General features: G+C 73.9%; 113 protein-coding genes, 2 tRNA genes, 1 other RNA gene, 3 pseudogenes and 1 riboswitch (2 of these 120 cut by a window edge). Of the genes and pseudogenes, 50 read left to right on the top strand and 69 right to left on the bottom strand.

Annotated elements, in window-relative coordinates:
• The 3 genes in view from ACU610_RS03270 to ACU610_RS03260 are tightly spaced (at most 43 nt apart) and all read right to left on the bottom strand, a layout consistent with a single transcriptional unit that may run on beyond the window.
• A protein-coding gene (locus tag ACU610_RS03270) for an asparagine synthase-related protein (RefSeq protein ID WP_446766282.1) crosses the window boundary here: on the bottom strand, positions 1 to 758 show its beginning. 997 nt of this gene lie to the left of the window's left edge; only the first 758 of its 1,755 coding nucleotides appear in the window; it begins with the start codon at positions 756 to 758; its stop codon lies beyond the left edge, outside the window.
• Positions 755 to 1,414 (bottom strand): lasso peptide biosynthesis protein, encoded by a 660-nt coding sequence (locus ACU610_RS03265; protein ID WP_446766281.1) that lies wholly within the window; start codon positions 1,412 to 1,414, stop codon positions 755 to 757. Before ACU610_RS03265 ends, ACU610_RS03270 begins: the two co-directional genes overlap by 4 nt.
• Positions 1,415 to 1,457: 43 nt before the next feature.
• Positions 1,458 to 1,580, bottom strand: a complete 123-nt coding sequence (locus ACU610_RS03260; protein ID WP_446766280.1) for a hypothetical protein — start codon at positions 1,578 to 1,580, stop codon at positions 1,458 to 1,460.
• Positions 1,581 to 2,066: 486 nt separating this feature from the next.
• On the opposite strand from ACU610_RS03260, the gene ACU610_RS03255 reads away from it, so the two are divergent.
• Positions 2,067 to 2,489, top strand: a complete 423-nt coding sequence (locus ACU610_RS03255) for a hypothetical protein (RefSeq protein WP_446766279.1) — start codon at positions 2,067 to 2,069, stop codon at positions 2,487 to 2,489.
• A gap of 388 nt (positions 2,490 to 2,877) precedes the next feature.
• Positions 2,878 to 3,114 (top strand): hypothetical protein, encoded by a 237-nt coding sequence (locus ACU610_RS03250; RefSeq protein ID WP_446766278.1) that lies wholly within the window; start codon positions 2,878 to 2,880, stop codon positions 3,112 to 3,114.
• A gap of 76 nt (positions 3,115 to 3,190) precedes the next feature.
• Here ACU610_RS03250 and ACU610_RS03245 read toward each other — a convergent pair whose 3' ends face one another.
• The 7 genes from ACU610_RS03245 to ACU610_RS03215 form a co-directional block, all read right to left on the bottom strand.
• A complete protein-coding gene (locus tag ACU610_RS03245) occupies positions 3,191 to 3,616 on the bottom strand; it encodes a ChaB family protein (protein ID WP_446766277.1) in 426 nt (141 codons plus the stop codon).
• A 29-nt stretch (positions 3,617 to 3,645) separates the two neighbouring features.
• Positions 3,646 to 3,891: a hypothetical protein gene (locus tag ACU610_RS03240; RefSeq protein ID WP_446766276.1), complete on the bottom strand. Its 246-nt coding sequence runs from the start codon at positions 3,889 to 3,891 to the stop codon at positions 3,646 to 3,648.
• Between the two features lie 199 nt (positions 3,892 to 4,090).
• Positions 4,091 to 4,990, bottom strand: coding sequence for an alpha/beta fold hydrolase (locus ACU610_RS03235; RefSeq protein WP_446766275.1), 900 nt, complete (start codon positions 4,988 to 4,990; stop codon positions 4,091 to 4,093).
• Between the two features lies 1 nt (position 4,991).
• Positions 4,992 to 5,354: an acyl-CoA thioesterase gene (locus tag ACU610_RS03230; protein ID WP_446770689.1), complete on the bottom strand. Its 363-nt coding sequence runs from the start codon at positions 5,352 to 5,354 to the stop codon at positions 4,992 to 4,994.
• A gap of 26 nt (positions 5,355 to 5,380) precedes the next feature.
• Positions 5,381 to 5,611, bottom strand: coding sequence for a hypothetical protein (locus tag ACU610_RS03225; protein ID WP_446766274.1), 231 nt, complete (start codon positions 5,609 to 5,611; stop codon positions 5,381 to 5,383).
• A 1-nt stretch (position 5,612) separates the two neighbouring features.
• Positions 5,613 to 5,870 (bottom strand): DUF2795 domain-containing protein, encoded by a 258-nt coding sequence (locus ACU610_RS03220; RefSeq protein ID WP_446766273.1) that lies wholly within the window; start codon positions 5,868 to 5,870, stop codon positions 5,613 to 5,615.
• A gap of 11 nt (positions 5,871 to 5,881) precedes the next feature.
• Positions 5,882 to 7,015 (bottom strand): baeRF2 domain-containing protein, encoded by a 1,134-nt coding sequence (locus tag ACU610_RS03215; RefSeq protein WP_446766272.1) that lies wholly within the window; start codon positions 7,013 to 7,015, stop codon positions 5,882 to 5,884.
• Between the two features lie 140 nt (positions 7,016 to 7,155).
• On the opposite strand from ACU610_RS03215, the gene ACU610_RS03210 reads away from it, so the two are divergent.
• On the top strand, positions 7,156 to 7,518 hold the full coding sequence (locus ACU610_RS03210) for a hypothetical protein (RefSeq protein WP_446766271.1): 363 nt from the start codon (positions 7,156 to 7,158) through the stop codon (positions 7,516 to 7,518).
• Between the two features lie 81 nt (positions 7,519 to 7,599).
• Here the strand turns inward: ACU610_RS03210 and ACU610_RS03205 are convergent, their stop codons facing one another.
• The 9 genes from ACU610_RS03205 to ACU610_RS03165 form a co-directional block, all read right to left on the bottom strand.
• Positions 7,600 to 8,496 (bottom strand): type II secretion system F family protein, encoded by an 897-nt coding sequence (locus ACU610_RS03205; protein ID WP_446766270.1) that lies wholly within the window; start codon positions 8,494 to 8,496, stop codon positions 7,600 to 7,602.
• Positions 8,496 to 9,428 (bottom strand): type II secretion system F family protein, encoded by a 933-nt coding sequence (locus tag ACU610_RS03200; RefSeq protein ID WP_446766269.1) that lies wholly within the window; start codon positions 9,426 to 9,428, stop codon positions 8,496 to 8,498. The genes ACU610_RS03205 and ACU610_RS03200 overlap by 1 nt, the downstream gene beginning before the upstream one ends.
• Positions 9,428 to 10,843 carry a CpaF family protein gene (locus ACU610_RS03195; protein ID WP_446766268.1) on the bottom strand — a complete coding sequence of 472 codons (1,416 nt, stop codon included), beginning with the start codon at positions 10,841 to 10,843 and terminating at the stop codon, positions 9,428 to 9,430. Before ACU610_RS03195 ends, ACU610_RS03200 begins: the two co-directional genes overlap by 1 nt.
• Positions 10,840 to 12,030 (bottom strand): AAA family ATPase, encoded by a 1,191-nt coding sequence (locus ACU610_RS03190; protein WP_446766267.1) that lies wholly within the window; start codon positions 12,028 to 12,030, stop codon positions 10,840 to 10,842. Before ACU610_RS03190 ends, ACU610_RS03195 begins: the two co-directional genes overlap by 4 nt.
• A complete protein-coding gene (gene cpaB, locus ACU610_RS03185; protein ID WP_446766266.1) occupies positions 12,027 to 12,776 on the bottom strand; it encodes a Flp pilus assembly protein CpaB in 750 nt (249 codons plus the stop codon). Before cpaB ends, ACU610_RS03190 begins: the two co-directional genes overlap by 4 nt.
• An 8-nt stretch (positions 12,777 to 12,784) precedes the next feature.
• A complete protein-coding gene (locus ACU610_RS03180) occupies positions 12,785 to 13,798 on the bottom strand; it encodes a pilus assembly protein TadG-related protein (protein WP_446766265.1) in 1,014 nt (337 codons plus the stop codon).
• Positions 13,799 to 13,839: 41 nt separating this feature from the next.
• Positions 13,840 to 14,235 (bottom strand): TadE/TadG family type IV pilus assembly protein, encoded by a 396-nt coding sequence (locus ACU610_RS03175; protein ID WP_446766264.1) that lies wholly within the window; start codon positions 14,233 to 14,235, stop codon positions 13,840 to 13,842.
• A 93-nt stretch (positions 14,236 to 14,328) separates the two neighbouring features.
• Positions 14,329 to 14,571, bottom strand: coding sequence for a Flp family type IVb pilin (locus ACU610_RS03170; protein ID WP_446766263.1), 243 nt, complete (start codon positions 14,569 to 14,571; stop codon positions 14,329 to 14,331).
• 212 nt (positions 14,572 to 14,783) lie between these two features.
• A complete protein-coding gene (locus ACU610_RS03165; protein ID WP_446766262.1) occupies positions 14,784 to 15,455 on the bottom strand; it encodes a prepilin peptidase in 672 nt (223 codons plus the stop codon).
• 149 nt (positions 15,456 to 15,604) lie between these two features.
• On the opposite strand from ACU610_RS03165, the gene ACU610_RS03160 reads away from it, so the two are divergent.
• Positions 15,605 to 15,898 (top strand): hypothetical protein, encoded by a 294-nt coding sequence (locus tag ACU610_RS03160; RefSeq protein WP_446766261.1) that lies wholly within the window; start codon positions 15,605 to 15,607, stop codon positions 15,896 to 15,898.
• A 704-nt stretch (positions 15,899 to 16,602) separates the two neighbouring features.
• On the opposite strand, the gene ACU610_RS03155 is transcribed toward ACU610_RS03160, so the two are convergent.
• From ACU610_RS03155 to ACU610_RS03130, 6 genes are all read right to left on the bottom strand, one after another.
• Positions 16,603 to 18,153, bottom strand: coding sequence for a DUF222 domain-containing protein (locus tag ACU610_RS03155; protein ID WP_446766260.1), 1,551 nt, complete (start codon positions 18,151 to 18,153; stop codon positions 16,603 to 16,605).
• Positions 18,154 to 18,355: 202 nt separating this feature from the next.
• The gene (locus ACU610_RS03150; protein ID WP_446766259.1) at positions 18,356 to 20,689 is read right to left on the bottom strand and encodes a lysylphosphatidylglycerol synthase domain-containing protein; all 2,334 of its coding nucleotides are present in this window, start codon (positions 20,687 to 20,689) and stop codon (positions 18,356 to 18,358) included.
• Between the two features lie 107 nt (positions 20,690 to 20,796).
• Complete coding sequence (locus ACU610_RS03145; protein ID WP_446766258.1) at positions 20,797 to 22,047, bottom strand: MFS transporter; 1,251 nt, start codon at positions 22,045 to 22,047, stop codon at positions 20,797 to 20,799.
• A 45-nt stretch (positions 22,048 to 22,092) separates the two neighbouring features.
• Positions 22,093 to 23,373: a multidrug effflux MFS transporter gene (locus tag ACU610_RS03140; protein WP_446766257.1), complete on the bottom strand. Its 1,281-nt coding sequence runs from the start codon at positions 23,371 to 23,373 to the stop codon at positions 22,093 to 22,095.
• 100 nt (positions 23,374 to 23,473) lie between these two features.
• A complete protein-coding gene (locus ACU610_RS03135) occupies positions 23,474 to 24,439 on the bottom strand; it encodes an NAD(P)/FAD-dependent oxidoreductase (protein ID WP_446766256.1) in 966 nt (321 codons plus the stop codon).
• A 155-nt stretch (positions 24,440 to 24,594) separates the two neighbouring features.
• The gene (locus ACU610_RS03130) at positions 24,595 to 26,058 is read right to left on the bottom strand and encodes a protein adenylyltransferase SelO (RefSeq protein ID WP_446766255.1); all 1,464 of its coding nucleotides are present in this window, start codon (positions 26,056 to 26,058) and stop codon (positions 24,595 to 24,597) included.
• A gap of 429 nt (positions 26,059 to 26,487) precedes the next feature.
• On the opposite strand from ACU610_RS03130, the gene ACU610_RS03125 reads away from it, so the two are divergent.
• On the top strand, positions 26,488 to 27,126 hold the full coding sequence (locus ACU610_RS03125) for an ERCC4 domain-containing protein (protein WP_446766254.1): 639 nt from the start codon (positions 26,488 to 26,490) through the stop codon (positions 27,124 to 27,126).
• Between the two features lie 24 nt (positions 27,127 to 27,150).
• Here ACU610_RS03125 and ACU610_RS03120 read toward each other — a convergent pair whose 3' ends face one another.
• Positions 27,151 to 27,300, bottom strand: coding sequence for a hypothetical protein (locus ACU610_RS03120; protein WP_446766253.1), 150 nt, complete (start codon positions 27,298 to 27,300; stop codon positions 27,151 to 27,153).
• A gap of 202 nt (positions 27,301 to 27,502) precedes the next feature.
• Between ACU610_RS03120 and ACU610_RS03115 the strand changes: the two genes are divergently transcribed.
• The 4 genes from ACU610_RS03115 (at position 27,503) to ACU610_RS03100 (ending at position 31,172) form a co-directional block, all read left to right on the top strand.
• On the top strand, positions 27,503 to 28,618 hold the full coding sequence (locus ACU610_RS03115; RefSeq protein WP_446766252.1) for a hypothetical protein: 1,116 nt from the start codon (positions 27,503 to 27,505) through the stop codon (positions 28,616 to 28,618).
• Between the two features lie 332 nt (positions 28,619 to 28,950).
• The gene (locus ACU610_RS03110; RefSeq protein ID WP_446766251.1) at positions 28,951 to 29,427 is read left to right on the top strand and encodes a DoxX family protein; all 477 of its coding nucleotides are present in this window, start codon (positions 28,951 to 28,953) and stop codon (positions 29,425 to 29,427) included.
• Between the two features lie 134 nt (positions 29,428 to 29,561).
• Positions 29,562 to 30,437: an SAM-dependent methyltransferase gene (locus ACU610_RS03105; RefSeq protein WP_446766250.1), complete on the top strand. Its 876-nt coding sequence runs from the start codon at positions 29,562 to 29,564 to the stop codon at positions 30,435 to 30,437.
• 39 nt (positions 30,438 to 30,476) lie between these two features.
• On the top strand, positions 30,477 to 31,172 hold the full coding sequence (locus ACU610_RS03100; protein ID WP_446766249.1) for a M15 family metallopeptidase: 696 nt from the start codon (positions 30,477 to 30,479) through the stop codon (positions 31,170 to 31,172).
• Between the two features lie 120 nt (positions 31,173 to 31,292).
• Here the strand turns inward: ACU610_RS03100 and rnpB are convergent.
• The 5 genes from rnpB to ACU610_RS03075 form a co-directional block, all read right to left on the bottom strand.
• Positions 31,293 to 31,697: RNase P RNA component class A (rnpB, locus tag ACU610_RS03095), an RNA gene on the bottom strand.
• Between the two features lie 191 nt (positions 31,698 to 31,888).
• Positions 31,889 to 35,959 (bottom strand): nSTAND1 domain-containing NTPase, encoded by a 4,071-nt coding sequence (locus tag ACU610_RS03090; protein WP_446766248.1) that lies wholly within the window; start codon positions 35,957 to 35,959, stop codon positions 31,889 to 31,891.
• Between the two features lie 173 nt (positions 35,960 to 36,132).
• Positions 36,133 to 36,855: a PIG-L deacetylase family protein gene (locus ACU610_RS03085; protein ID WP_446766247.1), complete on the bottom strand. Its 723-nt coding sequence runs from the start codon at positions 36,853 to 36,855 to the stop codon at positions 36,133 to 36,135.
• Positions 36,856 to 36,903: 48 nt separating this feature from the next.
• Positions 36,904 to 37,824: a hypothetical protein gene (locus ACU610_RS03080; protein WP_446766246.1), complete on the bottom strand. Its 921-nt coding sequence runs from the start codon at positions 37,822 to 37,824 to the stop codon at positions 36,904 to 36,906.
• 57 nt (positions 37,825 to 37,881) lie between these two features.
• Entirely contained in the window at positions 37,882 to 38,772 is an 891-nt protein-coding gene (locus tag ACU610_RS03075; RefSeq protein ID WP_446766245.1) for a LysR family transcriptional regulator, read from the bottom strand.
• A 70-nt stretch (positions 38,773 to 38,842) separates the two neighbouring features.
• Between ACU610_RS03075 and ACU610_RS03070 the strand changes: the two genes are divergently transcribed.
• On the top strand, positions 38,843 to 39,202 hold the full coding sequence (locus tag ACU610_RS03070; protein WP_446766244.1) for a nuclear transport factor 2 family protein: 360 nt from the start codon (positions 38,843 to 38,845) through the stop codon (positions 39,200 to 39,202).
• A 19-nt stretch (positions 39,203 to 39,221) separates the two neighbouring features.
• Positions 39,222 to 39,695: a nucleoside deaminase gene (locus tag ACU610_RS03065; RefSeq protein ID WP_446766243.1), complete on the top strand. Its 474-nt coding sequence runs from the start codon at positions 39,222 to 39,224 to the stop codon at positions 39,693 to 39,695.
• On the opposite strand, the gene ACU610_RS03060 is transcribed toward ACU610_RS03065, so the two are convergent.
• On the bottom strand, positions 39,692 to 40,396 hold the full coding sequence (locus tag ACU610_RS03060) for an alpha/beta fold hydrolase (RefSeq protein WP_446766242.1): 705 nt from the start codon (positions 40,394 to 40,396) through the stop codon (positions 39,692 to 39,694). The genes ACU610_RS03065 and ACU610_RS03060 overlap by 4 nt on opposite strands.
• Complete coding sequence (locus ACU610_RS03055) at positions 40,393 to 40,752, bottom strand: DoxX family protein (RefSeq protein WP_446766241.1); 360 nt, start codon at positions 40,750 to 40,752, stop codon at positions 40,393 to 40,395. Before ACU610_RS03055 ends, ACU610_RS03060 begins: the two co-directional genes overlap by 4 nt.
• Positions 40,753 to 40,776: 24 nt before the next feature.
• On the opposite strand from ACU610_RS03055, the gene ACU610_RS03050 reads away from it, so the two are divergent.
• The 4 genes from ACU610_RS03050 to ACU610_RS03035 all read left to right on the top strand — a co-directional run bounded on the left by ACU610_RS03050 (position 40,777) and on the right by ACU610_RS03035 (position 42,828).
• Positions 40,777 to 41,532, top strand: coding sequence for a sulfite exporter TauE/SafE family protein (locus ACU610_RS03050; RefSeq protein WP_446766240.1), 756 nt, complete (start codon positions 40,777 to 40,779; stop codon positions 41,530 to 41,532).
• A gap of 7 nt (positions 41,533 to 41,539) precedes the next feature.
• A complete protein-coding gene (locus ACU610_RS03045) occupies positions 41,540 to 42,133 on the top strand; it encodes an SLC13 family permease (protein ID WP_446766239.1) in 594 nt (197 codons plus the stop codon).
• 222 nt (positions 42,134 to 42,355) lie between these two features.
• Positions 42,356 to 42,541, top strand: coding sequence for a hypothetical protein (locus ACU610_RS03040; protein ID WP_446766238.1), 186 nt, complete (start codon positions 42,356 to 42,358; stop codon positions 42,539 to 42,541).
• A 74-nt stretch (positions 42,542 to 42,615) separates the two neighbouring features.
• A complete protein-coding gene (locus ACU610_RS03035) occupies positions 42,616 to 42,828 on the top strand; it encodes a hypothetical protein (RefSeq protein WP_446766237.1) in 213 nt (70 codons plus the stop codon).
• Positions 42,829 to 42,858: 30 nt separating this feature from the next.
• Here the strand turns inward: ACU610_RS03035 and nadA are convergent, their stop codons facing one another.
• From nadA to ACU610_RS02995, 8 genes are all read right to left on the bottom strand, one after another.
• On the bottom strand, positions 42,859 to 43,890 hold the full coding sequence (gene nadA / locus ACU610_RS03030) for a quinolinate synthase NadA (protein WP_446766236.1): 1,032 nt from the start codon (positions 43,888 to 43,890) through the stop codon (positions 42,859 to 42,861).
• Between the two features lie 106 nt (positions 43,891 to 43,996).
• Positions 43,997 to 44,152 carry a hypothetical protein gene (locus ACU610_RS03025; RefSeq protein ID WP_446766235.1) on the bottom strand — a complete coding sequence of 52 codons (156 nt, stop codon included), beginning with the start codon at positions 44,150 to 44,152 and terminating at the stop codon, positions 43,997 to 43,999.
• Positions 44,149 to 44,274, bottom strand: a complete 126-nt coding sequence (locus ACU610_RS03020) for a hypothetical protein (protein ID WP_446766234.1) — start codon at positions 44,272 to 44,274, stop codon at positions 44,149 to 44,151. The genes ACU610_RS03025 and ACU610_RS03020 overlap by 4 nt, the downstream gene beginning before the upstream one ends.
• Positions 44,271 to 45,362 (bottom strand): bifunctional RNase H/acid phosphatase, encoded by a 1,092-nt coding sequence (locus ACU610_RS03015; RefSeq protein ID WP_446766233.1) that lies wholly within the window; start codon positions 45,360 to 45,362, stop codon positions 44,271 to 44,273. Before ACU610_RS03015 ends, ACU610_RS03020 begins: the two co-directional genes overlap by 4 nt.
• Complete coding sequence (locus tag ACU610_RS03010) at positions 45,362 to 46,102, bottom strand: zinc ribbon domain-containing protein (RefSeq protein WP_446766232.1); 741 nt, start codon at positions 46,100 to 46,102, stop codon at positions 45,362 to 45,364. The genes ACU610_RS03015 and ACU610_RS03010 overlap by 1 nt, the downstream gene beginning before the upstream one ends.
• Positions 46,103 to 46,450: 348 nt before the next feature.
• Positions 46,451 to 47,272 (bottom strand): Nif3-like dinuclear metal center hexameric protein, encoded by an 822-nt coding sequence (locus tag ACU610_RS03005; RefSeq protein ID WP_446766231.1) that lies wholly within the window; start codon positions 47,270 to 47,272, stop codon positions 46,451 to 46,453.
• A 15-nt stretch (positions 47,273 to 47,287) separates the two neighbouring features.
• Positions 47,288 to 48,697, bottom strand: coding sequence for an NAD(P)/FAD-dependent oxidoreductase (locus tag ACU610_RS03000; RefSeq protein WP_446766230.1), 1,410 nt, complete (start codon positions 48,695 to 48,697; stop codon positions 47,288 to 47,290).
• 23 nt (positions 48,698 to 48,720) lie between these two features.
• On the bottom strand, positions 48,721 to 49,281 hold the full coding sequence (locus tag ACU610_RS02995) for a GNAT family N-acetyltransferase (RefSeq protein ID WP_446766229.1): 561 nt from the start codon (positions 49,279 to 49,281) through the stop codon (positions 48,721 to 48,723).
• 57 nt (positions 49,282 to 49,338) lie between these two features.
• On the opposite strand from ACU610_RS02995, the gene ACU610_RS02990 reads away from it, so the two are divergent.
• The 4 genes from ACU610_RS02990 (at position 49,339) to ACU610_RS02975 (ending at position 54,852) form a co-directional block, all read left to right on the top strand.
• A complete protein-coding gene (locus ACU610_RS02990; RefSeq protein ID WP_446766228.1) occupies positions 49,339 to 51,288 on the top strand; it encodes an FUSC family protein in 1,950 nt (649 codons plus the stop codon).
• 29 nt (positions 51,289 to 51,317) lie between these two features.
• The gene (locus tag ACU610_RS02985; protein WP_446766227.1) at positions 51,318 to 52,232 is read left to right on the top strand and encodes an alpha/beta fold hydrolase; all 915 of its coding nucleotides are present in this window, start codon (positions 51,318 to 51,320) and stop codon (positions 52,230 to 52,232) included.
• Positions 52,233 to 52,370: 138 nt separating this feature from the next.
• Positions 52,371 to 53,774 carry a WS/DGAT/MGAT family O-acyltransferase gene (locus tag ACU610_RS02980; protein WP_446766226.1) on the top strand — a complete coding sequence of 468 codons (1,404 nt, stop codon included), beginning with the start codon at positions 52,371 to 52,373 and terminating at the stop codon, positions 53,772 to 53,774.
• A gap of 79 nt (positions 53,775 to 53,853) precedes the next feature.
• On the top strand, positions 53,854 to 54,852 hold the full coding sequence (locus ACU610_RS02975; RefSeq protein WP_446766225.1) for an NAD-dependent epimerase/dehydratase family protein: 999 nt from the start codon (positions 53,854 to 53,856) through the stop codon (positions 54,850 to 54,852).
• A 106-nt stretch (positions 54,853 to 54,958) separates the two neighbouring features.
• On the opposite strand, the gene ACU610_RS02970 is transcribed toward ACU610_RS02975, so the two are convergent.
• Positions 54,959 to 55,873 (bottom strand): alpha/beta fold hydrolase, encoded by a 915-nt coding sequence (locus ACU610_RS02970; RefSeq protein WP_446766224.1) that lies wholly within the window; start codon positions 55,871 to 55,873, stop codon positions 54,959 to 54,961.
• Positions 55,874 to 56,057: 184 nt separating this feature from the next.
• Between ACU610_RS02970 and ACU610_RS02965 the strand changes: the two genes are divergently transcribed.
• On the top strand, positions 56,058 to 56,852 hold the full coding sequence (locus ACU610_RS02965) for an esterase/lipase family protein (RefSeq protein WP_446766223.1): 795 nt from the start codon (positions 56,058 to 56,060) through the stop codon (positions 56,850 to 56,852).
• An 84-nt stretch (positions 56,853 to 56,936) separates the two neighbouring features.
• Here the strand turns inward: ACU610_RS02965 and ACU610_RS02960 are convergent, their stop codons facing one another.
• The 3 genes from ACU610_RS02960 to ACU610_RS02950 form a co-directional block, all read right to left on the bottom strand.
• Positions 56,937 to 57,719 carry a bestrophin-like domain gene (locus tag ACU610_RS02960; protein ID WP_446766222.1) on the bottom strand — a complete coding sequence of 261 codons (783 nt, stop codon included), beginning with the start codon at positions 57,717 to 57,719 and terminating at the stop codon, positions 56,937 to 56,939.
• 405 nt (positions 57,720 to 58,124) lie between these two features.
• A complete protein-coding gene (locus tag ACU610_RS02955; protein ID WP_446766221.1) occupies positions 58,125 to 59,105 on the bottom strand; it encodes an N-acetylmuramoyl-L-alanine amidase in 981 nt (326 codons plus the stop codon).
• A 709-nt stretch (positions 59,106 to 59,814) separates the two neighbouring features.
• On the bottom strand, positions 59,815 to 60,576 hold the full coding sequence (locus tag ACU610_RS02950; RefSeq protein WP_446766220.1) for a hypothetical protein: 762 nt from the start codon (positions 60,574 to 60,576) through the stop codon (positions 59,815 to 59,817).
• Between the two features lie 199 nt (positions 60,577 to 60,775).
• Here ACU610_RS02950 and ACU610_RS02945 point away from each other — a divergent pair, with 199 nt between their 5' ends.
• A complete protein-coding gene (locus ACU610_RS02945) occupies positions 60,776 to 60,928 on the top strand; it encodes a hypothetical protein (RefSeq protein WP_446766219.1) in 153 nt (50 codons plus the stop codon).
• Positions 60,929 to 60,974: 46 nt separating this feature from the next.
• Here the strand turns inward: ACU610_RS02945 and ACU610_RS02940 are convergent.
• The 3 genes from ACU610_RS02940 to ACU610_RS02930 form a co-directional block, all read right to left on the bottom strand.
• Positions 60,975 to 61,046: transfer RNA gene (locus tag ACU610_RS02940), tRNA-Val, on the bottom strand.
• 76 nt (positions 61,047 to 61,122) lie between these two features.
• Entirely contained in the window at positions 61,123 to 61,584 is a 462-nt protein-coding gene (locus tag ACU610_RS02935; protein WP_446766218.1) for a peroxiredoxin, read from the bottom strand.
• Positions 61,585 to 61,774: 190 nt separating this feature from the next.
• Positions 61,775 to 62,200, bottom strand: a complete 426-nt coding sequence (locus ACU610_RS02930) for a DUF3052 domain-containing protein (RefSeq protein WP_012949524.1) — start codon at positions 62,198 to 62,200, stop codon at positions 61,775 to 61,777.
• A gap of 348 nt (positions 62,201 to 62,548) precedes the next feature.
• Between ACU610_RS02930 and aceE the strand changes: the two genes are divergently transcribed.
• From aceE to ACU610_RS02915, 3 genes and pseudogenes are all read left to right on the top strand, one after another.
• Positions 62,549 to 65,362 (top strand): pyruvate dehydrogenase (acetyl-transferring), homodimeric type, encoded by a 2,814-nt coding sequence (aceE, locus tag ACU610_RS02925; protein ID WP_446766217.1) that lies wholly within the window; start codon positions 62,549 to 62,551, stop codon positions 65,360 to 65,362.
• A gap of 96 nt (positions 65,363 to 65,458) precedes the next feature.
• A pseudogene (locus ACU610_RS02920) lies at positions 65,459 to 66,103 on the top strand (FAD-dependent oxidoreductase); the annotation flags it as partial.
• A 116-nt stretch (positions 66,104 to 66,219) separates the two neighbouring features.
• A complete protein-coding gene (locus tag ACU610_RS02915) occupies positions 66,220 to 66,381 on the top strand; it encodes a hypothetical protein (protein WP_446770766.1) in 162 nt (53 codons plus the stop codon).
• A 111-nt stretch (positions 66,382 to 66,492) separates the two neighbouring features.
• Here the strand turns inward: ACU610_RS02915 and ACU610_RS02910 are convergent, their stop codons facing one another.
• From ACU610_RS02910 to ACU610_RS02900, 3 genes are read right to left on the bottom strand one after another with little or no spacing between them, the layout of a single operon-like run.
• A complete protein-coding gene (locus ACU610_RS02910) occupies positions 66,493 to 67,698 on the bottom strand; it encodes a M20 metallopeptidase family protein (protein WP_446766216.1) in 1,206 nt (401 codons plus the stop codon).
• A 21-nt stretch (positions 67,699 to 67,719) separates the two neighbouring features.
• Positions 67,720 to 68,265 carry a pirin family protein gene (locus ACU610_RS02905; RefSeq protein WP_446766215.1) on the bottom strand — a complete coding sequence of 182 codons (546 nt, stop codon included), beginning with the start codon at positions 68,263 to 68,265 and terminating at the stop codon, positions 67,720 to 67,722.
• Positions 68,262 to 68,960, bottom strand: coding sequence for a phosphatase PAP2 family protein (locus ACU610_RS02900; RefSeq protein ID WP_446766214.1), 699 nt, complete (start codon positions 68,958 to 68,960; stop codon positions 68,262 to 68,264). The genes ACU610_RS02905 and ACU610_RS02900 overlap by 4 nt, the downstream gene beginning before the upstream one ends.
• 70 nt (positions 68,961 to 69,030) lie before the next feature.
• Here ACU610_RS02900 and ACU610_RS02895 point away from each other — a divergent pair, with 70 nt between their 5' ends.
• From ACU610_RS02895 to ACU610_RS02870, 6 genes are all read left to right on the top strand, one after another.
• The gene (locus ACU610_RS02895) at positions 69,031 to 70,209 is read left to right on the top strand and encodes a PucR family transcriptional regulator (protein WP_446766213.1); all 1,179 of its coding nucleotides are present in this window, start codon (positions 69,031 to 69,033) and stop codon (positions 70,207 to 70,209) included.
• A 174-nt stretch (positions 70,210 to 70,383) separates the two neighbouring features.
• Complete coding sequence (locus ACU610_RS02890; RefSeq protein ID WP_446766212.1) at positions 70,384 to 71,607, top strand: acyltransferase domain-containing protein; 1,224 nt, start codon at positions 70,384 to 70,386, stop codon at positions 71,605 to 71,607.
• Positions 71,604 to 72,572, top strand: a complete 969-nt coding sequence (locus ACU610_RS02885; protein WP_446766211.1) for a beta-ketoacyl-ACP synthase III — start codon at positions 71,604 to 71,606, stop codon at positions 72,570 to 72,572. Before ACU610_RS02890 ends, ACU610_RS02885 begins: the two co-directional genes overlap by 4 nt.
• A 76-nt stretch (positions 72,573 to 72,648) precedes the next feature.
• Positions 72,649 to 72,888, top strand: a complete 240-nt coding sequence (locus ACU610_RS02880; protein ID WP_012949533.1) for an acyl carrier protein — start codon at positions 72,649 to 72,651, stop codon at positions 72,886 to 72,888.
• 146 nt (positions 72,889 to 73,034) lie between these two features.
• Entirely contained in the window at positions 73,035 to 74,276 is a 1,242-nt protein-coding gene (locus tag ACU610_RS02875; protein ID WP_446766210.1) for a beta-ketoacyl-[acyl-carrier-protein] synthase family protein, read from the top strand.
• Between the two features lie 144 nt (positions 74,277 to 74,420).
• On the top strand, positions 74,421 to 75,833 hold the full coding sequence (locus ACU610_RS02870; RefSeq protein WP_446766209.1) for an acyl-CoA carboxylase subunit beta: 1,413 nt from the start codon (positions 74,421 to 74,423) through the stop codon (positions 75,831 to 75,833).
• A 222-nt stretch (positions 75,834 to 76,055) separates the two neighbouring features.
• Here the strand turns inward: ACU610_RS02870 and ACU610_RS02865 are convergent, their stop codons facing one another.
• Both ACU610_RS02865 and ACU610_RS02860 read right to left on the bottom strand, forming a co-directional pair.
• Entirely contained in the window at positions 76,056 to 76,556 is a 501-nt protein-coding gene (locus ACU610_RS02865; RefSeq protein ID WP_012949536.1) for a DUF3145 domain-containing protein, read from the bottom strand.
• A gap of 321 nt (positions 76,557 to 76,877) precedes the next feature.
• Positions 76,878 to 77,165, bottom strand: a complete 288-nt coding sequence (locus ACU610_RS02860; RefSeq protein ID WP_446766208.1) for a hypothetical protein — start codon at positions 77,163 to 77,165, stop codon at positions 76,878 to 76,880.
• 119 nt (positions 77,166 to 77,284) lie between these two features.
• Between ACU610_RS02860 and ACU610_RS02855 the strand changes: the two genes are divergently transcribed.
• Entirely contained in the window at positions 77,285 to 78,193 is a 909-nt protein-coding gene (locus tag ACU610_RS02855; protein ID WP_446766207.1) for a maleylpyruvate isomerase N-terminal domain-containing protein, read from the top strand.
• 130 nt (positions 78,194 to 78,323) lie between these two features.
• Here ACU610_RS02855 and ACU610_RS02850 read toward each other — a convergent pair whose 3' ends face one another.
• Positions 78,324 to 79,529: a peptidoglycan DD-metalloendopeptidase family protein gene (locus tag ACU610_RS02850; RefSeq protein WP_446766206.1), complete on the bottom strand. Its 1,206-nt coding sequence runs from the start codon at positions 79,527 to 79,529 to the stop codon at positions 78,324 to 78,326.
• Between the two features lie 11 nt (positions 79,530 to 79,540).
• Positions 79,541 to 79,707: riboswitch (cyclic di-AMP (ydaO/yuaA leader) on the bottom strand.
• 451 nt (positions 79,708 to 80,158) lie between these two features.
• Here ACU610_RS02850 and pstS point away from each other — a divergent pair.
• Positions 80,159 to 81,259, top strand: a complete 1,101-nt coding sequence (pstS, locus tag ACU610_RS02845) for a phosphate ABC transporter substrate-binding protein PstS (protein ID WP_446766205.1) — start codon at positions 80,159 to 80,161, stop codon at positions 81,257 to 81,259.
• Positions 81,260 to 81,293: 34 nt separating this feature from the next.
• Positions 81,294 to 81,367 (top strand) — tRNA-Ile (locus tag ACU610_RS02840).
• A 164-nt stretch (positions 81,368 to 81,531) separates the two neighbouring features.
• Here ACU610_RS02840 and ACU610_RS02835 read toward each other — a convergent pair.
• Positions 81,532 to 82,104 (bottom strand): hypothetical protein, encoded by a 573-nt coding sequence (locus tag ACU610_RS02835; RefSeq protein ID WP_446766204.1) that lies wholly within the window; start codon positions 82,102 to 82,104, stop codon positions 81,532 to 81,534.
• Entirely contained in the window at positions 82,104 to 82,895 is a 792-nt protein-coding gene (locus tag ACU610_RS02830) for a papain-like cysteine protease family protein (protein ID WP_446766203.1), read from the bottom strand. The genes ACU610_RS02835 and ACU610_RS02830 overlap by 1 nt, the downstream gene beginning before the upstream one ends.
• A 1,185-nt stretch (positions 82,896 to 84,080) precedes the next feature.
• Here ACU610_RS02830 and ACU610_RS02825 point away from each other — a divergent pair.
• Positions 84,081 to 84,365 (top strand): transposase, encoded by a 285-nt coding sequence (locus ACU610_RS02825; RefSeq protein ID WP_446766202.1) that lies wholly within the window; start codon positions 84,081 to 84,083, stop codon positions 84,363 to 84,365.
• Positions 84,366 to 84,391: 26 nt separating this feature from the next.
• Positions 84,392 to 84,547 carry a hypothetical protein gene (locus ACU610_RS02820; protein WP_446766201.1) on the top strand — a complete coding sequence of 52 codons (156 nt, stop codon included), beginning with the start codon at positions 84,392 to 84,394 and terminating at the stop codon, positions 84,545 to 84,547.
• Between the two features lie 48 nt (positions 84,548 to 84,595).
• On the opposite strand, the gene ACU610_RS02815 is transcribed toward ACU610_RS02820, so the two are convergent.
• The 7 genes and pseudogenes from ACU610_RS02815 to ACU610_RS02785 form a co-directional block, all read right to left on the bottom strand.
• A complete protein-coding gene (locus ACU610_RS02815) occupies positions 84,596 to 84,907 on the bottom strand; it encodes a hypothetical protein (RefSeq protein WP_446766200.1) in 312 nt (103 codons plus the stop codon).
• A gap of 14 nt (positions 84,908 to 84,921) precedes the next feature.
• Positions 84,922 to 85,263, bottom strand: a complete 342-nt coding sequence (locus ACU610_RS02810; RefSeq protein ID WP_446766199.1) for a hypothetical protein — start codon at positions 85,261 to 85,263, stop codon at positions 84,922 to 84,924.
• Between the two features lie 550 nt (positions 85,264 to 85,813).
• The gene (locus ACU610_RS02805) at positions 85,814 to 86,347 is read right to left on the bottom strand and encodes an acyl-CoA thioesterase (protein WP_446766198.1); all 534 of its coding nucleotides are present in this window, start codon (positions 86,345 to 86,347) and stop codon (positions 85,814 to 85,816) included.
• A 127-nt stretch (positions 86,348 to 86,474) separates the two neighbouring features.
• Positions 86,475 to 86,846, bottom strand: coding sequence for a universal stress protein (locus tag ACU610_RS02800; protein WP_446766197.1), 372 nt, complete (start codon positions 86,844 to 86,846; stop codon positions 86,475 to 86,477).
• Positions 86,843 to 88,770: pseudogene (locus tag ACU610_RS02795) on the bottom strand (tripartite tricarboxylate transporter permease). The gene ACU610_RS02800 and the pseudogene ACU610_RS02795 overlap by 4 nt, the downstream one beginning before the upstream one ends.
• Positions 88,771 to 88,836: 66 nt before the next feature.
• A complete protein-coding gene (locus tag ACU610_RS02790; RefSeq protein WP_446766196.1) occupies positions 88,837 to 90,003 on the bottom strand; it encodes a Bug family tripartite tricarboxylate transporter substrate binding protein in 1,167 nt (388 codons plus the stop codon).
• Positions 90,000 to 91,208 carry a PrpF domain-containing protein gene (locus ACU610_RS02785; protein WP_446766195.1) on the bottom strand — a complete coding sequence of 403 codons (1,209 nt, stop codon included), beginning with the start codon at positions 91,206 to 91,208 and terminating at the stop codon, positions 90,000 to 90,002. The genes ACU610_RS02790 and ACU610_RS02785 overlap by 4 nt, the downstream gene beginning before the upstream one ends.
• A gap of 179 nt (positions 91,209 to 91,387) precedes the next feature.
• Here ACU610_RS02785 and ACU610_RS02780 point away from each other — a divergent pair, with 179 nt between their 5' ends.
• Complete coding sequence (locus tag ACU610_RS02780) at positions 91,388 to 92,296, top strand: LysR family transcriptional regulator (protein ID WP_446766194.1); 909 nt, start codon at positions 91,388 to 91,390, stop codon at positions 92,294 to 92,296.
• Entirely contained in the window at positions 92,265 to 92,618 is a 354-nt protein-coding gene (locus tag ACU610_RS02775; protein ID WP_446770688.1) for a tetratricopeptide repeat protein, read from the top strand. Before ACU610_RS02780 ends, ACU610_RS02775 begins: the two co-directional genes overlap by 32 nt.
• A gap of 750 nt (positions 92,619 to 93,368) precedes the next feature.
• Here the strand turns inward: ACU610_RS02775 and ACU610_RS02770 are convergent.
• Positions 93,369 to 93,641 carry a hypothetical protein gene (locus tag ACU610_RS02770; RefSeq protein WP_446766193.1) on the bottom strand — a complete coding sequence of 91 codons (273 nt, stop codon included), beginning with the start codon at positions 93,639 to 93,641 and terminating at the stop codon, positions 93,369 to 93,371.
• Positions 93,642 to 93,831: 190 nt separating this feature from the next.
• Here ACU610_RS02770 and ACU610_RS02765 point away from each other — a divergent pair, with 190 nt between their 5' ends.
• Complete coding sequence (locus ACU610_RS02765) at positions 93,832 to 93,978, top strand: hypothetical protein (protein ID WP_446766192.1); 147 nt, start codon at positions 93,832 to 93,834, stop codon at positions 93,976 to 93,978.
• A 570-nt stretch (positions 93,979 to 94,548) separates the two neighbouring features.
• Here the strand turns inward: ACU610_RS02765 and ACU610_RS02760 are convergent.
• Entirely contained in the window at positions 94,549 to 95,139 is a 591-nt protein-coding gene (locus tag ACU610_RS02760; protein WP_446766191.1) for a hypothetical protein, read from the bottom strand.
• A 593-nt stretch (positions 95,140 to 95,732) separates the two neighbouring features.
• Between ACU610_RS02760 and ACU610_RS02755 the strand changes: the two genes are divergently transcribed.
• The 4 genes from ACU610_RS02755 to helR all read left to right on the top strand — a co-directional run bounded on the left by ACU610_RS02755 (position 95,733) and on the right by helR (position 100,703).
• Positions 95,733 to 96,302, top strand: a complete 570-nt coding sequence (locus tag ACU610_RS02755) for an SLATT domain-containing protein (RefSeq protein WP_446766190.1) — start codon at positions 95,733 to 95,735, stop codon at positions 96,300 to 96,302.
• Between the two features lie 250 nt (positions 96,303 to 96,552).
• Positions 96,553 to 96,696 (top strand): hypothetical protein, encoded by a 144-nt coding sequence (locus ACU610_RS02750; RefSeq protein ID WP_446766189.1) that lies wholly within the window; start codon positions 96,553 to 96,555, stop codon positions 96,694 to 96,696.
• A gap of 475 nt (positions 96,697 to 97,171) precedes the next feature.
• The gene (locus ACU610_RS02745; protein ID WP_446766188.1) at positions 97,172 to 97,945 is read left to right on the top strand and encodes a DUF5602 domain-containing protein; all 774 of its coding nucleotides are present in this window, start codon (positions 97,172 to 97,174) and stop codon (positions 97,943 to 97,945) included.
• 607 nt (positions 97,946 to 98,552) lie between these two features.
• Complete coding sequence (gene helR / locus ACU610_RS02740) at positions 98,553 to 100,703, top strand: RNA polymerase recycling motor ATPase HelR (protein ID WP_446766187.1); 2,151 nt, start codon at positions 98,553 to 98,555, stop codon at positions 100,701 to 100,703.
• Positions 100,704 to 100,725: 22 nt separating this feature from the next.
• On the opposite strand, the gene ACU610_RS02735 is transcribed toward helR, so the two are convergent.
• Together ACU610_RS02735 and ACU610_RS02730 are read right to left on the bottom strand one after the other, a co-directional pair.
• Positions 100,726 to 101,916, bottom strand: a complete 1,191-nt coding sequence (locus ACU610_RS02735) for a hypothetical protein (protein ID WP_446766186.1) — start codon at positions 101,914 to 101,916, stop codon at positions 100,726 to 100,728.
• 328 nt (positions 101,917 to 102,244) lie between these two features.
• Complete coding sequence (locus tag ACU610_RS02730; protein ID WP_446766185.1) at positions 102,245 to 102,373, bottom strand: hypothetical protein; 129 nt, start codon at positions 102,371 to 102,373, stop codon at positions 102,245 to 102,247.
• 212 nt (positions 102,374 to 102,585) lie between these two features.
• Between ACU610_RS02730 and ACU610_RS02725 the strand changes: the two genes are divergently transcribed.
• The gene (locus ACU610_RS02725) at positions 102,586 to 103,002 is read left to right on the top strand and encodes a PaaI family thioesterase (protein ID WP_446766184.1); all 417 of its coding nucleotides are present in this window, start codon (positions 102,586 to 102,588) and stop codon (positions 103,000 to 103,002) included.
• Here ACU610_RS02725 and ACU610_RS02720 read toward each other — a convergent pair whose 3' ends face one another.
• Positions 103,003 to 104,292 carry a hydroxyacid-oxoacid transhydrogenase gene (locus ACU610_RS02720; RefSeq protein WP_446766183.1) on the bottom strand — a complete coding sequence of 430 codons (1,290 nt, stop codon included), beginning with the start codon at positions 104,290 to 104,292 and terminating at the stop codon, positions 103,003 to 103,005.
• Positions 104,293 to 104,455: 163 nt separating this feature from the next.
• Here ACU610_RS02720 and ACU610_RS02715 point away from each other — a divergent pair, with 163 nt between their 5' ends.
• From ACU610_RS02715 to ACU610_RS02690, 6 genes and pseudogenes are all read left to right on the top strand, one after another.
• The gene (locus ACU610_RS02715) at positions 104,456 to 105,421 is read left to right on the top strand and encodes a cyclase family protein (protein WP_446766182.1); all 966 of its coding nucleotides are present in this window, start codon (positions 104,456 to 104,458) and stop codon (positions 105,419 to 105,421) included.
• 10 nt (positions 105,422 to 105,431) lie between these two features.
• On the top strand, positions 105,432 to 107,084 hold the full coding sequence (locus ACU610_RS02710; protein ID WP_446766181.1) for an AMP-binding protein: 1,653 nt from the start codon (positions 105,432 to 105,434) through the stop codon (positions 107,082 to 107,084).
• Between the two features lie 67 nt (positions 107,085 to 107,151).
• Positions 107,152 to 108,456: pseudogene (locus tag ACU610_RS02705) on the top strand (amino acid permease); the annotation flags it as partial.
• Between the two features lie 145 nt (positions 108,457 to 108,601).
• Entirely contained in the window at positions 108,602 to 109,393 is a 792-nt protein-coding gene (locus ACU610_RS02700; RefSeq protein WP_446770687.1) for a phosphotransferase, read from the top strand.
• A 143-nt stretch (positions 109,394 to 109,536) separates the two neighbouring features.
• Positions 109,537 to 109,971 (top strand): DUF6069 family protein, encoded by a 435-nt coding sequence (locus tag ACU610_RS02695; RefSeq protein ID WP_446770686.1) that lies wholly within the window; start codon positions 109,537 to 109,539, stop codon positions 109,969 to 109,971.
• 76 nt (positions 109,972 to 110,047) lie between these two features.
• Positions 110,048 to 110,548: a DUF2505 domain-containing protein gene (locus ACU610_RS02690; protein WP_446766180.1), complete on the top strand. Its 501-nt coding sequence runs from the start codon at positions 110,048 to 110,050 to the stop codon at positions 110,546 to 110,548.
• 9 nt (positions 110,549 to 110,557) lie between these two features.
• On the opposite strand, the gene ACU610_RS02685 is transcribed toward ACU610_RS02690, so the two are convergent.
• Positions 110,558 to 111,136 (bottom strand): universal stress protein, encoded by a 579-nt coding sequence (locus ACU610_RS02685; protein ID WP_446766179.1) that lies wholly within the window; start codon positions 111,134 to 111,136, stop codon positions 110,558 to 110,560.
• 154 nt (positions 111,137 to 111,290) lie between these two features.
• On the opposite strand from ACU610_RS02685, the gene ACU610_RS02680 reads away from it, so the two are divergent.
• Positions 111,291 to 112,089: the 5' portion of a serine/threonine-protein kinase gene (locus ACU610_RS02680; RefSeq protein WP_446766178.1), read on the top strand. The gene runs 527 nt beyond the window's last position; only the first 799 of its 1,326 coding nucleotides appear in the window; the start codon lies at positions 111,291 to 111,293; the stop codon falls past the right edge of the window.

Here is a 112,089-nt window from a genome sequence, read left to right as displayed (position 1 = left end):
ACGACGGAGACCCCGGCCACCAGCGTGCACCGGCCCTGGGCGGCGACGTCTGCCGCGCAGCGCAGCACGGCAGACGAGTCCAGGCCGCCGGAGACGTGACATGCGACGCGACCGACCGCGCGTTCGCCGACCGCCGCGGCGAGCACCTCGCGGTACTCGGCTGCGAGGTCGGGCAGTGCAACGCCTCGCTCGATCGACGCCTCCAACGGAGGGAACAGGGGACGAACAGTCGCCGTCAAGGCCGGGACCTCGATCTGCAGGGACGCGCCCGCCGGGACCCGCTCGACGCCCCGGAACGGTGTGCTCGTCCCGGCCGGCTCGTTCACCGGGGACCGCCCCGCCAGGTAGTCGGCGAGATGGCCGAGGTCCAGGGCCGGCCGGTGGCCCCGCCTGCGGTGCAGCGTGGTGAGGTCGGTCGCCACGACCACCTGTGCGCCGAGACGCTCGTGGTAGAGGCGATGACCTCCCATGGGATCACGCGCCGCGACGAGCCGACCGGCGGGCCGGTCGTACAGCAGGAAGGCGAAGTCGCCCTCCAGAGCCGCGAGCCCCGCCTGCCCCCCACGGCGGTAGACGCGAGCGACCCGCTCGGCGTCGTCGGGCCGGCCCGCCCCCACGTGCAGGTCCGCGCGGTAGTGCAGCTCACCGAGCAGCACCACGGTGAGTCCACCACCGGAGAACGTGGAGACGAGCCTGCCCGTCGCCGCGAGGACGGCGCCGGCCGCGTCGACCGTCGCGACGAGCAGACCACCACTCACCGGTAGAGGGCCACGGTGTCGAACGCGGCGCACACGTCGGGGAGGTCGCCGAGGACGACGCCGTCGTCGAGGACGCACCAGCTGTGCGTCGCCAACGGGTAGAAGCTGAGCCCGAGCACCACGGCAGCCCCCAGCCCCGCTGCCCGCGCCTCGGCCAGGCAGACCACGGCCCGTTCCTTGCACGTGTGCCCGAGGACGCTGCCCGTGGCGGAGCGGCGCACCCGAACGTCGATCTCGGCCCAGGACGAGCCACCCGGACGGCCCCGGGTGGGCAACGACGTCCACCAACCGAGCGTCCGGGACCACCCCACCGTGGCGAAGCAGACTCGGGCAGCCGCCAGCAGGACCCAGGCTCTCAAGCGGGGATGCCTGACTCGGCGCAGGAGGGACAGCGCTGCGACGGCGAGCGGATCCACCCACCTGCCGCGTCGAGCCGCCTCCACGGTGCCGATGCCCGGAGGCAGCTCCCTCAGCAGCTCGCCGAGATCGGCCTCGACCCGTTCCTCGGGCACCCGGTAGAGCCGCGCCGTGGCGCGCACGGCCTCGGACCGGCCTCGGCGCGCCACGTCCCAGAGCAGCTCCGTCGCGATCTGGTCGAGCACGTGGAACGAACCTGCGAGGTCGAGCAGCCTGCCGCCGCCGTCCGGAGCCCCCACCAGCAGGACGTCGGGGTGGAGGCGGATGGCCGCGCAGGCTCTCTCAGGCCTCGGTGTAGTAGCCGGTGAAGCCGTCGCTGTACTTGCCGGCGAAGCCCCCGCGGACGAGCTTGGTGGCGGGGCCGACGGCGAATGCCCGCGGCCGGGAGTACTCCCGCTGCTCCACAGCGTCACGAGTCGTGGCCTCTTCGTGAACGCCTGACTCGTTGAAGCCGCCGTCTTGACGCGCATTGGTGACGGACATGGGTGCCTCCTGAGGAACTGGATCGTCGGCCAACCCATGGATGAGGGTACGCGCCTGGCGTGACTCCCGTCACTGTGCGTCGTCGCCCGACCAGTGCGACCCCTACGGAACGCCGCAGGGCCGCCCACGACGCCGCATTCCGTCCGCCATCGCGGACGCTCTTACAACGCGGTGACTCTCCTGGCGCGCCGGACGAATCACCTTGGCGTGGATCACCTGAATGGCGTCGATGAGTTCCGGGTCGCGCAGGGTGCAGCGACGGCGTCCAGCCTACGACGTCCATCAGGCGCCTTCTCCTGGCATGGGCGTCCGGCGAGGTCGCTAGAGTCCGTTCGTGGGCACCTCACCCATGGCGCGATGCGCCGATGGCGGCCACAGCGGCCGGAGCCCGTGCGTCGAGCACTCGTAGTGGACGCGGACGACTGGTCCAAGGTCGTGCTCGCGGCCATCCCGGTGGTGGGCGCCGTGGCCAAGCTCCTCCGGGGCGCGGTCAAGGGTCGCCGCGGTCGGTTGGTCAGCGACGCAGACCTGCTCGCGAAGCTCCCACCGGACAGCGCTGCGTACAAGCGCATGCTGGCGCACCTGGACGCGGAGGTCGCGCGCATCGTCGAGGAGGAGGACAGGAAGCGACGGGACGCCGTCGGGGTCGTGCTGGGTCTGGCGCTCCTGGCCGCGGCAGCAGCCCTCGTCGTCTCCGCATGGCGCAGTGACGGTGACGTGGCCCCGTACCTGTGGACGGCCGCGGCGGTGGTCGCGCTCCTGGGCACCGTCGGCCTGGTGCAGGACGCGACCCCGCGAGCACGGGACGACTCGGGTCGACCGATCAAGTAGGCCGATCCAGCTCTCCTCCCGCACCTCGGCTTGCGTCGCTGGGACCCTTGTGGTCCTTCGGCTCCCGGTGGTCGCACTGGGCTGGACGGACGATGACACTCGATTGGAGTCACTCGACCGGACCCATCGGGGGAGCGGAAGGGTTCGCGTCCCGGTGATGACGTCCGCGAGCCCGGTCGGTCGGGAATTCCGAGGATCTTTGAGTCACTGGTTCCTGACGGGTGCGACGTGTCCCTGTAATGGCATCCGGCCATTCGGTAGCCGAACCGGGATCGGTCAAATCCGCCCGCTGAGCAGGGTCTTTGGCCAGTACTGAGACTGCGCGGGCCCCATTACGGTCCCCTCGGCACCACGAGGTGTCGCCAGGAACCCACCACAAGGGGGGATCATGGAAAAGACCGCTCGCCACGTCCTCCTGGCCACGACGTTCGGCGCAGCCCTGGCCGCCGGTCTCGTCACTCCCGGCATGGCCCAGGCCGAGGTCGCTCCATACGACTGCGGTTGGGACTACGACTGGGATGGCGACGGCGACCGGGATCGGGACGACTACGACTGGTGGTACGACCGTCACCGCTACCACGACTACCACGAGGGCGACGACACACGTGAGGAGTGCGAGGAATAGTCCGTCCGGCGCGGCGCCCCCGGACGCCGCGCCGCGTCCGTGATCCGATCCCCACCCTCGTCTCGTGCGCTCCCCCTCAGCGCTTCCTGCGCGCCTCGGCGGTCTCCTTGTCGTTCGCCTTCCTGATGGCGTCGACCAGCTCGTCCTTGCTCATCTTCGACCGGCCTGAGACGTCCAGCCGCTTGGCGACGTCCATCAGGTGCTCCTTGGTGGCGTTGGCGTCGACACCGCCCTTGGTCTCGCGGTTGGTGTCCCGGCCGCCCTCGGCCTGCGCGTCGCTGGGACCCTTGTGGTCCTTCGGCTCCCAGTGGTCGCCGACCTTCTCGTGCGTGTGCTTGACCGCGGCCCAGGCGACCTGGTTGGCGCGCTGCTCGTCGTCGTAGGAGTCCATCGCCGAGTCGTGCGCCTTGGCGAAGGTGCGCTGTGCCTTCTCGTCCGAGCGCTGCAGGGTGCTGGGGATCTCGTCCTGTTTGGCGTCCCCGCTCTTCGTCGTCTTCGGCATGCCGGGCCGTTACCCGCCGCCCGTGGGCGTCAGTCGCCGTCCCCCAGCCAGGTGACGCCGTGCTCCCGGGAGGCCCGCTCGTAGGCCTCGCCGGGCGACGCGTCGGCGCGGCTGGCCTCGGCCAGGATGCGGGAGAAGCCCTCGAAGCCGGCCGGGGAGGTCGTGCACAGCAGCCGGCCGGTGCGCGGGACCACGCGCCGGTGCGCGTGCGGCTCGCCGTGCGGGAGGAACAGCGTCCCGCCCGGGCCCACCGTGAACCCCAGGTCCCCGCACACGACGACGTGCTCGCCCTCGACGACGCAGTAGCGACGCAGTAGAGCTCGTCGGTCTCCCGGTGCACGTGGCGCGAGGTGTCCAGCAGCCGTGTCCCCTCCTGGAAGAGGGTGGACGCACCGCCGGTGGTGTCCGCGGACGCGCGGATGACGATCGTCGTGCCCCAGAGCACCAGGCGCTCGCTACGCCCCGTGCCCCCCGTCACCGCCCTGTCGCGCCGCAGGCCAGGAACGGGACCAGCGCCGTGACCAGCTCCTCGGGAGCCTCCTCGGCCATGTGGTGGCCGCTGTCGATGCGGCCACCGCCGCGCAGGTCGCCGGCCCAGTCCGCCCAGATCCGCAGCGGGTCGCCGTGCAGGTCCTCGAGGTCGTCGCGGGCGGACCAGAGCACCAGCGTGGGGCAGGTGACCCGCCGTCCGGCGGCCCGGTCGGCCTCCTCGGCGGCGCGGTCCACGGTCAGGCCGGCGCGGTAGTCCTCGAGCATGGCGTGCACCGTGGCGGGGTCGGCGATCGCCCGGCGGAAGTCCGCGTGGTTCTCCCGCCCCATCTGCGCGGCCTTCCCGGGGGCCAGCGCGCCGTACCAGGCATCGGGGTCGGCGCCGATGGCCCGCTCGGGCTTGTCGGGCTGGGCGAAGAAGAACCAGTGCCACCAAGCCGTGGCGAAGCGGGCGTCGGCGCGGTCGAGGTGCTCCACGATCGGGATGCAGTCGAGGACGGCGAGATGGCTGACGGCGTGGGGGTGGTCGAGGGCCGTGCGCAGCGCGACGTAGCTGCCGCGGTCGTGCCCGACGACGGCGAACCGCTCGTGCCCGAGGCCCCGCATGAGCGCGACCACGTCGCGGGCCATGGCGCGCTTGGAGTAGGGCGCGTGATCCTCGGTCGTCGGCGGCGTGGACGACTGCCCGTAGCCGCGCAGGTCCGGGCAGACGACGGTGTGTCCCGCCGCGGCCAGCAGCGGGGCGACCCGGTGCCAGGTGGTGTGCGTCCGCGGGTGGCCGTGCAGCAGGACGACGGGCGGGCCCTCGCCGCCGGCCCGCACCCGCAACCGGACGCCGTCCGCCCCGTCCGCCGTGGTCTCGGGGAAGCCGTCGAAGAAGCCCACCTCAGGGCTCGGTGAACCGGGACCAGTGCGCGCGCTCGTCGTCGGTCATCGCCCGGCTCGTGTCGGTGGCGAAGTCGAACGCCACCATCACCACGGAGGCGCGGATGGCGACGGCGTCGTCCTGGACCAGCTCCTGCCGGACGGTGAGCGACTTCGTGCCCAGCCGGGTGACCCAGCTGCGCACGCACAGCCGCTCACCGGTCCGGTAGTACAGCTGGCGCAGGTAGTCGACCTCGAGTCGCGCGAGGATCAGCCCCTGGTCCCCCGGTGCTCTCCCGGCCATGGCCAGCCGCGCGTCCTCGATCAGGCTCAGCGCGCGGGCGTGGTTGACGTGGCCGAGGGAGTCCGGGTCCGACCAGCGCAGCTGGACGGCGTGCTCGTGCGGGGCGCTCAGGGCAGGTCCGCGGTCTCTGCGGACTGGCGGTGGGCGCCCTGGGCGTCGTCCGGGTCGGGGTGGACCGTCCGCTCCTCGGACTCGGCCAGGATCACCTCGGCGGCGACCTCCTCCATGCCGCTGCCGGAGAGCTCCTCCTCCTCGGGCAGCAGCTCCGCCCGCGTGGAGACGTTGTGCTCGGTGACGTTGGCCAGCGCCTCGGGGCTGGGCTCCTTGTTGGTGGTCATCTCAGAACCGCTGCTGCTCGGTGCCGATGCCCAGGGCGCGGGCGACGTCCTGCACGTTGTCGAACTGCTGGCCGGACGGCAGCCGGCGCAGGTCGGACAGCACCCGGTCCGGGGCGTTGGCCTCCTGGGCCTTGGCCACGAGGGCGTCCTTGTCGGCCGGCCACACCTCCTTGCCGAGTGCCTCGGCGATCGCGGCGCGGCGCTCGACGTCGCCGGTGGAGGTGCCGGGAGAGGTGGCGGGCTGGTGCGGGTCGGTCATCTCGAGCTTCCTCACTGGGCCTGGGGGGTGGAGTCGTCGGTGTAGCGCAGGATCGCGGCGACCGGGATGTCGCCGGGCATCGCCGCCCGGGGGACGACGACGACGCCGGCCGCGCTCGCCACCGAGGCGGCGAGCAGCGCCCCCTCGGCCGGGACGACGGTGCCGTGGGTGCCGAGCGCGTCCATGTCGTGCTGGTCGACGCCCAGCTCGAGCGGCGAGTTGCCGACGATCAGCGTGTCGTCGGGGTCCTGCTGGTCGGCGAGGACCAGGGTCTCGACCTGGCCCTTGCGGAGCGCCTCGACCACCGCGGCCTTGCCCGTGACGGCCAGGCCGTGCGCGCCGGCCGAGGCGAGCTTCTCCACCGCGTCGGCCTCCTCGCGGGCCTCGTGCTCCGCGACCAGCTCGGCGGCTCGCTGGTCGACCGGCTCGCGGTCGGCGCCGGCGGCGCGGCCGCCCTCGTCCATGGAGACGATCAGCTCCGACCACAGGTCACTGGCCCGGTCGGTGAGGATCTGCCGGGCCCGCATGTCGCCGGCGAGGAGCACGAACTCCGGGTGCAGCCGGCGCGCCAGCGAGGCGATGCGCTCGGCGACGTTGTCGGCGTTGTGGATCCACTTGTTCTCGGCGTTGTGCTGGTACCGGTGGTGGGCCCAGCCGCCGCCCTGGAACTTGCGGATCTGGAAGCTGTCGCCCTCGACCTCGTCCTCGATCTCGGGCCGGCCGACGAGGGTGGCCACCGAGATGTCGGCGCCGACCCGGTCGGTGACGACGACGATGTGCGGCACCCGTCCGGGCAGCTGCCGCAGGACGGGGAGCAGGTTCGGGGTGGGCGACCACTCGGCGACCTCCTGCCGGGGCGAGTCCACCAGCGGCTGGTCGAGGACGACGCTGCCGTCCGCGGCGACGACCAGGGCCCGGCCCCTCAACGTGGCGATGTCCCCGCCCTCGTTGGCCTCGAGCAGGCGGCTGCGGACCGCCTCGACGACCGTCTCCGGCGCGCCCTGCTCGGTGAGCTTCTCGGCGATGGCGCGGACCCGCAGCTCCACCTCGGTGTCGGCGTTCTCGGTGGTGTGCGTGACGTCGGCACACACGGTGGCGTAGGGCCCGGAGGCGCTGAAGACCGGCTCCAGGAAGGACACGTCCATGGGGTGGGAACCACTCCTCGATCGCTGCGGCATGACGAACAGCGGGGCCCGCGGTCGGGCACTCCCGCCTCCGCCGCCTACCCACCGGCCGTGGCCTCACACCCGTGTCGGATCCGGAGGGCGGGGGTAGGCGGTCGGCCATGACCGAGCACGATCAACTGCCGCTGCCCGACTACGACCACCTCCCCGTCGAGGGGCTCGCGTCGCGGATCCGCACCCTGGACGCCGCGGGCCTGCAGACGCTGCTGGAGTACGAGCGCGCGCACGCCGACCGGCTGCAGGTGGTGACGATCATGGAGAACCGGCTGGCCGCGCTGCACGAGGGCGCGCAGCCCTCCGGTGGCGACCCCGCCGCCGCGGCCGTCGACGACCCGGTGCACGCGAGCGCCGGCTCCAAGGTCTCCGAGGCCACCAGCGGCCCGGCGATGAACCCGCCGTCCCAGGGCGACCCGACCAACCCGGCTCAGCCGCGCTCCAGCGGCTCGCACAAGAAGGGCAGCTGAGCCGCTTCCCGCCCTCGCGAGATCTGCACAGTGGCGCCCATCGGGTGCCCCGAGGCCGCCACTGTGCAGATCTCGCCGCGGTCAGTCCCCGCCGAAGGCCGCGGCGATGTCCAGCGCGGCGGGGCCGAGCAGCACGATGAACAGCGTCGGCAGGATGCAGAGGATCAGCGGGAAGATGACCTTCACCGGGATCTGCATCGCCTTCTCCTCGGCCCGCTGCCGCCGCTTGAGCCGCATCTCCGCCGCCTGGGTGCGCAGCACGTCGGCGATGGAGACGCCGTACGCGTCGGCCTGCACGACCGCGCGGATGAAGCGGCGCAGGTCGGGCACCGCCGTCCGCTCGGCCAGCGCCAGGTAGGCCTCGCGGCGGGGCTGGCCGACGGCGATGTCCTGCAGCGTGCGCACCAGTTCCTCGGCGAGCGGGCCGCGGCCGTTGCGCCCGGCCCGCGCCATCGCCGCCTCGAAGCCGAGCCCGGCCTCCACCGCGATGGTCATCTGGTCGAGGGTGTCGGCCAGTTCCAGCGCGATCGCCTGCTGCCGTTCCTGCCCGCGGCTGTAGAGCAGCAGCTCCGGGACGACGTAGGCCACCCCGGTCACGACGACGGCCATCAGCACGGTCAGCGGACCCGGGCTGGCCGTCACCACCAGCAGCCCGAGCGCCGCGGCGACCAGGGCGAGCACCAGCTTGGCCGCTACCAGCCGGGGCACCGGCCACTCCGCCGGGCGGCCGGCCGCGCCGGCCAGCCGGTTGAGCCGGGCCACCGTGCCGGCCGGGGTCAGCGCGCCGGCCAGGCGCGGCAGCAGCCGGGCCCGTGGGCGGGCGGCGGCCGCGCCCGGCAGGTCCAGGCCGCGGGTGAGGTTGGCGCGGGTGCGGGCGGCGGCGTCCTGCGGGCGGGCCAGCAGCGCCCAGCCCAACAGGGGGACGGCGAGGGCCACGGCCAGCGCGGCCGCGAGCACGGGAACGGGGACGGGGAGCATCAGAACCGGATCGCCACGGTCTTCTTCAGCCACAGCCCGCCGACGACCAGCAGCACGACGACCGCCGCCGTCATGCACCAGCCGACCAGGGTGGTGGTGAAGGGGGCCAGGTAGGCCGGGTTGCTCACCATGAGGAACGCGACGATGCCGAAGGGCAGGGCCATCAGCACGACGGCCGACAGCTTGCCCTCGGCCGACAGCGCCTTGACCTGACGGCGGATGGCGTTGCGCTCCCGGATGGTCCGGCCGACGGTGTCGAGCACCTCGGCCAGGTTGCCGCCGACCTCGCGGTGGATGCCGATCGCCTGGGCGACCCAGCGGAAGTCGTCGCTGGCCATCCGCTCGGCCACCTCGTCGAGGGCGTCGCCGAGGTCGCGGCCCACCCGGGTCTCGTTGACGATGCGGGCGAACTCCTCGGAGGTCGGGGCCGCGGCCTCCTGCGACACCGTGTCGACCGCGCGCAGCAGGCTGTGGCCGGCGCGCAGGCTGGAGGCCATCAGCTGCAGCGAGTCGTCGAGCTGGTCGGCGAACGCCGCCTGCCGCCGTCCGCGCCGGAGCCCGAGGACCACCTTCGTGGCCAACGGGACCAGGGCCGCGAACAGTGGCGCGAGCAGCACCCCGCCGAGCAGGAAGCCCAGCGCGCCGAGGACGACGGTGCCCAGTCCCACCAGCAGGACGACGTCCGGCAGCGCGGTCGCGACCCCCGCCCGCTCCAGCGCGGCCGTGCCGCGGGCCACCAGTCCGCGCCGGGCGAGCACCCGCTCCACCGCGGCACCGGCGGCGGCCGACGCACCGGCCAGCGCGGACGTCGGCGGGGCGACGGCGGGGTCCAGCCGGGACAGCGGCACCCGCCGCGGCCCGGCCGGGAGGACGGCGACGACGAGGAGCAGCAGCGCACCCGTGACCGCGAGCAGGCCCGCGACGAGCAGCATCAGGCCCACCCCCGCCGCGGCGGAGGCGTGCCGAACACCCGGGGCGAGACCCGGATGCCGAGCTCGTCGAAGCGGTCGGTGAACCGCGGCCGCACCCCGGTGGGCACCGGCTTGCCGAGGAAGCGGCCGGCGGCATCGACGCCCGCGGAGTAGTCGAAGAGGAAGGCGTCCTGCAGGGTGACCGTCTCCCCCTCCATGCCCTGCACCTCGGTCACGTGGGTGACCCGCCGGGTGCCGTCGCGCAGCCGGGTCAGCTGGACGACGACGTCGACGGCCGACGCGATCTGCTCGCGGATCGCCCGCAGCGGCAGGTCCATGCCGGCCATCAGCACGAGGGTCTCCAGCCGGGCGATCGCGTCGCGCGGGGAGTTGGCGTGCACCGTCGACAGCGACCCGTCGTGGCCGGTGTTCATGGCCTGCAGCATGTCCAGCGACTCCCCGCCGCGGCACTCCCCCACCACGATCCGGTCGGGGCGCATCCGCAGCGAGTTGCGCACCAGGTCGCGGATGGTGATCGCGCCCTTGCCCTCGATGTTGGGCGGCCGGGACTCCAGCCGGACGACGTGCTCCTGCTGCAGCTGCAGCTCGACGGCGTCCTCGATGGTGACGATCCGCTCGCCCTCGGGGATGAACGAGGACAGCACGTTGAGCAGCGTCGTCTTCCCGGTGCCGGTACCGCCGGAGACGATCACGTTGAGCCGGGCCTCGACGCAGGCGTGCAGCAGCTCGGCCATCTCGGGCGACAGGGTGCCGAAGCCGATCAGGTCGTCGACGGTGAACGGGTCCTTGGCGAACTTGCGGATGGTCAGGGTCGACCCGCTGAAGGCCAGGGGCGGGATGATCGCGTTGACCCGGGAGCCGTCGGCCAGCCGCGCGTCGACCAGCGGCGAGGACTCGTCGACCCGCCGTCCCACCCGGGACACGATCCGGTCGATCACCCGGCGCAGGTGCTCCTCGGAGGTGAACCGCGCGGCCGTGCGGGCCAGCCGGCCGTCCTGCTCGACGTAGACCGCGTCCGGGCCGTTGCACATGATCTCGGTGACGCTGGGATCGTCGAGCAGCCGCTGCAGGGGGCCGTAGCCGAGCACGTCGTCGGCCAGCTCGGCGGTCAGCCGCGCCCGCTCCTCGGCCGACAGCGGGACCCGCTCCTCCTCGACCACCTCGTCGAGCTCCCCGAGGACGACGGCGCGCAGCTGCTCCTCCGACAGCGACGGGTCGTTCATCCGGTTGCCCATGCGCTCGAACAACGCCTTGGCCACGCGGTCCTTGAGCCGGGTGAGCGCGTCGGTGGGCGGGGCGACCGCCACCCCCGCGGCCGGGGTCACGGGCCGGGGCGGCGGCAGGACGGGCGACGCGGCCGGCGCCTCGGGTGCGGCGTGCCCCTGGGCCGCGGCCAGCCGGCTGGCGAGGTTCACGACGCCGCCCGGTGCTTGGCCCGGTACCGGCTCGGCTTGACGATCGGGGTGGCCGCGAAGCGGGCGACCAGCCGGCGCAGCTCCTTGGCCGCCGGGTCCTTGCGGCCGCCGGCGACGATCGGCACACCCTGGTTGGTCGACACCGGCACCGCGGCCGAGCGCGGGACGACGACGTCCACCCCGGTGCCGATCGCGAGTTCGACGTCGCGCACCGACAGCCCGCCCTTGGGGTCGGCGAGGTTCATGACCACGTGCCGGCCCGCGGGGATCATGCACAGCTCGCGCAGGACGTCGAGCTCCTTGCGCAGCCCGCGGACGCCGGGGACGTCCATGCTGCTGAGCATCACGACGTCGGTGGCCCGGTCGAGGGCGGCGAGGGTCTGCTCCGAGAGGCCCGGCGCGGTGTCGACGACGACGTAGCGGAACTCGCGGGCCAGCGAGGTGAGCAGCCGGCTGACGTCGGCGGCGGTCACGGCGTCGCCGGCGGCCGGGGACTCCGCGCCGCACACGGCGTACAGGCCGCTGGGGTGCTGGGTGAGGAAGGTCTTGAGCACCATCGTGTCCTCGGCCGCCGGGCCGTGGGCGACGTCGGGCAGGGAGTACTCGGGCACGAGGCCCAGCGCCGAGGCGACGTCGCCGAACTGGACGTCGAGGTCGACGAGCACCGTCGACTGCGGCGCGGTCGCGGTCAGTCCGATCGCCAGGTTGGATGCCACCGTCGTCTTGCCCACCCCGCCCTTGGGGGAGGCCACGGTGATGACCCGCCCGGTGTAGCGGGCGGTCTCCTCGACCGGGCGCAGCACCCGTCGTCGTCCGGCCGCGGCGGAGCCGGCGCGCTCGAGGGCGGCCCGCAGCTCAGCGGCGTCCGCGGTGGGCGACAGCAGGTCGCGGACGCCGGCCCGCATCGCCTCCTGCCACGTCTGCGGCCCCGGGTCGGCGAGCAGGACGACGCTGATGCCCGGGCACTGCACGTCGAGCCGGGCGGCCAGGCCGAACACCTCCTGGGGAGGCGCCAGCGGGCCGATCAGCAGGACCTCGGGCAGCTCGCCGTCGACCAGCTGCTCGAACAACCGCGCCGGGTCGGCGGGCAGCCGGCCGGCGGGCAGCACGTGCACGTCGCCGTCGGTCGCCTCCTTGACGCGCAGGACGAGCTCGTCGTCGGCTGCGCCGAGAACCACGCGGCTCATGAGTAGTCCTTGTCGTAGACGTTGCCCGGGGAGAGGACCTCGGTGCCGGTGGTGTCGACCCCCTCCGGCTCGAGGGAGAGCCAGACGGTGCCGTGCTCCATGCCGAAGACGACGGCCTCGGCCGCCTCGGGCCGCAGCCCCAGGGTGACCAGCAGGCTGGCCGAGGGCGCGGCGCTGCCGGAGGAGGCGGTGTCGGTGCCCTCCCCCTCGGAGGCCGGCGCCGGTGCGCCCTGGACCTGGGTGACCAGGACGCGGTGCAGCACCGAGTGCGTCACCCCGGTCCCGTCCGGCAGGCCGAGCGAGACGTGGACGCCGACGCTGTCACCGGCCGAGAGCCGGCCGCCGACCGCGCGCTGCGGCTCGAGCAGGAGGCTCACCTCCGACGTCCCCTCGGGCGGGGCCACGGTGCCGGGCACGGAGAGGTCCTCCGGCGCGGCGAAGCGGGCGGCCAGCAGCTGCTCGCCCGGCTGCAGGTCGGCGGTGGCGACCTGCCCGGCGAGCTGGTCGAGGTCGGTGACCCGGCCCTCGACGGCGGCCTTGGCCGGCAGCCGCTCGGTGCGGACCAGCTCGGTCAGCTCCTGGGCCGGCGTCCCCTCGGGGACGGGCTGGTCCACCACCAGGACGTCCACGGTCTGCACCCCGGCGAGGGCGCGGGCGTCGGCACCTCGCACGTAGGCCAGGAGGACCACGGCGCCGGTGGCGGCGAGGAGCAGCGCCGCGAGGGCGGCGAGCAGGCGGCGTCTCACGAGGGCCCCTATCGGACGAGTCGGAGGACCCAAGCGCCCATCTGCGGGGCGTTGGAGTCGTGGTCGAAGGCCTCGCCGAGCTCGACGAAGCGGGTGAAGTAGCCGGTGACGCAGCGCTCGTTGCCGCCGCACGGTCGCGACGGTGAGCTGAACTGGCCGCCCAGGTGGTAGCCGGTGAGCCGGAAGGCGGCGTAGCCGTAGACCCGGTACCAGGCACCGCTGCCCGTGCCGCCGAACTGGTCGAAGATCGGCAGCAGCACCGTCTGCCCCACCCAGGAGGAGAAGTCCTGGGCCGAGCACTCGGCCGGCGGCGTGTTGCCGGTCGAGGAGTACGAGCGCTCGTCGCGGGCGCTGCTGGCGCGGCAGTCGCCCGGGTCGCTGACCAGGTACCCGAACCCGCCGGGCACGAAGTTGTCCGACGGCCCGGTGCAGTCCTTGATCGTGCTCGAGGACTTGGTGAGGTGGATCGTGCGCTCGGTCGTGCCCGAGGGCAGCCCGCCACCGGTCTGTTGGACGAACTCGCACCAGGAGAAGGTCAGCGGCAGGACGGCGGTGCCGCGGCTGGGGCCGCCCCACGCCACCGTGGCGGTGGCCGAGACGGTGGTCGCGTCGTGCCCGATCACCGGGGCGAACCAGTGCTCCTTCGGGGTCCTCCCGGAGACGGTGACGCGGTTCGGGTTCGACGCCAGGACCGGCGGGGCTGCGGTGGCGTCGCCGAGGTTGGCGTCGACCATGCCCTGGGCGGTCGCCTGCACGTCGCCGCAGGCACCCCGGGCGCAGTCGGCGGCGACGGCCAGCGCCGCGGCGTCGGCGGCGACCTGCAGCCGGGCCTTCTCGGCGTAGAGAGCACCGATGTCGACGGCGATCGCGGTGAACCCGAGGACCGGCACCATGAGCAGTGCCAGGAGCACGGCCGAGGCACCGCGCTCGCCGGCGAGCCGGCGGCGGAGGGCGGGGCGGCCGCCCTGCATCCCGGCCCCGTCCCGGGCACCGCCCTGAGCGGGGCGAGGGGTGGGGAGCACGGGGTCCTCCCGCGAGTGGCGGGGGGCAGGGGGGTCCCTTCTCAGCCGTTGCACCGCATGACCCCCGTCCCGGTCAGGTCGATGCTCGCGCCGAAGAAGCCGGTGAGGAACGGCATCGGGTAGTCGACGGTCACGCGCACGGTCGACGGGGTCGTGGTCGTCGCCGGACAGGCAGCCGGCGTCACGGTGATCTGCGCGTTCCTGATCGCCGGGTCGAGCGTGGGGGCGGCGTCCCGGACGGCCGTGCGAGCCGCGGCCGGGTCGTTCTGCAGGGCCATGACCCGGGCACCCTCGCGGGCGGCGGCGGACAGGGTGCCCTGCACCTGGAACGCGTGCCCGAACTCGGCGATGCCGAGCACCAGGACGAGCAGCAGCGGCACGATGAGCGCGAACTCCACGGCACCGGCGCCGTGCTCGTCGCGCAGTCGGGTGCGCACTCCTCCCCCACCTCCTCCCGCTGTCGTCGCCGGGTGCGGCGCGGCGCAGCGGCCCCGGGGGGACGGGACCGCTGCGCCGTGGGATGTGGAGGGTCAGCCGGCAGCCGGAGCTCCGCCGCCGGCGGCGGTGCCGAGCGAGCCGGCGATGCTGGTGAACAGGGCGGACAGCTGGGTGCGCAGCAGGATGACCGCGGTGATGATGCCGACCGCGATCAGGCCGACCATCAGGCCGTACTCGACGGCGGTCGCACCCTTCTCCTCGCGCTTGAGGCGCTCCTCGGCGAACGAGTACAGCGTGATCAGCGTGGCCAGCGGGTTGGTGACGAGGTTGAGCACGGGGACTCCCTGGGGGACGGTGCCGTCCGGTCCGGGTCGGGCGACCCGACGTCGCGGCACTTGCCAGGGGGGTGTCGAACGGCCGGACGCCCGGCTTGAGCCCGGTCCACCCGGTCGGCCGACAGCGTCCACCTGCCCGGGTGAGCAGTTCTCCGTCGGGATCACCCCACGTGACCGTCCTCGCGCGGCGCTCACCGCGGAGATCGCCGGGGTCAGGGCAGCAGGGCGGTGCCGCCGATGACGAGGGCGGCGCCGGCGAGCATGGCCGGACCGAACGGCAGCTCGTCGCGCAGCCGGATCCGTCGGGTCGCCACCAGGCCCAGCGCGACCACGGCCTGGACGACGAAGCCGGCGAGCGCCCCGAGCACGACCGCCGCCCAGCCGAGCCAGCCCAGGTACAGGCCGAGGAGCGCGGCCAGCTTCACGTCGCCCATGCCCAGGCCGCCGGGCGAGACGAGCGCGAGCGCGAGGTACACCGCGAACAGGGCCGCGGCGCCCAGGACCGCGCGCAGCAGGGCGTCCCAGGCGCCGTCGACGAGGGCCGGGAGGAGCAGCAGCCCCGTGCCCGCGGCCAGCGCCGGCAGCACCACACGGTTGGGCAGCAGCCGGTGCTGCAGGTCCACCACGGTGAGGAGCACGCCCACGACGGCGAGCAGCAGGAATGCCGGCAGCTCCCAGGACAGCCCGGTGCGCAGCACGGTGAGCGCCGTCAGCAGCGCGGTCGCGACCTCGACCAGCGGCGGGCGGACGGCGACCGGGCCGGGTCCCAGCAACTCCCGGGCACCGGCACCCGGCGGCCAGGGGAAGCGCCCGGCAGCGCGGTTGACCAGCAGGCCCGCGCCCGCCCCGAGGAGCAGGGCGACGACGGCGAGGACGGGGAGCACGGGGCGACGATGGCACGGCGGCGGTCGTCGGTGCGGGACCGCCACCGGTCCGGGGGATGCCGCGAGCCGCCGCCGAGTGCTCGTCGGTCTGATCGGCTGCACGGGGCCGCCGTCCCACCGGACCGGTGGTTTCCGGCACCCTCGGCGGCATGAGCGAGACCGCGCAGGTCGCCCTGGCCGTCGTCTGCTTCTCCGTGGCGCTGCTCGCTCAGGTGACCGCCCTCGCGCTGCTGGTCGCAGAGGCCCGTCGGGCCGGCTCCGCCCTGCGTCGCTGGCGCGACGGTGGCACCGCGGAACGCGAGCGGGAGGCTCCCGTCCGGCTCGGTGAGCTCACCAGCCTGCTGGACACCCTGCTGGACAACCGGTTCGACCGTGCTGCCGCTGCTGTCCTGCTGGTGGTCGGCGTCGTGGCCGGCGCGCTGGGCTGGTTCCTGGCGCTCTGACCGGAACGCACACCCGAGCCGGGCGTCCCGTGCGACAGCCCGTCCCTCGGGGCGGACCCGCGGGTCGCGCCGGCAGGCTGACCGGTGTCCCGGGCCTCGTCCTGACCGCACCCGGATCCGGTCGGCTCACCACGTCCGGCTCCCGACGGAGCGGCCGGCGAACGGTCAGTAGGGCGGTGGTTCGGTGACCGCGGTCAGGCCGCTGGGTGTCGTGACGGTGAGGGTGCCGTCGGCGGCCATGGCGTAACCCGGACCGGCGCCTGGTGCTTGCCGCGGTGGTCGGCGGTGCAGAAGCCGGCCAGGTTGGCCGCGGCGGTCTCGCCGTCGGGCCAGGCGCGGACGTGGTCGAGCTAGCCTGCGGCGGGCGACGCGGCGGCGGCAGCCGGGAAAGCGGCAGCGCCGATCCCGGGCCGGGCGAAACGGTCCAGCGCCGCCTCGGGCCGGTACCCGAGCTGGGGCCGGGCGGGCCCAGGCCGGGGCGGCCGGTCAGGTCGTGCCCGCAGGCCTCCGGCCGCCGCCGGCAGGCCTGCCGCCCGCAGCCGCCGGCCCGGCGCAGCCCCGGCAGGTCGGTCAGCGCCGGCAGCGCGCCGCTGGTCGCGTCGGTGACCGCGATCCGCGGCCGATCGGCCAGCCCACCCACGCCCGTGGCCGACAGCAGCGCGGCCAGCTCCTCACGCTGGCCGTCGGCGGCCGCGGCCAGCGCGTCACCGGCCGCGGTCACCCGCCCGGCCGCACCGGCCCGCCAGGCGGCCTCGTCGGCGGCGTCGGCGCGCTGCCCGGTGCGCACCATCCGCCCGGCCGCACCCAGGGCCAGGCGGGCGGCGTGCACCGCCGCACCGGCCTGGTCGACCGCGCGGTCGGCAGCCGCCCACCAGCCCGAACCAGGGGTGGCGGTGCGGGGTGAGCGGGGGGACCTCCGCATCGGGTTCGGGCAGGTCGCGCCCGAGGTTGTCGAGCCACTCGCAGGGGTCCTGCCAGGGCCCGGCGTCCCACTCGGCGGGGCCGGGTGGGACGCCGGGCTCCCCGCCCGGAGCACCGGAGGCGGCAGCGTCGCCGAAGCCGGCGCTCACCAGCTCGTCCAGCCAGCGGTCGAAGTCGGCGGCGCTGAGCTCCGCGGCGGCCCGCTCGATCGGGCCGCCCTCGACGTCGACCGGCTCGACAGCGCCACCGGCAGGGAGCGAAGTGGCTGACATCGCGGCCGCGTCGGCCGGCTCGAAGTGCTCATCCGCCAGGCACGTCCTCTGGCCCGCGGCCGCGGTGCCGTCGCAGGCGCTCGGGGTGGGGGTCGGGTCGAGGCCGGCGAGGGCGCGGGCCAGCTGGCGGACCATCTCCGCGGGCACCGGCCTGCCGTCGACCTCCCCCGCCTGGTCACCACCCAGGACGGTGTGCACCGAGGCCACGATGGTCAGCAGCGCCTGCACCGGCGGCAGGTCGGTCTCGCCGGGGCGCAGCACGAGGTCCAGCAGGCAGTCCACCAGCTTCTGCCCCCGCGTGCGCGCGTCGCCGGGGTCGGGGTCCAGGGCGTCGACGCAGGCACCCAGCGCGCGGTAGAACGCCTGCGCCTCCGGCGTGCTGCACACCACCGTGACCACCGACATCCCCAGCGTGCGGTCCTCCCGCAGCGAGATGCCCCGCCGCTTGAGCGCCCGGGCCAGGTCCCGCGCCGCGTCGCGGGCGTTCAGCCGGGTGACCACCCGGCGTACCCGCGCTCCCAGCGCGGCCGGGGTGGTCACCCGCTGGCGGGCGGCCAGCCAGGCCAGCAGGTCGGCCTCGACCTTCGCGCGGAGGGTGTCGTCGGTGATCGGGGCGACGTGCTCGAGCAGGCACCACAGGTGTCCCGGGTGCAGCAGCCCGGCCGCGAGCGCGTCCAGCACCCGAGGCAGCCGGGTGACCAGCGCCAGCGACCGCGCCAGCTCCGCCTCCGCCGCCTGCACCGTGACGTTCAGCGCGATGGCCAGCTCCTGGGCGGCCCACTCGCTCACCGGGCGCAGCACCTCGGCCCGCGCCGCCCACCGCTCGGCCGACATCGCCCCGCGCTCCCCCGGCGCCCGATCGGCACTGGCAGGGCGGGAGACCGCGAAGTCCGCCACCGCCCGGGCCCGCACCGCCGCCTGCCGGCTCATCTCCCGCGCCGCGGCCTGCACCGCACCCAACGGACCGCTCGCCCAGCCCACCGACGGCTCATCCACCGCCACGTTGCCGGACACGCCCGACGCGTCGACACCGACCGTCCCGGGCTGCACTCCGCCGTCCATGTGTTCGATCATATGTTCGAGTCAGATCCATGGGCAAGGGAGACTGCAGGTCAGCAACCGATCCGATCCGCTGCCCCCGCCGCAGCGCACGAAGGCCGGCCAGCCGAGGGGTGCTGACAGCGAGCGTCGCGGTCCGGGCGGCGATGAGAGCGACCTCGATCGAAGGGACGACCTACAGAGGAGCGCAGGTCAAGCGCCCTGATCAGATCTGCTGCCTGCGCTGCAGCACCATGAAGGCGAGCCAGCCGAACGGCGCCGGCAGCCAGAACGTCGCCGTCCGGAAGGCGAGGACGGCCGTGAGCGCGGCGGTCACCGGCACACCCGTCGCCGTCAGGGCGCCGACGAGGGCGGCCTCGACGGCGCCGAGCCCGCCAGGGGTGGGCGCCGCCGACCCGATCGTGGACGCCGCCAGGTAGACGACGACGAGCGTCGGCAGGGACAGCGAGGCCGAGAAGGCACGCAGGGAGGCGTCGAGCGCGAGCACGTAGCCGCCGTTGAGCAGGAGGGTGCCGAGGACCGCCGTCCCGAGGCGGCGCGGCTGGGTCAGCGCGGTGAGCAGCTGGGGCAGCGTCTGGCGCAGCAGCGGCTCCACGCGGCGGTGCAGCAGCCGCCGGGTGGGCGGCAGCAACCCCACGACGACGAGCACCGCCGTCGCCACGACCAGGACGAGGAGCACCTCACCGCTGGGCAGCAGCGTCGGGCGGGACGCCGAGACGCCGCTCACCCAGCTGCACACCAACAGCACGACCACCGTGACGACGACGGTGACGACCTGGCTCACGGCGACGCTGGCAGCCGCCGTCGCCAGCGGGACGCCGGCGCGCTGGAGGTAGCGGATGCCGACCCCGATGTGGCCCACGGTCGGCGGGGTCACCAGCGTGACGAAGGCCGTCGCGACCTGCACCAGCGTGGTGCGGCCCAGGGGCAGGTCGACCGGGACGAAGGCCTGCAGGGCCAGCGCCGCGCCGACGTAGGTCACCGCCGAGCCGAGCACCGCGACCGCGAGCCAGTGCCAGCGGGCCCCGCTCAGCGTGCTGGCGAGGCTGACCTCGGAGAGCTGGGAGGCCAGGACGTACGCGGCGACGGTCGCCGCCAGCACCGTGACGATCGTCCTCGGCCGCACGCGCTCGAGCCGCGGCGCCGCGACCGGAGTCGCCCCCGAGGGCCCGGCCAGGGCGGTGCGCAGCTCGCCGACGACCGACGTCCGGCGCACCGCCTCCCGCAGCGGCGGGGGCAGCACCAGCGGCTGGGCCAGCGCCGCCAGCCGCGCCTCGGCCGGCGCCCCGGGCCCGTACCCGTCGCGGAACGCGGTCACCGCCGCCCCGACCCCGGCGTGCGCGGCCGCGGTGACCAGCAGCGCCACGACGTCCAGCTCGCGCTGCAGCTCACTGGCCGCGGGCTGGGCGGACCGCCACCGGGTGAAGCCCACCCGGCCGTCCGGCAGCAGGACGACGGACTGCGGGCTGACCGCGCCGTGGGCCACCCCGGCCCGGTGCACCCGCCGGAGCGCGGCGAAGGCGGCCCGGAGCACCCCGGGGACCTCACCGTCCGCCTCGGCCAGCGGGGTGCCGGCGAGCGGCCGGGCCACCGACAGCAGGGCCGGCCCCGCGGACAGCAGCGTCAGCACCGTGGGCGCGGGGACGTCGGCCGCACGGGCGATGCCGGCGCAGAGCGCCTCGCGTTCGAGCTGGCCGCGCAGGGTGAGGGCGGGCCGGCCGACCACCGATGACCGCAGCCGCACCAGCGACACCCCGCGGCGGGCCAGCGAGACGCCGCGGCGGTCGGGGTCCACGACGGCCACCTCGAGCGCACCGCCGGGCGAGGTGGCGGCGTAGCGCAGGCTCTCCGCCGGGTGCGACAGCGGACACAGCTCGTCCACCCGGAGTCCGGCCGCGGCGAGGACCGCGCGGAGCCGTCCCTCGTCCGGGCGCGCGGGGACCACGCCGACCAGCACCCGGACGAGCAGGCCCGCCGCGGTGCCGGCCAGCAGGGCGACCGCTCCGCTGAGCAGGGTGAGGCTGCCCAGTGCGAGGGCGCACAGCAGGGCCGCGCCGAGCACCACCCGGGCGGGCGCGGTCCACCGCGGGCGCCGCTGCAGGTCGGCCCCGACGAGCAGGCCGACGGCGGCGGCGATCGGGGTGACCGCCGCGTCCTCGGCTGTCCCCAGCAGGTCCTGCCGGCCCAGCAGCCACTCCGCGGCCCCGCCCGAGCCTAGCGCCAGGGCACAGGCGAGGACCGCCGAGGTGACCGCGAACCGGCGCCTGCGCAGCGCGTCGAGCAGGACGACCCCGAGGACGGCCAGCACGGCGAGCGAGGCGACGCCGTTGGCGATGGACAGCACGGTGCCGGGTAGTCCGCCGAGGGCCGTGTCGGCGAGGTCGGCGCCGGCGACCGGCACCCGGGGCGCCTGCACGGCGACCAGGACCAGGAGCACCAGCGCGCCGGCCACGAGCGCCAGGGCCACACCGTCGGCGGGACGGCGGACCCGGGTGCGCGGCCAGAACGACGTCCGCCGGTCCAGGCCTCCCTCCGTCACCCGGACAGATTCGCAGGTCCTGCCCGCGCCACGGCGGCGCGGCGCGCGTGATGGACGACGGCTCCCGCGCCCAGGCCAACGGGCGGTGCGGTCTCAGCGGTGCGGTCTCAGCGGTGCGGCGCGGCCGGCTCGGGTGGGGACCCCCGCCGCCCCTCCGTGCGGGCCCACACCTCGCGCGCGGCCGCCCCGGGCAGCCGCAGGCTGACCAGCAGCGCGAGCAGCGGCAGCGGCAGCAGGGCGGCCACCGACCACACCAGGCCGTACGCGTCGGCCAGCACCCCGAACAGGGGTGTCACGGCACCGCCGGCCGAGACGGCCAGGCCGAGGGTGACGCCGGAGGCCGTGCCGACCCGGTTGGGGAGCAGCTCCTGCCCGAGGGTGGTCTGCACGGAGAAGGGCAGGTAGAGCCCCACGCCGAGCAGGACGGCGGCAGCGAGGACCCCCGGCCAGGACGGCGCGGCGACGAGCAGGACGAGACCGGGCACGGCGACCGCGTAGCCCAGCCGGATGGCCGGCACCCGGCCCCACCGGTCGGCGAGCCAGCCGCCCGCCAGCGTGCCCACCGCGCCGACGGCGAGGAACGTGGCCAACGCCGCCGAGCCGGCCGAGGTGGAGACCCCGAAGCGGTCGATGACGTACAACGCGATCAGGGACGACACCCCAAAGTAGAGGACCGAGCGGATCACCACCAGCCCGGTCAGCCAGCCGAACGACCGCCAGTCGTCCCGCTGCCGCGCCCCGCCGGCTGCGGCGGTGGTGCGCGGGCGGGCGCGGGCCCGGCAGCCGAGAGCCAGGAGGACGACGGCCGTGGCCAGGGCCGGCAGCGCGAGCAGGGGCGTCCCCGCCACGCCGTACGCGAGCAGCACGGGCGTGACGACGACCGGGCCGAGGGCGAGACCGGCGTTGCCCCCGACGGCGAACCAGCTCATCCCCTGGGCCGAGGCGCCGGCGGCAGCACGGGCCGCCCGGGCCGCGGCCGGGTGGTAGGCGGCCACGCCGAGGCCGGAGAGGGCCACCGCCGCCCAGGTCCACCAGTAGGAGCCGCCGAGGCCGGCCAGCCCGATGCCGATCCCGGCGACCAACAGGCCCAGCGGGGTCAGCCAGGGCAGGGGCCGGCGGTCGACCAGGACGCCGAAGGCCGGCTGCACCACCGACGAGAGCACGGTGGCGGCCAGGGTGATGCCGGTGGCGGCCGCGTAGGAGTACCCCCGCTCCAGCACCAGGAACGGCAGCAGCGCGGGCACCGCCCCCTGGTACAGGTCGTCCACGACGTGGCTGCCGGTCAGCAGGCCCAGCCCGCGGCGGTCCACCACGCCCCCGTCCGCGGCCGGTCGGCGGCCCCCGCGATCGCTCCGCACCAGGGCACCGTGGCCGCGCGGCCGCCGGTCGTCAACCGGCGAGGGTCAGTGCACGCCGGCGGGTGCGGGCTCCTCCGGCGCGTCGTCGGTCAGCTGCCAGGGCCGGACGACGGTCACGAGCACCGCGATGGCGAGGACCAGGGCGGCGAGGATGACCGTGCCCATCGCCGCGGCGTCGTTGCCCAGCAGGCCGACGACCGGCGAGACCGCGGCGCCGACGCCGAACTGCACCGCACCCAGCAGCGCGGCGGCCGAACCGGCCGACTCGCCGTGCCGGGACAGCGCCAGGGCCGGGGCGTTGGGCAGCGCCAGGCCGGAGGCGAAGAGCATCGCCCACAGCGGGAGGACGACCGCCACCAGCCCGCCGGTGCCGGTGACGGCGAGGACGAGCAGCGCCGCGCCGGCGACCGCGCCGACGACGGTGCCGGCGACCAGCACCTGGGCCGGTGCCCAGCGCCGCAGCACCACCGGGTTGAGCTGGGTGGCCGCGATCAACCAGAACGCGCCCGCGCCGAACAGCAGGCCGAACTGCTGCTCGTCGAGGCCGAACTGCCGCTGGAAGACGAACGACGAGCCGGAGACGTAGCTGAACAGCCCGGCCATCGTGAGCCCGGCGACGAGCACCAGGCCGACGAACGTGCGGTCGCGCAGCAGCCCCCGGTAGGTGCGCAGCGTGCCGGCGACGCCGCGGCCGCTGCGCCGCGACGGCGGCAGCGTCTCGCGCAGGGCCAGTGCGCCGACGGCGAGCAGCAGCAGGCCGTACACCGCGAGGACGGCGAAGATGCCGCGCCAGCTCGTGACCCGCAGCAGCTCACCGCCCAGCGTGGGGGCCAGCACCGGCGCGGCACCGAGCACGAGGAACAGCCGGGACAGCATCGTGGCCGCCGCCCGCCCGGTGAACAGGTCGCGCACCACGGCCATCGCGACCACCGCGCCGGCCGCCGTCCCGACGCCCTGCAGCAGGCGGAGCACGCCCAGCACCTCGATGCTCGGGGCGACCAGCACCAGCAGCGACGCCACGACGTACAGCGCCGTGCCGGCCAGCAGCGGTCCGCGCCGCCCGAACGTGTCGGAGAGCGGGCCGAGCACCAGCTGGCCGATCGCCAGGCCGACGAGTGTGCCCGTGAGGGTCAGCTGGACCATCGCCGACGTCGTCCCCAGCTCGGCGGTGATCGTGGGCAGCGCCGGCAGGTACATGTCGATCGTCAGCGGCCCGACGGCGACGAACGCACCGAGGAGGAGGGCGAGCAGCGCCCGGTTGGGCGGCGCGGCCTCCGTCGGCGGCGCGAGCGTCGCCGTCGCGGCACGGTCCTGCAGGTCGGTCACGGCTTCCCCCGTCGTCCAGGCGGTCTGTGGTGCGGCCTCGGCCGCACCTGGAGCCAAGGCCGCACCGCCGCCGCCCATTCCGGGCCGTGACGGACGCCGCTCAGACCCCCAGCGGCTCACGGGCGGCGGCGACCGCCCGGCGGGTGTCCTCGAGGACGAGGTCGTAGTTGACCTGGGCCCCTGCGGCCGCACCTGCCGCCGCGGCCGCACCGACCTGTGCGGACAGGTCGGTGACGTTGCCGGCGAGCCACACGCCGGGGACCCCGCTGCGCCCGGTCGCGTCGGCGACCAGGTGCTCCCCCATGCCCGACGGGTGCGGCACCGGGGTCAGGCCGAGACCGGCGAGGAAGCCGGCACGGGCCACCATCCGCGACTGGACGGCGACCGCCGTCCGCTGGACCACCGTGCCATCGGTCAGCCGCACGCCGACGAGCCGGTCGTCGGCGACCTCCAGCCCGGCCACCTCGCCCGTCACCACCCGGACGCCGAGGGCGGCCAGCTGCTCGGCCTCCTCCCCGGAGGGTGCCGGCTGGGTGTGCGCGAACAGGATGACGTCGGCGCTGAGCTGCCGGAATAGCAGCGTCTGGTGCACCGCCATCGGACCGCAGGCCAGCACGCCGACGGCCTGGTCGCGGACCTCCCAGCCGTGGCAGTACGGGCAGTGCAGCACGTCGCGGCCCCACCGCTCGCGCAGCCCGGGGACGTCGGGCAGCTCGTCGACCAGCCCGGTGGTGAGCAGCAGCCGGCGCGCCCGCACCGCCCGCCCGTCGGCCAGGCCGACGACGAACCCGTCGCCGTCCCGCGTCGCGCCGGCGACCTCGCCGTCGACGACGGAGCCGCCGTAGGAGCGGACCTCGGCCCGCCCGCGCTCCAGCAGTTCGCCGGGCGGCATCCCCTCGCGGGCCAGCAGCCCGTGCACGCCGGCCGCCGGTGCATTGCGCGGTGCACCCGCGTCGACCACCACCACGGACCGCCGCGAACGCGCCAGCACCAGGGCCCCGTTCAGCCCCGCGGCGCCCCCGCCGACCACCACGACGTCGTACTCGTCCCTCAGTCCACCGGTCACCGTGACCACCTCCGCGGCGACGGTGCGACGCCGAGGGCCTCGATGGCAACATCCTTTGCCAGTTCGGCAAGGTCTGGCGGCTCTGTGGCGCACGGACCGGACGGAGGCGACGGTCGACCGTGCCGAGTGGCCCGGCCGACCGTCATGGCGCGGGCTCAGGTGCCGCAGAAGGTGCGGTAGGGGCCGGTGTCGCCCGGAGCCGGTGCCGCGTACCGCTCGAGACCCGGGCGCTCCTCGTAGGGGGCGGCCAGCACCTCGAGCAGCTGCTGGAACGGGGCCAGGTCGCCGGCGGTCGCCGCCTCCAGCGCCTCCTCGACGAGGTGGTTGCGCGGGATGTAGACGGGGTTGGCCCGGTCCATCGCCTCGGCGTCCGGGCCGAGGGCACGCCACCGCTCGAGCCAGGCGTCGAACCGCGCGAGGTCCAGGACGACGCGGCGCGCGGGCTCGGCGTCCCCGCGGGCCGCGGTGCCGAGGGCGCGGAAGAAGGACGTCAGGTCGACGCGGCTCTCCTGCACGAGGGCGAGCAGGTCCTCGAGGAGCGCCGTGGTGACCTCGTCGTCCGGCCCGTCGGGCAGGCCGAGCTTGGCGCGCATGCCCGCCGTCCAGGCGGCGTTGTACTGCGGGCGGAACCGCTCGAGCGCCGACACGGCGAGGGCGACCGCCTGCTCCGGGTCGTCGGCGAGGAGCGGCAGGAGCGCCTCGGCGAACCGGGCGAGGTTCCACTCGGCCACGATCGGCTGGTTGCCGTAGGCGTACCGCCCGCCGGTGTCGATCGAGCTGAAGACGGTGGCCGGGTCGAAGGCGTCGATGAACGCGCAGGGCCCGTAGTCGATCGTCTCGCCGGAGATCGTCGTGTTGTCGGTGTTCATGACCCCGTGCACGAACCCGACCAGCATCCACTGCGCGACCAGCGACGCCTGGGCGGTGACCACGGCCTCGAACAGCGCCAGGTGGGGGTTCTCGGCGTCCGCCGTGGCGGGGTGGTGCCGGGCGATGGCGTGGTCGGCGAGGCGGCGCAGCAGGTCGACCTCCCCGGTGGCGCGGGCGTACTGGAAGCTGCCGACCCGCAGGTGGCTGCTCGCGACCCGCGCCAGGACGGCGCCCGGCAGCAGGGTCTCGCGGCGGATCTTGCGCCCGGTCGCCACCACGGCGAGCGAGCGCGTGGTCGGGATGCCGAGGGCGTGCATCGCCTCGCTGACCACGTACTCGCGCAGCATCGGGCCGACGGCGGCCAGGCCGTCGCCGCCCCGGGAGAACGGCGTGCGGCCCGAGCCCTTGAGGTGCACGTCGCGCAGCCGGCCCTCGACGTCGGTGAGCTCGCCGAGCAGCAACGCCCGCCCGTCACCCAGGCGCGGGACGAACCCGCCGAACTGGTGCCCGGCGTAGGCCTGCGCGACCGGGTGTGCGCCGTCGGGCACGGCGGTGCCGACCAGCAGGCGAACGCCCTCGGGGTGGCGCAGCGCGTCGGGGTCGAGGCCGAGTTCGCCGGCCAGCGCGTCGTTCAGCACGAGCAGCTGCGGGTCCGGTACCCCGTCGGCCTGCCAGGGGACCGCCATCTCCGGCAGCTCACGGGCGAAGCGGTCGTCGAAGGACACGGTCGGTGCGGGGGCGACGCTCACACGGTGGACAGCGCCCTCCCGGCCGCCGCTGTTCCCGCGCGGCCCGTCACCGGCGGACGACACCTGAGTGGGCCCGTACGCGCACGGTCGTCGGCGGGTCCTCGGCCGGGCGTCCGACGACGCCATACCCGGGTCGCCCGGTCGGCGGAGGGTGGACAGGGCGCTGCGCCCGAGGTCACGATGACGGCGCCCAGACGAGGGCGATGAGGCGCGTCGGCACGGACCTCCCTGGGTGCGCGTGACCGCTCGGTCGCTGCCACCGCTCGACGCGCCGGAGCACGACCGGACCCCAGCCTTCCTGAAGGCAGTACGGGAGGAACGCTGACCGCCGGGCAGGCCCTGCCGGGACTACTGGTCTCACCCACCGAGCCGGCGCGGATCCGCGACCTCGGTGCGACGTCGTCGCTGCCCGAGCGGTACGGAGCAGACGTGCTCTTCGACGTCCGACCGCTGGGCCGGGTGGGCCTCCAGCGCAAGACGGTCCCCGATCTGTTCGCCTCGATCCGCGACGGCCGGCTGACCCGTTCGGTGTCCGCGATGAGCGCCCTCGACGTCGCCGTGCTCGTCATCGAGGGCGAGGTCCGTTGGAGCGCAGCGGGCGTCGCGGAGCCGGACGTACCGGACGGGCGCCCGGTCACCTCGTGGCACCGGGACGCCTACCGGAGCCTGCTGTGGTCGGTCCGCGCCCGTGGCATCTGGGTGGAGGCGGTGCCGGACGTCGACAGCACCGTGGCGACAGTGCTGTCACTGCACCGCTGGGCGAACAAGGCCACCCACGACGCGCTGGACAGGCGGCCGGGACGGCGCGGCGCGGACACCGCCGCTCTGCACGTCCTGCAGGGTCTCGCCGGCATCGGGCCCCGGCTCGCCGGCAGGATCGTCGAGCACTTCCACGGACTGCCCATCGCCTGGACCGTCACCGAGCGCGAACTGGCCGCGGTGCGAGGGATCGGCCCCGTCCGTGCGAGGAGGCTGTCGGAGTCCCTCGCAGGTCAGCACTGCCGGCTCGCCGGCGACGAGCGGGGTGGAGGAGCGTCGTCCGCCGGACTCCCCGGCGAGCGGGCGTGACCCCCGGCCGGCTGGGCGTGCGCGTCAGCGCTCCCGTGTCGACGCGGGTCCCTCACCGTCGTCCTCCGGCAGGTCTCGGGGGATGCCCTCGGAGGGCGCTCGATGCCGCTCCGGGTCCAGGTCCTCCGCCAGCCGCTGTTCCACCTCAGGGGTCCGCTCTTCCGGCTCCGTCATGCCGTGGACTGTGCCCGCCACCGACCGTCGGAACCGGGCGACCGGGGATGGGAGCGGCCGGCGGTGGACGGGCCTCGTCGGGTGCAGACGTCTCGGGTCCCGCGTGACGTGACGTTGACGCGCCTCCCCCAGGATCCGACCCTGGGACGGCACCGGAGTCGGTGACGTCCGGTCGGCACCCGCCAGACCGAGGAGTTCCGTCATGACCCGACGCACCGCGTTCGCCCTCGCCGGGTTGGCCGGGAGCAACGCCCACGGCTCCGGCTTCCTCGCCGCGGCCCAGCAGCTCGCACGGGAGCGCGGGGTCGGCAGCGGGCTGCTGCCGGGACTCGAGATGATCTCGTGCACCTCGGGGGCGATCGCCAGCACCGCGGAGTACCTGCGCGGTGCGGACCTCCGCGCCGACCTGCAACGGCGCATCGACGACGCGGAACAGGCCCGCCGGCGCTGGTGGCTGGCCACCCGGGAGACACCCCAGCAGGCCGCCGCCGCGACCGTGCTCTTCGGGGTGCCGGGGGTGTTCCGGGGGTTGCTGTACGCCCTCCCCCGGCACTACTGGCGGACGGCGCTCGACTTCCTCCGCGAGGGCATCGGCTGGCGCAGGGCGCCGACCGTGGAGGACCTCACCGACCTCCTGCTGCCCGCGCGCGTGCTGGTCCCGGACCTCTCGGAGGACTTCCTCGCCGCCACGGTCCAGACGCTCACCGAGGCACCGGTCGGTGTCGTCTTCAACAGCTACGCGCCCACACGGGACGTCGAGTACCTGCACGTCAACGACCGCGGCCTCGCGCTGATCAGGGAGTACCACGACCCGGCGGCGTCCTACGACGGCGGCGAGCGCGTCCGGTACCGGCGCATCGACCGGGACGGACTGTGCGAGGCGCTGTGGCTCTTCTACTACGGCCTCCGGGGCGACGCCGCCGTCGACGGTGCCTACGCGCGGTCGATCATCGTGGACGAGCTCACCTTCGCCCAGCAGGTCTGGGCGGTGCGCCCGCTCAACAGCAAGTGGGTCGGCCCCCTGCCGAGCAACCTCCCCGAGGTCCTGGACCTGCAGACGGAGCTGTGGATGAACGCCTCCTACCGGGAGCAGGTCCGCGCGATCCAGCTGATCGGGAGGCTCGGCGACCAGGGGCGGGAGGAACTCCGCACCCAGGACCCGAAGAAGCGCGACTACCACCGCATCGACCTGCAGGAGGTGGAACTGCAGCGGCAGCGCGGGTTCTGGACCTACTTCGTGGAGGACCTCGACGTCTTCGACGCGGCGCGGGCGCTGGCCTACACGCGGCTGAGCGAGCAGTACCCGCGCCCGTCCTGAGCCGCGGGGTGCACCTGCGACCGACCTGGCTGCGCCGCGGGCGTGACCCCCCGTCGGCTCACGGGAGCCGCCCGACGACAGTCTCGCGGGTGGTTGCCGGGTCGCAGGGGCCCGCGGCGTCGCTGGCGCGCTGGTCTGCGGGGTGCCGAACGGGCCCGCCCGGTCCTCCCGGTCGACGGGACGGACGCCGATGAGTCGAGGCCCGCGACGGAGTCGTACAGGTGACCGCGCCCTCGTCGACCCGGTGAGACCCCGGGCGACCACCCAGGGGCCCGGCTCCGTCCGGTCCGCCACGCGCTCGACCGGCCCGACCAGATCGAGGGACCACGACCATGACCACCACCGACCGCACCCGACTCACTGGGGACACCGTCCTCACCCAGACCACCCGGGACCTCGTCCTGCTCGTCGCTCGCGTCGGGCTCGGCGTCCTGATGGTGGCGCACGCCAAGGTCGAGTACGACTTCGGCGGCAGCCTCGCCGGCGTCGGGGGGCTCTTCACGGAGGCCGGCGTCCCCCTGGGTGCCCTCACCGGACCCGCCAACGTGCTCTTCGAACTCGTCGGCGGGATCGCGATGATCATCGGTGCCGCGGTCCGGGTCGTCGGCGTGCTGATGGCGCTGAACATGGTCGGCGCCTGGGTCTTCGTGCACACCAGCGGCCTGTACGCCATGGACCGCAACGGCCCCGAGACCGTCATCGCGATCGGCCTGCTCAGCCTCGTCCTCGCCGTGACCGGCTCGGGCCGCCTCGGGCTCGACCACCTCATCGCCCGGCGCCTCCACCGGACGTCACGGACCGCTGCCTGACGGCTCGCTCCGGTCGGGGCGGGACGACGGACGATGAGGCCGACCTTGCGCACCGCTGTCCCGTGCCCCGATTCGTGGAGACCCTGGGCAGGCACTCCGGCGCTGCGCCGGGCATCCTGAGCGCGGGAGGTTCCATGTCCGCACCCGACCTGCTGGTCTCCGACCGCTTCCCGCGCTCCTCCCGGTACTCCGCTGCGTGGATCCTGGCCGCCGCCGGCGGCGGTGCGAACCCGCTGTGGCTGACCGAGTGGCTCGGGCAGGCCCTGCCGCTGCAGCCGGGCATGCGCGTGCTGGACCTCGGGGCCGGACGGGCGGCGTCATCGGTCTTCCTGCGCCGTGAGTTCGGCGTGGAGGTGTGGGCCACCGACCTGTGGATCAGCGCCACCGAGAACCTGCGGCGCATCCAGGACGCCGGGGTGGCCGAGGGCGTGTATCCGCTGCACGCCGACGCCCGCTCTCTGCCGTTCGCGGCCGACTTCTTCGACGCGATCGTCAGCGTCGACGCCTATCCCTACTTCGGCACCGACGACCTGTACCTGAACTACCTCGCACACTTCGTGAAGCCGGACGGGCCCATCGCCATCGTGGGCGCCGGGCTGACCCAGGAGGTCGACGGCGCGGTTCCCGAGCACCTGCGCCGATTCTGGACGCAGGACCTGTGGTGCCTGCACTCCGCGCGGTGGTGGCAGCGGCACTGGGAGCGCACCGGGATCGTGGCCGTCGAGAGCGCCGACACCATGGTCGACGGGTGGCAACTCTGGCGCGACTGGCTGCTGGCCGTCGCCCCCGACAACCAGACCGAGATCGAGACACTCGAGGCCGACCGCGGCCGCTACCTCGGCTACGTCCGCGTGACCGCGCGCCGCCGAGGTGAGGCCGACCTGGAGGCCTACTGCTGGCCCGACACCCTGCGCTCGTCCCCCGACGAGTACACGCGCACGCCGCTGCTCCGTGAGGAGAACCCGTCCCCCGGTGTATCGCGGATCCCCGAATCGGCATCCGATCGATGAGAGGTGCATGACGGCCTACCGGCAAGGGAGGGACATCGCGTGTCCGGCAACCAGTGGGGCAAGCTCCTGGCCGTTCTCGGTGTGGCTGCCACGGCAGTCGGCATGGGTGGGGCGCTGTTGCCTCATGCGTCCGCCGCCACGAGCCCGGTCCGAGGCTCGTCTCCGTCGTCCTTCCAGTACGAGATCGAGGAAGTCACCGCCGCCGACCTCCCCTACACCTACCGTTCCGGCTGTCCGGTGCCGCCGGAAGACCTGCGATTGCTGATCATGAGCTATCGCACGTTCGACGGGCAGGACGCGCAGGGCGAGATGGTCGTCCACGAGGACTGGGCCGAGCCGGTGGTCTCGGTGTTCCACGACCTGTACGACCAGGACTTCCCGATCGCACGCATGCAGTTGGTCGACGACTACCAGGGCAGTGACGACCGGTCGATGGAGGCCAACAACACCTCAGCCTTCAACTGCCGGGAGGTGACCGGACGTCCAGGGGTGTGGTCGCAGCACTCCTACGGTGGGGCCATCGACATCAATCCCGTACAGAACCCCTACATCTCCTCCAGTGGCAGGGTCCTTCCCCCAGCCAGCGCCGACTATGTCGACCGGTCGAAGTCAGCACCCGGGATGATCCACGCCGGCGACTGCACGGTGCAGGCCTTTGCCGACATCGGTTGGTACTGGGGCGGCGCCTGGACGAGCCCCAAGGACTACCAGCACTTCTCCTACAACAACAAGTGAGATCTCGCTCTGGGATCTCACATCCGGCCCGACCGGGGCTGGCTGCTCGCGCATGATCCGTCACCGGACCGCGTCGAGGTCATCGATGCCGCGGCTGGTCCGCTGGCCGGCATGGCGCGACGGACGAGTCGGCCTGTACGCCGGGTTCTGTCCACGGGTGCCTCACGGCATCCCGATGGGCGGCCATCCATCTAGGCCTGCCGTTGCCGGCAGGCTCCAGCGGTCAACCCGCAGGCATCGGGCGGGCCGCCCTCGAACGCCTGCGCAGGACGGCGGTGCGACCGCCGTCCCTCTCGACCTTGCTCCGGGTGGGGTTTACCGAGCCGCACCGGTCACCCGGCGCGCTGGTGGTCTCTTACACCACCGTTTCACCCTCACCAGCGGCGAGCCGCTGGCGGTCTGTTCTCTGTGGCACTGTCCCGCGGGTCACCCCGGGTCGCCGTTAGCGACCACCCTGCCCTGTGGAGCCCGGACGTTCCTCGGCGACGGGGTCTCCCCCGCCGACGCGACCGCCCGGCCGACTCGTCCGTCGTGCCACCCATTCTAGTGGTGAGGTCCTCGGCATCCTCCGTCGCCAGCTCGTCGAGCGCCGTGAGCGCCGGCTCCTCGAGCGGCAGCCCGTCCTCCCGGGTGAACGTCCCGCGGCCGGGCACGGAGATCCTCACGTCGGGGATCCGTTGATCCGTAGACGTCGGACGGAACCCGCACGTGACGAGTCAGTTCGAATAGCGAGCGACAGGGGCGTCCGGTGGCGCACCCTCTCCCGCGGGCAGGCCGGGGCACGTCCGCTCGTACGTCATCCCGGGCGCCAGTTGCTCCCACTCGGTCATCGAGAGGTTCCGGCTCACCATCTGGCAGCCGGCCTCCACCCAGGACGAGAACTCCGTGTCCCACAACCGCACCATGCCGTCAGCAGCACCGGTCGCCACCCACCGACCGTCCGGACTGAACTCCACTGCCCGTATCTCGTTGCGATGTCCCGTCAACGACGGACCATGGGGCTCCCCGGTCGCCACGTCCCACAGCCGCAACGTCCGGTCGTTGCTCCCGCTGGCCAGGAGCTGACCGTCGGGGCTGAACGCCACGCTGAGCACGGTGTTGGTGTGCCCTCTCAGAGGCTCTCCGTGGGGCTGCCCGGACGCGACGTCCCACAGTCGCACGGTGTTGTCGGTGCTGCTCGAGGCCAAGAGCCGACCGTCCGGGCTGAACGCCACGTCCTGGACGTAACCCGTGTGGCCGGTCAGCGGCTCCCCACGGGGCTCACCGGTCGCCACGTCCCACAGCCGCACCGTCTGGTCCCCACTGGCGCTGGCCAGCAGCTTGCCGTCCGGGCTGAACGCCAGCCCGCTCACCCAGTCGGTGTGGCCGGTCAGCGGCTCCCCATGGGGCTCACCGGTCGCCACGTCCCACAGCCGCACCGTCTGGTCATCACCGCCGCTGGCCAGCAGCTTGCCGTCCGGGCTGAACGCCACTCCGCCCACCGGGGCGGTGTGGCCGGTCAGGGGCTCGCCATGCGGTTCACCCGTCGCCACGTCCCACAGCCGCACCGTCTGGTCCCCACCGGCGCCGGCCACCAGCCCTCCATCGGGACTGAACGCCAGCCCGCTCACCCAGTCGGTGTGGCCGGTCAGCGGCTCGCCGTACGGCTCACCGGTCGCCACGTCCCACAGCCGCACCGTCTGGTCCCCACCGGCGCTGGCCAGGAGATCGCCGTCCGGGCTGAACGCCACCCCGTTGACCCAGTTGGTGTGGCCAGCGAAAGGCTGACTGACGGAGTACGTCTCGTTCACATCCCAAATCCTCGCGGTCTGGTCCAGGCTCACGCTGGCTACCTGGGAACCGTCCGGGCTGAACACCACGTTGTTCACCCACATGGTGTGGCCGACCAGCGCCTGCGCATGAGGCTGACCGGACGCGGCGTCCCACAGCTGTACCGTCCCGTCCTGACCGGCGCTCGCCACCAGCCCTCCGTCCGGACTGAACGCCACTCCCCACACCGAACCGGACTGCCAGTAGAGCGGAGACCACAGGGGCTGCCCGCTGGCCAGGTCCCAGACCTGCACCGTCCCGTCGGCACTAGCGGTCGCCAGCACACTCCCGTCGGGGCTGAACGCCACACCCCACACCGCGTCCTCGTGCCCGGTCAGGGGCGCCCCGATCGGTTGCCCGGTCGCCACGTCCCACAGTCTCACCGTCCGGTCGGCACTGGCGGTCGCCAGCCGGCTGCCATCCGGGCTGAAGGCAACGTCGTGGACTGCATCGGTGTGCCCGGTCGAGGGCGTCCCGACTGGTTGCCCGGTCGCCACGTCCCACAGCCGCACCGTCCGGTCATCACCGGCCGTCGCGAGCAGGCGCCCGTCGGGGCTGAACGCGACCGCCCACAGACCCGCAGTGTGGCCGCTGAACGGCTGGCCGAGCGGCTGCCTCGTCGCCACGTCCCACAGCCGCAGCGTCTGATCCCCACCGGCAGTGGCCAGCAGAGCGCCGTCCGGGCTGAACACCACGTCCCTGACGACGGCCGTGTGGCCGGTCAGCGGATCACCAACCGGCTGGCCGGAGTCTGCCTCCCACAGCCGTACGGTCTGGTCCCCGCTGCTCGTGGCGAGCAGACGGCCGTCCGGGCTGAACGCCACGCCCCACACCGGGCCCGTGTGACCGGTCAGCAGCTGGGACATGTGCGTCATCTGCGCCAGACCGGTGATCAGCCCGTCAGGCGGAGTCGGGCCTGGCTGCTCGCCGCCAGCCAGGCTCATGCTCTGCAGGCCGGCAAGGATCGCCGCGTCGGGCTTTCCGTGGACCAGAGCGTCTGCCTCGGCTGCCATCTCGCGGGACATGGCCAGCCGCGCCTGCCCCTGGGCTTCCCGGTTCTGCTGCAGGGCGAGTCCTCCTGCGGCGACAGCGGCGACCAGCAGGACCGCCAGACCGGCGGCAAGGGCCCGCAGGCGCCGGTTCGAGCGTCGGGCCGTCTCCAGCTCGCGTGCGGCCAGCGCCCGGCTGGCCTGCAAGTACTGGCTCTCGATCGGTCCCAGCTCGCCGACGTGCTCGTCCGCCCACTGGCCTATGGCCGCGAGCCGCCCGCCGCGCAGTAGGTAGGACTCGTCGCGGTCGCCGTGCTTCCAGTCAGCGGCGTGCCGTTCCAGCTCTGACCGGAGCTCAAGGCTGAACCGGTCGGCCTCGACGGCGTCCCGCAGCGGGTGCCACTGTCGCAGCAGCGCCTCGTGCGCGACCTCCACCATGGCATCTCCCGCGGCTCGGTCACCGGGTGGCCCGGAGGTCTCGTCATGACTGACGAGAAGCCGGGCGTCGACGAAGGCGTCGACCACCGCGCGCTCCTCGTCGACCAGCGCGCGGCATGACACCCGGCGCCGCGTCGTCTCCCCCTCCGGACTGACGGTGACCAGCTTGAGCAGGGTGGGGACGACGTGCGGGCCGAGTCCACGGCGGGAGAGTTCGTCGGCGACGCGATCGGCATGTCGCTGCAGGGCACCGACCACTCCGCCCACGGCGTCGTACTCTGCTAGGCTCATCCGGCCATCGGGCCCGGACCGTTCCGACAGCTCCCGCAGCGTGTAGGCCAGCAGCGGCAGGGCGTCCCCGCCGGCGGTGTCCTCCACCATCCGCTCGACCAGCCCCGCCTGCAGGTCCAGGCCGGCTCGCTGGGCCGGCCTGGCGATCACCTCGGCGAGCCGGCCACGACCGAGCGGCTCCACCACGAGGGGGTCGTCGATCACCTCGGCGAGCCCTGCCCGCTCCGGGGCGGTGGCGAGAAACTCGGAGCGGACCGAGGCGACCACCCACAGGGGTGTGTCCTCGCCGAGTGCACCGTCCAGCAGCCTGAGGAACGACTGCTGTTCTCGTGTTCCTGTCACGGTGATCAGTTCTTCGGCCTGGTCGATCACCACCAGCGAGGCCGGCTGACCAGTTCCCTTCCCGGCCAGGTCGGCAAGCTCCCGGGCGAGGCGGACCAGCCCCTCCGGCCCGCGGCTGAGGACGCCCTCGACCTCCGCGGTGGAACGGGGGTGTCCGCGCTCGGTGAAGGCCTCTGCCAGGGAGCTGGCCAGGTGGTGGGTGGGGCGGCTCCCCGGTCGTAGCGGCGGCACGAGGATCCAGTGCGTCGGCGACCGGGCGAGGCGGGGCAACAGCCCGGCACGCAAGAGCGAGGACTTCCCACTCCCCGACGGGCCGACGACGGCCACGAACCGGCCTGCGCCGTGTTGCAGGGTCGGGTGCAGCAGCTCGAGCAACCGCTCGGTCTCCCGTTCCCGGGCGAAGAAGACCGCGGCGTCCTCCGGGTCGAAGGGAGCCAACCCCGGGTAGGGCGACCGGGTCGGGTCCCAGGAGAACGCGTCCGCCGGGTCGAGACCTGCCGCCCGTAGACCCGCGAGGAGCTTGCGCAGTCCCGGCGGCCGGCCGGAGCCGTCCCCGTCCCCGTCGGAGGCCAGATCGGAGTCGGTCAGGTCGATCCACTGCACGTCCGCCAGGAGTGGGAGTCGCACCCCGGGCTCAAGGCCCAGGGGGAAGACGGGGTGCCCCAACGACCGTGCCAGACTGAGCTCCGCGAAGCACCACCGGGATGCGATCGCGGCGTTACTCGCGAGGAAGACCACGGCCTCGGTGCGGCGCAGCCGGGCGTACAGCTCGCGTTCCCAGTTCCGCCCCGCCGGTATGCCGTCTTCTGGGTCGAAGTCCACGAAGACCGTGGTGAAACCGGCTCTCTGCAGCCAGCTGCTCACCCGCTCAGTCGCGACCCGGTCCTGATTGCTGTGACTGATGAACAGAGCAGGCATCGGTCCCCCTCTGTCCGGGGAGAGGAAGACCAGCGCAGACCGATGCCCGGTACATGTCAAGGAGTCCGGTCGTCACGGCAGAGGAACCCCGCCCGAGCCTGGCCGCGTTCGCACACGCGTACGCGTTCGGACGCAGCTAGCGCGCAGCCGCCTCCGCTGTCCGCTGACCGGCGTCAGCCCCAGTAGAGGCGGAAGCCCACCCGGCGCGCGCTGTCCTCGGTCAGGGTCGCCATGTCGATCTGTCGACGTGCCTGCTCGTCGACCGGTTCGTCGGAGAGCGCCTCCAGGTAGCGGCGGTGCTCGGTCAGCGAGGCCACTGCCTTCTCCACCCCCGCGGACACGTCCATGACGTGCGGTGGCTCCGGGTCGATCGTGTGCACGGCGACGTACTGGACGCCGGACCACCGCTCCTCGGTCAGGTCCGGGAAGATCCACTCGTTCCCGGCATCGGCTACCGCGTCGAGCACGCTCTGGGTCAGCGCCCGGTGGTCGGCGGAGTTCAGGTAGCCCGGGGTGACCCCGGGCGGCGTCCACGTCGGGCCCCCGTACATGGTCAGCACCAGCTCCGGCCGGTGCCGGCGGATCGAGGCGGCCAGGTCGCGGCGCAGCCCCACCCCGGCCTCGAGCACGCCGTCCCGGTGGCCGAGGAACTCCACCTCCGACACCCCGACGACGGCGGCCGAGCGGCGCTCCTCCTCCTCGCGCAGCGGACCGGCCTCGGCCGGTGACATCCCGGCGATGCCCGCCTCCCCGCGGGTGGCCAGCAGGTAGTGGACCTCCTTGCCGGCCGCCGTCCAGACCGCGACGGCCGCTGCCGCCCCGTACTCGATGTCGTCGGGGTGCGCGGCCACGACCAGGGCGCGCTGCCAGTCGTCGGGCATCGGGAGAGGCGGCATGGCGGGCAGTCTGCTCCCCGGGGACGACGGAAGGCGACCCCTCGGCGCTCACCCCAGGAGGTCGTCCAGCGGCGGCTTCTCCCGCCAGCCCTGCACCAGCGGAGCCAGCCCGTCGGACAACCCGGGCAGCTCGGCGTCCAGCGGCAGGACGGCGAGCAGCTGCAGGTCGCGACCGCGCTCGGCCACCGCGGCCAGCCGGTCGTCCAGCGGCGAGAGTCGCAGCCTCGCGGCTTCGGCGGCGTACCCGGATCGCACGGCCGGTGGCGCCCCCGCCAGGTCCCACTCCCGCAGCCCGCGGTGCACGTGCTCGAGGTCCGAGGCCACCGGCCCGGTCGTCGTCGGGAGGAGGTTGTAGAACGGCGCGTCCCCGTGCACCGGCTGCACGTGCGCGTCCGGGAAGGCGGCCGAGAACGCGGCCGGGTCCTCGGCCAGGGGACGCAGCAGCCCCCACTCGGCGCGGGCACGCTCGACGTCCTCCTCCGGCAGCAGCCCGGGCAGCCGGTCGAGCCCCTCGGCGACGGAGGCGTCCAGCGGGAACCACCAGCCCAGCTCCACGGGACAGTCGGCCAGGACCGCGTGCAGGCGGGCCACCGCGGCCCCCTGGTCCTCCTCGGGCACCGGTCCGGCGCTGACCTCCACGAGCTCCCACGCGGTCATCGCCTGCCCGTCGTGGACCCACGGCCGGGCCGCGGCCGGCCGCACCGCTGGGAAGGCACGCTCGGCGAGCCAGGCGCAGACGGCGAGCTCAATCTGCATCTGCGCCAGCTGCCCGGCTGGGTCGGCGCGGACGGTGTGCGGCAGCACGGTGGGCACCCGGACCACCACCGGGGCCGGCGCCAGGTGCACGACGACCGAGAAGACGTCGTAGAGCACCACGGGCTCCCGCACGTCCAGCCCCTCCGCCAGACCCGCGGCGACGGCCGCCGCCACCGCGCGCTGCCGTCGGGCCGCCGTGGCCCCACTGCTCATCCGGCGAGCGTGCCAGAGCACTGCCCTGCGGAACGACGAGCGACGAGACGGCGGACCTCATCCCCCACTGGCCGCCTCGACGTGCTGCCGGGCCACCGCGAGCAGCGCGGCACCGGCGGGGGACGACGGCCCGCCCGTGCGCCACGCCAGCTCGATGCGTGAGGTCACCGGCGGGTCCAGCGGCAGCGCACGCAGCCGGTCCGCCGCGGCGGCCGCCACCGACGCCGGGACGACGCCGGTGCCGAGGCCGCGCTCGGCGAGCAGGCAGATCATCTCCAGGCCGGTCGCCTCGCAGGCCACCACCGGCGCCACCCCCGCGGCTGCGCACGCCGCGTCGAGCGCCGCCCGGCCGCCGGTGCCCGGTGGCAGCGCGACGAGCCGGTGGGACGCCAGCTGGGCCACGGTCAGCGAGCGCCCGCGCAGCGGACTGTCGGCTGGGACCACGGCGACCTGCTGCTCCTCGTACAGGACCGCCGTCTCGACTCCGGCCGGCGGCCGCTGGGCGCGACCCACCCAGGCCAGGTCCAGCCGGCCGGCGGACAGCGCCGCGAGCAGGTCGGCGCTGGCGCCCTCGACCAGAACCACCTCGACGGCAGGGTGAGTCGCGGAGAAGTCGGCCAGCAGGTCGGCCAGCACGGTCGACGTGCACCCGACGACCATGCCGACCTCCACGCGCCCCCGGAGCAGCCCGGTCACCTCATCGGCGACGTCCCGGGCCGCCGCGACCGCGGCCAGCGCCGCACGGGCGTGCACCAGCACCGCGGCACCCGCCTCCGTCGGCGTCGCGCCGCTGCGCCCCCGCCGGAACAGCTGCACGCCCAGCTCCCGCTCCAGCGTCCGGACCGCCGCGCTCACCGCCGGCTGGGCCACCAGCTCCCGCTGCGCGGCCGCGGTGAAGCTGCCCTCCTCGGCCACCGCGACGACGTACCGGAGCTGGTGCAGTTCCATCACGCCAGGCTATGGAAACCAGCACCATCGTGTCTTGGACTTCTGGCTCGGCCGGCCGCACGGTGGAGGCATGACCGACTCCACCACCCCGGCCGAGCTGGCCGACACGTACTTCCGCTCCTGGCTGGCCCGCGACTTCGACACCCTCCGGGCCGTGCTGGACGACGACTGCACGTTCCGCGGCCCCCTGGGCACGGCCGACGATGCCGACACCTGCGTCACCGGCCTGCGCGGGATGAGCCGGGTGCTCGAGGACGTCGTCGTCCGCCACCGGTTCGTCGACGGGGACGACGTGCTGACCTGGTTCGACCTGTACACGACCGGTGCGCCAGCGGCCCCGACGGCCAACTGGATGCACACACGGGGTGGGCGGATCGTGCGCATCCAGGTCACCTTCGACCCCCGGCCACTACTGGTGACCCCGCAGTGACCCGTCGGAGGATGGGCGCATGGTCGACGATGCGGACCTCGCCCACCTGCGCCGCTGCGTGGCGCTCGCCGGCGCGGCTCTCGACGCCGGTGACGAGCCGTTCGGGTCGGTGCTGGTGGACGCCGACGGCCGGGTCCGCTTCGAGGACTCCAACCACGTGGCCGGCGGCGACGCCACCCAGCACCCCGAGTTCGCCATCGCCCGCTGGGCTGCCGCGCACCTGACCCCCGACGAGCGGGCCGCGGCCACCGTCTACACCTCCGGCGAGCACTGCCCGATGTGCGCCGCCGCGCACGCCTGGGTCGGTCTCGGCCGGATCGTCTACGCCAGCTCCTCGGCCCAGCTCACGGCCTGGCTGGCCGAACTCGGCGTCCCGCCGGCTCCGGTCCGCCCGCTGCCGGTCAACGACGTCGCCCCGGGCGTGCCGGTCGAGGGCCCGGTGCCCGGCCTGGACGAGGAGGTCCACGAGCTGCACCGGCGCCGGTTCGGCTAGCGCCCGGCGACCTCCAGGAGGACGGCGGCCAGCGCGTCCGACGCGCTGACCATCGGTTCGTGGCCGGTGGCGAGCTCGACCACCTCCCACCCCGGCTGCGTGCGCACGAGCCGGCGGGAGGGTTCGATGGTCGCCACGGCCGGTGCGGTGCAGTCGACGTAGGTGCGCGGCCGGGCGGCCCACCGGTCCGCGTCGAAGTGCAGCGGGTCGTCGTACGTCCCACCGGGCTGCGGGGTCTGCCGCCGCTCCACCCACGCCGCGTCGTCCCCGGTGAGCCCGTACGCCGACACCGGCGGCGGCGGGAGGTGCCCGTGCTCGGCGATCGCCGCCCGGCGGGCGGCCCGCGTCTCCGGTGGGTTGCCGTCGGCCCAGCTCTGGCCGGGCGTCGGGACGACGGCGTCGACGTACGCCAGCCGGCCGACCTCCTCGCCCAGCCGGTCGGCCGCCCCGGTGATGACGAGACCGCCGTAGCTGTGCCCGACGAGGACGGCGCCCCGGCACTCCTCCGCCCGCACGACCGCCACGACGTCCTCGACGTGCGTGGCGAGCGTGGTCTGCGACGAGAGCTGGTGCGCGCGCTCTCCCACCCCGGTCAGCGGCACGGCGACGACGCGGTGCCCGGCCCGCTCCAGCGCTGGCGGCACCCGCTCCCAGCACCAGGCGCCGTGCCAGGCCCCCGCGACGAGGACGAGGGTGGTCATCGGCCCCGCGCCACTCTCAGCGCGATGCGGACGAGCGGCACCTGCAGCGGCAGCCGGACGGCGGCGACCGTCATCGGCAGCGCCCGCCGCGGCACCACGCGGAAGGTGTGCAGGTGGGCGGGCACGAACGCCACCAGCAGTGCCGCCGCGGCCCACCCCCCGGCCCGCCGCGTCGCCGGCACCGCCATCAACCCGGCGGTGACGATCTCGGCCACTCCGCTGGCGTACACCCAGGCGCGGGCGGCGTCCAGCTCCGGCGGCACCAGCCACTCGTACGTGCTCGGCCGGACCAGGTGCAGCACCCCCGACCCACCGAGCGCCGCCGCCAGGACCGTCGCCGTCCGCGTGAGCTCCACGCGGTCACCGTAGGCTCGCGGTTCGTGTCCGCCCTCGACCTGGCCATCGCGGCGGGCGTCGCCCTCGTCGCCGGCGCGATCAACTCCGTCGCCGGCGGCGGATCGCTGATCCTCTTCCCCACGCTCGTCGCGCTGGGGCTGGGGACCGTGGCCGCCAACGTCACCAACTCGATCGCCCAGTGGCCGGGCTACCTCGGCGGCGTCCTCGGCTTCCGGTCGGAGTACGCCGGCCAGCGCGGCCGGTTGCTCCGCTTCGGCCTGGTCGCGCTGCTCGGCGGCGTGACCGGCAGCGTCGTGCTGCTCACGACGCCCACCTCGGCCTTCGACGTCGTCGTCCCCGTGCTGGTCCTGCTGGCCAGCCTGCTGCTGGCCGTGCAGCCGCTGATCACCCGGCGGCTGCGCCGGGCCCAGGACGCCGGTCCCCGGCGCGACCCGGCGTGGCTGTACGTGGCGCTGTTCCTGGCCACCGTCTACGGCGGCTACTTCGGCGGCGCGCTCGGCGTCATCCTGGTGGGCGTCCTCGGGGTGGGCCTGCACCGGTTGAAGCTGGCGAACGCGCTGAAGTCGGCGCTCTCGGCGGTCACCGCCACCGTCACCGTCGTCGTGTTCGGCCTGTTCGGACCGGTCGACTGGCCGGTCGTGGCCGTCGCCGCCCCCGCGAGCCTGCTGGGTGGCTTCCTCGGCGCCCGCATCGCCACCCGCATCCCGACCACGCCGCTGCGGGTCTTCATCGTCGCGTTCGGCATCGCCGTGTCGGTCTACCTGTTCGCCCGGATCTGACCCGCGCGTGGACCCGGTCGCCCTCGCCGTCTCCGGCACGGTCCTCGTCGCGACGCTGCTGGCGGCGGCCCACAGCGGTCCACGCCCGCATGCCGCGACCGTCGCCGCCCCCGGAGCGGTGTTGCTCGTGCTGGTCGGTGCGGTCGGCTGGCCGGACGCCGAGCAGGCGGTAGGCGAGATCGCGCCGACCGTGGCCTTCCTGGTGCTGATCCTGCTGCTGGCCCTCCTCGTTGCTCTCGAGGGCCTGTTCGGCTGGGCCGGTGCGGTGACCGCGCAGCGCTCGGAGCGGTCGGCCGAGCGGTTGCTCACCCGCGTCGCGCTGCTGGCCGCTGCGGTCACCGCGGTGCTCAGCCTCGACGCGACCGCCGTCCTGCTGCTGCCGGTGGTCGTGGCGACCGCCGCCTCCGTGGGCGTGCGCGCCCGGCCGCACGCCTGGGCGACCGGTCACCTGGCCAACTCCGCGTCGCTGCTGCTGCCGGTGTCCAACCTGACCAACCTGCTGGCCTTCGCCGCGACGGGGCTGACCTTCCTGCACTTCACCGGGCTGGTGCTCGGTCCGTGGCTGGCCGCGGTGGCCGTCGAGTACTTGGTGCTGCGGTAGCTCTTCCGAGCCGACCTCGCCGCGTCTGGGGACGCCGTCCCGGCCGACGTCCCGCCGGTGCCGCGCCGGGCGATCGCGGTGGTGGGGCTGGCCGTCGTCGGGCTCGCCGTCGCCTCCGGCCTCGGCCTCTCCCCGCCTGGCCGGCGCTCGCCGGGGTCGTCGTCCTGGCCGCCCGACGGCTGGTCGCCCGCACCACCCGGGTCTCCGAGGTGGTCTAGGCCCGTGCTGATCGGCGTGAACATCGGGCCCAACCTCAGCTACGCCGGGTCGCTGGCCAACCTGCTGTGGCGGCGGACGCTGGGCGAGGCCGCTCCCTCCGCCGCCCGGTTCAGCGCCGTCGGGCTGGCCACCGTGCCGCTCACCCTGGCCGCCGCGACCGTGGCGCTGTGGGCCGCGTTACACGTGTGACGGAGGGGTCCACCCGCCGGCGGACACGCCCCGAGCGTCCCCGCAGAGCCCGGGCGCCTGCCTAGCGTCGGGTCATGCGCGAGAACCGACTCTCCCCGGTCCGGCACGCGAACGACACCGCCCGGGTCCAGCAGCTGCACCTGATCGCCGCGGCGCGGGCCGCGGCCGTGCGGCCGACGTCCGAGCAGCAGGTCTCCGACATCGTCCGCGTCACCGTGGACGACGAGGTCGACACCCGCACCTTCCGGGCGATCGTCACCGACATCGCCGACGACCTGCTCCGCTGACGGGCGATCTCCGCGGGAACGGCCGGGGGGTCACTCCCCGCCGCGGCCGGGCTCGCCGATCGCGATCATCGCCTCCACCGCCCGGCGGGCCCGGGCCGCGGTCTCGGCGTCGACGTCCACCGCGCCCTCGCCGGTGCGCAGCGTCTGCAGCAGCTTGGCCGGCGTGATCATCTTCATGTAGCGACAGGCGGCTCGGTCGTTCATCGGGATGAACCGGGTGCCGGCGTTGAGCGCCCGCAGCTGGTGCAGGATGCCGACCTCGGTGGCGACCAGCACCTGCGACGCCGACGTCCTCGCCGCCTCCTCGACCATGCCGCCGGTGGACAGCACGCGGGTGCGGTCGGCCGGCAGGTCGCCGTGGCTGACCAGGTCGAGCACCGAGGTGGTGCAGCCGCACTCCGGGTGCACCAGGATCTCGGCGTCCGGGTGGGCGGCCACCTGCGCGCGGACGTCGGCCGGGCTGATGCCGGCGTGCACGTGGCACTCCCCCGCCCACACGTGGACGTTCTCCCGCCCGGTCACCCGCTTGACGTGCGCACCGAGGAACTGGTCGGGGCAGAAGAGGACCTCCCGGTCCTCCGGGATGGACCGGATGACGTCGGCGGCGTTGGACGACGTGCAGCAGATGTCGGTCTCGGCCTTCACCGCCGCGGTCGTGTTCACGTAGCTGACCACGACGGCGCCGGGGTGCTCGGCCTTCCACTCGCGCAGCTGCTCGGCGGTGATCGAGTCGGCCAGCGAGCAACCGGCCCCGTGGTCGGGCAGCAGCACGGTCTTGTCCGGCGAGAGGATCTTCGCCGTCTCGGCCATGAAGTGGACGCCGCAGAAGACGATCTCGCGGGCGTCGGTCTGCGCCGCGACCCGCGACAGGTACAGCGAGTCGCCGGTGAAGTGGGCGACGTCCTGGATCTCGGGGACCTGGTAGTTGTGCGCCAGGATCACCGCGCCGCGCTCCTCGGCCAGCCGGCGGACCTCCGCCGCCCACGTCTCGTACTCGGCCGGCGAGAGGGTGCGCTCGTCGCCGGCGACGGCGGGGGTGGCGGGCGCGATGGTGGCGGTCACGGGGCTCCTCGGCTGGGTGGGTGCGGCCACATGATCCCCCGCGCACGTCGGCGGCTGTGGCGCGGGGCACGCCGTGCAACGCCGTCCTCGCGTCCGCCCTTCCCCGTCACCGCCGGGCGACGTGGAGGAGGTGGGTGACCCGCGGGCCCTCGACGACCCGCGGGTCCTCGGAGAGCACCTCGGCCGGGCCGCCGGAGCCGAGGAACGCCCGGCCCGGGCCCAGCACGACGGGCACCCGGTGGAGCGCCACCCGGTCGATCACCCCTCGGAGAACGCCTGGCCGCCGACGTCCCCGGCCGCCACCGAGACGCCACGGTCACCGGCCGAGGCCCTGGCCTGCCCGGTCGCGCTGCGCACGCCGGGGAGGACGGGGTCCGTCGTCACCGGAGGTGGCCGGTGTCGTTGACGAGGCGGACGGCGGCCCGCCCGTCGGAGCGCCACGCGACGGTGCTCAGGGACGCCGCCTCGAGGAACACCCGGTGGACGACGTCGTCGGGCACGTCGAGGCCGGCGGCGAGCAGCAGCTTGATCGGCGTGACGTGGGAGATGACGAGCACCGTCTTCCCGGCGTGCGCGCGCAGGATGCGGGCCCGTGCGCGGGTGACCCGCTCGCTGACGTCGGCGACCGACTCCCCGCCGGGTGCCGTGACCGTGGTCTCCTCGGCGAACCGGCGCGCGGCCAGCGGGTGCCGCTGCTTCGCCTCCTCGGCGGTGAGGCCCTCGAAGTCGCCGAAGTCGAGCTCGACCAGGTCGTCGTCGTACTGCACCGGCAGCCCGAGCACCGCGCCGACCACCTCGGCGGTCTCCCGGGTGCGGCGCAGCGGAGAGGCCACGACGACGTCGATCCCGAGCTCCTGCGCCCGTTTCGCCGACGCCTCGGCCTCGGCGCGGCCGATCGCCGAGAGCGGCAGGTCGTTGCGGCCGCTGTACCGACGTTCCGGCGTGTGCTCGGTCCGGCCGTGTCGCAGCAGGTGCGTGACGGTGGTGACGGCGGGCGCGCGGGGGGTCACCGGCTGGACGTCGTCCTCCGCGGTGGTGGGCTCGGCGGCGGCGTCGCGGTGCACCGGCCGGCCGTCCATCGCGCTGTTGGCCAGCGCATCGGCGGCGCCGTTCTGCGCGCGGGGCACCCAGGTGTAGCGGACGCCGCCCAGCTGCCGGGCGATCTGCTGGGCCTGCAGCGCCAGCTTCTGCATGTCGGGGTGCTTGACCTTCCAGCGACCCGACATCTGCTCGACGACGAGCTTGGAGTCCATCCGCACCTCGACGTCGGCGGTCGGGTCGAGGTCGAGCGCGGCCTGCAGCCCGGCGACGAGGCCGCCGTACTCGGCGACGTTGTTGGTCGCCCGGCCGACGGACTCCGCCCGCTCCGCCAGCACCTTCCCGGTCGCCGCGTCCCGCACGAGAGCGCCGTAGCCGGCCGGGCCGGGGTTGCCGCGCGAGCCGCCGTCGGCCTCGACGATCAGCCTGCGCATCAGAGGCCCGACTCAGCGGTGCGCACGAGGATCCGGCCGCAGTTGTCGCACCGGACCACCTCGTGGGGGTCGGCGTTGCGCACGGTGGCGAGCTCCTTCCCGAACAGCTCGATGCGGCAGCCCTGGCACTGGCGCGCCTTGAGCACCGCCGCGCCGGTACCGCCGGTCTGGGTGCGGATCCGCTCGTAGAGGGCCAGCAGGTCGGCGGGGATGCGGGCGGCGGCCTCGGTGCGGGCGGCCTCGTGCTGCGCCGTCCCGTCGGCGATGTCGGCCAGGGCGTCGTCGCGCAGCTTCCGGGCACGCTCCAGCTCGGCCTGCGCCGTCTCCTGCCCCCGCCGCGCCTCGGCGAGGGCGGCCTCCGCGGTCTCGAGCTGCTCCATGAGCTCGAGCTCCTGGTCCTCCAGGTCCGTCTGCCGCCGCGCCAGCGACTGCATCTCGTGCTGCAGGTCGGTCATCTGCTTGGCCGAGACGCTGCCGGAGTCCAACAACCCCTGGTCGCGGGCCGCCCGCGCGCGCACCGTCTCGACGTCCCCCTCGAGCCGCTTGACCTCCCGCTGCAGGTCGCGCACCTCGGTCTCGGCGCGCACCGCGGCGGCGGCCAGCTCCCGTTCCGACTCGGCCGCGGCCTCGACCGCGGCATTCTCCGGGAGGGTGCGCCGGCGGTGGGCCAGCTGACCCAGGGCGACGTCCTCGGCGGCGAGGGCCAGCAGCTTCTGCTGGTCGAAGTGGTCGGCCTTCACCCGTCCAACCTACCGGGGCACCGCCCCGGCCCCGGCCCCCGTGCAGGGTCCCGCCGCGAGCGCGCGAGCGGTGGGGGCACGGGGGTCCTTCCACCACCTGCGGCTCGGGTGCTCCCCTGCCGCTCCCGGCGGTGCGGACTCCCGTGGGTCGGGCAGCGCGGGAGGTCGGGTCCTCTCGCTCGGCGGTGTCGTCGGTCTCCGCCGTCCCGTCGACGCCCTCGGCCACCTCGGCCGCCCGGGGGGCCAGCGTGACGGCGACAGCGACCAGCAGGGGTGAGGAAGGCGGCGTAGCCGCTCGACCCCGGGTCCAGGCCGAGCGGGGTCGACCGGCCGCGGGCGACGGCCGGGTCAGCGGCCGACCCCGGCGTGCGCCGTCCACGGGTCGGTGCGCCGCGTGGAGACGGCCACCTCCACCCGACCGGACAGGTCGTGCGACAGGACGTCGGCCGCGACCGGCAGCCAGGGCCACTCGGAGGCGAAGTGCGCCACGTCACACACCGCCGGGCCGGGGATCTCCTGCGCCTCGGACACCGGGTGGTGCCGCAGGTCGCTGGTCAGGAGGACGTCGGCACCGGCGGCCGCGGCGGCGGGTAGGAGCGAGCCGCCACTGCCGCCGCAGACGGCGACGGTCTCGATGCGGCGTCCCGGGTCGCCGGCCGCGCGGACGCCACCGACGGTCGCGGGCAGCGTTGCGGCCACGCGTTCGGCGAACCCCGCGAGGGTGACCGGCTCGGGGAGTCGTCCGACGCGTCCGAGCCCGGCGCGGGGATCGGTGGCGGAGGGCTGGAGCGGACGGGTGCCGATGAGGCCGAGCGCGGCGGCGAGGGCGTCGTTCACGCCGGAGTCGGGCGCCCGGTCGGCGTTGGTGTGCGCGACGAACAGGCCGGCGCCGGCCCGGACCAGGCGGTGCACCAGGCGGCCCTTGGGGTCGTGGGCCGGGACGCCGTGGACCGCGGTCAGGAACAGCGGGTGGTGGGTGACCAGCAGCTGGGCGCCGGTCTCGACGACCTCGTCGACGACGGTGGCCACCGGGTCGACGGCGAACAGCACCCTCTCCACCGGTTCGTCCGGATCGCCGCAGACGAGCCCGACGGCGTCCCAGTCCTCGGCCAGCGCGGGGTCGTAGCGCGCCTCCAGTGCGGCGACGACCTCCCCCAGGGTCACGGTCACCGGCCGGACTGTAGGTCAGCCGGCAGCCGTCGGTGAGGGTCGGGCCCCGGCCGGCGCCCGGGGGCCCGGCACGTCTCCCCGCGGACGGCGCGACGCCCGCACGACCCGGGCCAGCACCGACGGGGACAACAGGGTGGACGGCGGCGCCTCGAGCTGGGCGACCCGCACGAACGCCGTCCTGATCGCGGGGTCGACCGCCATCGAGCGCTGCAGCGTGGCCATGTACGCGTTCACCATCCGGGTCCTCCGGTCGACCCGACCGCGGTAGCCGGGCAGTCGCGTGGTGCCGCCGATGGACATCTGCCAGGGGACGTCGACGACCGACGCGCAGTCCCGCCAGAAGTCCTGGGCCAGGGAGGGCCGGTCCACCCCCCGGCGGAGGACGTCCCCCAGCACGAGGGCCTCCAGGGCGGCCACGGTCATCCCCTGGCCGTAGACGGGGTCGAAGCTGCAGACCGCGTCGCCGATGACCAGCAGCCCCCGCGGCGAGCGCGCCAGCCGCTCGTACCGCCGGCGGACCGACGCCGGGAACCGGAACCGCCGCGGCTCGTCGAGCGGGACGCTGGAGGTAATCACGTCGTGCAGGAGCGGCGAGCAGAGGGTCGCGGCGTAGGCCTCGAAGCCGTCGGGGTCGATCGGCGGCCGGTCGCCGAAGAGACCGGCGAGGGTGCAGACCCACCGGTCGCCCTCCTGCGCGAACAGGCCACCGCCCCGCTGGGTGTCCGGGGAGGCGTTGACGACGACCCCCAGGGCGCCGTCGACGTCGGCGGGGTCCCGCCGGTACTGGCGGGTGGCGTAGGTGAGGTCGACCTGCACCCGCTCCTCACCGGGCGGTGCGAAGCCGAGCTCGGACAGCCACGCCGACGCCCGGGACCGCCGGCCGGAAGCGTCGACGACGAGCCCGGCGTCCCACCGGCGCGGCTCGTCGGTCGGGTCGTCCCGGTCCACCGCGGTGACCCCCGTGACCCGGCCCGAGCCGTCGTGCAGCAGGGCGCGGACGTCGACCCGCTCCTGGACGCTGGTGCGGGGGTCGGCCAGGACCCGGCGGCGCACCTCCCGCTCGAGCAGCGGCCGGCTGACCATCAGCGTGCGCAGGCCGGAGCGGCCGGGGGTCATCGACCGACCGTCGGTGATCCAGCGGAAGACCTCCTGCGGGTCCCCGGGCAGGGCTCCGTGCGCCTCGAGCTCGGCGGTCAGTCCCGGCAACAGCTCCTCGAGGGCACGCAGACCCCGGGACAGCAGCGCGTGCGCGTGCGCGGACTGCGGAGCGCCACCCCGCGGAACGGCGTCCTCGGGCAGGGTGTCGCGGTCCAGCACGACGACCCGGCCGACGGACTCGGCGAGCACGCGGGCCGCGAGCAACCCGGCGATGCCCGCCCCGATGACGACGGCGGTGCCGTCCCGGCCGGTGGTGGGCACGGTCATCCCGACCTCCAGGTCCCGCCGCCCTACCGCGGCGGCTCCTGGACACCCGGATGCCGAACCCGCCCCGCCTGATACACCGACCCGCTGATCGCGTCGTCCACGGGCCGGGCCATGGCGACGCGGCGGCCGTGCCGGGTGAGGCCGAGTTCCGCCTCGTGCGCGGCGAGCGCCTGCAGCTCCGGCCCCAGGTCGTCGGTTCCCCGCCATCCGTGCCGGGCGTACCAGGGCCCGTTCCACGGCACGTCGGCGTACGTGAGCAGCGTGACCCGTCGAGCGCCGGCCACCCGGGCCTCGGACACCGCGGCCTCGAGCAGCGCCGCCCCGATGCCTCGCCGCATCGCCGACGGTTGCACCGACAGCTGCTCCAGGTGCACGTCACCGTCCACCCGCTCCAGGACGGCGAACCCCTGCACCGGCCGCCCGGCCACCAGCACCCGCCACGCCTGGGCCCGCACCGCGGCCGGGGCGGGCGCCGGCAGGTCCAGCACGCCCCGCGCCCGGAACAGCTCGTCGGCGGCCGCCTCGACCGCGGGGAGCTCCAGGAGGTCCGCGGCGGAGGCGACCCGGACGACGACACCGGTCACGGGCGCAGCCTGGCAGAGCGGGGGATGGAAAGCTCAGGACCCGTGGCGGAGCGGGCGTTGCGTGCACCGGCCTGGCTGGAGGAGCTGGTGCGCACGACCCCGCCCCCGGTGCCGTGGCGGGACGTCGTCCGCTTCGCCGTGACCGTGCCCGCGCCCCTCGCCGTGGCGGTCGCGGTCGAGGGCGGCATCGAGCCGGGCCCGGTGCTCGGGGCGGGCGTGTTCGCCACGACCGGCGCGCTCGCCGGCAGCCTGGCCCCGCAGGGCGGCCCGCTGCGCGACCGGCTGCGCCGCACCGCCGCGGCCACGGTCTTCGGCGGCATCGGGCTGGTACTCGGGCAGTTCGCGTCCGGCGGCGGGTGGCTGCCGGTGGTCGTCGTCGCGGTCGCGGCCGCGCTGGCGGCGTTCATCAGCGCGGTCAACGCCGCGCTCTCCCTCGGGTCGCTGCAGCTGCTGGTCTACACCGCCCTCGCCTCGGGCCTGGTCACCCCGCTGTCCGCCGCGGCCGAGGTCGGCTGCTTCGTCGCCGGGACGGCGTGGGCGACGCTCACCACGCTGGTCCAGTACGCCACCGAGCCCAACGACCCCGACCGGACGGCGGTCGCCGCCGTCTTCACCCGCATCGGCGAGCTGCTCGCCGCGGCCGGGACGTCCCAGGCCGAGGAGGCGCGCCGGAAGCTGACCACCGCCCTCAACGACGCCTACGACCGGGTCATCCGCTCGCGCAGCCGCACCGCGGGGCGCAGCCGCGAGCTCTCCGAACTGGCCGGGGTCCTCAACGCGGCGGCGCCGCTGGTCGAGGGCACGGTCGCCACGGCGCGCGCCGGGTCGCCCGCCGACCCGCAGGACGTCGGCGCGGTGCACGCCCTCGCGGCCGCGGTGGCCGGGAGGGAGGAGCTGCCCGAGGAGCGGCCGGAGCCCCTGGAGGAGGGCGAGCCCACCCGGCGCGCGGTGCGCCACGGACTGCGGCTGGCGTGGAACGTGGTCGGTGACCCCGAGGAGCGGGCCGGCGCCGCGGTCCCCCAGCCGCGACCGGACTGGCGCAGCCGCCTGCGCGACGTCGCCGACCGCACGCTGGGCAGCCCCGACACCCGCGGCTTCGCCGTCCGCCTGGCGCTGTGCATGACGATCGCCGAGATCGCCCGCCAGTACCTGCCCATCGAGCGGCCCTACTGGGTGCTGCTCACCGTCGCGATCGTGCTCAAGCCCGACTTCGGGTCGGTCTTCACCCGCGCCGTGCAGCGCGGGGCGGGCACGCTGCTCGGCGTCCTCCTCGGCTCGCTGCTGCTGGCCGTGCTGCCGCGCACCGCGTGGGTGCTCGTCGCCATGGCCGCGGCCGCCGCGCTGCTGCCGTGGGCCCGCGGCGCCAACTTCGGCCTGTTCTCGGTCTTCCAGACGCCGGTGATCATCCTGCTGCTGGACATCGCCCTGCCCGGCGGCCCGGGCCTGGTGGGTGCGCGACTGCTCGACACCCTCATCGGCTGCGCGATCGTGCTGGTCTTCGGCTACCTGCTGTGGCCGCAGACCTGGCGGGCACCCCTCGACGAGGCGCTGCGCGACGCCGCCCACGCCCTGGACGAGTTCGTCGAGGCGGCGTTCACCGGCAGCCCCACCGAGCGGCGCCGCGCCCGCCGCCGCAGCTACCGCGCGCTCACCGAGCTGCACACCCAGCTGCAACGCCGGCTGGCCGAGCCGCCGCCGGTGAGCACCCGCGCCGCCGCGTTCTGGCCGGTCATCGTCCAGCTGGAACGGACGTCGGACGCCGTGACCGAGGCCGTGATCGCCACCCGGCACGGCGAGCCGGCGCCCGACCTGGCGCAGGTCGCCGTCCTCCGCCGCGCCATCCGGGAGCTGGAGGACGACATCCGGGCGCACCGGCCGCCCGACGACGCCGAGATCCACGCCGACGGCGTCCTGGCACCGGTCGCCCGCGAGGTGGACGCCGCCCGCCGGCTGGTCCGCGACGCCGCCCCCGGCCGCCGTCCGGGCACGGCCGTCGCCGACGAGTAGGCCGGCGCCGCCCGGGTGAGGATGGCCGGGTGACTCCTCGCGAGCTGACCGTCCGCACCGACGACGGCGTCGACCTGCACGTCGAGGTGGACGGGATCGAGAACGCCTCGCTGACCGTCGTCCTCAGCCACGGCTTCACCGCCCGGCTCGGCGAGTGGGACCTGCAGCGCGACGCCCTGCGCAGCCGCGCCCGGCTGGTGCTGTGGGACCAGCGCGGGCACGGCCGCTCCGGCTGGACGCCGCTGACCCGGGCGACGATCGACCGCACCGGCCGCGACCTGGGCCAGGTGCTCGACGCCGTCGTGCCCGAGGGGCCGGTGGTGCTGGCCGGCCACTCGATGGGTGGAATGAGCGTCATGGCCCTGGCCCGGCAGCGCCCGGAGCTGTTCGGCACCCGCGTCGTCGGCGCCTTCCTGCTGGCCACCTCCGCCGGCGGGCTGGTGAGCGGCGGGCTGGTCGGGTTCGGCGTCCGGGTGCTGCGTGCGCTGCACCTGCTGCCGGTCTACCTCTGGCTGCTGCAGCTGTGGGCGCCGCTGCTGGAGCGCTTCCGCCGCCGCGGCACCCGGATCGGGCGCTGGTACACCCGCCGCTACCTGTTCGGCAGGGACGACGCCGACCCGGAGCAGGTCCGGATGGTGCAGGACCTGCTGGAGGAGACCCCGCTGCCGGTCACGATGGCCTTCTACGCGACCTTCCTCGAGCACGAGGAGCACGCCGCCCTGCCGGTGCTCGGCCGGGTGCCGGTCACCGTCGTCGCCGCCACCCACGACCGGCTCACCCCGCTGCCCCACGGACGGCGGCTCGCGGAGGAGATCGGACCCTCGGCCGAGCTGGTGGTCATCGACGGCGCCGGGCACAGCGTCAACCTGACCCGCACCGCGATCGTCGACGCGGCGTTCCTGCGGCTGCTCGACCGCGTGGAGGCAGGAGCGCGCGCGGCCTGACCTCCGGTGGACGTGACCCCGGCCACGTGGTCGGGTAGGGCTCACCCCGAGGGGGCGGCGGCGTTCCGGGAGCCCCCGCGGAGCTGGGACGATGGCCCGCCGCACGAGGCGGGGTGGGAGGAGCTGACCGTGGACCGCATGAGCCCGACCGACGCCGGTTTCTACTACGCGGAGAGCGAGGACACGCCGCTGCACGTGGGCTCGGTGGCGGTGTTCGAGGGGCCGGCCCCCTCCTACGGCGACGTCGTGCGGCTGCTGCTGGGCAAGCTGCCCCTGGTACCGCGCTACCGGCAGCGGGTCCGCCGGGTGCCGTTGGACCTGGGGCGTCCGCTGTGGGTCGACGACCCGCACTTCCAGATCCTGTACCACGTCCGGCACACCGCCGTCCCGAGCCCGGGCGGCGAGGAGCAGCTGCGCAACCTGGCCGGTCGCGTCCTCGGCCAGCGCCTGGACCTGGCCAAGCCGCTGTGGGAGCTGTGGCTGGTCGAGGGGCTGGAGAACGGCCGCTGGGCGCTGATCTCCAAGGTGCACCACTGCATGGTCGACGGCATCGCCGGGACCGACCTGATGCAGCTGATGTTCGACCTGACACCCGACGCCACGCACGGCGAGCCGCAGGACTGGACGCCGCAGCGCAGTCCGTCGTCCCTCGAGGTGGTCGCCGGGGCGGTCCAGGACGCCGTCACCCACCCGCTGCGCGAGCTCACCCGGCTGTCCGGTACCGACGGCGTGCGGGGCGCGGGCCGCAACGCCGTCAAGATGGGCCGGTCCCTGGCCGGCAGCGTCCCCTCCGTGGCCCGCCAGCTGGCCACGCCGACGGCCCGCTCGCTCAACGGGCCGATCGGCCCGCACCGGCGCTGGGCCTGGACCGACGCGGAGTTCGACGAGCTCAAGGGCGTCCGGACGGCGTTGGGCGGCACCGTCAACGACGTCGTCCTCGCGGCCATCACCCGCGGCTTCCGCGACCTGCTGGAGCGGCGCGGCTCGCTGCGCCAGGGGCTGGTCGTGCGCTCGATGGTGCCGATCTCGGTGCGCCAGGCCGACCAGCGCGGGCAGCTGGACAACCAGATCTCGGCCGTCTTCGTCGACCTGCCCGTCGGCGAGCCGGACCCGGTGGCCCGGCTGACCTCGGTGCGCCGGCAGATGGACGAGCACAAGAAGGTCATGCAGGCCGTCGACGCCCGCTCGATCATCGCGATGGGCGACTTCGTGGCGCCGACGCTGCTGTCCATGGGCGTGCGCGCCGCACTGGCCGCCGGGCAGATGTGGTGCCAGGCCGTGACGACCAACGTGCCGGGGCCGCGGGTGCCGCTGTACGTGCTGGGCCGCCGGATGTGCTCGGCGCACGCCTACGTGCCGATCGCCGGCGGCACCCGCGTGTCGATCGGGATCTTCTCCTACCTGAACACGATGACCTTCGGCATCAACGCCGACTTCGACGCCTTCCCCGACGTCGACGTCCTCTCCGGGGGCATCCGGCGCGGCATCGACGAGCTGGTCGCCGCCGCCCGGGAGGCCAGCCCCGCGAGCGCCGCGACCTGAAGGAGGACCCCGTCCTCCCACCCTGCGCAGGCTCAGGGCGGGACCCGGGACGGGGCCAGCCAGTTGGAAGAGTAGAGGGATGCCAGCTCTCGAGTCCGACCTCACCGTCGCCGTCACCGGTCCCACGGGGACCTTCGGCAACGGCCTCGTCCCGCTCCTGCAGGCCGACGACCGCGTGCAGCGCATCGTCGGCATCGCCCGCCGGCCGTTCGACCCTGCAGAGCGGGGTTGGACGAAGATGGAGTACCGGCGCGGCGACGTCCGCGACCCCGCGGCCCTGGAGGAGGCCTTCGCCGGCGCCGACGTCGTCGTGCACCTGGCGTTCCTCATCACCGGCAACGCCTCCCGCGAGACGACCCGGGCGATCAACGTCGACGGCACGCTCAACGTCTTCCGCGCCGCGGCGGCTGCCGGCGCCCGCCGCTTCGTCTACGCCTCGTCGGTGGCGGCCTACGGCTGGCACCCCGACAACCCCGAGCTGATCCCCGAGGACTGGCCGGTGCGCCCGGCCGCCCGGCTGTTCTACGGCCAGGAGAAGGCCGAGCTCGAGCAGCTCTTGGACGCCGAGGCCGCCACCACCCCCGACCTGGCGCTGTACCTGCTGCGCCCGCCGGTCGTGCTCGGCCCGCACGCCATCGGCGCCAAGGACGTCCTGCCCGGCCCCCTCGCGCCGATCGGGCGGGCGCTGTTCAGCCGCCCGCGGCGGCTGCCGGTCCCCGTGCCGGTGCTCGCGCCGGAGCTGCGGTTCCAGTTCATCCACGAGGACGACGTCGGCAGCGCCCTGCAGCTGTGCGTCGTGGGCGCCGGTCCGGCCGGCGCCTACAACATCGCCGGGGACGGCGTCCTGACCACCGCCGACGTGCTGCGCGAGTTCGGGGCGCTCCCCGTGCCCGTCCCGGCCGCGCCGGCCGAGCTGGCCGCCCGCGCGGTGTCCCGGGTGCCGTTCCTGCCGCCCGCCGTCGAGTGGGTGGAGGCGTTCAGCCGGCCGGTCATCATGGACACCGCCAAGGCCAAGACCAAGCTGGGCTGGCGGCCGCAGCACACGGGGTGGGAGGCCCTGCGGGCGACGCTGACCTGAAGCGGAAGGACCCCGGTGCCCCGCACGCCTCGTAGAGGGGCCCCGTCCTCACCGCTCGCAAGCTCCCGGCGAGCCTCGGGACGGGGCCGGGTGCCGTGGAGGGGCCTCAGGGCACCCGCGTCACCGACGGCAGCCAGGCCAGGACGTGCTCGGCCAGTACCTCCGGGCACTGCAGCTGCGGCACGTGCCCGACGCCCGGCAGCTCGACGTAGCGCCAGTCCGGGTGCCGCCGGGCGACGTCACGCGCCACCGACACCGGCACCAGCCGGTCGCGGTCGCCGTGCACGAGCAGCACCGGCACCTGCACGCCGGCCATCGCGCGGCGCACCAACCGCGGGTCGGCCAGGAGCAGGAGCAGCGAGCGGGCCGCGGTGAGGAAGGCGCGGTCCATGCCGGCGACGTCCCGCCGCTCGTCGACCAGCGCGACCGAGCGGTCGATGAGCGCCGGTGGGACGGCGTCGGGGTCGACCCCGCACAGCACGAGCATCTCGCGGACCGTGCCCCGCGCGCCGAGCTTCCGGCGACGCCCGGCCAGGTAGCGCACTCCCGCGCCGGGCAGGGCGTAGAGCCCGAACGCCGCCGCGACCCGGGGGTCCGGACGCCCCCGCGGCCCGGGCAGCGCGGGGTCGACCAGCACCAGGCCGCTGACCTTCGCCGGCGAGCGCTGCGCCTCTAGCACTGAGACCATGCCGCCCATCGAGTTGCCGACGAGCACCACCGGCCCGCCGGTCACCTCGCGGACGAAGCGGTCGAGGACCACCACGTTGTCGCGCACGTTGGCCGTCCGCTCCCCCGGCTCGCTGCGGCCGAAGCCGGGCAGGTCCAGGGCGTGCACCCGCGCGTGCGGCGTGAGCAGCGGGGCGAACAGGTCCCAGTTGAGGTGCGAGCCGCCCAGACCGTGCACCAGGACGACGGTCGGTCCGTCCTCCCGGCCGCCGAAGTCGACGTGGTGCACCGGGCCGTCGATGTCCACGGTGCGGCTGTGCCCGGGGGTGCCCCCGGCGTCGGTCTCGGCGTCCATGTCCGTACCGTGCCACGCCCGGATCACCGTCCCCGCCCCCGGGCTCGGGTCGACGCGACGTGTCACACGGCACAGCGAGACTGCCGATGGGTGTATCAGGTACCGCTCGCGTGTGTCAGGAGCAGTACCCGGTGGTACCTGCGGGGCGGGCCGCCCACGGAGGCCGGCTGACGAGGAGGACGACGTGACGCGAGGCGATGGACCGGCGCTGCCGCTGTACCTGAGCGAGCCGGGCCGGGCGATGGCCGACTTCGGCCTGTACCTGGCGGCGCGGCCGCTGATGCCGCGGCTGCCGCACGGCGACGGGCACCCGGTGCTCGTGCTGCCGGGGCTGATGGCCGACGACGCGTCGACGCGGGTGCTGCGCGCGACGCTGCGCCGGCTGGGCTACCGCGTCCACGGCTGGCAACTCGGTCGCAACATCGGCCCCACCGCCGCCTGCGTGGCCGGGATGCGCGACCGCATCGACGACCTCAGCGACCGCTACGGCCGGCCGCTGTCCCTGGTCGGCTGGAGCCTGGGCGGCATCTTCGCCCGCGACCTGGCCCGCCGGACGCCGGACTCGGTGCGCCAGGTGATCACCCTGGGCAGCCCGTTCCGGCTCACCCGGCACACCCAGAGCCGGGCCTCGCGGGTCTTCGACAGCTACGCGCACCTGCACGTCGAGCACCGCTCCCTGCCGTTGGAGCCGGTCGGCCAGCCCATGCCGGTCCCGTCGACGTCGATCTACTCGCACTTCGACGGCATCGTGCACTGGCAGACCTGCCTGGACACCCCCGGCGAGCGGAGCGAGAACATCGCCGTCATGGCCAGCCACCTGGGGCTGGGCCACCACCCGGCGGCGCTGTGGGCGATCGCCGACCGGCTCGCCCAGCCCGAGGGCACCTGGCGGCCGTTCCGGCCGCCGGTGTTCCTGCGCCCGGCCTTCCCGCGTCCCGACGTCCCGACGCCGCTGGCCGACGAGGCCGCCGCGGCCTGAGCCGGCCCCGGCACCTCGACCGCGTGCACGTGGGCCGGAGGGGCGATCGCGGCCGGATCGGACCCGCGACCGCCCCTCCGCTGCTCAGCCGCTGAAGTCGACCAGCACCCGCTCGAAGGGTTCGGGCTCGATCGCGACGCCCCCGGCGAACGGGCGGTCCATCTCGACGGCCACGAACAGCAGCACGCCGATGAGCGCGGCCAGGCTGCCCAGCATCAGGGAGTGCAGCACGGCCCGCTGGAGCCCGAACAGCAGCGCGAAGCCGATGGTCACGACCCCGCCCACGATCAGCGCCGTCCACAGGACGCCGGGGATCGTCCGGTCCACGTAGTCGAGGCGCTGACTGCGCAGGCCGACCAGCTGGCTGAGCCGTTCGGCCTCGGCGCCCACGAACTCCTCCTGGGCCGGCGTCGTGACCTGGACCCCGGCGAGGACGTCCGCCATCTCGTCGAAGACGGCACCCGCTCGAGGGTCCCCCGGGACGCCCTCGGACATCGCCGGCCACTCCAGCTCGACGACCTCGCCCGCGTACTGCTGGACCAGGTCGCGCAGCTCCTCCCGCGTCTCCGCCGGGAAGGCCGCGCTCTCCCGGTAGAGGCCGCGCAGGGTGCTCGCCTCCTGCCCGACGATCCGTTCCGCGGAGTCGTAGTTCTCCCACGCGACGATCACGACGAACGCGAGCAGGACGGCGTAGATGACGCCGACCACCGCGATGATGAAGCCGACCACCTCGTTGTGGTCGCCCTCGGCCAGGGCCGGCCACCGGCGCCGGATCCCCCACTGCAGGAGCAGCACCAGCCCGGGCATGACCACCACGAGCAGGAGTGCGACGACCCAGCTCGGCACGTCGAGCACGGCGTCGGCCACGCGGGCCTCCCGGGGCAGCGTAGGACTGGGCTCGTCGTGCGGCTCCGGCGACGCACGCCCCCAGCTGGGCAGACGACGGACCACGGGAGTGTGGCGGGGCCCGGCACCGCGCGTCCAGGGCCGGGCGGCCGGGTTCACCCTGGTCCAGTCCTGGGACCAGGGTGACGTGACGGGGTCGGGCGACTCCCGGAGCGGCACGGTCCCGTCAGGGCCGGCCGAGGCGAGCGCCTGGCCAGTGCGATGGTGGGCGCGGCCGGGATCGAACCGGCGTCCGCGCGCGTGCGCGCAGGGCTCGCGTCAACGGGGCGCAGGTCAACAGCCGTGCCGGGCAGGCAGCGGTCCGGTGACTGCGCGGGCACCGCCGCCGAGCGTCATCCGGCCGACGTCACGGCGGTGCCTGCGGCGTCACCCACTCCAGGACCGGGCGCTCGCGAGCCGTTGCGCGACCTTGGCACGGATCTCCCCCATCCGGGCGTAGCCGTGATCACCCGGGCATTCGGTGCGGCCGACGTCCCGGTGGGCGAACACGGTCGGCACGGTCACCTCGGCGCCGGTGGCGTAGCGGGAGGTCCCACCGCCTGCGGAGGTGAGCGTGGTGCTGGCCGTCGGTTGGATGTCGAAGGCCGCGAACTTCCACGCGATGAACGCCGCGACTGCGTCGACCATGGGTGCAGTGGTGTCGACCCGGTCGTAGTCACCGAGCATGGACACGCCGGATGTGCCGGTGTTGAAGCCACCGGCGTGCGCACCGATCACGGTGCTCGCCAGCCCGCCGTAGCGGCCCTCCCAGAGCCGGCCGAACTTGTCGACGATGACGTGGTAGCCGATGTCGCCCCATCCCCGGCTGACCGCGTGGTATCGGTAGATCGCCCGGATCATCGCGGGCACCTGCGCGGCGGTGTAGTCGCTCGTGCCCGTGGTGTGGTGCAGCGTCGCGGCTTCCAGGGTCGGCGCGTACTCGGGCTCCCAGGTGCGGATCCCCTCGTCCGCGCCCCACTCCGCCCGAGAGTGGACCGCCGGCGCGGCCAGCGACGACTCGGCCCCGCCCTGCGGCGCCGGTACGGCGACCACGGCGTCGGCCGCACTGCTGCCGGGATCGACCAGGTCGAGCCGGACGTCGCTCGGGCGCGCCCCCGAGCGGGTCAGGACCTCCGCCTGGACCCCCGTGCTCGGTCCCGTCCACACCGGCTCCGTCCCACCGCGGAGGCGCGCCCCGGGCGTCGCGGTGGCGTTCTGCCCGGGATCCTGCGTGTCGACCTCCGACCACTCGCCCCAGGCTCCCGTCACGGACAGGACACGGATGCGGACCACCGTGTCCGTGACGGCCGGGTCGTGGGCCCAGGTGACGCCGAGCAGCGAGAACTCCTCCGTTCCCGTGCGGCTCACGGACAGCGTGGGACGAGTTCCGGACATCCCGGCAGCCTCGCCGCCCGCCTCGGCCTGGACCTCGGCCCCGAGCGCGGGTGCGGTGACGGAGCCCATGGGGATGACGGAGGTCGACGTCCTGACCGGGGACGGCGGAGCAGCGGGAGCGGCGCGGGAAGGCAGCGGAGCCAGGAGGGCGATGGTGATGAGGAAGGCTGGGACACAGGTGAGGATTCGGCGCACGAGAGGGTCCTCCATCACGGGGAGCACTCGGAGTACGACCCGTACAGCTTCACGCGCATCCGGAACCGGATGGTTCGAATGGACACCGCCTTTCACGGAGGCTGATCGATCTCGGAAGAGTCTCACCCTCTGACTCTCATGGGTGACCGAGCGTCACTATCGTCCCCGTGCAGCAGAGCTCACCTCGTCGCCTCGACCGCGTCCGGGCGAGGGAACGCCGGGGTGCCGCGACCGAGGACGACGCTCCTCCCAGAGCGAGGGTCGAGGCCCGCGACGGTGGCATGACCGACCCGCGTCTCGGCGTGCCATCCCACGGCGTCGGGTCAGCACGGTCTCCTCGACGACGGCGGGCTCTCCCAGTGGCTCGCCGCTCCCGGGCTCCACAGCTGCAGGACGCCCCGCCGCCGGAGCTGCCCGCCGACGTGGTCGAGGTGACCCCCGAGCGCCACGTCCCCACCTGCGAACGCCTCGCCGGCCCGCGGTTCCCCTAGAAGGAGAACCCGCTGCAGGTGCGGTTGTAGTCGCGGGTGTCGTCGTACCACTGTGCGATGTGCACCGGGCCACCCGAGAAGCTCCGCTGTGAGCAGCGGTCGAGCGCCTCGTCCGGGTAGTCCAGCCTCCCGGCCGTCGCCCACACCGGGACGTCCGGGAGCTGCCAGTCGCCGGTGATCTCGTGCCACCCGGCGGCGTACGAGTACAGGCCGTAGGCGAAGCCGTTGTCCTGCAGCCCCCGCATGAGCCCCTCGAGCACGGAGCGGTTCTCCTGTCCACGCACCGCCGACCCCGTGGGCCAGGGTTGGGCCGGCCGCGGCTCGACGTCGATCCACACCTTCGGTGGGCGCCAACCGAGGCGTTCCATCGAGGCCGCGGCGAAGTCCGCCGCGGCGTACCCGACGTTGCTGAGTCGCCCTGCCCGTGTCGATGGGTCCCACGGCCCCTCGTCGCCGTGGGCCGAGAGCTGTGACGACGTGGGGAACGTACCCATCGCGTAGGCGTGGCTGGGCTTGCCGTGGTCGCGTGCCCAGCGCACCTGGTCGGCCAAGCAGGGGTTCTCGGTGAACGCCAGTCCGCGGGTGAGGCCGACGATCACGAAGTCGGTCGACTCCAGGGGCATCGGCAGGCCGTACCCGCCGTCGGCCTCCGAGCACTGGGGCCAGGAGATGTCGTGCCCGAACATCGTGTCGGCCCGGGCCGGGGACGCGAGCGGGTGGACGAGGAAGCCCGACAGCAGCGCGGCGACCAGCAGCACCCGCGGAGGCCTGGGACGGAGACGCGAACGACGTCCGGATGCGGCGGTGACCATCTGACACCTCCTGGGGTCCGGTCCCGGTCGCCGGCGCAGGAAGTGTGTGGCCCGGAGCGCCGGTTCCGGAACCCCTCCGGCCGTCGTGACCGTGCACGGATCAGGGTGGTCGAGAACCCCCGGGCACCCTGGTCGTCGTGCGCGGGTGGTCGTCGACGTCGACCTGTGGCCGGAGATCTCCGGGGGTCCAGCGGCGCTGGGAGCGCTGCACCGGCTCGGCCACGACGGCGTCCGCAGCGTCCGCCGGGGCGAGCACCCCGTCCTGATCGCCGCATACCGGGGAGCGCTGTGCTGGTGAGTCGATCACGTCTTCCCGGGCGCACGCCCTGGTCACGGTGCGGAGGTGGGCGCGGCCGGGATCGAACCGGCGACCGCTCGCTTGTAAGGCGAGAGCTCTCCCGCTGAGCTACGCGCCCCGCGCGCCCAGGGTAGGTGCCCCCGGGCACGGGACCGCGGTGGCGTGGCCGGAGCACGGCCACGCCACCGGCAGGATCACGCCGCCAGCTGGGCCACCGCGTCCTTCCACCCGGACTGCTCGCGGGCGTCCCCCGGGCCGTTGACCTCGGTGAAGACGATGCGGCCCTCGGCGTCGACGAGGAAGGTGCCGCGGACGGCCATGCCGGCGCGGTCGTTGAACACGCCGTAGGCCTGGGCGACCGCGCCGTGCGGCCAGAAGTCCGACAGCAGCGCGAAGTCGAAGCCCTCCTGCTCGCGCCACGCCTTGAGGGTGGGGGCCGGGTCGGTGCTGAGCGCGAGCACCCGCACGCCCGCATCGGTGTAGGTCGCCAGCTCGTCGCGCAGCTGGCACAGCTCACCGGTGCAGATCCGGGAGAAGGCGAACGGGTAGAAGACCAGCAGGACCGGCGTCCCGCGCAGGTCGGCCAGCGACACGACCTGGCGGTCCTGGTCGGGCAGGCTGAACTCGGGCGCGACGTCCCCGACGGAGAGGCTCATGCGCCGATCGTGCCCCACCCGTCCGGAGCGGTGTCCGGGCGGCCCTCCTGCACGGTCCCGCCGCCGGCCCGGTGACCTACTGGAGCGGCCACCCCTCAGGGCCCGCGCCGAGCATGCGGTGCGTGCAGGGAGGCCCCCTCGCAGGGGCCCGCCGCGAGCTCGCGAGCCGTGGGGGCGAGGGGGCCCTTGCTCAGCGGCGGCTGCGCGCCGCCTTGGGGGTGACCAGGCGGATGCCGGACCAGTCCTTGGCCGCCGAGACGCTGCTGGTCTGCGACAGACCCGCGGTCGGGGCGACCTCGGTGACGTCACCGGGCTCGACGTGGCCCGGGCGGCCGGACTTGGGCACCAGCAGCCACACGACGCCGTCGTCGGCGAGCGACGTGATCGCGTCGGTCAGGGCGTCGAACAGGTCGCCGTCGTCCTCCCGCCACCACAGGAGCACGACGTCGGCGACCTCGTCGGTGTCCTCGTCGACCATCTCGCTGCCGGAGACCTCGACGATGGAGTCCCGCAGGTCCTCGTCGGCGTCCTCGTCCCAGCCGAGCTCCTGCACGACCATGCCCGGCTTGATGCCCAGCCGGGCCGCCATGCTGGCGCTGCCCGAGTCGACGCTCATCCCTGCTGTTCCTCCATGGGTTCCGAAGCGGACCGGGGGGCACGTCCGTGCCCGCGCCGGCGGGGTGTCGTGGGGGTGGGGCGCGCGGCCGGGGGTGCGGGGTGCGGTGGGAGAGCGGGCAGGACGCGACCAGCGGGAGACCTCTCCCGCAGCCCGGCCATGTCACCCCTTCCCGTCCGCACCGGTCACCCCGCCTCGGTGGTCCGAGGCCACGGTCGGCGTAGGCGGAAAGCGTAGGGCATGCCTGGTCAGGTGCAAGTGTGTCGAGGAACGGCCTGAACCGGCCGTCGTCCCGCCAGGTGGGCGACCGGCGTGACGCGCACCCCACCCGCGGGGGACGATGTGGCCATGAGCGCTCCGCAGCAGTCGGGCGGCGATCCCGCCCGCGACGCCGGCAACGAGACCGGACGGGCCCGCGCCGTCATCACCGACGGCCTCCCCAGCCAGCTGGTCGACACCGACCCCGACGAGACCAGCGAGTGGCTGGAGTCGCTGGACGCCGTCATCGACCACGCCGGTCGGGGTCGGGCCCGTTACCTCATGCTCCGCATGCTGGAGCGCAGCCGCGAGCAGCAGGTCGGTGTCCCCGGTCTCCGCAGCACCGACTACATCAACACCATCCCGCCCGAGCGGGAGCCCTGGTTCCCCGGTGACGAGCACGTCGAGCGCCGCATCCGCGCCTACATCCGGTGGAACGCCGCGATCATGGTCCACCGCGCGCAGCGGCCGGGGATCGCCGTCGGCGGCCACATCTCCTCCTACGCCTCCTCCGCCTCGCTCTACGAGGTCGGCTTCAACCACTTCTTCCGCGGCAAGGACCACCCCGGCGGCGGCGACCAGATCTGGTTCCAGGGCCACGCCTCCCCCGGCATCTACGCCCGCGCCTTCCTCGAGGGCCGGTTGACCGAGCAGCAGATGGACGGCTTCCGTCAGGAGGTCAGCCACCCCGGCGGCGGGCTGTCGAGCTACCCGCACCCGCGGCTCATGCCCGAGTTCTGGGAGTTCCCGACCGTCTCGATGGGCCTGGGCCCCATCAACGCGATCTACCAGGCGCGGTTCAACCGCTACCTGCACTCCCGCGGCATCAAGGACACCTCCGACCAGCACGTCTGGGCGTTCCTCGGCGACGGCGAGATGGACGAGCCCGAGTCGCTCGGCGCCATCGGCCTGGCCGCGCGCGAGGAGCTGGACAACCTCACCTTCGTCATCAACTGCAACCTGCAGCGCCTCGACGGGCCGGTGCGCGGCAACGGCAAGGTCATCCAGGAGCTGGAGTCCTTCTTCCGGGGCGCCGGGTGGAACGTCATCAAGGTGATCTGGGGCCGGGAGTGGGACCCGCTGCTGGCCGCCGACCGCGACGGCGCGCTGGTCAACCTCATGAACCAGACGCCGGACGGCGACTACCAGACCTACAAGGCCGAGGACGGCGCCTTCGTCCGCGAGCACTTCTTCGGCCGCGACCCGCGCACCCGCAAGCTCGTGGAGGACATGAGCGACAAGGAGATCTGGGCGCTCTCCCGCGGCGGGCACGACTACCGCAAGGTCTACGCGGCGTTCAAGGCGGCGGTGGAGCACAAGGGCCAGCCCACGGTCATCCTCGCCAAGACCATCAAGGGCTGGACGCTGGGCAGCCACTTCGAGGGCCGCAACTCGACCCACCAGATGAAGAAGCTGACCGCGGAGGACCTCGCCGCGTTCCGCGACCGGCTCTACCTGCCGATCCCCGACGAGGCGCTGGACAAGACCCTGCCGCCCTACTACAAGCCCGCCCCGGACTCCGACGAGATGCAGTACATGCTCGAGCGGCGCCGGCAGCTGGGCGGGGCGGTGCCGCGGCGCCGCGCGGAGTTCAAGACGCTCAAGGCGCCCGAGGACAAGGCCCTCGACGTCCTGCGGCGCGGCTCGGGCAAGCAGGAGGTGGCGACGACGATGGCGTTCGTCCGCCTGCTCAAGGAGCTGCTCAAGGACAAGGACCTCGGCCCGCGCCTCGTGCCCGTCATCCCCGACGAGGCACGCACGTTCGGCATGGACTCGCTGTTCCCGACGCAGAAGATCTACTCGCCGCACGGCCAGCGCTACACCTCGGTCGACCGCGAGCTGATGCTGGCCTACAAGGAGTCCGAGCAGGGCCAGATCCTGCACGAGGGCATCAACGAGGCCGGCTCGGCGGCGTCGTTCACCGCCGTCGGCACGTCGTACTCCACGCACGGCGAGCCGATGATCCCGATCTACATCTTCTACTCGATGTTCGGGTTCCAGCGGACCGGCGACGCCTTCTGGGCGGCCGCCGACCAGATGACCCGCGGCTTCCTGCTCGGCGCCACCGCCGGGCGGACGACGCTCAACGGCGAGGGTCTGCAGCACGAGGACGGGCACTCGCTCCTGCTGGCGCACACGAACCCGGGCGTCGTCTGCTACGACCCGGCGTTCTCCTTCGAGGTCGGGCACATCACGAAGGACGCGCTGGTGCGCATGTACGGCGACGACCCGGGGAGCCCGCTGGGCGGCCACCGCTCGCCGGACGTCATGTACTACCTGACCGTCTACAACGAGCCGTACAACCAGCCGGCCGAGCCCGAGGGCCTCGACCTGCAGGGCCTCCTGGCAGGCATGTACCTGTACGCGCCCGGCCAGGGGGACGGCCCGAAGGCGCAGGTCCTGGCCTCCGGCGTCGCGGTGCCGTGGGCGCTGCGCGCACAGGAGCTGCTGGCCAACGACTGGGGCGTCTCGGCCGACGTGTGGTCGGTGACCTCCTGGACCGAGCTGCGCCGGGAGGCCGACGCGGCCGAGGAGCACAACCTGCTGCACCCGGAGGAGGAGGCGCAGGTCCCGTACGTGACCCAGCGGCTGGCCGACGCCCCGGGCCCGGTCGTGGCGGTGTCGGACTGGATGCGGGCCGTGCCCGACCTCATCGCGCCGTACGTCCCCGGCGGGATGGCCACGCTCGGCACGGACGGGTTCGGGCTCTCCGACACCCGCCCGGCGCTGCGGCGGCACTTCCACGTCGACGCCGAGTCCGTCGTCGTCCGGGTGCTGGCCTCGCTGGCCCAGCGCGGCGAGGTCGACCGGGACGTCGTCCGCCAGGCGGTGGACAAGTACCAGGTCCGCGACGTCCAGGCCGCGCCCGAGGACGAGCGGTCGGACCCGAGCCCGGCGACCTGAAAGAGGACCCCGCTGCCCCCCACCGCTCGCGAGCTCGCGGCGGCCCCCTGCAGCGGGGCCGCCGTCCTGCCAGCTGCTGATGACGGTCACCGTGAGGTGGCCGTCATCGGCGGCGGGGTGGTCGGGCTGACCTGTGCGCTCGAGCTGGCACGGGCCGGGCACCGGGTCCGGCTGCACACCGCCGACCAGATCGCGGCGACCACCTCCGCGGTGGCCGCCGCGATCTGGTTCCCGTACCGAGCGGCGCCCGCGGACGCGGTCCTGCGGTGGGGCGCCACCTCGCTCGGGGTCCTCACCCGGCTGGCCGCCGACCCGGCGACCGGGGTGACGCTCCGGCCGGGCACGTTCGTGCACCGCACGCCCGAACCCGACCTCTGGTGGACGCCCGGCGTGCCCGACGTCCGTCCGGCGACCCCGGAGGAGCTCCCGCCCGGCGCCCCTGCCGGCACCCGCTGCACGCTGCCGGTGGTCGACACGGGCCGGTACCTGCCCTGGCTGGCCGGCGCGTGCGCCTCGGCCGGGGTGGAGACCGTGATCGGCCGGGTCGCCGCGCTCGACGACGTGACCGGGGACGTCGTGGTGGTGGCCGCGGGACTGGCGTCGGGGCGCCTCCTCGACGACGACTCCTGCGTGCCCGTGCAGGGCCAGGTGGTCCGGCTGGCCGACCCGGGCCTGTCCGGCTGGGTGCTGGACGACGAGAACCCGGCCGGGCTCACCTACGTCGTCCCCCGTGGGCGGGACGTCGTCTGCGGCGGCACGGCGGTGGACGGCGCCACGGGCCGCGACCCGATCCGCAGGTCGAGGCCGCGATCCTGGAGCGGGCGTGCGCACTGGTCCCCGAGCTGCGCGGACAGCCGGTGCTGTCGCGGGCGGTGGGGCTGCGGCCGGGCCGGCCCACCGTCCGGCTGGAACGGCTGGACGTCGGCGGGCGGCCCGTCGTCGCCTGCTACGGGCACGGCGGCGCCGGCGTCACCCTCTCCTGGGGCTGCGCGGCCGACGTCGTCGGTCTGGTCTGGTGATGGACCCCGTCCTCCCCTCCGAGGACCCCCTTGCCCCCCGCCACTCGCAGGCTCGCGGCGGGACCCTGCAAGGGGGCCGTCAGGGCTCGGGGCGGTGCCCTGGACGGGGCCTCAGCCGGTCAGGGTCTCCAGCGCCATCGCGGCGTAGAGGGCGGCGCCGGTCGGCAGCACCTCCTCGTCGAAGACGACGAGGTTCGAGTGGTTGCCCGGAGCGGTCGCCGGCTCCTGACCGGGCGGGCACGCCCCGAGGAAGGCCATCGCGCCGGGCACCCGCTGGAGCACGTAGGAGAAGTCCTCCGCGCCCATGAGCGGCTCGGGGGCGACGACGCTGCGCTGCGGGGCGACCAGCTCGCCCGCGACCGCCAGCACCCTCTCGGCCACCGACGGGTCGTTGACCGTGACCGGGTAGCCCTGCCGGTGCACGAAGTCGATCTCCATGTCGTGCGCGGCGGCCACGTGCGTGGCGACCCGCCGCACGGAGGCGACGACGTCGGTGCGCCGCTCGGGCGAGAGGGTGCGGATCGTCCCCTGCAGGTAGGCGGTGTCCGGGATGACGTTGTCGGTGGAGCCGGCCACCAGGTTGGCCACCGTCACCACCGCCGGGTCGAACACCGGGGCGCGTCGGGTGACCATCGACTGCAGCGCCAGCACGATCTCCGCGGCCACCGGCACCGGGTCGGCGGCCGCGTGCGGCATCGAGGCGTGCCCGCCCCGGCCACGGACGGTGACCTCCCAGTGGTCGGCGGCGGCCATCATCGGCCCGGGCCGCACGCTGACCACGCCGCTGGGCTGGTTGGCGAACACGTGCAGCGCGAACGCCCCGGCGACCGGCGCCTCCGGGACGGCGTCCAGCAGCCCCTCCTCGAGCATGTACCGCGCCCCGTGCAGGCCCTCCTCCCCCGGCTGCAGCATGAGCACGACCTGTCCGGCGATCTCGTCGCGTCGCTCGGCGAGCAGCCGGGAGGCGCCCAGCAGCATCGCGGTGTGCAGGTCGTGCCCGCAGGCGTGCATCGCGCCGGGCACCTCGGAGGCGAACGGCAGCCCGCTGTCCTCGTGCACGGGCAGGGCGTCGAGGTCGGCGCGCAGCAGGTAGGTGGGCCCGGGGTGGGCCCCGCGCAGCACGCCGGTCACCGAGGTCGTGCCCGTCCCGGTCGTCACCTCCACCGGCAGCCCGGCGAGCTCCTCGAGCACGATGGTCTGGGTGCGCGGCAGGTGCAGCCCGATCTCCGGGGTGCGGTGCAACCTGCGACGCAGGTCCACGGTGCGGTCGGCGTCGGCACGGGCGGCGGCCAGCAGGTCCGCGGCGGGGATGGGCATGCCGCCACTCTCCCCCAGGAGCTAGTCGCGGGCCCAGGCCGGGCGGGTGACGTCGAGCTGCCAGACCACCGCGGTCGCGGGACCGGACACGGGGCCACCGGCCTGCTGCTCGACGCGGACGCCGTGGGGTCCGGCCAGCACGAGCAGCCCGGGTGGCACGGTCGCCGACGTCCCGTCCTCCACCGTCTCGGTCCACAGCCGGGCGTCGGGCCGGCCGAGGTCCACCCAGCCGTCCGCGTTCGGGTGCACCTCGTGCGCGGCGTCGTCCCCCGGACGGGCGCTGCGCAGGTAGGTCTGCAGGACGTGTGCGCCGTCGTTCCCGGCGACCTCGTCGTGCTCGAGCCCGGTGCCGGCGCGCAGGACGGCGACGTCCCCCGCGTTCAGCACCGCACCGCTCCCCCACGTGTGCCGCAGCGAGCCGGCCAGCACCACCGCGACGACGTCGACCGCACGGTGCGGGTGCCGCCCGTAACCGGCGCCGGGTGCCAGCCGGTCGTCGGCGAGGCGCAGCAGCGGGCCGAGCGAGCCGTCGTCGGGCTCCAGCAGGACGTCGGAGGTCAGGGTCACGGTGTCCTCCTGTTCGGTTCCTCGCGGGGCGGGAGCGCGCCGCGGCCGCCGGGCAGCGCGTCGAAGACGACCGCCACCAGCAGCGTCCAGGCCACGCCCAGCGCCCAGCCGCCGACGACGTCGGAGAGGAAGTGCACGCCCAGCCACATCCGGGTGAGCCCGACCAGGACGACCAGGGCCAGCCCGCCCGCCACGGCGAGCCGGCGGTGTCGGACGGTCAGCCGCGGCCAGGCCAACACCAGGGCGACGGTCACGAGCGTGGCGATGCCCGAGGAGTGGCCGCTCGGGAAGCTCAGGGTGTCGTAGCCGGCCCCGCCGTTCTCGAACGCCGGACGCACCCGCCCGAACGCCTCCTTGAGCAACGCGGTCACCGGGCCGACCAGCACGTTGGCCGCCACCACCCAGCCCGCCGTCCGCCACGCCCTGCGGGTGCCCAGCCAGAACAGCACGGGCAGCGAGACGACCACCCGGAACCAGACGACACCGGGGGTGGTGAGCACCTCCAGCAGCACGTCGATGGCCACGGAACGGTCGTCGCCGGCGTAGAGCGCGCGGCTGACCGCGTCGTCCAGCCGGACCTGCGGCGCCCAGCCGGCCAGCACCCCGACGCCCAGGGCGAGCAGCACCACGATCCCCGCGCCGACCGCCGCCAGTGCCCGCGCGACCGTCGTCCGCCGGGGGTCCCGCTGCAGCACCCTCGTTCCACCGTCCCGACCCACCCCTCCCACTCTCCCTGACGGCGCCCTGCGTGCCACGCTGGCCGATGTGTCCGACCGGGTCAGCAGGCGCCCGCCCTCCGCCGCCACCCTGCGGCGGCTGGAGCGCGCGTCCGGCTCGCTGTCGACCCGCGCCGTCGCGCGGATGGACGACGAGCTGCCCTGGTTCCGCACCATGCCCGCCGACCAGCGCTCCTGGGTGATGCTCGTCGCCCAGGCCGGGCTGGCCTCGTTCGTCGAGTGGTGCCGCAGCCCGGACCGCCGGCCTCGGCTGACCGGCGAGGTCTTCGGCGCCGCGCCACGCGAGCTGGCCCGCGTCGTGCCGCTCAAGCACACCGTCGACCTGGTCCGGGTGACCGTCGAGGTGATGGACGACTTCGTCGAGACCGTCGCCGAGCCGGGGGACGTCGACGTGCTGCGGCTGGCGGTGCTGCAGTACAGCCGCGAGGTCGCCTTCGCCACCGCGCAGGTCTACGCCAGCTTCGCCGAGAGCCGCGGCGCCTGGGACGCCCGCCTGGAGGCGCTGCTGGTCGACGCGCTGGTCCGCGGGGAGCGTTCCGAGGAGCTCTCCGGCCGGGCCTCGGCGCTGGGCTGGGCGGGGATGAGCCCGGTGACCGTGCTGGTCGGCACGGCGCCACGGGACGGCGACGTGCACGCCGCCACCCGCCGGGCCGCGCGGCAGGTGCGCAGCGAGGTGCTCGTGGGCGTGCACGCCGACCAGCTGGTCGTCGTCCTGGGCGGGTCGTCGGACCTGCAGTCCGCAGCCGAGCGGGTGAGCGACGAGTTCGGCCCCGGCCCGGTCGTCATGGGCCCGGTCGTCGACGGCCTCGGCCGGGCCGGCGACTGCGCGGCCGCCGCGCTCGCCGGACTGCGCGCCGCGCGCGCCTGGCCGGGCGCGCCGCGGCCCGTGGCGGCCGACGCCCTGCTGCCCGAGCGGGCCCTGGACGGCGATCCGACCGCCCGCGCGACGCTGCAGGAGCGGATCGCCCTGCCACTGCAGGCCGCCGGCGGCGAGGTCCTCGAGACGGTGCGCGCGGTGCTCGCCAGCGGGGGCAACCTGGAGGCCAGCGCCCGCGCGCTGTTCGTGCACCCCAACACCGTCCGGTACCGGCTCAAGCGGGCCACGGAGATCACCGGCGTCTCGACCACCGACCCGCGCGGCGGCTGGACGGTGCAGGTCGCGCTCGCCCTCGCCGCCCTCGACCAGGACCGCTCGCTCTGGCACTGAAGGAGGACCTGCTGGCCCCCGCCGCCGGCTCCTGCGGGAGGACACCCCGCCCCGACAGTGCGGTTTCCACCACGGCGTCCTGGGTGACACCCCGCAGGAACCCGGTCCGGTTGTGGGAACCCTCCAAAGAGCAGCGGTGCGCTTTCGTGCCGCTCCCCACGGCGGGGCGCCGGGATGTCTGCAACGGTGAGATACGTGCTGGCCGTCCTCGCCCCTGGACAGGGTGCGCAGAAGCCCGGGATGCTCACCGATTGGCTCGAGCTGCCCGGGGCTGAGTCCTTCTTCCGCTGGGCCGGTGCGATCGCCGACGCCGACCTGCTCGCGTTGGGGACCACCGGCGACGCCGAGGCCATCAAGGACACCGCGGTCACCCAGCCGCTGGTGGTCGCGATGAGCCTGTTCGTCGCCCGCGAGCTCGACGGCCTGCCGGGCCCGGTGGCGCACACGCCGCAGACCGGCCGGGACGTCGTCATCACCGGGCACAGCGTCGGCGAGCTCACCGCGGCCGCGCTCGCCGGGGTGCTCAGCGTCGAGGCGGCGATCGCGCTGACCGCCGTCCGCGCCCGGGCGATGGCCGCAGCGTGCGCGCAGACGCCGACCGGGATGTCCGCCGTCCTCGGGGGCGACCCCGACGAGGTGACCGCGGCGCTCGAGAAGCACGGGCTGACCCCCGCCAACATGAACGGCGGCGGGCAGGTCGTCGCGGCCGGGCCGCTCGAGGGCCTGGCCGCGCTCAGGGCCGACCCGCCGGCCAAGGCCCGGGTCATGCCGCTGTCGGTGGCCGGCGCCTTCCACACCGAGTACATGGCCCCCGCCCGCGCCGAGCTCGAGGGCCTCATCGGCGGCCTGCGCCCCGCCGAGCCCAGCCGGCTGCTGCTCTCCAACGCCGACGGCGCCGCGGTGACCAGCGGGCGGGAGGTGCTCTCCCGGCTGGTCAGCCAGGTCACCAGCCCGGTGCGGTTCGACGCGTGCCTGGCGACCCTGCGCGAGCTCGGGGTCACGGCGGTCATCGAGCTGCCGCCCGCCGGCGCGCTGGCCGGCCTGGCCAAGCGCGAGTGGAAGGGCAGCGACATCGAGGTGCTGGCGGTCAGCAGCCCGGCCGACCTCGACCGCGCCCGCGCCCTCATCGAGGCCGAGCGCGGCCGCCCGGAGCCCGACCACCTGCCCGACTGGCGGGTCGTCGTCTCGCCCGTGCGCGGCACGGTCAGCCCCGCCGCCATCGCCGAGGGCACCCAGCTGCCGGCCGGCACGCCGCTGGGCCGCGTCCGCAGCCGTCGCGCGGAGGCCGACCTCTCCGCCGGGTACGACGGCGTCCTCGCCGAGTGGCTGGTCCAGGAGGGCGACCTCGTCGACGCCGGCGACCCGATCGCGCGGCTCTACCCGGAGGTGCAGTCATGAGCGGGCTCCAGCTGGCGGTGGGCGCGCCCGGCGCGCGGGTCCTCGGCTTCGGCAGTTACCGGCCGCGCCGCCGGGTCACCAACGACGAGCTCGCGCAGACGATGGACACCAACGACGAGTGGATCCAGACCCGGGTCGGCATCGCCGAGCGCCGCTGGGCCGAACCCGACGAGACGCTGCTGGAGATGAGCGTCGCGGCCGGCGGCAAGGCGCTGGCCGCCAGCGGTCTGGACGCCTCCGAGGTCGACCTCGTGCTGCTCGCCTCGGCCAGCCTGCCGCGGCCGATCCCCGGCCTGGCGCCCGAGGTCGCGCACCGGCTCGGCGCCCAGCGCCCCGGCGCCTTCGACCTCAACGCCGGGTGCGCCGGCTGGTGCTACGCGCTCAGCGCCGCCTCCGACGCCATCCGCAGCGGCTCGGCGCGCAACGCCCTCGTCATCGGCGGCGAGCGGCTGACCGACTACACCGACCTCACCGACCGCACGACCGCGGTGATCTTCGCCGACGGTGCGGGCGCCGCCGTCGTCGGCGCGTCGGACACCCCCGGCGTCGGGCCCGTCGTGTGGGGCAGCGACGGCGACCAGTCCAGCGCCATCGCCATCCCCGAGGGCGAGAAGGCGATGAGCATGGCCGGCCAGGCCGTGTACCGCTGGGCCACCACCCGGCTCACCGCCACCCTGGTGACGGCGATGGAGCGGGCCGGCGTCGGCCCCGAGGACATCGACGTCTTCGCCCCCCACCAGGCCAACCTGCGCATCGTCGAGCTGATGGCCAGGCGTCTGAAGCTGCCCGAGAGCACCGTCATCGCCCGCGACATCGTCCGGTCGGGCAACACCTCATCCGCCTCGATCCCGCTGGCGCTGTCGGCGCTGCTGGAGTCCGGAGAGGCCAAGAGTGGTGACCTCGCCCTGCTCCTGGGGTACGGCGCCGGCCTGACCTTCGCCGGCCAGGTCGTCGTCCTGCCCTGACCGGCCCCACAGACCCCCGGGCCACAGGGGCCCGACGGCGGGAGTCCCCCGCCCCACCCGAGAGAGAGGACCGCGCGTGAGCGAGGACATCCAGACCGGTCTGGCCGAGATCCTGGAGGAGGTCGCGGGCGTGGCGCCCGCCGACGCCACCCCGGAGAAGTCGTTCACCGAGGACCTCGACGTCGACTCGCTGTCGATGGTCGAGATCGCCACCGCGGTCGAGGACAAGTTCGGTGTCGCCATCCCCGACGACGAGCTGGCCAACATCAAGACCGTCGGCGACGCCATGAGCTACATCCAGAAGAACAAGGCCTGAACGAGGACCCGCTGCCCCCCACCGGAAAGGACCTCGTCCTCCTCACCCCTCGCACGCTCGGGTGAGCCCCGGGACGAGGCCGGCGGCGGGGCCCTGCAGCGGGGCCACGCCTGGCCCCTGACCGCACGTCCCAGGAGGAACCCGTCATGAGCACGTCCGTCGGCGACGTCGTCGTCACCGGTCTCGGTGCCACCACGCCGCTCGGGAGCGACGTCGCCAGCACGTGGGACGCACTGCTGGCCGGGCGGTCGGGGGTCAGCCGGATCACCGACGACTGGGCCAAGGAGTTCCCGGCCCAGCTCGTCGCCCGCCTCGCCGCCGACCCGGCCGAGCAGCTCGACCGCGTCCGCGCCCGCCGGCTCGACCGCAGCCAGCAGGTGGCCGTGGTCGCCGCCGAGGAGGCCTGGCGCGACTCCGGGGCCGCCGACGCCGGCGTCGCCCAGGAGCGGGTCGCCGTCGTCTTCGGCACCGGCATCGGCGGCGCGCTGACCCTGCTCGGCCAGGACGACGTCCTGGAGGAGAAGGGCCCCAAGCGGGTGTCGCCCTTCACCATCCCGATGCTCATGCCCAACGGCCCGGCCGCCGCCGTCGGGCTGGCCATCGGCGCCAAGGGCGGCGTGCACGCCCCCGTGAGCGCCTGCGCCTCCGGCGCCGAGGCGATCCGCTGGGGCCTGGACCTGCTGCGCTACGACCGCGCCGACGTCGTCCTGGTGGGCGGCGCCGAGGCCTGCGTGCACCCGCTGCCGATGGCCGGCTTCGCGGCGATGCGCGCAATGAGCACCCGCAACGACGAGCCCGAGCGCGCCTCCCGCCCGTTCGACAAGGCCCGCGACGGGTTCGTGCTCGGCGAGGGCGCGGCCGCGCTGGTGCTCGAGCGCGGCGACGCGGCCCGCGCCCGTGGCGCGCGGATCCACGCCCGGCTGGCCGGCGCCGGCGGCACCGCAGACGGCTACGACCTGGTCGCCCCGCACCCCGAGGGCGAGGGCGCCGGCCGGGCGATCGCCGCCGCCGTCCGCGACGCCGGGCTGACCCCTGCCGACATCGGGCACGTCAACGCGCACGCCACCTCGACGCCGGTCGGCGACACCGCGGAGGCCGCCGCCATCCGCAACACCATCGGCGAGCACACCCTGGTGACGGCGACCAAGAGCCAGACCGGCCACCTGCTCGGCGCGGCCGGGGCGCTGGAGTCCGTCTTCACCGTGCTGGCGCTGCGCGAGCAGCTCGTGCCGGCCACCGCGAACCTCGACGACCCGGACGACGACGCAGCCGTCCAGGCCCTCGACATCGTGCGCCGCGAGCCGCGACGCGCCGAGCTCACCGCCGCGGTCAACGACTCCTTCGGCTTCGGCGGCCACAACATCGCCCTGGTGTTCACCACCGCCTGAGAGAGGATCTCCAGAAGGACCCCGCTGCCCCGCAACTCGCGAGCTCGCGGCGGGACCCTGCAGCGGGGCCACCCGCTCGCCCGGGCGGGCGACGCGCCTGCCCGGGCTGATCCCGCACGCCCACGTACGGTCCGTGGAGGTCCCGTGAGCACGCTCCAAGCCGTTCCCCCCGCCACCGCCCCGGACCCGCGCGACCCCGAGGACCGCCTGGCGCGGTTCTTCGACGCCGGCTCGATGTCCCTGCTGGCGCCGCGGGACACCTCCGGCGTGGTGGCGGCCCGGGGCACCGTGTCGGGCACCCGGGCGGTGGCCTTCTGCACCGACGCCACCGTCATGGGCGGCGCCATGGGCGTCGACGGCTGTCGGCACATCGTCGACACCATCGACACCGCCCTGCGCGAGCGGGTGCCGGTCGTAGGCGTCTGGCACTCCGGCGGCGCCCGGCTGGCCGAGGGCGTCACGGCGCTGCACGCGGTGGGCGAGGTCTTCGAGGCGATGGTGCGGGCCTCCGGCCGCGTCCCGCAGATCTCGGTGGTCCTCGGCCCGGCCGCCGGCGGCGCCGCGTACGGCCCGGCACTCACCGACCTGGTGATCATGGGCCCCGCCGGTCGGGTGTTCGTCACCGGCCCGGACGTCGTCCGCTCGGTCACCGGCGAGGACGTCGACATGGAGAGCCTCGGTGGGCCGGACACCCACGGCCGACGCAGTGGCGTCGTGCACGTGGTGACCGACTCCGAGCAGGCCGCGCTGGAGACCGCGCGGCAGGCCGTCGACCTGCTCGCCGCCCAGGGCTCCTTCGCCCCGGCCGAGGGCGAGCCGGACGTCGACCTGCAGGCGCTGCTGCCCGAGCAGGCCAACCGGGCCTACGACGTCAAGCCGCTCGTGGCCGCCGTCCTCGACGGCCCGTCGCTGGAGCTGCACCCGCGCTGGGCGCCCAACATCGTCACCGCGCTGGGCCGGCTGGCCGGCCGCACGGTGGGCGTGATCGCCAACAACCCGCTGCGGCTGGGCGGCTGCCTGGACTCCGCCTCGGCGGAGAAGGCCGCCCGCTTCGTGCGGATGTGCGACGCCTTCGGCGTCCCGCTGGTCGTGCTGGTCGACGTCCCCGGCTACCTGCCCGGCGTCGGGCAGGAGTGGGACGGCGTGGTCCGCCGCGGCGCCAAGCTGCTGCACGCCTTCGCCGAGGCGGTGGTGCCCCGGGTGACGCTGGTGACCCGCAAGTCCTACGGCGGGGCCTACATCGCGATGAACGCCCGCTCCCTGGGCGCGACGACGGTCTTCGCCTGGCCGGGGGCCGAGGTCGCGGTCATGGGCGCGAAGGCCGCCGTCGGCATCCTGCACCGCAAGAAGCTGGCGGCCGTCCCGCCCGGCGAGCGTGAGGCGCTGCACGCCGAGCTGGCCGCGGAGCACGAGCGGATCGCCGGCGGCGTGAACCGGGCCCTGCAGATCGGCGTGGTCGACGAGGTGGTCGACCCCGCGCAGACCCGGCGGCGACTGGTCGCCGCCCTGGCGGCGGCGCCGTCCGGCCGCGGGGCGCACGGCAACATCCCGCTGTGAGCGCACGCGATCGGGCCCGGCACCTCCGCGGAGGTGCCGGGCCCGATCGGACGAGGTGCTGGTCGTCCGGACGCCGCTTCCCCGACGACGTCCGGACGACCCGTCTGAGCCTACGACGAGAGGTGCGGGGTTGCCGTCCCGTCGTGGCCGGTTCGTGATGAAGTCAGGACCCCGGCCTCCTCACCCCTCACACGCTCGCAGGTGAGCCTCCGGCCGGGGCCGCTAGACGACCTGGTGCAGCCAGGTGACCGGGCTGCCGTCGCCGGCGTGCCGGTAGACCTCGAGGTCGGCGTCCCAGGCAGCGCCGAGCAGCTCGTCGACACCGTGGCGGAACGCTTCGATGGAGGTGGCGTGGGCGGCGAGGTTGCGCAGCTGCTGCTCGCTGACGACGAGGTCGCCGTTGGCGCTCGTGGGCGCGCGGAAGACGCCGTGGCCGGGCACGTACGACATGCGCTCACCGTCGTTGCCGTAGCTGGCCTCTTCGGTGACCTCGAAACGCAGCATCGGCCACGCGCGAAGCGCAGCGACCAGCTTGGCGCCCGTACCGGGGGCACCGGTCCAGGCCACCTCGGCACGGTAGGAACCGTGTGCCGCGGGCTGGTCGGCCCACGACAGGGAGACCGGCGCGCCGATGACGCGCTCGAGCGCCCACTCGACGTGCTGGCAGAGCGCCTTCGGGCACGCGTGCACGAAGACGACACCCTGGGTAGACCGTCGCTGCACGAGGCACCTCCATCGACTCGATCGGTCTCGTCTTCCCCAACGGACGATCGATTCGGTGACAGGCTGTGTTCGGCGATCTCGGACCAGGGGCCCTGGTGACAGTGTGCACGATGGTCACCCGATCGCGCCAGTGCGGGCGGGACGGCTGCGTCCAATGTGACGGGACTGTTCCGCGCTCGGCGCCTACGTGCTGGTCAGTGACGTACTGACGAGTTGCCGCTCAGGATCCCTGATCCACCACCACCCCACATGCCGTCCACAGGATCTCCCCTGCGGGTCCACAGACGGTCCTGGCGCGAACGGAGACGTACCGGAATCCGCTCACGCACCGTGAGCACGGGCCGCCTGCGGGACCCGCGTCGGTCCAGCGAACGAGCGCGGTGACCCGGTTGCCGCCGGCGCCCTCGGCCCGGCACATGGCCTGGTCGGCGCGGCCGAGACCTCGTCCCCCGCGTCGCCGGGCCGGACGTCGGTCACGCCGACGCTCCCGGTGACGCCGACGGAGGTGCCGACACCGGCCACGGCGTCCCGCAGCCGGGCGGCCAGGGCCTCGCGCCCGCCGGACTCGACCTCCGCCAGGGCGGTGAGCTCACCGCCGAGCCGGGCCACCGTGTCGCTCCCCCGGACCACGCCGCTCGGCGGCGGGTGACCGCCCGGAGGACCGCGCCCCCGGCAGAGACGAGACCCACACCACGCCTGGCGCCGTCCCCCGGGGGTAGGAGGCGCCCATGGCGCTGACCGGGGACCCCCAGCACCGGGGCATGGCCGACGCCGGCCGCGACACCGTCGGGTCGATGGTGCTCGACGCGTGGGACGCCTTCCTCGAGCAGACGGCGGCCGTCGACCTCGACCGGCCGACCCGGCTGCCCGGGTGGCGGGTGCACGAGGTGTGCGTGCACCTGGGCCTCTGGGACGACCACGCCGCGCTGCCGGACCTGATCGCCTCGGCACGGGCGGGCGGAGTGGGGACGCCGCCGGACGTCGACGGCACGAACGCGCGGGTGACCGCCGCTCACCGGGACGCCTCCCGGGAGGAGGTGCTGGCCGCGCTGCGACGCAACCGGGACGCCACCGCCCGGTACCTCGCCGAGGAGCCGGTGGAGCTCGACACCGCACCGGCGGTCGCCGTCGTCGGCCGGCTGCCGCTGCTCAGCGTCGTCCTCGGGCAGGCCTACGAGCTCGCGGTGCACGGCCTGGACCTGGTGCCCTGCGGCGCGCCCCCTCCCCCGCCCGCGGTCCTGCAGTCCGGCCTGGCCGCGCTGGCCGACGTGACCGGCGCCCTGGCGGCCCGCGAGGGGGTCAGCGGCGGCGCGACGCTGGCGACGCCGGAGGGTGGCTGGGCCTTCGCCGCCGACGACTCCGGGTGGACGGTGCGCCGGACCCCCGCGGGCGACGTCCGCGGCACCGCAGTGGAGGCCCCGGCGGACCTGCTCCTGGAGGCCGCCTCGGGCCGGGTCAACCCGGTGGCGGCACTGGCCCGGCGACGGCTGCGCGTGCACGAGCTGGGCGGCCTGCTGGCCCTGGCGCCGATCGTGCAGTCGGCGCCGGGCATCCCGGGCGGCCCGATCCTGGCGCTGGCGGCGCAGACCCTCGGCGGTGTGGGCGGCCTGCTCGGCCGGCTGCGCGGACGGCGGTAGACCGGACGCGGCCGCCGGAGGAGCACTCCCCCGGCGGCCGCGTCGGTGAGGCCCCGCTCCAACGTCCCGCCCGGCCCCCTCTCGGGTCCCGCCCCGAGCGTGCGAGGGATGGGGAGGACGGGGTCCTTCTTCAGCAGGCGCCGCCCCGCGCGATGCCGTGCGCCTGGAGCCACGGCATCGGGTTGACCCGGCTGGCGTAGAGCCCGCCCTGGTGCACCTCGAAGTGCAGGTGCGGCCCGGTGGACTGGCCCTTGTTGCCCACGTCGGCGATGTGGTCCCCGGCCTTCACGACCTGGCCGGCGCCGACGTAGAACTGGTTCACGTGCCCGTAGAGGGTGATCTGCCCGTCACCGTGCTGCACGTACACGGCCTGACCGAAGCCGCTGGCCGCGCCGGCCTGCAGGACGACGCCGTCCTCGGGCACGTAGATCGGGGTGCCGATGGGGGCGGCGATGTCGATGCCCTGGTGCATGGTCCCCCACCGCGGGCCGTAGCAGGAGGTCATCCGGCCGGCGGTCGGCATGCCGGAGACGTCGGCGGAGCTGGCCAGTGACTGGCGGGCGCTCCACGCGGCGACCGGGTCGGCGGCGCCCTGCGAGGCGAGCAGCCGCTCTCCGGCCAGGCGCAGCTCCCCGTCGAGACGGGCCTTCTCCGCCGCACGGGCGTCGTAGTCGGCCTGGGCGCGAGCGAGGTGCTCGTTGGCGGCCCGCTCGGCCTCGTCGGCCTTGCGGGCGAGCTCGCCGAGCTGCGCGACGGCGGCGCGGGCAGCGCGGTCCGCCTCCTCGACCCGCGCCTGGACGGTGAGGAACTCCTGCAGCCGCTCGGCGCGGTGGTCGCCGAGCTGCTCCATGGTCGCGGCCTGCTGCAGCAGCTCGGTCGGGCTCTGCGCGTCGAGGATGAGCTCGAGGTCGCCGTAGCGCTCCTCGGCGCCCATGTAGGCCTCGCGGCCGAGCGCGGCGATGTCCTCCTTCGCCGCCACGACGTCGGCCTGGGCGACGGCGAGCTCGGCGGCGGTCCGCTCGGCCTCGGCCTGGCCCTGGGCCAACTGGGCGCGGGCGACGAGCGCGGCGTCGGCGGCGGCCTCCGCCTCGACGGTCATCCGCTGCAGCTGCTCCTCGGCCGCCTTGACCTGCTCCTCGATGGCCTTGACCTGCTCCTCGAGGGACGCCTGCTCCGAGGCGGCGGGTGCGGGCGCGGCGCCGGCGACGACGGGGGTGCCGGCCAGGAGCCCGGCCACCGCGGCGGCGACGACGACGGCGCGGCGCGGCGCGCGCGTGCGGCTGCGGGGTGACGTGGCGCAGCGGACCACGGTGTTCAGGCGGTGCAGGGTCGCCAAGGCGACAGTTCTCCCATCCTCGCGACCGCCTACCGAGTTAGCTGACGGGTTCGGGCCGGACGGCGCCCTACCTGCCTGCGCACCCCCTGCGCAGGCAGGACTCACCCCAGGAGTTCGGTGGGTCCCCGGTCCACCTCGGCCCCGGATCGGGACGTCGGCGGTTCGGCGGAGCCGTGCCGAGGCCCTCGGTTCCCGAGGAGCTGAGCCCGGCAAGGCCGTCGGGGAACCTACACGGATCGGAGCCTCGGGTCACGATCGGGTAACGGAGCCGACGCGCCGCCTTGCCGCCAGGGCACCGCCTCCACTACGCGGTGTCAGCACGCGACCGCCGTGCAGTGACCGGTGGTGCCGTCGTGACGCGCGAGGTGACCAGCAGAAACGCCGGAGTTCCGCGGTTTGCCGCCCGAACCTGCTCTCACACCCCGTGTCTGCTGTGATGTCGGCCACGCACTACTCCGATCGGGGGGCTGTGGACGCTGCCCGGGCGTCGTCCACAGGCCTCGGCGGCGGAGACGGAACCCGTGTAACGGCGCCCCGGGTGCCGATCGGTGGGGGCCGGGAGCGACGCCTAGGGTCGTGTCCGGACGCCCGGCGCGGAGCGCGCGGGGCCGGATGGCGGGAGGACGCGGGTGTCGGCCCGGAGGAAGGTCGCCGCAGCCGTCGGGGTCGCCGCGGTGGCCGGTGTGGCGGTGGCGCTGTCGCAGTACGTGCCCCCGAACGAGCGCGGCCAGGGCGCGGTGGCCGCCGGTGACCTCAGCGGCGCACTCGTGGGCGCCGGGGCGAGCAGCCAGCAGGCGGCGATGCAGGGGTGGACCGCCGGGTACTCGGCCGTGCAGCCGGGCGTCACCGTGGACTACGACCCGGTCGGCTCCGGCGGTGGCCGCGAGCAGTTCGTCGCCGGCGGCATCGACTTCGCCGGCTCCGACGCGCCGCTGGACGAGGAGGAGCTCGTCGCGGCACGGGAGCGTTGCGGCGGCGAGGTGTTCGAGCTGCCGAACTACATCTCGCCGATCGCGGTGGTGCACAACCTCCCGGGGGTGGCGGAGCTGCACCTCTCCCCCACGGTCCTGGCCGGGGTCTTCGCCCGGCAGATCGCCCGCTGGGACGACCCCGCGATCGCCGCGGACAACCCCGGCGTCGCGCTGCCGGGCCTGCCGATCACCCCCGTCAACCGTTCCGACGAGTCGGGGACGACCGAGAACTTCACGGAGTACCTGGCCGCCGCCGCGCCCGAGGCCTGGCCGTTCGAGCCGGACGGCGAATGGCCCGTGGAGGGCGGCGAGTCGGCCCAGGGCAACTCCGGGGTGGTGGCCGCCGTGGCCGGCGGCGAGGGGACCGTCGGTTACGCCGACCTCTCCCAGGCCGGCGACCTGGGCGTGGCCCGGATCGGCGTCGGGAGCGAGTTCGTCGCGCCCACGCCGGAGGCCGCGGCCGCCGTCGTGGAAGGGTCCGCGCCGCTGCCCGGCCGCGGTCCGTACGACTTCGCCCTGGAGCTGGAGCGGACGACGGCCGCGTCCGGCAGCTACCCCATCGTGCTGGTCAGCTACCACCTGGGCTGCATGGCCTACGAGGACCAGCCGACCGCCGACCTGGTCGCGGACTTCATGACCTACGTGACCAGCGAGGAGGGGCAGGACGCGGCCGCCGAGGTGGCCGGGTCGGCACCGATCTCGGACGCGCTGCGGGAACAGGCCCGGACGGCGATCGACGCCATCAGCACCGCGTCCTGAGATCGTCACCGCGTCTGGCAGTCTGGACACCTCCGGGGCGGTAGCTCAGCCGGTCAGAGCATGGGACTCATAATCCCTGGGTCGTGGGTTCGAGCCCCACCCGCCCCACGGGTGTGATGTCTTAGGACATCGGCATTCTGTGCGAGCTCGGCTGATCCTTTGCGAATTGGGTTCGGCTGAGGTTGAGGTCGTCGGGCGAGCAGGCCCGCACCCGACTCCGGGACGCAGGCCTGCAGCTCGGCGTCTGGCTCGGTTCGGGCTCGGGACGAGGGTCAGCCGCCGAGTTCTTCGCCACCGTCCAGCCGTTGACGCGCCATCTCCGCGAGGGGCTCGATCAGCTCCTCGGACCTGTAGGTGCGACCGGCCTCCAGCGGTGCCGGCGCCGGCTCCATCGGGATCACGAGGTCATCGCGCCCGTCGGGGTCGTGCAGCCACAGTGCCATGAAGTACACCGCGGGGATCCGCAGCAGCCGCACCTCGGCGTCCCCGATGTCGTCTCGGCGCTCGGCGCGCTCGATGGCCCGCGCTGTGGCCTCCACGAACTGACCCTCGGTGACCATGAAGCCGGAGCCCTCGCCACCGACCTCCGCGCTGGCGACCGGCTCGTCGCCGTCGAGGACGAGGAAGCCCTGCGCGACCGGCCGTGCCGTCGTGACCGGCCTGCCCTCGGCGAGCTCGTCAAGCCCCAGGTAGTAGATCTCGTGCGGCGCCGCCAGGGCCAGCGCCAGCGGATTGGCTCTCGCCAGCCGGCGCGCGGAGAACTCCGCCCGCCCGACCAGCTCGGACAGGTGCGCCCGTACCGCTTCGACGGTTTCGGGATCCGGGTCGAACGTGTGCAGAGCCATCACTCGCCACCTCCACCGAGTTCGGTCAGCTGGCGCACGCGCGTCCAGATGGGTACAGGGATGCGAATCTCACGCTCGGGCCAGATGAGTGGGAAGAAGAAGGGAGGGCGACGGGTGAAGTACGTGTGCGTCCAGTCGCCCGTGCCCTGGTAGCCACCGGTCGTCAACGTGCTCAGCGGCAGATCCGATGCGCCGTACCAGGGGTCGTCGACCGCCACCCACTCCGCGGGGAGCCGCCGATAGCCCTCGATCACGGCGAAGTGTCCTCCCCCGCCGCTCCATCCGATCCGCCAGCACAGCGGCCGGCCGGCATCGATTTCCCCGGCGATGTCGTTCATCCCGGCGTCCGATGACGTCATCCGGTCGAGCGCGCCAACGCGCTGCAGCGGGGAGCTCAGCACGTTGGGTTGGTTGCACTGGGAGGTCGAGCCATCCACGCAACACGTGGTCTGACCCAGCTCCTGGTTGACCATCTCGCACTGAGTCCAGGTGCTCCACGGAACGTAGTAGTGCGCGACGCTCACCGAGACCGCCGCCCAGCACCACTGCGTCTGCTGCTGGCGCTGCATCATGAAGGGGATGCGTTGCCACGGGGTGAGCATCTCCCACCATTTCAGGACAGCGGAACTCAGAACCTTCCCTGCGAGTCCGTCACGGAGGAGGACGACGTCCTGCTGGGTCTGATCGGCGACCAACTCCTCGGCCTTGACGCCCTCCTCTCGGGCCCCCTCCTGCACGAAGCGCTCCGGGACCAGAGACAGCGGGATCCGACTGCTCTCGAGTAGACCCACCACTTCACCCTCCTGACGAGAGGATCCGGAACGGGAGGCTGCGGAACTGGCTCCTCCAGCGAGAGGGACGCGCCTCCGGTTCGACCCTCCATTTCGAGCGGACACGTACACCAGCCCGAATGGTGGAACCATCACACAAGGACCGTCACCGAGACATCACCGTCCCGTCACTCCGCTGCCTTCTGGGGGCCTGCCAGCCAGGGCGGGTGCCACCCTCCGGCGAAATCAGCACGAGGTCGTTGGCGTTCTTGCCTCCGCACCGCCGCGCCGGCGGCTCGACGAGCACGGCGGGCATGGGGACGGTGCGCTGCAGGTGCGTCTTCGGGGTGCCGAACTCGACCAGTCCTCGACCTCGCTAGCGCTCTCGGCGACGGTCAGGCGCTTGCGGAGGAAGTCGATTCGGCGGCCCCGCAGGGCCGTCATCTCGCCGAAGCGGAGCCCGGTGTAGGCCGCAGCCGGACGACGTCGCCGCACTTCCCCGCTACGAGCCAGTGCCCTGACCACAAGCCGTGCCGGTGAGGCCGATGCTGGGGCATGGCCGAACGCTGGAAGGTGAGGCGCCTCCCGGATGAGGGCAGCGGCTGCTGCGGATCGTGCGCCGCGGTGGACCGAGGATGCCCAAGAGTGTGGTCCGGTATCGGCGGGCGCTGGTGGCGCCGGCCTCGGCCGGCGGGAACACCGTGCCGGTGATCGCCCGGCTGGTCGCGGCCGCCGTCCGCGCGGTGATCCACCGGTTCCACGAGTTCGGCAGGGGCGCGCTGGACCTCGCTGGGCGGGTGGCGGTCCCCGCCGGATCAGCGCTGAGGACGAGGCCTTCCTCATCGCGACGGCCACCACCCGCCGGGGCAGGCTGGGGCGGCCGTCCACCCACGGGAGCGTGCGCAAGCTGGTCGGCTACCTGGGCGACAACCCGCGGCGGATCGTGCGGATCGGCCGGGAGCAGGCCCGCCGGCTACTGGCCGCCCACGAGGTCACCTTCCTCCGGACCAGGACGTGTAAGGAGTCGCCGGATCCGGCGCGGGAGGCCAAGCCGGCGCGCATCGAGGCCGTTCTCGAGCAGCACCCGGATCGGACCTTCACCTTCGACGAGTCCAGCCCGCTGGCCTGCGCACCCACGCCCGGCGCCGGGCCGGCGCCACGAGGCCGCCCGGCCCGGCTACCGGCCAGCCATCACAAGCTCGCGGGGTGCGGTACTTCCACGGCTGCTACTCGGTCGGCGAGGACCGACTGTGGGGCGTGGTCCGGCTCCATGAGGGCGCGGTCAACACGCTGGCCGCGCTGCGGTCGATCCGCGCCGCCCGCCCGGACCACCAGCCGATCCAGGTGATCTTGGACAACGTGTCCGCGCACCAGGGGCCGACCACTCGCCGCTGGGCCGCCCGGCACGCCGTCGAGCTGTGGTCCACCCCGACCTACGCCTCCTGGGCCAACCCGATCGAGGTGCACTCCGGTCCCTGCGCTGCTTTGTGATCACCGGCTCGCATCACCCGACCCACGTGGTCCTCACCCGTGAGCTGCACGAGCACCTGCGCTGGCGCAACGCCCACACCCGCCACCCGCACGTACTGGCCGCCCAGCGCCGGGAACGTGCGCGGATTGACAGCGAATGCCACCGGCGCTGGGGGCAGCCCGGGCAGCGAGCCGCCGCGTGATCACACCCTCGTCCGCTCAACCCGGCGAATCTTTGGTCAGGGCACCCCTCACGCAAAGGCGTCGGTTGGGGGCTGCGGCCGATACCTGCGCGTCAGGTCGGGCTCGACCTCTGGTCCCTCGACAGCGGCCTGCCCCCAGTTCGCCCCCTCCTCGGCACGAAGTTCGCCGTCGACCACGCGCGCCGCGCCGGAGGGCAGGTCTTGCGCAGGTAACCGAATAGCGCGCAACCGTTGCGGATTCTGCACGTCCACAATGCTTGCGATCTCCTCCGGGGAGCTGCCCAGCTCGGCCGGCTCCACGTGCATGTGGACGACCTCACCCGTCTCTGCGTCGTATACCGCGTAGGCTGCCATGTTCATGACGATCTCCCCTGTCAGGTGATGTCGTAGACGATGCCTTCGGCTCGATGCCGCCCACCACTGGACCGGAGCTTGATCGTGACACGCGTAGCAGTTGGTGGTAGGAACTCGACGAGCCCCAGTGTCTTGATGTTGGTGTCCGGTGTGTCGGACGGATTGTCGCGGACTCCGCAGAGCACTTGATCACTACTAGGCATCGTGCAGACGGTCGAGATGAAGACCTGCCCGTAGTCGCCGCCTTCCTTTCCGACGATTCCGCCTGTGACCAGGTACCTACGGGTGCGATCCAAGACCACGGTGGTCGAGGTCGTGAAGTTGCCTGTCGTCCACATCCAGAAGCTCCGGTAGGCGAACATCGGCCCCACCTTTCCGATTGCGGGCCTGTCTTTTCAACGCAGGCCGGTTGTGACAAGAGCGTGAACGCACCTGCTATCCCAGAGCTATGACCTGTCATTTCGCATCCCTCACGGCCAACCTGCGCCACGCCAGATACTCGTATGCTGGCGTCACTCCAGCGTCACGCCGACCTCTGAGCCTGAACCGTCCGGGGCCTGGTCCGGCCTTCCGCTCGCACCGGCAGCGGGAAGGCCGCACCAGCGCAGCAGGGACCGCCCGCGCTTCGCCGCTCCCATCTACTGGGCTGCGACTTGGCAGGCCGGCCGGCTTCTGCAGGCCAAGGTCCTTGCAGGCGTAGCGGGCTGCGGCGAGCAGGTGATCCCTGGGTCGTGGGTTCGAGCCCCACCCCCCACCGGTCCTGGCCTGCGGTTTCGTCTTCACGAACGGGACCGCGGGCGGCCCACACCGCCCACAGGTGGGGCACACGCACAGGACGGCCCTGAGGCCGTGTTCGCCGACTGCGCTCCCACGTTGTGGGGGGTGCTCAGCCCGAGGTCCGCTGCGTTGCGATCAGGGCGTGGTCGCCTGACGAATCTCCGAGGTAGCGCGCTCGATCTCCCGACGCAGATCTCGACGCCGGCCGGCGGCCTCGTGCCGCCGATGCTCCTCGGCGGTCCGGGGCCGCCACGGCGGGACCTCCACCGGCCGACCGTCCGGCCCGATGGCGACCATCGTGAAGTAGCAGCTGTTGGTGTGCCGGACGACCTGGCTGACCAGGTCCTGGGTGGTCACGCGCACCCCGATCTCCATGGAGGTGCGCCCGGTGCGGTTGACGCTGGCCTGGAAGGTCACCAGCTCACCGACGTGGACCGGCTCCCGGAAGACGACCTGGTCCACCGAGAGAGTGACGGCGTAGGTCCGCGCCCAGCGGGTGGCGCAGGTGTAGGCCACCTGGTCCAGGTACTTCAGCAGCAGGCCGCCGTGGACGTTGCCGGCGAAGTTGGACATGTCGGGCGTCATCAGGATGGTCATCGACAGGCGGTGGCGGTCGTCCTCAGCGCTGCTGACGACCGGGTCCGACGGGGAACCGTTGTTCGAGGGCATCGTCGGGTCTCCTCGGGCAGTGGTGGCGATGCGGACCTTCCAACGAAGCGGAGCGGGCGGGGACCAGAAGGTCCCCGCCCGCTCCGGCCGGTGTGCGCCATCTTGTGGGCGGGCCCTGGCCGGGCCGTCAGATCCGCACGGCGAGGACGGGGCAGTCCGCGTCGAGCAGGATGGTCTGGGCGATCGAGCCCATCACCAGCTTGCCCACCGGGCTGCGCCGTCGGACCCCGATCACGAGGACCTCGGCGTCGATCTTGTCGGCCGCCACGAGCGCCGCCGCGGCGTGGTCGGGGATCGACGGCTCGGAGACGACCACCGCCCGGCCGTCGGGGCCCAGTTCCGCGCGGGCCGCGTCCAGCGCCGCGGTCAGGGCCTGCGTGTCCCGGCCGTGGGTGAGGTTCAGGACATGCAGATCGCTGTTGCGGCGGGCCGCCTCGGCGGCGGCCGGGAGAACGGCGGCCGCTTCGGCGGCGTTGGCCACGGTGGCGAGGACGGTCATCGCGACATCAGAGCTCCAAGGGGCAGTTCGACGGGCAGCAGGATCGGGGCGAGGACCAGGAGGGCGGCGGTGACCACTCCGTAGACCAGCACCGTCCGGGTCCGGGCCCGGGCCACGTACAGGAGGAAGGCCGGGACGAAGACCAGGGCCGCGGCGACGTAGCCGCCGAGGGCGACCAGGCCCAGGAAGGCTGCCATCCAGGTGAAGGTGCGGGCGGCCACGGCGACTCCGGGGAACCGCCGGCGTTCGGGTTGCTCTGCCCCGGCCGGAGCGGTCGGGGCCGACCGCAGCCGGCGGATCTCCAGGATCAGCAGCACCAGCGCGGCGAGGGCTCCGAGGCCCGTGATCAACCTGGGCACCAGGCGGGCCTCGGGGCTGTAGCCGCCGGCCACCAGGAAGGCGACGACGAAGACCACCAGCATCCCGGCTGCGGTCAGCAGCGACCACACCGAGCCCGACAGCTCGCCCTCGTCCTCGCCTTCTGGCTCCACGTGCCGGTCGTCGGCGTCACTGCCGCGGCGCCGGCGCAGGTAGCGGATCAGCGCGAAGACGGCCGGCGCGACCAGCACGGCCAGGAATACGATCACCCAGGGCCGCACCAGCCACTCAGCGCCGTCGTACACGGCGTCGGTGAGGAAATAGTAGCGCTCCAGCGGGATGGCCAGGACGAACCCGATGAGGAACGGGGCCCGCGGGAAGCCGGTGTCCTTGAGCAGCCAGCCGAGCAGCCCGAGCGCGATCATGACCCACAGGTCGCCGAGCTGACCGCTCTCCTGGAAGGCGCCGAGCAGCATCACGACCACCAGGCCGGGGCCGAGGATCGCGAAGGGCACCTTGGTGATGCGGGCCAGCGGCTTGGTGACCAGGAAGCACAGCGCGGCGCCGGCGATGCTGGCGATCGCGAAGGACCACACGATGAGGTACATGAGGTCGAGGTGGTCGGTGACGATGGTCGGGCCGGGCTGGATGCCGTAGGTCAGCAGGGTGCCGAGCGGCATCGCGGCGGGCACGCCGCCGGGGATGCCGAACAGCAGCGTGGGGATGAGGTCGCCGGCCTCGACCGAGTTGTTGGCGCTCTCGGGGCCGATGATGCCGCGGGGTCGCCCTTGCCGAACTTCTTCTTGTCCTTGGCGGTGGCCACGGTCTGGCCGTAGGCGAGCCACGTGCCGGCCGTGGCACCGACGCCGGGCAGCACGCCGGCCCAGATGCCGATCAGGGCGCCGCGGATGACCTGGGTCCAGTGGCCCAGCCACTCCCGGATGCCGGTCAACCAGCCGTGGCCGAGGGCGATCTCCTCGCCGGGCTGCTGTCGCTGGCCGACCCGGGAGGCGATCTCGGCCAGGCCGAAGACGCCGAGTGCGACCGCGACCAGGGACAGTCCATCGGCGAGGAAGAGGCTGCCGCCGGTGAACCGGTACTCCGCCGTGGAGGGCGCGATGCCGACCAGGCCGAGCAGCAGGCCGAGGCAACCGGCGACCAGGCCCTTGGCCACGTTCCCTCGGGAGAGCACCGCCGCCAGCGCGACGCCGAGGACGGTGAGCATGAACAGCTCCGGCGCGCCGAAGGAGAGGACCAACGGCCGGGCCAGTGGGATGGCCAGGGTGAGGCCGATGGCGCCGATGATGCCGCCGGCCATGGAGGAGAGGAACGCCAGCGACAGCGCCCGGGCGGCCTGGCCCTGTTTGGCCATCGCATAGCCGTCGAGCATGGTGACGCTGGCGGATGCCGAGCCGGGTGCGCCCAAGAGCACCGCGGCGACGGTGTCGGAGGTGTGCACCACCGCCAGCGCCCCGATGAGCAGGGCGAGGGCTTGCTCGGGCTCCATGCCGAAGGTGACCGGGAGCAGGATGGCCACGGCGCCGGTGCCGCCGAGACCGGGGATCAGTCCGATGACCAGGCCGGCGACCACGCCGACGGCCAGCATGAGCAACAGGGAAGGTTGAGTGAGTGAGGCCAGGGCGGCCAGTGCGGAGTCGAGCACGGGAGCTCCTCAGTCCAGCTGGACGTCGTAGTCGGACACCAGCAGCTCGACGACGTAGTCGCGGACGTCGGGCTCGACGGTGTAGGCGTCGTGCACCAGCGCGGGGAGGTCGTCGTCGGCGATGATCGGGTAGCCGCCGAGCACCTCGGCGGCGGCTTCGGTGAACTCGGGGTCCTGAGCCATCTCGTGGGCCGAGCGGCGCAGGGTCTGGACCGCGGCGTCGGGGGTCTGCTGCGGCACCCACATGGCCTTCTGCCAGGTGTAGGTCAGCGCCAGCAGCGAGCGGTAGGCCTCGAAGGCGGGCCCGCTGGGGGCCTTCCCGTGCAGCTGCTCGTAGACCTCGACGACGGTGGGCAGGTCCGGGAAGTTGGGGTCCCGGACGATCTCGCCCTCGTCGTTCACCTGGCCCATGGACATCAGCGGGACGGCGGTCCCGGCTTCGGCCAGCGGCGCGACGGCCGGTCCGTACGCCGACGTGGTCTGGTAGTCCAGATCCACCTCGCCGCGCTGCAGGGCCAGGTTGACCGGTCCGCGTCCCTCGAAGCCGAAGATCGACTCGACGTCGGCGCCGAGCAGGTCGAAGGCCACCAGGGTCGTCAGGTCCAGGCCGGTGGCGCTGATCCCGCCGAAGCGCAGCGGGGTGTCCCGGTCGACCAGGTCCTCCACCGAGCTCACGCCGGCGGCGGTCCGGGCGTAGATGACCCCGCCGCTGCCGTTGGCCAGGACCGGGGTCAGCTGGTCGAAGTCGTACTGCACCTCGCTGCGGCCCAGCACCCACGGGACGACGCTCGAGGCCGTGGAGACGAGGATCTCCGTGCCGTCGGCCCGCGCGGAGGCCACGAAGTCGTTCGTGCCGGCGATGCCCTCCCCGCCGGGCTCGTTGACCGGCGCGAAGCCGGGCTGCCCCGGCACGGCATGGCTGAGCTCGGTGCCGACGTAGCGGGCCCAGGTGTCGGTGCCCCCGCCCTCGGCGAGCGGGATGAGCACCTCCAGGGTCTCCCCCGCGAAGTCGCCGTCGGTCGTGGCCGCGGCCCTGCGCAGCAGGTCCGAACCGAAGGTGGTCGCGGCCACGGCCAGCACCACGAAGACGGCCATGATGATCAGAGCGGTCCGCCGCGGGACACCAGATGTCGGGGCGGCGTCGGCGATCGGCCGCTGGGAGGTTTCGGTGCTCATCGAGACACCTCGGCATTCGCGAGGGCGGTCGGGATGGATGGCCCCGGCGAGGCGGAGGATGCTCGACCGCCTGTCCGCTGGGAAGCCGGCGCAGGGTGCGCCTCGGGAACGGGCTGCCGCGGCGGTTGGATCTCGCCGGGCAGCGCGAGCACGGCGTCGGCGATGCGCCGTGCCGTACGTGTGACGGCGACCGCGGGCGCGCCGTCCAGCTCGCCGGAATGCGTGGCGACCACTCCGGAGGGGGTGGCCAGCCGCAGTCGACCGTTCCCGTCGGGTGAGACGTGGTCGGGGACCACGGTGCCGGGCGTGGCCACGGCCATCGTCAGCGCGACGCTGCCGGTGATCGCCAGGGCGGGGTGCACCTGACCCATGGAGAGCATCCGCACGGTCAGGTCGGCCTCGCCGGTCGCCGGGGCGGGGCTCACCGCGGCCAGCTTGGGCACGGCGCGTTCCGCCGACGCCTCGTCGGCCGCCAGGCCCATGCGGACCGCCGCCTGCCGCCGGACGCCGTCCAGTGCGGCCAGCAGACCCGGCCGGGCGGCGATCTCGGCCGGGCTCTCCGCCCCGTCGATCCCGACGCTGGCGGCACTCAGGACGACGACCGGGGCGCCGGCGTCGACCAGCGTGGCCTGCACGGCACGCCCGCCGAAAGTCAACTCGTCCCGGGGCGAGCCCGTGGGCAGCAGCGCCCCCGTGGTCCGCCCGGCCGGGTCGCGGAACCACATCCGCACGCCCACCCCGGGAAAGGGCACGCCGGGGATGTACTCGGTGCCGTCCTCGTCGACGACCCCGCCCGGCGTCGGCACCTGCTGCACGATCAGCTGACCGGTGTTGGTGTTGCGCACCCGGACAGTCGTCAGCTCGCCCGTCGGGGGCACCCAGCCGCGCCGCAGCGCGTAGAGCCCGACGACCGCCGAACAGCTGCCACAGTTGCTGCCCCAGTCGACGACCGGCTCCTCGATGCCGACCTGGGCGAAGGTGTAGTCGACGTCGGCGTCCCCGGCGCTCGACGGCGCGAGGATCACCGCCTTGCTCGTCGTCGAGGTCGCTCCCCCGACCCCGTCGACCTGACGGGGGTCGGGGGAGCCGAAGGTCCGGAGCAGCACCGCGGCCGTGTCCAAGCCGAGGTCGTCCAGGTCAGCACGGTCGAAGACCCGGCACTTGCTGGTGCCTCCACGCATCCAGGTCGCCGCGAGTTCGCGCACGCCAGCTCCTCACAGTCGAAGGGGACCGAGCCGAACGGGAGGTCGTCGTCCGGGTCGGGTGCCGCGCTCCCCGTGCCGGCCCGGGGAGTCGCTGAAATGACTGTGCGGCCGGTCATGCATGCAGCACAATCACAGAAATCTGCAGACCCCTTAAGAAACGCTGAACCCTGGAGGTCGACGTGCTGGACGTGCGACGGATGGCCCTGCTCGCGGCGGTCATCGACAGCGGCTCGATGACCGCCGCGGCAGAGGCGTTGAGCTACACCACGTCGGCGGTGTCCCAACAGCTGAGCCGACTGGAGAAGGAGGTCGGCCAACCCCTCCTGCAGCGGCAGCCTCGCGGCATCGTGCCGACCGAGGCCGGGCTGGTGCTGGCCGACCACGCCCGTCGCATCACCCGGCAACTGGCCGCGGCCGAGGCCGACCTGGCCCAGGTAGCGGGACTGCGCCGGGGGCGGCTGACCGTCGGCACCTTCCCGACCGTCGGCGGCTCACTGTTGGCGCTCGCCGTCAGCCGCTTCCGCACCGCCCACCCGGGCGTCAGGTTGACCGTGCGCTCAGCGCGGTTGGAACGGCTCACCGAGATGCTCGACTCCGGCGAGGCCGACCTGTCCCTGCTGTGGGACTACGCCTGGAACCGGGTCGACCCGGAGGCCTACGCCCTCACGCACCTGCTCGACGACCCGACGATGCTCGTCGTCTCCGCCGATCACCCGCTCGCCGACCGCAAGCGGGTCGACATGGCCGACCTCGCCGCTGAGGAATGGGTCGTCCGCGAGCCCGACCACCCGGTCGCCGAAGTGCTCGACCGCAGCTGCCGCGCGGCCGGCTTCAGCCCGCGGATCGCCTTCCACGCGAACGACTACCAGGAGGCCCAGGCCATGGTCAGCGTGGGGCTCGGCATCGCACTCGCCCCCCGCACCGCCGTCACCAATCCCCACCCCGACGTCCGCGTCATCTCTCTCGGGAAGTCCGCCCCCGCCCGGCGCATCCTGCTCGCCCGCCGCCGCGAGCGCGTGCCCGCCCCGGCAGAAGCGGCCATGGTCCGCGTCTTCACTGACGTCGCACGCGCATACCAGCGCTCCTGACCGCCGCGACCACCCCGGCACCGCCACCCGGCTGGACCACCTGGCCACCACGCTGTCGACGCTCGGTCGGCCACCGAGGGCCCTGCCCCTCGAGGAACGCGCCCTGGCCATCACCGAGGTGGCAATCGGCGCCGAGCTCGATGCGCGCGTGGGCTCACCTCGGCAGCACGGCGCCGAACACCGGCGTAGGGGTGCGGACTGGCACAGCCGCCTGCCCTGCATGTTCGACTGGGCGCGCTCATGGTCGGCTGCCACCGGCATCCGGTCGAGCCGACTCATGATCCCTGGGTCGTGGGTCCGAGCCCCATCCCCCCACGCATGAAGCCGCAGGTCAGCGGGGTGAAGACCGGCTGTCTTCACTCGAAGTGGTCAGTCCTACACCGAGCTTGTCCGCGCGGTGAGTCCTCTCGAGGAGCCACCTCGTGATACGGCCGATCAACCTCCATCGGCTGTCACGGATGGAAGTGTGGCGGAGGGATCCGCGAGCTCGCGCCTCTCAGAATCGGACTGCATCCGAATGGACCGCAACAGGGGCGTGCGGATCCACAGCGGGGCGCCGACCAGTACTCGGTCACACCCGTCATGAGTGCAGCCATCGAACGAGATGTCGAGGAGAACCTCGTCAGCCGGCTGCGGCAGGGCAGAGCGATGCGGACGGTCGACGTCCCCCGCCGCATCGGCGTCACCGACTCGATAGTGATCATGACGGCCCGCCCACCAGTCGCCCGCGGTCTCGTCACCAGGACCCAGCCTCGACGACAAGCGCGGCCGGATCCTTGAGCTCACGGACGACGGTCACGGCCTGGCCGCCCGTACCGAAGCCGAGCTCGACCGGGCCGGCATTCTGGGCAATGCGACCGGAGGACGCAGTGCATGCGGCGACTCGCAGAAGCGATCGACTCGAGGGGGCGCCTGTACTGAGCAGCTGCCCGAGGTACTGACGAGTACGTCAGTCACACGGGCACACCGACCGCTTCCAGCAACCTGACAGCCCGGAAGATCTGCACGAGTTGCCCGGTGCAGCTCGCCTGCCTCATGAACCCCATCGAGCACCCGAAGGGGCGCGGACACCCTAGGAATTACCGGAGCTGTTGTCCCCGCTGTCGTTTCCGGTCCCGTCTCCGGTGGTGTTTCCAGCTGTCTGTTGCCGGACGTCCTTGAGCGTGTTGAGCACCGACACCATCACGGTGGTCGCCATGGAGATGACAACCAGGAAGGCGCCGATGAGCACCCAGCGTTCCATGTCGAGCCGGAAGCCCGATGCCGACATGCTGGCGCCCGTGACGAGCAGGATGAGCGCCACGACGGCGCCGACGGTCAGGACCCAGATGATGGTCCGCTTCATGATGATGCTTCCTTGATCAGTGGATCGCAGGTCCCTGACGGTCCCGCGGAGCTGGAATCGCGCCCCGCGAGCCTGCGGCGTTCGAAACCCTCGGTCTCGGATTCGGCCAGTCTGCGCTGTTCGCGAGGTTTCTCGAGGTCGGTCTCCTTGGCGCACAGGGCGGACTTCTGCTCGTCGAGCAACTGGCCGGGTGGCAGCCTTCGACCTCGTTCAGTACCGCGATGGATCCGTCATCGAGTCTCAGTCCCGCCTGGCGGAACGTCCGACCACCGCTTACATCGTCGTCGGCAACTTCCACGAGAACGGCAACCCACTGCAGAGTCCAGCCGATACGTGACCGCATGACCTACCTCCGCACCGTGCGACGCAAGGCCAGCGTAACGGTCACGAATCTCCGCGAGGCTGGCCAATTGGTGCCGATCCTGATCGGGCAGCAGCTCTGGGACTGGTGGGCGCTGGCGGCTTCGTCACCGATCCCGCAAACTGCTCGGCACACCGGATGTGCCGGCCCGTTGCAGCGGCTCCGTGCTCTGTGCTACCCGCTGTCCATCCCCCTCACAGCGGTCCTGGACCTCCGCCCCGACGTGGCGGGTGGGTAGAAGGTTGCGGTCGACGCCGGAGCCGTGGGTCCACATGTGGTCCATGCGCTCAACGGCGCGGGCGTACGGGGCCTCCTCGGCGACGGTCAGCGTGGCCGACCGACGACCCTCTGCTGCGGGTCGCCGACGCCCTGACCTGGAACCCTTCCGCCGGGTGCGCCTGGCGAGAATGCATCCCGGCGATCACACCGCTGATGACGTGACGCGGCCACAGACGCCGCGGAGCCCGGCCCCTCACCGTCCGGAGAGGAGCCGGGCCTCCTTGCTGGAGCTCAGCGCAACAGGCGGTGCTCTGCGTGGGCGCGAGGTCAGGTGACGACGCGCCGGACGCGGACGACCAGGTGATGGAAGCCAGGGAGACCCCCGAACAACCCAGCGGTGTCGACCACGTCGACGCGCGCGAGCGCGTCCGGGTACGGCGGGTCGAACGGCGGCAGATTGTCCAGCGCGTTCGCGAACGCCTCATCGAACTTGAGGTTCGCTGACATGCCGATTGCCTCCTCCCCACCCGGTGCGCTGCCTTCGTCCGTGGATCGGTCGGACACCATCGCTCCGAATTGAGCGAGTTCTGCCCCGATCGGCTGGATCTCCACCTGGTCCTGGCCGTCGGCGTGGTGCACGGTGACTGTCGGCTGATCGACGGGGTACCGGAACACCTCGCAATGCCGATAGGGCACGACGACCGTTGGCCAGATTCCCGGACGCTGTCGCCAGAGAAGGTTGAACTGCGGCGGGAAGATCAAAAGCGGGCTCCGCTGGATGTCCACCTCGTAGCCGGGGTTGGGTAGCTGCCCCTCGGCGAGGATCAGGATGAATGGACCAGCGCGGAATGCGCGGATCCTGCTGCGCCGCGCGAGGTGCCAGGTCGTCGGGGATGCAGGGGCCGACACTTCTGTCATCACATGTCCTCTCCGAATTGCTGCACATGCGTCTCTCGGGAACGCACCATGCCCCATCGCTGACTGTGCGGTCTCACTCCGTGGTTGTTCTGCGATGTCCTCCGATCGCGGTGACGACAGGAACGAGCCGAAGGACGACAGCCCCCTACCGGGTCGCGGCGGCTCCCTGAGGGGGCAGACCCCACGAGCTCCCGTCTCACGCGTGCTCGGCTGCTCGCCGTGTTCGAACGCAACTGTCAGGTCGCCGACGGGCCCATCTGAGGACAGGGTCGCGATGAGCCGTCACCTCGACGTCACCGATTCCGTGGACGGTCTGAAACCACCGACGTGCCGGAAGGTCCTAGCCACAGAGGAACGCCGCAGGCGGGAACAGCGCGCCGGACGGCACAACCGCAGGTCGGAGCCCACGAGTCTGACCTTGTTGCGGCCCCGAGGTGAGGAAGCGCCGTCGGAGGGAGTACGGCTGCCGCTGTCGGTGAGATCCGGTCCCGGCTGGAGGACTGGCGACGACACGTGCACGCCGAGAACCACAGCCCAGCAACGATCGACTCGTACCCCGTCGTCGGTCGTCCGTGCGCGGACCACCTGACCGGGTGCTCGACCGGGACGGTTCGACGTGTCGACGACGGTCATCGACCCGGCGAGAATCGAGGTTGTGGTCCGATCCCGGTGAACCTCTCCCCCCTCCCACGGTCACCACGGGAGAGGCACTGACCCTCGTCCTGGAGCGCTGCCTGACCCAGGCATCCGCGCAGCGCCGGTCTGCGAAGAGATGGAAGAGGCGCTACCTCCTGTTCGGCATACCGACCGCGGTCCTGCCCGCCATCTCCGGCGCCACGAGCCTCGCGGTCGAAGCCGGACGGGTCCCTGGAGCGACGATCGCACTTCTCGCATCTGCGCTGGCAGCCGCTGCTGCATTCCTCGACAGCCAGCGCCGTAGCCAGAGCCACGACAAGCTGGCAGTGGGCTGGCACGATCTGGCCGATCGCACGCGCTTGGCACTGCTGGATCTCCAGGAGCACCGGCTGGACACCGATTCCGCCCGCGATGAACTGGCGAAGATCCTGAGTCTCCAGACCCGCCTGTTGCGAAGCGCAGTGGACCACCAGGACGAACCACGGACGTCCGGTCACGAGCCGACAGGAGCCGCACCGGAGAAGTGAGTCGTCTGTGCACCCCGGCCTGGTCTCGACCACGGGCGCCGTGCTGTCGGTGCAACCGGACCAGGACCGCGCCCGTGTCGAACGACCGACCGAGCGGACCCCTCCGCATCGGGGCTCCTCGCGCTGCCCTGTCGATACGGCCTGTCGGCACGGCTCCACCGGCCCGTGACCCGCACAGTCGGAAGGAGGAAGTGCCACGGCCCGGGAGGGTGATCGCTGCCGTCGATGACCTGGCGCGTGAGCGCTACCGGTGACCACGGCCATCCGGTCGGTTCCGGGCTCGGCGGTGACTGCCGACGAGACCGACCCGCCCAACAGCTGCGGGACGGCGTCCGGTGGCCCGTCGACGTGGGACATCGAGGTGCTCGGCAGCACCAGCTCGGATGCCCGGTGACGATCACCTGGGAGCGCCCCGCAGCACCGGTCCGCCGACACGAGAGCGCAGCGATCCGTGCCGGGACGGTGCCCACGGGCATCCGGTCTCAGCGTGGCCGGACCACCGGCAGCGTCCGGGAGACCGAGGATGTCCTCCTCACCACTCCAGCCGGGTCCCACCGCGGTTCCTGGGGCTCCTCCCCGCGTCCTGGCGGCGACGCACGCGTGACGTTTCAGTGACGCCCCACTCCTAGCGTGCCGGCGAGCGGCTCACCCGAACACTTACCGACCACGGCGTCTCGATGATCGGCCCACCGCCGGCTCCCTGAGGCCAATCCACATGCTCCGGGGGTCTTTCTCGAGCCGGCGCGATGCCGCGGGCCCATCCGCCTGAGACACCTTCGTCTGAGACGCCTCCAGAGAAGGGAAGAACGATGCGGGTTCAGCGGGTCCTCCGAGACGCGGTACTGACTGCCGCCGTCACCTGTTCCGCCTTGACCGTTCTCACCGGGTGCCAGGGCGATGTCGCGCGGTCCGACACCCCCGTGCCGGCCAGTTCCAGCGATACGGTCTTCGGCCCGTCCCAGGCGCTCGGAAACGGCAGCGCCAAGACCTACATCACAGTGGACGGCGACGGACGACCGACCGAGGTCGGCCTGCGGTTGTCGCGCACCGCCCTGGAAGGACTACCCCCGTCGGGGACCATGCTGATGCTCGACTTCCCCGACGAGGCGGCCACGACGGCGTTCGATCACGTCATGCTCAACTGGAATCCCCAGGGGCACGACCCCGTCGAGCTGTTCGGGAAACCGCACTTCGACGTCCACTTCGACATGGTCGACATGGCGACGATGCACGCCATCAGCCCGGACGATCCCGACTACGCCGCCAAGGCCGACCACCTACCTGAGGCGAAGTACATGCCACAGGACTATTCCGTTCCCCCTGGTCCGCCCCCTGCTGCGCAGGCCGTTCCTGGAATGGGTGTGCACTGGATCGACTTCACCGACCCCACCCTCGTCCCCGGCGTCTACGACTTCCAGCACATCTTCCTCAACGGCAGCTGGGACGGCCGCCACATCTTCTACGAGCCCATGATCACCACAGAGTTCCTGATGAGTGGGCCCGACTTCGAGCAGCCGCTCAAGCAACCCCAGGCATACCAGTCGACCGCCTACTACCCGACCACCTACGGCATCCGCGTCGATGAGCAGACAGAGGAGTACGTCATCTCACTCGGAGACATGACGGCGCGCACCGCATCGTGATCCCAGCCGCCTCCTCCCCTCGTCATCGGACCGCGCCGAGGCGTCCGGCTCGCATCCACCACTCCTCGGGTGGTGGATGCGAGCCGGATGTCACGGTCACGGCCGCGCAGCCTGCAGTCCGCGAGATCTCAGGTCGTCGAGGCGGTCAGAGCAGCGGTCGAGCATCCTCGCCGAGGAGGCGTGGCCTCGTGGCCCGTGCTCTCGCAGCACCGCGCCGGCGACCCGACGAGCGCACGAGGCAACGGCGCGGGGCACCGCCGGTGTGTCCGGAACCGCCGGACTGACGGTCCCGCGACCCTCACGGCCACTCCCGGGACGGCGGCGCGCTCGACGACGTCCGAGTCCGTGCTCGCCGATGAGGGTGGAGGCCGCTTCGCGAGTCGGGCCGCCGCCTCGACCAGATGAGGGATGGCGGGAAGCCCTTCGTCCTCCCAGCTCAACGTATAGCGCCCGGGGGGACTTGTGGCAAGACCCGGGGCAGGCCGCAGAATCGCCGGCCGAGGCCGGGACCTGCGGAGATGGCACTCGCGGAGTGCGTGTGTCCCGCCGGCCCAGGCACCGTGCTGCGCGCCAGGGCCGCGAGCGGCCTCGGATCGGAGTTGACGACGTGAACACCGTGACCACCAGCGCCTTCGACCTCCCCGACCACCTCTCCGCCAAGGCCGACCCGGCACTCATCGCGGACGACGAGCGGCACTTCGCGGCCGTCGCGGAGAGCCTCGAGCGGTCGATCGCCGACCTGTCCGACCGCCTCGACGCCGAGCGCCGGGCCCCCGGCGGCACGGGCCAGGAGGCGCTGGACCGGGACCTGGAGGTCCACCGGCTGACCGCTCGCCTGCGCACCCTGCGCCGCTTCGGTCTGGACCTGTGCCTCGGACGCATGGATCCCGGAGACGACTCCGAACCCGTGTACGTCGGACGACTCGGGCTCACGGACAGTGCGGGTCGCCGGCTGCTGGTCGACTGGCGCTCGCCCGCGGCCGAGCCGTTCTTCGGCGCCACCCACGCCGAGCCGATGGGTCTGGCGAGCCGCCGCCGGTACCGGTGGACCCGCGGCCGGATCACCGACTACTGGGACGAGGTGTTCACCTCGGACGGGTTCGCGGGGCACGCCGCTGCGCTCGACGACCAGTCCGCCTTCATCGCCAGCCTGGGCAGCAGCCGGTCGCCCCGGATGCGTGACGTGCTCGGCACCATCCAGGCCGACCAGGACGCCGTCATCCGCGCGGGATCGCACGGCGCTCTCGTCGTCGACGGCGGCCCGGGTACGGGGAAGACCGTCGTCGCCCTGCACCGCGCCGCGTACCTCCTCCACGCCGACCCACGCCTCGGCCACCACCGGGGCGGCGTGCTGTTCGTCGGTCCGCACCAGCCGTACCTGGCCTACGTCTCCGACGTCCTCCCCAGCCTCGGACAGGAGGGAGTGCGGACCTGCACCCTGCGGGACCTCGTCCCCGAGGGGGCCACGGCGACCGCCGAGACCGATCTGGACGTCGCCCGCCTCAAGTCCTCCGTGGACGTCGGAGCGCTGATCGAGGCCGCCGTCCGGTTCTACGAGGAGCCGCCGGCGGAGGGGACGACGGTCGTGACGCCCTGGGACGACGTCCGGCTGAGCGCCGACGACTGGGCCGAGGCGTTCGAGGCGCCCGATCCCGGCACCCCGCACAACGAGGCCCGCGACCAGGTCTGGGAGCACCTGCTCACCATCCTGGTCGACGCGCACGACGACGACGTCCCGGCCGACCAGGTCCGCAGGACGCTGCAGCAGGACAGGGAGCTGCGGACGACCTTCGACCGCGCGTGGCCGCTGTTGGAGGCGACCGACGTCGTCGGGGACCTGTGGTCGGTACCCGCCTACCTGCGCAGGTGCGCTCCCTGGCTCAGCGCCGATGACGTCCGGGCGCTGCAGCGCCGGGACGCCCGGGCCTGGACGGTGTCCGACCTGCCGCTGCTGGACGCCGCTCGACAGCGGCTCGGCGACCCGGAGACGTCCCGGCGCCGGCGCCGTCAGGAGGCCGTCGTCGCCGCGGAACGGGAACGCCTGGCCGGCGTCATCGACGAGCTGGTCGCGGCCGACGACTCCGAGCTGCTGCTGATGACGAGCCTGCGCCATCAGGACCTGCGGGACGCCCTGGTCGACGAGGCCGCGCTGCCCACCGCCGATCCCGACCTGCTCGCCGGCCCCTTCGCGCACGTCGTCGTGGACGAGGCCCAGGAGCTGACCGACGCGGAGTGGCACATGCTGCTGCTCCGCTGCCCCTCCCGGAGCTTCACCGTCGTCGGCGACCGCGCCCAGGCTCGGCACGGGTTCCCGGAGTCGTGGCAGGAGCGGCTCGGCCGGATCGGGTTCGGTCAGGTCCGGCTCGCCTCGCTGACCATCAACTACCGGACGCCGGCCGAGGTCATGGCGGAGGCCGAGCCGGTCGTCCGGGCCGCGCTCCCGGACGCCAACGTGCCGACCTCCATCCGCAGCAGCGGTGTCCCCGTCGTCCACGGATCCGTCTCGGAGCTGGACTCGGTCCTCGACACCTGGCTCGCCGCCCACGCCGAGGGGACCGCCTGCGTCATCGGCGACGCCACGTTCCGGGCGACGTCCCGCGTCCGGTCGCTGACCCCGGTGCTGGCGAAGGGGCTCGAGTTCGACCTGGTCGTCCTCGTCGACCCCGAGGCGTTCGGCACGGGCATCGAGGGAGCGGTCGACCGCTACGTCGCGATGACCCGAGCGACCCAGCGGCTCGTCGTCCTCACGAGCTCCTGACGTCGACCGGTGTCCGCGGGGATCAGGCCACCGGGACCAGCCGGCGTGCCGGTGCGCCCTCTGCCGACGGATCGAGGAGCGCGCGTGCCCGGTCCCGCAGCGTGGCGATCGACCCGAGGCCGGCCTCGACGTCGGCGACCTCGTCCGCCATGCGCCTGGCCCCCTTCGCGGCCGAGGCCGCCGCGTCGAGCCGCTCGGACAGCTGACGCAGGTGCGTGCCCACCGCAGCCGACGTGGTGGTCCGCAGGTCGCTCTGCAGCACCCGCAGGGCGTCACGCACCTGTTTGCCGAGGACGAGCTGGTAGTCGTCGAGGAACCCGCGCACCATGGCGCGGCCTTCGCTGCGCCGCCGTTCGAGCTGGCGGCGGCGGTCCCCGAGGAGCGCGGCGCCACCGGTCACCAGCGCGCCCAGCACGGCGGCGACGGCCATCACCCAGCCGGGCAGCTGCAGCCCTCCGAGCCGGGAGAGGACGAAGGTCATCATGATCCCGGCGTAGCCGGGCATCGCGACCCTGAGCACTCGGGTGGCGAGGGGCTGCCCGCCTCCGACCGGCGGCGTGTGGGGACGCAGGTCGGCGACCAGCCGCCCCGCCGGGAGCACCGACGACGTCGGGACGTCCAGCGCAGCCAGTCCGACCTGGTCGGCGAGCCGCGCGGCGACGGCGCGGGTGTCCTCGTGCAGCCGGCCGAGGATCCGCTCGGCCTCGGCGACCAGGCGTCCCCGGAGCCAGCTCTCGAGCTCCGTGGCGTGCCGGCCGGGATCGGTCGACACCAGCGCGGCGTCGGCCTCGGCCTGCACCGCGCGCGTGGCCCTGCGCACCTCGAACTCGAGGTCGGAGCCGAGGGCGGCGAAGCCCTCCCCCAGCACGGCCGGCCAGGTCTGGACCCGCGACTCGAACGTCTCCCTGCGGGCCCGGGCGTCGGCGAGCTCCGCCTGCAGCCGGGGGACCCGGGCCGGGTCCTGCAGGTGGGCACGCAGCGCCCGGAGGTCCACCTCGAGGGAGTCGCACGCGCGGAGGACGACGGCCGCGGCGTCCCGGACGGAGTGCCCGGCCGGATCCGGCGTCTCCAGGACCCGGCGGGCGCCGGCGAGTCGCTCGACGAGGTCCTGTCGGTCGTTGGCGGTGGCTCCCCTGGTGCACAGGTCGAGGAGCTCTCGGAGTTCCGCCGTCACCCGGCCGGCGTCGGTGGGTCCGGATCGGTGGGTGGTCATCTCACGCGCCGTCCTCGTCCTGTGGGTGGAGCGGGCAGAGCTGCCGGCGGTGGCCCGGTCGGGCGCGACGACACCGGGGACGGCCCGGTCCCGGAGACGCTGCTCCTGCAGGCTCGGGAAGCCGGTCGTGGGTGGTGGCGGTGGGGTGACCCGGGTGGACAGGGCCACGCCACCGGGGCTCGGGTGGGTCGTCGCAGCTCTCGACGGGCGGTCGCCGACCTCCTCGGCGACACGGCAGCGGGGCGGTACCGGTCGGGGACGGAGCGGCTCGTGCTCCCCGTTCCGGGTGCGGCGTGGCCCGGGCGGCCCGGGCCACGCCGCGGTCCGGTCAGTAGTCGCCGTAGGACTCGTCGTCGAAGTCCTCGTACTCGTCGCAGCCGTAGTCGTAGTCGTGGCTGTCCTCGTCGTGACCGCCCCAGTCGTCGCCGTGGTCCTCGTCCCAGTCGTGATCGTGCACGTGTCTCTCCCTCGTTCCAGGCCCGGGAACCTGTTTCCCGTGGTGTGCCTGAGAAGAGAATGGCGAGCTGACAGAACGGCCGACACCGAGCAGTCCCCCGCAATTCCGGAGGGCGTTCCCCCATTTCCGGGTGGGGTCCACCCGCCCGTGCCCGCGGCTTCCCCGGCGGACGCGTGCGAGGCTCGACGAGTCCCCGACGAGAGGTGGCCCGCGTGCCCTCCGAGACCGAGACCGCTGCCCGCGTGCGCGCCGTCCTCGACATCCCGCTCAACCGCTTCCTGGGCATGCAGCTGCGCGATCCGGCCGACCCCTCCGCCGGCGTCTGGTTCCCGGTCGGCCGCACGGCGCAGAACCAGGCGGGGGTGCTGCACGGCGGCGCGGTGACGACGCTGCTCGACACCGCGAGCTACCTCGCGCTGCTCCCCCGGCTGTCCGACGCCGAGCACGCGGTGACCCACGACCAGACCGTGTCGCTGCTGCGGCCGGTGGCCGCCGAGAAGCGGGTCGACGTCACCGCCACCGTGCTGCGCCGCGGCCGCGCGGTCGCGTTCATGCGCGCCGAGGCCGTGGTGGACGGCGAGCTGGTCGCCACCGCCCAGGTCACCAAGAGCGTCGTCCGCCTGAGCTGATCACCACAGCGACATGGACCGGCGGAAGATGCCGGCGATGTCGTCCTCGGTGACCTCGCGGGGGCAGGTCGCCAGCAGCCGCTGCTGCTTCATCGTGCCCTCGACGAGGTCGGGGACGTCGGCCTCGTCGAAGCCGACCGCCCCCACGCCGTTGGGGATGTCGATGTCGCGCATCAGGTCGGTCAGGACCATGGGCAGGAAGTCGACCGCCTCGGTCGGGAGGCCGGCGTTGGGCGCCAGCAGCTGGGCCGCCCGCACGTGCCGCTCCGGGGCGGCCTCGAAGGTGAACCGGAAGGCCTCCGGCGCGGTCAGCGCCACCGACATCCCGTGCGGGACCATCGGCTCGCCCGCCGGGTAGTCCTTGGGGTGGAAGTCCTTCACCTGCCCGGCGATCGGATAGGCGTTGGCGTGCGGGATGTGCACGCCGGCGTTGCCGAACCCCATGCCGGCGAAGGTGGCGGCCAGGGCCATGTCCGCGCGGGCCTGCTCGTCGTCCCCGTGCCGGACCGCCCGCCGGAACGACCCGGCCAGCAGGGAGAGCGCCTTCTCCGCCCACATGTCCGAGATGGGGTTCGAGCCGCAGTAGGGCACCCTCTTCTCGGGCGTCTTGTGCTCGTAGGTCGTGTACCAGCGCGCCGTGTAGCTCTCCAGGGCGTGGCACAGGATGTCCATGCCCGACGCCGCCGTCACCCCCGGCGGCTGGGTCAGCGTGAGGTCCGGGTCGATCACGGCCAGGGTCGGGCGCAGCATCGCGTGGCTGATCCCGGTCTTCACCCGCGCCGCGATCACGTCCATGACGCAGATCGTGGTGCTCTCCGAGCCGGTGCCCGTCGTCGTCGGGACGGCGACGAGCGGCTTCAGCGGATTCGACGGCGCCTGCCCCTTCCCCACCGGCACGTTGACGTAGTCCAGGAGCTCGCCGGGGTTGGTGGTCAGCAGGTTGATCGCCTTGGCCGTGTCGATGCTGGAGCCCCCGCCGACGGCGACGTAGGCGTCCCAGGGCCCGGTGGAGCGGGCCTCCTCGATCGCGGCGACGAGGCTGACGTCGGTCGGCTCGACGTGCACGCCGTCGTACACGCGCGCCTCGATGTCGAACTGCGCCATCTGGTCGGCCACGCGCTGCGGGATGCCGGTGGCCGCGAGGCCGGCGTCGGTGACCACCAGCACCCGCCGGACGCCGTACCGGCTCAGGTCGTAGCCGATCTCCTCGGAGGCCCCGCTCCCGAACTTCAGCTGCGGCGCCCCGTAGGTGAAGACGGACTCGGGGTGGGCGGGCGAGACGGTGCTCATGACGTCCCTCTCTGCGGTCGGGCGGTGCGGTCGGGCGGTGCGGTTGGGCGGCGTTGCGCCGAATGTTGCACGTGCCTTGTGGTCCGCACCACACCGGCGGAATAGTCCACGACACCGTTCCGTCCGCCGTCCGGCGGCCCGCTTCCCAGCCCAGGAGGTACTCGTGACCGACGCGCCCGCCACCGCCCCCGCCCTCGACGACCTGCTCGCCGACGCGCCGACGAACTGGGGCAAGTGGGGTCCGGACGACGAGATCGGTTGCCTGAACTACCTCGGCCCGGAGCAGGTGCTCGCCGCCGTCCGGTTGGTCCGCTCCGGCAAGGTCTTCACGCTGCAGCGGCTGATCGGCGACCCGAAGGGCGACCCGGTGTGGCCCGGCCGCTCCCCCGCCGAGCGGACCCAGATCCTCGACGAGTCGACCTGGGACTCCCCCGACGCGCCGCAGTACCCCGGCGGCCTGCACTACGCCGACGACAAGATCAACGCCTTCCTTCAGGGCTCGACGCAGTACGACGGGCTGGGCCACGTCTGGTACGGCGGCAAGATCTGGAACGGCTACGACGCCCGCACCACCATCGGGGGTCTGGACAAGGCCAGCGTCGAGCCGATCGCCCAGCGCGGCGTCGTCGGCCGGGCGGTCCTGCTCGACATGGCCCGCTTCCGCGGCAAGGAGACCCTCGACAAGGGCGAGACCTTCAGCCACGAGGACCTGCTCGAGTGCGCGAAGGCGCAGGGCGTGGAGATCCAGAAGCGGGACATCCTGATCCTCCGGACCAACTTCCTGTCCCTGTTCCACCAGCAGGGGGAGGCCTTCTACGAGGGCTTCAACGAGCCGGGCCTGGTGTACAGCCCCGAGCTGGTGCAGTGGTTCCAGGACATGGAGATCCCCAACCTGGTCACCGACACGATCGCCAACGAGGTGACCACCGACCCGAACACCGGCGTCGCGCTCGTCCTGCACAACGCGCTCATGCGCAACCTCGGCGTGACCCTCACCGAGATCGCCGACCTCGAGCAGCTCGCCGCCGACTGCGCCGAGGACGGGCAGTACGCCTTCCTCTACGTCGCCGCCCCGCTCAAGGTCGCCAAGGGCAGCGGCTCCCCGGTCAACCCCGTCGTCATCAAGTAGGGCTGCCATCGTGAGCGACTACGACGAGCGCCCCTGGCTCGCCCTGTACGGCGACCAGCCGGCCGACTACGAGATCGAGTTCGACGACGCCCTGAGCATGTTCCGCGCGGGGCTGGCCCGGGACCCGTCGGGTGACGCGCTGCGGTACTTCGACGGCGTCGTCAGCCGCCGCGAGCTCGACGAGCTCAGCGACGCCCTGGCCAGCGGCCTGCTCGCCAACGGCTTCTCCCGCGGCGACCGGCTGGCCGTCTACCTGCAGAACGTCCCGCAGTTCGTCATCGCGATGGTGGCGGCCTGGAAGGCCGGCGGGATCATGGTCTCGATCAACCCGATGAGCCGTGCCCGCGAGCTCTCCTACCTGCTGAAGGACTCCGGGGCCACGGTGCTGGTGTCCCTGGAGTCGCTGTACGACCAGGTCGCCCGCGACGTCGTGCCCGACACCGACGTCCGGCTGGTGCTCACGACCAGCGAGCTGGACTTCCAGACCCGCGACGACCAGCGGCTGTTCGCCGGGGTGGGCCGCCAGCGGCACGAGGGGACGACGGACCTCGACGAGTTCCTGGCCGAGCACCGCGGGCAGACCCCGCCACCGGTGCAGCTGGGCCCGGACGACGTCGCGTTCCTGACCTACACCTCGGGGACGACGGGGGTGCCCAAGGGCGCCATGAACACCCACCGCAACGTCGTCTTCACCGCGCAGGTCTACCGCGACTGGGTGCACGCCGGGCGGGACGGCGCGATCTTCGGCATCGCCCCGCTGTTCCACATCACCGGGCTGATCGGGCACATCGCGGTCAGCATGCTCGTGCCGGCGCCGCTGGTGCTGGCCTACCGGTTCGAGCCGCAGGTCGTCCTGGACGCCTTCCTCGAGCACCGGCCGGCGTTCACCATCGGCGCGATCACCGCGTTCAGCGCGCTGCTCAACGCCCCCGGGGTCACCCGGGACCACTTCGCGTCGTTCACGTCGATCTACTCCGGCGGCGCGCCCATCTCCCCGGCCGCCGAGCGGCGGTTCCTCGAGGCCACCGGGAAGCAGGTGCACAACGCCTACGGCCTGACCGAGACGACCTCGCCGATGACGGTCACGCCGTTCGGCTCGCCGTCCCCGGTCGATCCCACCTCCGGCGCGCTGTCGGTCGGCGTCCCGGCACCCAGCACGGTCGTGCGCATCCAGGACGACGACGGGAAGGACCTCCCGCTGGGCGAGGTCGGCGAGATCGTCGCCGACGGGCCGCAGGTGGTCGCCGGCTACTGGGGCAAGCCGGAGGAGACCGCCGCCAACCTGCCCGGCGGCGCGCTGAAGAGCGGCGACGTCGGCTTCATGACCCCCGAGGGCTGGGTCTTCATCGTCGACCGCAAGAAGGACATGATCAACGCGTCGGGCTACAAGGTGTGGCCGCGCGAGGTCGAGGACGTGCTCGCCGAGCACCCGGCGGTCCGCGAGTCGGCGGTGGTGGGGGTCCCCGACGAGAAGCGCGGGGAGACGGTGAAGGCCTTCGTCAGCCTCGTGCCCGGCGGGAGCGCCACGCCCGACGAGCTGATCGCGCACTGCAAGGAGCGCATGGCCGCCTACAAGTACCCGCGCAGCGTCGAGATCGTCGACGAGCTGCCCAAGACCGTCACCGGCAAGATCCTCCGCCGGGAGCTGCGCGGAGGGTCCTGACCGCCTCTGGTCCGACCACGAGGGGGAACGCGTGGCCACGCAGGCGAGGCACTCCATCTGGCGGCGCATGCCGGTCGACCGGATGGAGGAGCTGGAGGAGGAGAGCGGGGCCGGTGCGCTGACCAAGAGCCTGGGGCTCTGGCAGCTGACCGCCATCGGTGTCGGCGGCATCATCGGCGTCGGGATCTTCTCGCTCGCCGGCCTGGTCGCGCACGGCGACGCGGACAACCCGGGCGTCGGTCCGGCGGTGCTCATCGCGTTCCTCGTCGCCGGTCTGGCATCGGCGGCCGCGGCGCTGTCCTACGCCGAGTTCGCCGGCATGATCCCGCGGGCCGGCTCCGCCTACACCTACGGCTACGTGGCCCTCGGCGAGGTCATCGGGTGGTTCATCGGCTGGGACCTGCTGCTGGAGTACATCGCCATCGTCGCGGTCGTGGCGATCGGCATCTCCGGCTACCTGGAGGCGTTCCTCGACGGCTTCGGGGTCAGCCTGCCGGTGGCGGTCACCGCGTCGGCCGAGGAGGGCGGCGTCGTCAACGTCCCCGCCGTCCTGATCTGCCTGCTCGTCACCTCCATCCTCAGCGCCGGGACCCGGACGTTCGGCCGGTTCGAGCTCGTCGCGGTGGGGATCAAGATCCTGCTGATCCTGTTCATCATCGGGCTCGGCGCCTTCTACATCGACACCGCCAACTACGACCCGTTCCTGCCCGCCGGCTTCGGCTCGGTGCTCACCGGCGCGGCCACCGTCTTCTTCGCCGTCTTCGGCTACGACGCGATGAGCACCGCCGCCGAGGAGGCCGAGGACGGCAGGCGGCACATGCCCCGGGCGATCGTCCTGTCGCTGGTCATCGCGATGGTGCTCTACGTCCTGGCCACGCTGGTGCTCACCGGGATGCAGGACTACCGGGAGATCGACCCGACCGCCGGCTTCGCCTCCGCGTTCACCAACGCCGGCCTGCCGGTGATCGCCACGATCATCTCGGTGTTCGCGGTGCTGTCGATCCTCACCGTGATGCTGACCTTCCTGCTCGGCGTCACCCGGGTGTGGTTCTCCATGAGCCGCGACGGGCTGCTGCCCCCGTGGTTCGCCCGGGTCGACCGCCACGGCACCCCGCAGCGCGTCACCTGGATCGCCGGGGTCGGGTCGGCGGTGCTCGCCGGCGTCTTCCCGATCCGCGCCGTCGCGGACCTCACGAACATCGGCATCCTGTCGGCGTTCGTCGTCGTGTGCGTCGCCGTCATCCTGTTCCGCTACACCCGGCCGGACGCGCCCCGCTCGTTCCGCCTGCCGCTGATGCCCGTCGTCCCCGCGTTCGGGGTCCTGGCGTCGCTGTTCCTCATCTCCCAGCTGCACTGGGAGACCTGGGTGCGCTTCGGCGTCTGGCTCGTCATCGGGCTGGTCGTCTACGCGGCCTACGGCCGCAGGCACTCGCTGCTGAACCCGGACAGCCCACTGCACCGGCGCGCGGTGGCCCCCCGCCCCGCGAGTGAGCGCCGGCGGTGGGGACGCCGGGCCGGTGACCCAGCCCGCGGCGGCACGCGCCGCCCGGGCGCTCCGGACGCACGCTCCCGAGCTCGCCGACCGGCCGCTCCGGGAGCTGGGCCGCGGGCTGGACAACACCGCCTTCGCCGTGGGCGAGCTGGTCCTCCGGGTGGCCGACGGTCCCGACGTGCAGCGCGAGGCGGGCCTGCTGGAGTTCCTCGCGCCGCGGCTCCCGCTGGCCGTCCCGGTCCCCGTGATCGCCGACGGGGACGCCGGGGTGCTCGGCTACCGGCTGCTGCCGGGACGGCCGCTGCTCGGCCGGACGCCGGCGCCGGGCACCGCCACCGTCCTCGGCCGCTTCCTGCGCGCGCTGCACGCCACCGACCCGGCCGCGGTGCGCGACTTCGTCGACGAGGACGACGCCGACCCCGCGGAGTGGCTGGCCGACCTCGACGGGCCCGACGAGCTGCTGCGCGTGGTCCGCTCGAACGTGCCGCGCCCCTCCCCGCTGCGCGTGGTGGCGCACGCGGACCTCGGCGCCGAGCACCTCCTCGCCGACGACACGTGCGTCACCGGCGTGCTCGACTGGTCGGACTGCGTGGTCACCGACCCGGCCGTGGACCTCGCCCGGCTGTACCGCGACTTCGGGCCCGCCTTCCTGGCCGAGGTCCTGCAGGCGTACGGCGGTCTGCCCGACGCCGGCCCGCGGATCGTCTTCCTCGCCCGCTGCGCCGCCCTCGAGGACCTCGGGTACGGCCTGCGGACCGGCCGGGCGGAGTACGCCCAGGCCGCCCGGCGCAGCTTCGCGTGGCTCTTCCCCGCATGACCCGCCCGGCCGCCGGCCGCCTCCGGCGCGTGGCGGGGACGCCGTGGAGAAGAACTCCGGCGACCGTGTCGATCCGGGGCGCCGCCGTTCGACGTCCAGGTGAGAGGCCGGCACCGAGCCGGCCGTTCCGCTCGGAGGACGTCATGACCGCCACGCTGACCACCACCGCTCCCACCGCCACCACCCGCCGCCGCACCGCCTCGATCGTCGGCGCGGGAGTGGCCGCCACGGCGGTCGCCGCCCTCGCGACCAGCACCGTCGCGGCCGTGGGCTCCGCCGCCGGGATCAGCCTCGACGTCAGCGGCGCGCCGATCCCGGTGTCCGGCTTCGCGGTGCTGACCGTCCTGTTCTCCCTGGTGGGTGTGGCGCTGGCCGCCGTGCTGGCCCGCCGCGCCCGGCAGCCGCGCAGCACCTTCGTGCGCACGACCGTGGTGCTCACCGCGCTGTCGCTGGTCCCGGACCTGGTCGCCGACGCCACGACCGACACCCGGGTGCTGCTGATGGTCACCCACCTCGTCGCCGCGGCGATCGTCGTCCCGGCCGTCGCCCGTCGCCTGCCGACCGGACGCCGGAACTGACCGGTCGGCGGCACGGTCGGATGGAGCGGATCGGCGCTCGACGGGCGCGGACGCGGGGGCCGTCGCAGGATGGCGCGTGCCCATCGACCACACCACCACGTTCCCGGCCGGCCCGGACGACGTCCTCGCCGTCCTCACCGACGAGGCCTTCCTCCGCGACTACGCGCAGGCCCTCGGCGCGCGACTCGAGTCGGTGGAGAGCATCCCGGACGGCGACAACCCGCACACGGCGCTGCGGCTGGTCGTCCCCACGCAGGGCGTCCCGGGGGTGTTCACCCGCTTCGTCGGCCGCGAGGTCACCGTCGCCGACCGGCGCAACTGGACGACCGACGGCGACGGCGGGCACCGTGCCGTCCTGCAGGTCGAGTCCCGCATCCTCGGCCGGGCGGCGGCGGTGCGCGGCGAGCGGCGGCTGCGGCCGACCGCCGCGGGCACCCGGTCGACGGTGACCGGGGAGGCGGAGGTCGACGCGCCGGTGGTCGGGCGGCAGGCCGAGGCCGCCGTCCGCGAGCTGGCGCTGGTCGTGCTGCGCCGCGAGGACGACGTGCTGCGCCGCTGGCTGGGCTCCCCCGACTGACCGGGGGCGTCAGGGGCCGGTGAAGTCGGCCGTCGCCCCCCGGAAGCGCCTCCGCCGCGCCCGTACCCGCTCCCCGTCGTGGCGGCGCCGCAGGTGCAGCCGCTCCCGGTGGGACTCGGGCGAGTGGACGACGGTGACCGGACACGGCGCGTGCAGGGCGCACTGCATGCTCGTTGACCCGAGCAGCATGCTCGAGAACCCGCCGTGCCCCCGGCTGCCGACCACGAGCAGGTCCGCGCCTACCGACTCGCGGATGAGCGCGTCCGCCGCCGAGCCGAGGACGGCCGTCACGTGGATCTCCGGGTGCGGCTCCGGGACCTCGCGGAGCACCTCGGCGATGAACGTCTCGGCCCGCGCCACCGCCGCCGCCTCGGCCTCGTCGTAGTCGAAGTCGCCGACCGCGTCGAAGTCCATCCACGCCTCGGGCGGCCGGTGGGAGATGACCGCCTCGACGGGCACGCCCCGGCGGACGGCGTCCTCGACGGCGAACCGCAACGCGGCCCGCGCTCCCGCGGAGCCGTCCACACCGACCACGACCCGTGGACCTCGCGCCTGGGCTGTCTCGCCCCGTTCGACCTGCTCGGTCATGACGGCCTCCTCGCAGACCGGCCGCCGGGGCGCCGGTGCCCACGGACGACCGGCACTGTGATCATGCGCGGCCACCGAGGGAGCCGACAAGGCCCTCGGTCACCGCGCGCGATCGGGGGGCGCAGGACCGCCCGCGCGGGCGTACCGTCCGCCCATGACCGCGGAGCCGGCGTCCGCCGAACGTCTGCTCGCCGGGCGCTACGCGCTCCGCGAGGTCCTCGGCCGCGGTGGCATGGGTGTCGTCTGGCTGGCCACCGACCTGCGGCTCGACCGGCCGGTGGCGGTCAAGGAGGTCACCTTCGCCCTGCACCTGTCCGAGGAGGAGCGCCGGGTGCTGCGCGAGCGCACGCTGCGCGAGGCCCGCACCGCCGCCCGGCTGGACCACCCCTCGGTGACCTCGGTCTACGACGTGGTCGAGGAGGACGGCCGGCCCTGGCTGGTGATGGAGCACGTCGAGTCCTGCAGCCTCCAGCAGGTCATCGACAGCGAGGGCCCGCTGCCGTGGCCGGCGGTCGCCCGCATCGGGCTGGACGTGCTGGCCGGGCTGACCGCCGCGCACGAGGCCGGGATCGTGCACCGCGACGTCAAACCGGCCAACGTGCTGGTCGCCCCCGATGGGCGGGCCTGCCTCACCGACTTCGGCATCGCGACCGCCACCGGCGACCCGACGCTGACCACCACCGGCGCGATCATCGGCTCGCCGTCCTACATGGCGCCCGAGCGCGCCCACGGGGAGCGGCCGGGCCCGGCCGCGGACCTGTGGTCGCTCGGCGCGACGCTCTGGACCGCGGTGGAGGGGCGCCCGGCCTTCGCCCGCGGCGAGCCCATGGCCACGCTGATGGCCGTCGTCGCGGAGGAGCCCCCGCCGCCGACCCACGCCGGCCCGCTCGCGCCGGTGGTCCTCGGCCTGCTCGAGAAGGACCCGGCGCGGCGGATGACGGCCGAGCAGGCGC

This window comes from Geodermatophilus sp. URMC 61 (assembly GCF_052931555.1).
The sequence above is the reverse complement of the archived record's forward strand: the minus strand, read 5'-3'. Positions and strand labels throughout refer to the sequence as shown.

What these genes read in the sequence shown, in the direction of transcription:
- ACU610_RS02855 (WP_446766207.1), top strand. Translation starts at nt 77,285, where the DNA reads ATGGCGCTGACCGGGGACCCCCAGCACCGGGGCATGGCCGACGCCGGC.
- ACU610_RS03120 (WP_446766253.1), bottom strand. Translation starts at nt 27,300, where the DNA reads ATGACGGAGCCGGAAGAGCGGACCCCTGAGGTGGAACAGCGGCTGGCG.
- ACU610_RS03000 (WP_446766230.1), bottom strand. Translation starts at nt 48,697, where the DNA reads ATGACCGTGCCCACCACCGGCCGGGACGGCACCGCCGTCGTCATCGGG.
- ACU610_RS03205 (WP_446766270.1), bottom strand. Translation starts at nt 8,496, where the DNA reads ATGCTCCCCGTCCCCGTTCCCGTGCTCGCGGCCGCGCTGGCCGTGGCC.
- ACU610_RS03080 (WP_446766246.1), bottom strand. Translation starts at nt 37,824, where the DNA reads ATGAGCAGTGGGGCCACGGCGGCCCGACGGCAGCGCGCGGTGGCGGCG.
- ACU610_RS02770 (WP_446766193.1), bottom strand. Translation starts at nt 93,641, where the DNA reads ATGAAGCGGACCATCATCTGGGTCCTGACCGTCGGCGCCGTCGTGGCG.
- ACU610_RS03200 (WP_446766269.1), bottom strand. Translation starts at nt 9,428, where the DNA reads ATGCTGCTCGTCGCGGGCCTGCTCGCGGTCACGGGTGCGCTGCTGCTC.
- ACU610_RS03250 (WP_446766278.1), top strand. Translation starts at nt 2,878, where the DNA reads ATGGAAAAGACCGCTCGCCACGTCCTCCTGGCCACGACGTTCGGCGCA.
- ACU610_RS03210 (WP_446766271.1), top strand. Translation starts at nt 7,156, where the DNA reads ATGACCGAGCACGATCAACTGCCGCTGCCCGACTACGACCACCTCCCC.
- ACU610_RS03085 (WP_446766247.1), bottom strand. Translation starts at nt 36,855, where the DNA reads ATGCCGCCTCTCCCGATGCCCGACGACTGGCAGCGCGCCCTGGTCGTG.
- ACU610_RS02810 (WP_446766199.1), bottom strand. Translation starts at nt 85,263, where the DNA reads ATGTTCGCCTACCGGAGCTTCTGGATGTGGACGACAGGCAACTTCACG.
- ACU610_RS02980 (WP_446766226.1), top strand. Translation starts at nt 52,371, where the DNA reads ATGAGCCCGACCGACGCCGGTTTCTACTACGCGGAGAGCGAGGACACG.
- ACU610_RS02890 (WP_446766212.1), top strand. Translation starts at nt 70,384, where the DNA reads ATGTCTGCAACGGTGAGATACGTGCTGGCCGTCCTCGCCCCTGGACAG.
- ACU610_RS03215 (WP_446766272.1), bottom strand. Translation starts at nt 7,015, where the DNA reads ATGGACGTGTCCTTCCTGGAGCCGGTCTTCAGCGCCTCCGGGCCCTAC.
- ACU610_RS02685 (WP_446766179.1), bottom strand. Translation starts at nt 111,136, where the DNA reads ATGACCGAGCAGGTCGAACGGGGCGAGACAGCCCAGGCGCGAGGTCCA.
- ACU610_RS03225 (WP_446766274.1), bottom strand. Translation starts at nt 5,611, where the DNA reads ATGACCACCAACAAGGAGCCCAGCCCCGAGGCGCTGGCCAACGTCACC.
- ACU610_RS03190 (WP_446766267.1), bottom strand. Translation starts at nt 12,030, where the DNA reads ATGAGCCGCGTGGTTCTCGGCGCAGCCGACGACGAGCTCGTCCTGCGC.
- ACU610_RS02930 (WP_012949524.1), bottom strand. Translation starts at nt 62,200, where the DNA reads ATGAGCGTCGACTCGGGCAGCGCCAGCATGGCGGCCCGGCTGGGCATC.
- ACU610_RS03245 (WP_446766277.1), bottom strand. Translation starts at nt 3,616, where the DNA reads ATGCCGAAGACGACGAAGAGCGGGGACGCCAAACAGGACGAGATCCCC.
- ACU610_RS02815 (WP_446766200.1), bottom strand. Translation starts at nt 84,907, where the DNA reads ATGAACATGGCAGCCTACGCGGTATACGACGCAGAGACGGGTGAGGTC.
- ACU610_RS02935 (WP_446766218.1), bottom strand. Translation starts at nt 61,584, where the DNA reads ATGAGCCTCTCCGTCGGGGACGTCGCGCCCGAGTTCAGCCTGCCCGAC.
- ACU610_RS03115 (WP_446766252.1), top strand. Translation starts at nt 27,503, where the DNA reads ATGACCCGACGCACCGCGTTCGCCCTCGCCGGGTTGGCCGGGAGCAAC.
- ACU610_RS02760 (WP_446766191.1), bottom strand. Translation starts at nt 95,139, where the DNA reads ATGACAGAAGTGTCGGCCCCTGCATCCCCGACGACCTGGCACCTCGCG.
- ACU610_RS03160 (WP_446766261.1), top strand. Translation starts at nt 15,605, where the DNA reads ATGAGCGAGACCGCGCAGGTCGCCCTGGCCGTCGTCTGCTTCTCCGTG.
- ACU610_RS03015 (WP_446766233.1), bottom strand. Translation starts at nt 45,362, where the DNA reads ATGCGCAGGCTGATCGTCGAGGCCGACGGCGGCTCGCGCGGCAACCCC.
- ACU610_RS03105 (WP_446766250.1), top strand. Translation starts at nt 29,562, where the DNA reads ATGTCCGCACCCGACCTGCTGGTCTCCGACCGCTTCCCGCGCTCCTCC.
- aceE (WP_446766217.1), top strand. Translation starts at nt 62,549, where the DNA reads ATGAGCGCTCCGCAGCAGTCGGGCGGCGATCCCGCCCGCGACGCCGGC.
- ACU610_RS03155 (WP_446766260.1), bottom strand. Translation starts at nt 18,153, where the DNA reads ATGGACGGCGGAGTGCAGCCCGGGACGGTCGGTGTCGACGCGTCGGGC.
- ACU610_RS03035 (WP_446766237.1), top strand. Translation starts at nt 42,616, where the DNA reads ATGCGCGAGAACCGACTCTCCCCGGTCCGGCACGCGAACGACACCGCC.
- ACU610_RS02800 (WP_446766197.1), bottom strand. Translation starts at nt 86,846, where the DNA reads ATGACCGTCCTCGCCACCGTGGCCAACGCCGCCGAAGCGGCCGCCGTT.
- ACU610_RS02970 (WP_446766224.1), bottom strand. Translation starts at nt 55,873, where the DNA reads ATGGACGCCGAGACCGACGCCGGGGGCACCCCCGGGCACAGCCGCACC.
- ACU610_RS03065 (WP_446766243.1), top strand. Translation starts at nt 39,222, where the DNA reads ATGGTCGACGATGCGGACCTCGCCCACCTGCGCCGCTGCGTGGCGCTC.
- ACU610_RS02875 (WP_446766210.1), top strand. Translation starts at nt 73,035, where the DNA reads ATGAGCACGTCCGTCGGCGACGTCGTCGTCACCGGTCTCGGTGCCACC.
- ACU610_RS02910 (WP_446766216.1), bottom strand. Translation starts at nt 67,698, where the DNA reads ATGCCCATCCCCGCCGCGGACCTGCTGGCCGCCGCCCGTGCCGACGCC.
- ACU610_RS02885 (WP_446766211.1), top strand. Translation starts at nt 71,604, where the DNA reads ATGAGCGGGCTCCAGCTGGCGGTGGGCGCGCCCGGCGCGCGGGTCCTC.
- ACU610_RS02735 (WP_446766186.1), bottom strand. Translation starts at nt 101,916, where the DNA reads ATGACCACCCACCGATCCGGACCCACCGACGCCGGCCGGGTGACGGCG.
- ACU610_RS02975 (WP_446766225.1), top strand. Translation starts at nt 53,854, where the DNA reads ATGCCAGCTCTCGAGTCCGACCTCACCGTCGCCGTCACCGGTCCCACG.
- ACU610_RS03070 (WP_446766244.1), top strand. Translation starts at nt 38,843, where the DNA reads ATGACCGACTCCACCACCCCGGCCGAGCTGGCCGACACGTACTTCCGC.
- ACU610_RS02790 (WP_446766196.1), bottom strand. Translation starts at nt 90,003, where the DNA reads ATGAGCACCGAAACCTCCCAGCGGCCGATCGCCGACGCCGCCCCGACA.
- ACU610_RS03110 (WP_446766251.1), top strand. Translation starts at nt 28,951, where the DNA reads ATGACCACCACCGACCGCACCCGACTCACTGGGGACACCGTCCTCACC.
- ACU610_RS02720 (WP_446766183.1), bottom strand. Translation starts at nt 104,292, where the DNA reads ATGAGCACCGTCTCGCCCGCCCACCCCGAGTCCGTCTTCACCTACGGG.
- ACU610_RS03060 (WP_446766242.1), bottom strand. Translation starts at nt 40,396, where the DNA reads ATGACCACCCTCGTCCTCGTCGCGGGGGCCTGGCACGGCGCCTGGTGC.
- ACU610_RS02805 (WP_446766198.1), bottom strand. Translation starts at nt 86,347, where the DNA reads ATGCCCTCGAACAACGGTTCCCCGTCGGACCCGGTCGTCAGCAGCGCT.
- ACU610_RS02695 (WP_446770686.1), top strand. Translation starts at nt 109,537, where the DNA reads ATGACCGCCACGCTGACCACCACCGCTCCCACCGCCACCACCCGCCGC.
- ACU610_RS02835 (WP_446766204.1), bottom strand. Translation starts at nt 82,104, where the DNA reads ATGGCTCTGCACACGTTCGACCCGGATCCCGAAACCGTCGAAGCGGTA.
- ACU610_RS03220 (WP_446766273.1), bottom strand. Translation starts at nt 5,870, where the DNA reads ATGACCGACCCGCACCAGCCCGCCACCTCTCCCGGCACCTCCACCGGC.
- ACU610_RS03075 (WP_446766245.1), bottom strand. Translation starts at nt 38,772, where the DNA reads ATGGAACTGCACCAGCTCCGGTACGTCGTCGCGGTGGCCGAGGAGGGC.
- ACU610_RS03090 (WP_446766248.1), bottom strand. Translation starts at nt 35,959, where the DNA reads ATGCCTGCTCTGTTCATCAGTCACAGCAATCAGGACCGGGTCGCGACT.